Source organism: Synechococcus sp. ROS8604, from assembly GCF_014279655.1.
Lineage (GTDB): Bacteria > Cyanobacteriota > Cyanobacteriia > PCC-6307 > Cyanobiaceae > Synechococcus_C.
Genome location: NZ_CP047946.1, coordinates 1217088 through 1330398 on the forward strand (window position 1 = coordinate 1217088; position 113311 = coordinate 1330398).

Annotated in this window: 116 protein-coding genes and 2 tRNA genes (2 of these 118 only partly in view); 68 read left to right on the forward strand and 50 right to left on the reverse strand. The window is 51.8% G+C overall.

From position 1 onward, the window contains the following. Nucleotides 1-35, reverse strand: partial view of a DUF3318 domain-containing protein gene (locus tag SynROS8604_RS06435; protein WP_186545559.1) — the 5' end (the start) only. 601 nt of this gene lie to the left of the window's left edge; 35 of the gene's 636 nt are visible here — the first part of the coding sequence; the start codon lies at nt 33-35; its stop codon lies off the left edge, out of view. After that, nucleotides 28-156 carry a hypothetical protein gene (locus SynROS8604_RS15765; protein ID WP_255445253.1) on the reverse strand — a complete coding sequence of 43 codons (129 nt, stop codon included), beginning with the start codon at nt 154-156 and terminating at the stop codon, nt 28-30. The genes SynROS8604_RS06435 and SynROS8604_RS15765 overlap by 8 nt, the downstream gene beginning before the upstream one ends. On the opposite strand from SynROS8604_RS15765, the gene carB reads away from it, so the two are divergent. From carB to SynROS8604_RS06450, 3 genes are read left to right on the forward strand one after another with little or no spacing between them, the layout of a single operon-like run. After that, entirely contained in the window at nt 155-3478 is a 3324-nt protein-coding gene (carB, locus tag SynROS8604_RS06440; RefSeq protein ID WP_186545560.1) for a carbamoyl-phosphate synthase large subunit, read from the forward strand. The genes SynROS8604_RS15765 and carB overlap by 2 nt on opposite strands. A 26-nt stretch (nt 3479-3504) precedes the next feature. After that, nucleotides 3505-4179: a DUF3386 domain-containing protein gene (locus SynROS8604_RS06445; protein ID WP_186545561.1), complete on the forward strand. Its 675-nt coding sequence runs from the start codon at nt 3505-3507 to the stop codon at nt 4177-4179. 20 nt (nt 4180-4199) lie between these two features. Continuing rightward, entirely contained in the window at nt 4200-5579 is a 1380-nt protein-coding gene (locus SynROS8604_RS06450; RefSeq protein ID WP_255445286.1) for a sodium:alanine symporter family protein, read from the forward strand. Between the two features lie 152 nt (nt 5580-5731). Here the strand turns inward: SynROS8604_RS06450 and SynROS8604_RS06455 are convergent, their stop codons facing one another. Both SynROS8604_RS06455 and SynROS8604_RS06460 read right to left on the reverse strand, forming a co-directional pair. Next, nucleotides 5732-5968, reverse strand: coding sequence for a DUF6447 family protein (locus SynROS8604_RS06455; protein WP_186545562.1), 237 nt, complete (start codon nt 5966-5968; stop codon nt 5732-5734). A gap of 53 nt (nt 5969-6021) precedes the next feature. Next, on the reverse strand, nt 6022-7761 hold the full coding sequence (locus SynROS8604_RS06460) for an ABC transporter ATP-binding protein (protein ID WP_186545563.1): 1740 nt from the start codon (nt 7759-7761) through the stop codon (nt 6022-6024). Between the two features lie 42 nt (nt 7762-7803). Between SynROS8604_RS06460 and SynROS8604_RS06465 the strand changes: the two genes are divergently transcribed. The 4 genes from SynROS8604_RS06465 to SynROS8604_RS06480 are packed head-to-tail and all read left to right on the forward strand — an operon-like array spanning nt 7804 to nt 10031. Next, nucleotides 7804-8001, forward strand: coding sequence for an RNA-binding S4 domain-containing protein (locus SynROS8604_RS06465; RefSeq protein WP_255445256.1), 198 nt, complete (start codon nt 7804-7806; stop codon nt 7999-8001). Between the two features lie 33 nt (nt 8002-8034). After that, on the forward strand, nt 8035-8766 hold the full coding sequence (tpiA, locus tag SynROS8604_RS06470; protein WP_038013100.1) for a triose-phosphate isomerase: 732 nt from the start codon (nt 8035-8037) through the stop codon (nt 8764-8766). Between the two features lie 5 nt (nt 8767-8771). After that, nucleotides 8772-9605 (forward strand): dihydropteroate synthase, encoded by an 834-nt coding sequence (gene folP, locus SynROS8604_RS06475; protein WP_186545564.1) that lies wholly within the window; start codon nt 8772-8774, stop codon nt 9603-9605. Nucleotides 9606-9629: 24 nt separating this feature from the next. Continuing rightward, complete coding sequence (locus tag SynROS8604_RS06480) at nt 9630-10031, forward strand: thiol-disulfide oxidoreductase DCC family protein (RefSeq protein WP_186545860.1); 402 nt, start codon at nt 9630-9632, stop codon at nt 10029-10031. A gap of 292 nt (nt 10032-10323) precedes the next feature. Here SynROS8604_RS06480 and SynROS8604_RS06485 read toward each other — a convergent pair whose 3' ends face one another. Then, nucleotides 10324-14337: a magnesium chelatase subunit H gene (locus SynROS8604_RS06485; RefSeq protein WP_186545565.1), complete on the reverse strand. Its 4014-nt coding sequence runs from the start codon at nt 14335-14337 to the stop codon at nt 10324-10326. Nucleotides 14338-14455: 118 nt separating this feature from the next. Here SynROS8604_RS06485 and dapB point away from each other — a divergent pair, with 118 nt between their 5' ends. Genes dapB through SynROS8604_RS06510 form a run of 5 tightly spaced genes read left to right on the forward strand, consistent with a single transcriptional unit; the run spans nt 14456 to nt 17672 of the window. Continuing rightward, nucleotides 14456-15307 (forward strand): 4-hydroxy-tetrahydrodipicolinate reductase, encoded by an 852-nt coding sequence (gene dapB / locus SynROS8604_RS06490; protein WP_186545566.1) that lies wholly within the window; start codon nt 14456-14458, stop codon nt 15305-15307. A gap of 12 nt (nt 15308-15319) precedes the next feature. After that, nucleotides 15320-15994: a hypothetical protein gene (locus tag SynROS8604_RS06495; protein WP_186545567.1), complete on the forward strand. Its 675-nt coding sequence runs from the start codon at nt 15320-15322 to the stop codon at nt 15992-15994. 17 nt (nt 15995-16011) lie between these two features. Next, nucleotides 16012-16263, forward strand: a complete 252-nt coding sequence (locus SynROS8604_RS06500; protein WP_006852434.1) for a hypothetical protein — start codon at nt 16012-16014, stop codon at nt 16261-16263. Nucleotides 16264-16270: 7 nt separating this feature from the next. Next, a complete protein-coding gene (locus SynROS8604_RS06505; RefSeq protein WP_186545568.1) occupies nt 16271-17440 on the forward strand; it encodes an FAD-dependent monooxygenase in 1170 nt (389 codons plus the stop codon). Nucleotides 17441-17459: 19 nt separating this feature from the next. Further along, a complete protein-coding gene (locus SynROS8604_RS06510; RefSeq protein ID WP_006852436.1) occupies nt 17460-17672 on the forward strand; it encodes a DUF2949 domain-containing protein in 213 nt (70 codons plus the stop codon). Here the strand turns inward: SynROS8604_RS06510 and SynROS8604_RS06515 are convergent. Beyond that, the gene (locus SynROS8604_RS06515; protein WP_186545569.1) at nt 17663-18181 is read right to left on the reverse strand and encodes an adenine phosphoribosyltransferase; all 519 of its coding nucleotides are present in this window, start codon (nt 18179-18181) and stop codon (nt 17663-17665) included. The two genes, SynROS8604_RS06510 and SynROS8604_RS06515, sit on opposite strands and share 10 nt — an antisense overlap. A gap of 374 nt (nt 18182-18555) precedes the next feature. On the opposite strand from SynROS8604_RS06515, the gene SynROS8604_RS06520 reads away from it, so the two are divergent. Genes SynROS8604_RS06520 through SynROS8604_RS06540 form a run of 5 tightly spaced genes read left to right on the forward strand, consistent with a single transcriptional unit; the run spans nt 18556 to nt 20701 of the window. Next, nucleotides 18556-18714, forward strand: coding sequence for a hypothetical protein (locus tag SynROS8604_RS06520; protein WP_186545570.1), 159 nt, complete (start codon nt 18556-18558; stop codon nt 18712-18714). A 44-nt stretch (nt 18715-18758) separates the two neighbouring features. Further along, entirely contained in the window at nt 18759-19316 is a 558-nt protein-coding gene (locus SynROS8604_RS06525) for a DUF3038 domain-containing protein (RefSeq protein ID WP_186545571.1), read from the forward strand. Nucleotides 19317-19324: 8 nt separating this feature from the next. Further along, complete coding sequence (locus SynROS8604_RS06530; protein WP_186545572.1) at nt 19325-19960, forward strand: DUF4335 domain-containing protein; 636 nt, start codon at nt 19325-19327, stop codon at nt 19958-19960. A 49-nt stretch (nt 19961-20009) separates the two neighbouring features. Continuing rightward, on the forward strand, nt 20010-20255 hold the full coding sequence (locus tag SynROS8604_RS06535; RefSeq protein WP_186545573.1) for a hypothetical protein: 246 nt from the start codon (nt 20010-20012) through the stop codon (nt 20253-20255). Next, the gene (locus SynROS8604_RS06540) at nt 20252-20701 is read left to right on the forward strand and encodes a hypothetical protein (RefSeq protein ID WP_186545574.1); all 450 of its coding nucleotides are present in this window, start codon (nt 20252-20254) and stop codon (nt 20699-20701) included. Before SynROS8604_RS06535 ends, SynROS8604_RS06540 begins: the two co-directional genes overlap by 4 nt. 12 nt (nt 20702-20713) lie before the next feature. On the opposite strand, the gene SynROS8604_RS06545 is transcribed toward SynROS8604_RS06540, so the two are convergent. Then, nucleotides 20714-21169: an EF-hand domain-containing protein gene (locus SynROS8604_RS06545; RefSeq protein WP_255445257.1), complete on the reverse strand. Its 456-nt coding sequence runs from the start codon at nt 21167-21169 to the stop codon at nt 20714-20716. A 229-nt stretch (nt 21170-21398) separates the two neighbouring features. On the opposite strand from SynROS8604_RS06545, the gene SynROS8604_RS06550 reads away from it, so the two are divergent. From SynROS8604_RS06550 to SynROS8604_RS06565, 4 genes are all read left to right on the forward strand, one after another. Further along, the gene (locus SynROS8604_RS06550) at nt 21399-22109 is read left to right on the forward strand and encodes a response regulator (RefSeq protein WP_186545862.1); all 711 of its coding nucleotides are present in this window, start codon (nt 21399-21401) and stop codon (nt 22107-22109) included. Between the two features lie 8 nt (nt 22110-22117). Continuing rightward, nucleotides 22118-23461, forward strand: coding sequence for an ATP-binding protein (locus tag SynROS8604_RS06555; protein ID WP_186545575.1), 1344 nt, complete (start codon nt 22118-22120; stop codon nt 23459-23461). Nucleotides 23462-23520: 59 nt separating this feature from the next. Continuing rightward, complete coding sequence (gene ppk2 / locus SynROS8604_RS06560; protein ID WP_186545576.1) at nt 23521-24498, forward strand: polyphosphate kinase 2; 978 nt, start codon at nt 23521-23523, stop codon at nt 24496-24498. Nucleotides 24499-24676: 178 nt separating this feature from the next. Further along, nucleotides 24677-24892 carry a hypothetical protein gene (locus SynROS8604_RS06565; protein WP_186545577.1) on the forward strand — a complete coding sequence of 72 codons (216 nt, stop codon included), beginning with the start codon at nt 24677-24679 and terminating at the stop codon, nt 24890-24892. 249 nt (nt 24893-25141) lie between these two features. Here SynROS8604_RS06565 and SynROS8604_RS06570 read toward each other — a convergent pair whose 3' ends face one another. The 3 genes from SynROS8604_RS06570 to SynROS8604_RS06580 all read right to left on the reverse strand — a co-directional run bounded on the left by SynROS8604_RS06570 (nt 25142) and on the right by SynROS8604_RS06580 (nt 28170). Beyond that, nucleotides 25142-25369 carry a hypothetical protein gene (locus tag SynROS8604_RS06570; protein WP_006852447.1) on the reverse strand — a complete coding sequence of 76 codons (228 nt, stop codon included), beginning with the start codon at nt 25367-25369 and terminating at the stop codon, nt 25142-25144. A gap of 78 nt (nt 25370-25447) precedes the next feature. Beyond that, nucleotides 25448-25984 (reverse strand): thermonuclease family protein, encoded by a 537-nt coding sequence (locus tag SynROS8604_RS06575; protein WP_186545578.1) that lies wholly within the window; start codon nt 25982-25984, stop codon nt 25448-25450. 14 nt (nt 25985-25998) lie between these two features. After that, the gene (locus SynROS8604_RS06580; RefSeq protein WP_186545579.1) at nt 25999-28170 is read right to left on the reverse strand and encodes a glutamine synthetase III; all 2172 of its coding nucleotides are present in this window, start codon (nt 28168-28170) and stop codon (nt 25999-26001) included. A 433-nt stretch (nt 28171-28603) separates the two neighbouring features. On the opposite strand from SynROS8604_RS06580, the gene SynROS8604_RS06585 reads away from it, so the two are divergent. Beyond that, nucleotides 28604-29257 carry a DUF938 domain-containing protein gene (locus SynROS8604_RS06585; RefSeq protein WP_186545580.1) on the forward strand — a complete coding sequence of 218 codons (654 nt, stop codon included), beginning with the start codon at nt 28604-28606 and terminating at the stop codon, nt 29255-29257. 1433 nt (nt 29258-30690) lie between these two features. On the opposite strand, the gene SynROS8604_RS15460 is transcribed toward SynROS8604_RS06585, so the two are convergent. Both SynROS8604_RS15460 and SynROS8604_RS06590 read right to left on the reverse strand, forming a co-directional pair. Beyond that, nucleotides 30691-30924, reverse strand: a complete 234-nt coding sequence (locus tag SynROS8604_RS15460; protein ID WP_222930133.1) for a hypothetical protein — start codon at nt 30922-30924, stop codon at nt 30691-30693. 253 nt (nt 30925-31177) lie between these two features. Further along, a complete protein-coding gene (locus SynROS8604_RS06590) occupies nt 31178-31384 on the reverse strand; it encodes a hypothetical protein (RefSeq protein ID WP_186545581.1) in 207 nt (68 codons plus the stop codon). 687 nt (nt 31385-32071) lie between these two features. Between SynROS8604_RS06590 and SynROS8604_RS06595 the strand changes: the two genes are divergently transcribed. After that, nucleotides 32072-32443: a thermonuclease family protein gene (locus SynROS8604_RS06595; protein WP_255445287.1), complete on the forward strand. Its 372-nt coding sequence runs from the start codon at nt 32072-32074 to the stop codon at nt 32441-32443. A gap of 223 nt (nt 32444-32666) precedes the next feature. Here the strand turns inward: SynROS8604_RS06595 and SynROS8604_RS06600 are convergent, their stop codons facing one another. Continuing rightward, nucleotides 32667-32807, reverse strand: a complete 141-nt coding sequence (locus tag SynROS8604_RS06600; RefSeq protein WP_186545583.1) for a hypothetical protein — start codon at nt 32805-32807, stop codon at nt 32667-32669. Here SynROS8604_RS06600 and SynROS8604_RS06605 point away from each other — a divergent pair. Next, the gene (locus tag SynROS8604_RS06605; protein ID WP_186545584.1) at nt 32806-33072 is read left to right on the forward strand and encodes a hypothetical protein; all 267 of its coding nucleotides are present in this window, start codon (nt 32806-32808) and stop codon (nt 33070-33072) included. The genes SynROS8604_RS06600 and SynROS8604_RS06605 overlap by 2 nt on opposite strands. Before the next feature lie 42 nt (nt 33073-33114). On the opposite strand, the gene SynROS8604_RS06610 is transcribed toward SynROS8604_RS06605, so the two are convergent. The 5 genes from SynROS8604_RS06610 to nrdJ form a co-directional block, all read right to left on the reverse strand. Continuing rightward, entirely contained in the window at nt 33115-33471 is a 357-nt protein-coding gene (locus SynROS8604_RS06610) for a heavy metal-binding domain-containing protein (RefSeq protein ID WP_186545585.1), read from the reverse strand. A 1122-nt stretch (nt 33472-34593) separates the two neighbouring features. Next, on the reverse strand, nt 34594-34929 hold the full coding sequence (locus SynROS8604_RS06615; RefSeq protein WP_186545586.1) for a hypothetical protein: 336 nt from the start codon (nt 34927-34929) through the stop codon (nt 34594-34596). Between the two features lie 887 nt (nt 34930-35816). After that, nucleotides 35817-36050 carry an SIR2 family protein gene (locus SynROS8604_RS16220; RefSeq protein ID WP_186545863.1) on the reverse strand — a complete coding sequence of 78 codons (234 nt, stop codon included), beginning with the start codon at nt 36048-36050 and terminating at the stop codon, nt 35817-35819. A 1521-nt stretch (nt 36051-37571) separates the two neighbouring features. After that, nucleotides 37572-37658, reverse strand: a tRNA-Ser gene (locus SynROS8604_RS06625). Nucleotides 37659-37909: 251 nt separating this feature from the next. Then, nucleotides 37910-40252, reverse strand: coding sequence for a ribonucleoside-triphosphate reductase, adenosylcobalamin-dependent (gene nrdJ, locus SynROS8604_RS06630; RefSeq protein ID WP_186545587.1), 2343 nt, complete (start codon nt 40250-40252; stop codon nt 37910-37912). A 433-nt stretch (nt 40253-40685) separates the two neighbouring features. Between nrdJ and SynROS8604_RS06635 the strand changes: the two genes are divergently transcribed. From SynROS8604_RS06635 to SynROS8604_RS06665, 7 genes are all read left to right on the forward strand, one after another. After that, on the forward strand, nt 40686-40868 hold the full coding sequence (locus SynROS8604_RS06635; protein WP_186545588.1) for a hypothetical protein: 183 nt from the start codon (nt 40686-40688) through the stop codon (nt 40866-40868). A 340-nt stretch (nt 40869-41208) separates the two neighbouring features. Further along, complete coding sequence (locus SynROS8604_RS06640; protein WP_222930134.1) at nt 41209-41595, forward strand: hypothetical protein; 387 nt, start codon at nt 41209-41211, stop codon at nt 41593-41595. 135 nt (nt 41596-41730) lie between these two features. Continuing rightward, on the forward strand, nt 41731-42603 hold the full coding sequence (locus tag SynROS8604_RS06645; RefSeq protein ID WP_186545590.1) for a mechanosensitive ion channel family protein: 873 nt from the start codon (nt 41731-41733) through the stop codon (nt 42601-42603). A 5-nt stretch (nt 42604-42608) separates the two neighbouring features. Beyond that, nucleotides 42609-43304 carry a trans-aconitate 2-methyltransferase gene (locus tag SynROS8604_RS06650; RefSeq protein ID WP_186545591.1) on the forward strand — a complete coding sequence of 232 codons (696 nt, stop codon included), beginning with the start codon at nt 42609-42611 and terminating at the stop codon, nt 43302-43304. Between the two features lie 49 nt (nt 43305-43353). Further along, nucleotides 43354-45018 carry a peptide chain release factor 3 gene (locus SynROS8604_RS06655; RefSeq protein WP_370586585.1) on the forward strand — a complete coding sequence of 555 codons (1665 nt, stop codon included), beginning with the start codon at nt 43354-43356 and terminating at the stop codon, nt 45016-45018. 60 nt (nt 45019-45078) lie between these two features. Next, complete coding sequence (locus tag SynROS8604_RS06660) at nt 45079-45315, forward strand: hypothetical protein (protein WP_186545592.1); 237 nt, start codon at nt 45079-45081, stop codon at nt 45313-45315. Between the two features lie 65 nt (nt 45316-45380). After that, the gene (locus tag SynROS8604_RS06665) at nt 45381-46070 is read left to right on the forward strand and encodes a CPP1-like family protein (protein ID WP_186545593.1); all 690 of its coding nucleotides are present in this window, start codon (nt 45381-45383) and stop codon (nt 46068-46070) included. 23 nt (nt 46071-46093) lie between these two features. On the opposite strand, the gene hslO is transcribed toward SynROS8604_RS06665, so the two are convergent. Beyond that, on the reverse strand, nt 46094-46999 hold the full coding sequence (hslO, locus tag SynROS8604_RS06670) for an Hsp33 family molecular chaperone HslO (protein WP_186545594.1): 906 nt from the start codon (nt 46997-46999) through the stop codon (nt 46094-46096). Between the two features lie 12 nt (nt 47000-47011). Continuing rightward, complete coding sequence (locus SynROS8604_RS06675) at nt 47012-47653, reverse strand: ABC transporter ATP-binding protein (protein ID WP_186545595.1); 642 nt, start codon at nt 47651-47653, stop codon at nt 47012-47014. A 107-nt stretch (nt 47654-47760) separates the two neighbouring features. Here SynROS8604_RS06675 and SynROS8604_RS06680 point away from each other — a divergent pair, with 107 nt between their 5' ends. The 6 genes from SynROS8604_RS06680 (at nt 47761) to SynROS8604_RS06705 (ending at nt 54330) form a co-directional block, all read left to right on the forward strand. Further along, complete coding sequence (locus SynROS8604_RS06680; RefSeq protein ID WP_186545596.1) at nt 47761-48210, forward strand: DUF3531 family protein; 450 nt, start codon at nt 47761-47763, stop codon at nt 48208-48210. Nucleotides 48211-48344: 134 nt separating this feature from the next. Continuing rightward, nucleotides 48345-49061: a 30S ribosomal protein S2 gene (gene rpsB / locus SynROS8604_RS06685; protein ID WP_006852470.1), complete on the forward strand. Its 717-nt coding sequence runs from the start codon at nt 48345-48347 to the stop codon at nt 49059-49061. An 86-nt stretch (nt 49062-49147) separates the two neighbouring features. Next, a complete protein-coding gene (gene tsf / locus SynROS8604_RS06690; RefSeq protein WP_186545597.1) occupies nt 49148-49804 on the forward strand; it encodes a translation elongation factor Ts in 657 nt (218 codons plus the stop codon). Nucleotides 49805-49806: 2 nt separating this feature from the next. After that, nucleotides 49807-50991, forward strand: coding sequence for a hypothetical protein (locus SynROS8604_RS06695; RefSeq protein WP_186545598.1), 1185 nt, complete (start codon nt 49807-49809; stop codon nt 50989-50991). Beyond that, nucleotides 50955-53489: an ATP-dependent DNA helicase RecG gene (gene recG / locus SynROS8604_RS06700; RefSeq protein WP_186545599.1), complete on the forward strand. Its 2535-nt coding sequence runs from the start codon at nt 50955-50957 to the stop codon at nt 53487-53489. Before SynROS8604_RS06695 ends, recG begins: the two co-directional genes overlap by 37 nt. Before the next feature lie 97 nt (nt 53490-53586). Next, a complete protein-coding gene (locus SynROS8604_RS06705; protein WP_186545600.1) occupies nt 53587-54330 on the forward strand; it encodes a M15 family metallopeptidase in 744 nt (247 codons plus the stop codon). Here the strand turns inward: SynROS8604_RS06705 and SynROS8604_RS06710 are convergent. After that, nucleotides 54314-56071 (reverse strand): NADPH-dependent assimilatory sulfite reductase hemoprotein subunit, encoded by a 1758-nt coding sequence (locus SynROS8604_RS06710; RefSeq protein WP_186545865.1) that lies wholly within the window; start codon nt 56069-56071, stop codon nt 54314-54316. The two genes, SynROS8604_RS06705 and SynROS8604_RS06710, sit on opposite strands and share 17 nt — an antisense overlap. Nucleotides 56072-56199: 128 nt before the next feature. Between SynROS8604_RS06710 and glyS the strand changes: the two genes are divergently transcribed. Further along, nucleotides 56200-58359, forward strand: coding sequence for a glycine--tRNA ligase subunit beta (gene glyS / locus SynROS8604_RS06715; protein WP_186545601.1), 2160 nt, complete (start codon nt 56200-56202; stop codon nt 58357-58359). Between the two features lie 17 nt (nt 58360-58376). Here the strand turns inward: glyS and chlP are convergent, their stop codons facing one another. Next, on the reverse strand, nt 58377-59765 hold the full coding sequence (gene chlP / locus SynROS8604_RS06720; protein ID WP_186545602.1) for a geranylgeranyl reductase: 1389 nt from the start codon (nt 59763-59765) through the stop codon (nt 58377-58379). A 100-nt stretch (nt 59766-59865) separates the two neighbouring features. Between chlP and SynROS8604_RS06725 the strand changes: the two genes are divergently transcribed. From SynROS8604_RS06725 to SynROS8604_RS06770, 10 genes are all read left to right on the forward strand, one after another. Then, complete coding sequence (locus SynROS8604_RS06725) at nt 59866-60633, forward strand: M15 family metallopeptidase (protein ID WP_186545603.1); 768 nt, start codon at nt 59866-59868, stop codon at nt 60631-60633. Next, nucleotides 60630-63197, forward strand: a complete 2568-nt coding sequence (locus SynROS8604_RS06730; RefSeq protein WP_186545604.1) for a U32 family peptidase — start codon at nt 60630-60632, stop codon at nt 63195-63197. The genes SynROS8604_RS06725 and SynROS8604_RS06730 overlap by 4 nt, the downstream gene beginning before the upstream one ends. Before the next feature lie 64 nt (nt 63198-63261). Continuing rightward, nucleotides 63262-65064, forward strand: a complete 1803-nt coding sequence (gene typA / locus SynROS8604_RS06735; RefSeq protein ID WP_186545605.1) for a translational GTPase TypA — start codon at nt 63262-63264, stop codon at nt 65062-65064. Next, nucleotides 65061-65420, forward strand: a complete 360-nt coding sequence (locus SynROS8604_RS06740; RefSeq protein ID WP_186545606.1) for a DUF309 domain-containing protein — start codon at nt 65061-65063, stop codon at nt 65418-65420. The genes typA and SynROS8604_RS06740 overlap by 4 nt, the downstream gene beginning before the upstream one ends. A gap of 39 nt (nt 65421-65459) precedes the next feature. Next, nucleotides 65460-65912, forward strand: coding sequence for an LptA/OstA family protein (locus SynROS8604_RS06745; protein WP_186545607.1), 453 nt, complete (start codon nt 65460-65462; stop codon nt 65910-65912). Continuing rightward, complete coding sequence (gene lptB, locus SynROS8604_RS06750; RefSeq protein WP_186545608.1) at nt 65909-66637, forward strand: LPS export ABC transporter ATP-binding protein; 729 nt, start codon at nt 65909-65911, stop codon at nt 66635-66637. Before SynROS8604_RS06745 ends, lptB begins: the two co-directional genes overlap by 4 nt. Then, nucleotides 66634-67812, forward strand: a complete 1179-nt coding sequence (locus SynROS8604_RS06755) for an LptF/LptG family permease (RefSeq protein WP_186545609.1) — start codon at nt 66634-66636, stop codon at nt 67810-67812. The genes lptB and SynROS8604_RS06755 overlap by 4 nt, the downstream gene beginning before the upstream one ends. A gap of 42 nt (nt 67813-67854) precedes the next feature. Further along, nucleotides 67855-68802, forward strand: coding sequence for a c-type cytochrome biogenesis protein CcsB (ccsB, locus tag SynROS8604_RS06760; RefSeq protein WP_186545866.1), 948 nt, complete (start codon nt 67855-67857; stop codon nt 68800-68802). Nucleotides 68803-69711: 909 nt separating this feature from the next. After that, nucleotides 69712-69906: a hypothetical protein gene (locus tag SynROS8604_RS06765; RefSeq protein WP_006852494.1), complete on the forward strand. Its 195-nt coding sequence runs from the start codon at nt 69712-69714 to the stop codon at nt 69904-69906. A gap of 370 nt (nt 69907-70276) precedes the next feature. Then, nucleotides 70277-70573, forward strand: a complete 297-nt coding sequence (locus tag SynROS8604_RS06770) for a DUF3104 domain-containing protein (protein ID WP_186545610.1) — start codon at nt 70277-70279, stop codon at nt 70571-70573. A gap of 82 nt (nt 70574-70655) precedes the next feature. Here the strand turns inward: SynROS8604_RS06770 and SynROS8604_RS06775 are convergent, their stop codons facing one another. From SynROS8604_RS06775 to SynROS8604_RS06785, 3 genes are all read right to left on the reverse strand, one after another. Continuing rightward, nucleotides 70656-70889, reverse strand: coding sequence for a hypothetical protein (locus SynROS8604_RS06775; protein WP_186545611.1), 234 nt, complete (start codon nt 70887-70889; stop codon nt 70656-70658). 711 nt (nt 70890-71600) lie between these two features. Continuing rightward, the gene (gene dnaK / locus SynROS8604_RS06780; protein WP_186545612.1) at nt 71601-73481 is read right to left on the reverse strand and encodes a molecular chaperone DnaK; all 1881 of its coding nucleotides are present in this window, start codon (nt 73479-73481) and stop codon (nt 71601-71603) included. Nucleotides 73482-73691: 210 nt separating this feature from the next. Beyond that, nucleotides 73692-74459, reverse strand: a complete 768-nt coding sequence (locus SynROS8604_RS06785; RefSeq protein WP_186545613.1) for a hypothetical protein — start codon at nt 74457-74459, stop codon at nt 73692-73694. Between the two features lie 37 nt (nt 74460-74496). On the opposite strand from SynROS8604_RS06785, the gene SynROS8604_RS06790 reads away from it, so the two are divergent. The 5 genes from SynROS8604_RS06790 (at nt 74497) to SynROS8604_RS06810 (ending at nt 77719) form a co-directional block, all read left to right on the forward strand. After that, entirely contained in the window at nt 74497-75219 is a 723-nt protein-coding gene (locus SynROS8604_RS06790; protein WP_186545614.1) for a hypothetical protein, read from the forward strand. Nucleotides 75220-75223: 4 nt separating this feature from the next. Continuing rightward, nucleotides 75224-75562, forward strand: coding sequence for a DUF6464 family protein (locus tag SynROS8604_RS06795; protein ID WP_186545615.1), 339 nt, complete (start codon nt 75224-75226; stop codon nt 75560-75562). Further along, nucleotides 75562-76056 carry a hypothetical protein gene (locus tag SynROS8604_RS06800; protein WP_186545616.1) on the forward strand — a complete coding sequence of 165 codons (495 nt, stop codon included), beginning with the start codon at nt 75562-75564 and terminating at the stop codon, nt 76054-76056. Before SynROS8604_RS06795 ends, SynROS8604_RS06800 begins: the two co-directional genes overlap by 1 nt. Nucleotides 76057-76193: 137 nt before the next feature. Continuing rightward, nucleotides 76194-76406 carry a hypothetical protein gene (locus SynROS8604_RS06805; RefSeq protein WP_006852503.1) on the forward strand — a complete coding sequence of 71 codons (213 nt, stop codon included), beginning with the start codon at nt 76194-76196 and terminating at the stop codon, nt 76404-76406. Nucleotides 76407-76501: 95 nt separating this feature from the next. After that, nucleotides 76502-77719 carry a DEAD/DEAH box helicase gene (locus SynROS8604_RS06810; protein ID WP_255445259.1) on the forward strand — a complete coding sequence of 406 codons (1218 nt, stop codon included), beginning with the start codon at nt 76502-76504 and terminating at the stop codon, nt 77717-77719. Between the two features lie 10 nt (nt 77720-77729). Here the strand turns inward: SynROS8604_RS06810 and fmt are convergent, their stop codons facing one another. The 11 genes from fmt to SynROS8604_RS06865 form a co-directional block, all read right to left on the reverse strand. Beyond that, nucleotides 77730-78758 carry a methionyl-tRNA formyltransferase gene (gene fmt / locus SynROS8604_RS06815; protein ID WP_186545617.1) on the reverse strand — a complete coding sequence of 343 codons (1029 nt, stop codon included), beginning with the start codon at nt 78756-78758 and terminating at the stop codon, nt 77730-77732. Nucleotides 78759-78768: 10 nt separating this feature from the next. Further along, nucleotides 78769-80136 (reverse strand): TldD/PmbA family protein, encoded by a 1368-nt coding sequence (locus SynROS8604_RS06820; RefSeq protein ID WP_186545618.1) that lies wholly within the window; start codon nt 80134-80136, stop codon nt 78769-78771. 2 nt (nt 80137-80138) lie between these two features. Further along, nucleotides 80139-81488, reverse strand: coding sequence for a TldD/PmbA family protein (locus SynROS8604_RS06825; RefSeq protein ID WP_255445288.1), 1350 nt, complete (start codon nt 81486-81488; stop codon nt 80139-80141). 176 nt (nt 81489-81664) lie between these two features. Further along, the gene (gene acsF / locus SynROS8604_RS06830; RefSeq protein ID WP_115071865.1) at nt 81665-82750 is read right to left on the reverse strand and encodes a magnesium-protoporphyrin IX monomethyl ester (oxidative) cyclase; all 1086 of its coding nucleotides are present in this window, start codon (nt 82748-82750) and stop codon (nt 81665-81667) included. 75 nt (nt 82751-82825) lie between these two features. After that, nucleotides 82826-83263: a DUF2996 domain-containing protein gene (locus SynROS8604_RS06835; protein ID WP_186545619.1), complete on the reverse strand. Its 438-nt coding sequence runs from the start codon at nt 83261-83263 to the stop codon at nt 82826-82828. A gap of 45 nt (nt 83264-83308) precedes the next feature. Next, nucleotides 83309-83845, reverse strand: coding sequence for a hypothetical protein (locus tag SynROS8604_RS06840; protein WP_186545620.1), 537 nt, complete (start codon nt 83843-83845; stop codon nt 83309-83311). Then, on the reverse strand, nt 83842-84471 hold the full coding sequence (locus SynROS8604_RS06845; RefSeq protein WP_186545621.1) for a flavin prenyltransferase UbiX: 630 nt from the start codon (nt 84469-84471) through the stop codon (nt 83842-83844). Before SynROS8604_RS06845 ends, SynROS8604_RS06840 begins: the two co-directional genes overlap by 4 nt. A 4-nt stretch (nt 84472-84475) precedes the next feature. Next, complete coding sequence (locus tag SynROS8604_RS06850) at nt 84476-86833, reverse strand: RNB domain-containing ribonuclease (protein WP_186545622.1); 2358 nt, start codon at nt 86831-86833, stop codon at nt 84476-84478. Between the two features lie 126 nt (nt 86834-86959). Then, entirely contained in the window at nt 86960-87265 is a 306-nt protein-coding gene (locus tag SynROS8604_RS06855; RefSeq protein ID WP_006852513.1) for a TMEM165/GDT1 family protein, read from the reverse strand. 7 nt (nt 87266-87272) lie between these two features. Then, on the reverse strand, nt 87273-87602 hold the full coding sequence (locus tag SynROS8604_RS06860) for a TMEM165/GDT1 family protein (protein WP_006852514.1): 330 nt from the start codon (nt 87600-87602) through the stop codon (nt 87273-87275). Beyond that, a complete protein-coding gene (locus SynROS8604_RS06865) occupies nt 87595-87969 on the reverse strand; it encodes a YkgJ family cysteine cluster protein (RefSeq protein ID WP_115071868.1) in 375 nt (124 codons plus the stop codon). Before SynROS8604_RS06865 ends, SynROS8604_RS06860 begins: the two co-directional genes overlap by 8 nt. Before the next feature lie 118 nt (nt 87970-88087). Between SynROS8604_RS06865 and psb30 the strand changes: the two genes are divergently transcribed. Continuing rightward, a complete protein-coding gene (psb30, locus tag SynROS8604_RS06870) occupies nt 88088-88195 on the forward strand; it encodes a photosystem II reaction center protein Ycf12/Psb30 (RefSeq protein WP_038013133.1) in 108 nt (35 codons plus the stop codon). Here psb30 and SynROS8604_RS06875 read toward each other — a convergent pair. Both SynROS8604_RS06875 and recJ read right to left on the reverse strand, forming a co-directional pair. Then, entirely contained in the window at nt 88174-89538 is a 1365-nt protein-coding gene (locus SynROS8604_RS06875; protein ID WP_186545623.1) for a chloride channel protein, read from the reverse strand. The genes psb30 and SynROS8604_RS06875 overlap by 22 nt on opposite strands. Further along, nucleotides 89535-91430, reverse strand: a complete 1896-nt coding sequence (gene recJ / locus SynROS8604_RS06880; RefSeq protein ID WP_186545869.1) for a single-stranded-DNA-specific exonuclease RecJ — start codon at nt 91428-91430, stop codon at nt 89535-89537. The genes SynROS8604_RS06875 and recJ overlap by 4 nt, the downstream gene beginning before the upstream one ends. 61 nt (nt 91431-91491) lie before the next feature. Here recJ and SynROS8604_RS06885 point away from each other — a divergent pair, with 61 nt between their 5' ends. Genes SynROS8604_RS06885 through SynROS8604_RS06895 form a run of 3 tightly spaced genes read left to right on the forward strand, consistent with a single transcriptional unit; the run spans nt 91492 to nt 93522 of the window. After that, nucleotides 91492-92256: an HAD-IA family hydrolase gene (locus tag SynROS8604_RS06885; RefSeq protein ID WP_186545624.1), complete on the forward strand. Its 765-nt coding sequence runs from the start codon at nt 91492-91494 to the stop codon at nt 92254-92256. Next, the gene (locus SynROS8604_RS06890; protein WP_186545625.1) at nt 92256-92591 is read left to right on the forward strand and encodes a DUF565 domain-containing protein; all 336 of its coding nucleotides are present in this window, start codon (nt 92256-92258) and stop codon (nt 92589-92591) included. Before SynROS8604_RS06885 ends, SynROS8604_RS06890 begins: the two co-directional genes overlap by 1 nt. Before the next feature lie 10 nt (nt 92592-92601). Continuing rightward, complete coding sequence (locus SynROS8604_RS06895; RefSeq protein ID WP_186545626.1) at nt 92602-93522, forward strand: kinase; 921 nt, start codon at nt 92602-92604, stop codon at nt 93520-93522. 2 nt (nt 93523-93524) lie between these two features. Here SynROS8604_RS06895 and rpmF read toward each other — a convergent pair whose 3' ends face one another. Beyond that, nucleotides 93525-93701 carry a 50S ribosomal protein L32 gene (gene rpmF, locus SynROS8604_RS06900; protein WP_006852524.1) on the reverse strand — a complete coding sequence of 59 codons (177 nt, stop codon included), beginning with the start codon at nt 93699-93701 and terminating at the stop codon, nt 93525-93527. Between the two features lie 87 nt (nt 93702-93788). Between rpmF and ftsH the strand changes: the two genes are divergently transcribed. After that, nucleotides 93789-95684, forward strand: a complete 1896-nt coding sequence (ftsH, locus tag SynROS8604_RS06905) for an ATP-dependent zinc metalloprotease FtsH (protein ID WP_186545627.1) — start codon at nt 93789-93791, stop codon at nt 95682-95684. A gap of 56 nt (nt 95685-95740) precedes the next feature. Further along, nucleotides 95741-98527: a UPF0182 family protein gene (locus tag SynROS8604_RS06910; protein WP_186545628.1), complete on the forward strand. Its 2787-nt coding sequence runs from the start codon at nt 95741-95743 to the stop codon at nt 98525-98527. 147 nt (nt 98528-98674) lie between these two features. Here SynROS8604_RS06910 and SynROS8604_RS06915 read toward each other — a convergent pair whose 3' ends face one another. Beyond that, the gene (locus SynROS8604_RS06915; protein WP_186545629.1) at nt 98675-99022 is read right to left on the reverse strand and encodes a hypothetical protein; all 348 of its coding nucleotides are present in this window, start codon (nt 99020-99022) and stop codon (nt 98675-98677) included. Between the two features lie 382 nt (nt 99023-99404). After that, nucleotides 99405-100007, reverse strand: a complete 603-nt coding sequence (locus SynROS8604_RS06920; RefSeq protein ID WP_006852528.1) for a peroxiredoxin — start codon at nt 100005-100007, stop codon at nt 99405-99407. A 162-nt stretch (nt 100008-100169) separates the two neighbouring features. Between SynROS8604_RS06920 and SynROS8604_RS06925 the strand changes: the two genes are divergently transcribed. Continuing rightward, nucleotides 100170-100463, forward strand: a complete 294-nt coding sequence (locus tag SynROS8604_RS06925) for a hypothetical protein (protein ID WP_006852529.1) — start codon at nt 100170-100172, stop codon at nt 100461-100463. Nucleotides 100464-100500: 37 nt separating this feature from the next. Here SynROS8604_RS06925 and SynROS8604_RS06930 read toward each other — a convergent pair. The 7 genes from SynROS8604_RS06930 to SynROS8604_RS06960 form a co-directional block, all read right to left on the reverse strand. Next, a tRNA-Met gene (locus tag SynROS8604_RS06930) sits at nt 100501-100574 on the reverse strand. 35 nt (nt 100575-100609) lie between these two features. Continuing rightward, the gene (locus tag SynROS8604_RS06935; RefSeq protein ID WP_186545870.1) at nt 100610-101611 is read right to left on the reverse strand and encodes a peptidoglycan DD-metalloendopeptidase family protein; all 1002 of its coding nucleotides are present in this window, start codon (nt 101609-101611) and stop codon (nt 100610-100612) included. 109 nt (nt 101612-101720) lie between these two features. After that, complete coding sequence (locus SynROS8604_RS06940; protein ID WP_186545630.1) at nt 101721-102251, reverse strand: tRNA (cytidine(34)-2'-O)-methyltransferase; 531 nt, start codon at nt 102249-102251, stop codon at nt 101721-101723. Continuing rightward, nucleotides 102248-102814: a bifunctional adenosylcobinamide kinase/adenosylcobinamide-phosphate guanylyltransferase gene (locus tag SynROS8604_RS06945; protein ID WP_186545631.1), complete on the reverse strand. Its 567-nt coding sequence runs from the start codon at nt 102812-102814 to the stop codon at nt 102248-102250. The genes SynROS8604_RS06940 and SynROS8604_RS06945 overlap by 4 nt, the downstream gene beginning before the upstream one ends. A 4-nt stretch (nt 102815-102818) precedes the next feature. Next, nucleotides 102819-103967, reverse strand: a complete 1149-nt coding sequence (pxcA, locus tag SynROS8604_RS06950) for a proton extrusion protein PcxA (protein ID WP_115071876.1) — start codon at nt 103965-103967, stop codon at nt 102819-102821. Nucleotides 103968-103973: 6 nt separating this feature from the next. Then, a complete protein-coding gene (gene psb32, locus SynROS8604_RS06955) occupies nt 103974-104651 on the reverse strand; it encodes a photosystem II repair protein Psb32 (RefSeq protein ID WP_186545871.1) in 678 nt (225 codons plus the stop codon). 30 nt (nt 104652-104681) lie between these two features. After that, the gene (locus SynROS8604_RS06960) at nt 104682-105089 is read right to left on the reverse strand and encodes a tellurite resistance TerB family protein (RefSeq protein WP_186545632.1); all 408 of its coding nucleotides are present in this window, start codon (nt 105087-105089) and stop codon (nt 104682-104684) included. Nucleotides 105090-105157: 68 nt separating this feature from the next. On the opposite strand from SynROS8604_RS06960, the gene SynROS8604_RS06965 reads away from it, so the two are divergent. From SynROS8604_RS06965 to SynROS8604_RS06995, 7 genes are all read left to right on the forward strand, one after another. Then, a complete protein-coding gene (locus SynROS8604_RS06965) occupies nt 105158-105838 on the forward strand; it encodes a cofactor assembly of complex C subunit B (protein WP_186545633.1) in 681 nt (226 codons plus the stop codon). 139 nt (nt 105839-105977) lie between these two features. Beyond that, entirely contained in the window at nt 105978-106304 is a 327-nt protein-coding gene (locus tag SynROS8604_RS06970) for a hypothetical protein (protein ID WP_186545634.1), read from the forward strand. A gap of 339 nt (nt 106305-106643) precedes the next feature. Next, nucleotides 106644-106814, forward strand: coding sequence for a hypothetical protein (locus tag SynROS8604_RS06975; RefSeq protein WP_186545635.1), 171 nt, complete (start codon nt 106644-106646; stop codon nt 106812-106814). Between the two features lie 370 nt (nt 106815-107184). Next, nucleotides 107185-107355, forward strand: a complete 171-nt coding sequence (locus SynROS8604_RS06980; protein WP_222930135.1) for a hypothetical protein — start codon at nt 107185-107187, stop codon at nt 107353-107355. Between the two features lie 92 nt (nt 107356-107447). Next, the gene (locus tag SynROS8604_RS06985) at nt 107448-108164 is read left to right on the forward strand and encodes a Coq4 family protein (RefSeq protein WP_186545637.1); all 717 of its coding nucleotides are present in this window, start codon (nt 107448-107450) and stop codon (nt 108162-108164) included. Between the two features lie 158 nt (nt 108165-108322). After that, the gene (locus tag SynROS8604_RS06990; RefSeq protein ID WP_186545638.1) at nt 108323-108769 is read left to right on the forward strand and encodes a hypothetical protein; all 447 of its coding nucleotides are present in this window, start codon (nt 108323-108325) and stop codon (nt 108767-108769) included. Between the two features lie 347 nt (nt 108770-109116). Beyond that, nucleotides 109117-109389 carry a CCRG-2 family RiPP gene (locus tag SynROS8604_RS06995; protein ID WP_186545639.1) on the forward strand — a complete coding sequence of 91 codons (273 nt, stop codon included), beginning with the start codon at nt 109117-109119 and terminating at the stop codon, nt 109387-109389. 846 nt (nt 109390-110235) lie between these two features. Here SynROS8604_RS06995 and lptC read toward each other — a convergent pair. After that, on the reverse strand, nt 110236-111453 hold the full coding sequence (gene lptC / locus SynROS8604_RS07000) for an LPS export ABC transporter periplasmic protein LptC (protein ID WP_186545640.1): 1218 nt from the start codon (nt 111451-111453) through the stop codon (nt 110236-110238). Next, complete coding sequence (gene metG / locus SynROS8604_RS07005; protein ID WP_186545641.1) at nt 111450-112994, reverse strand: methionine--tRNA ligase; 1545 nt, start codon at nt 112992-112994, stop codon at nt 111450-111452. The genes lptC and metG overlap by 4 nt, the downstream gene beginning before the upstream one ends. A 60-nt stretch (nt 112995-113054) precedes the next feature. Here metG and SynROS8604_RS07010 point away from each other — a divergent pair, with 60 nt between their 5' ends. After that, a protein-coding gene (locus SynROS8604_RS07010) for a Mo-dependent nitrogenase C-terminal domain-containing protein (protein WP_186545642.1) crosses the window boundary here: on the forward strand, nt 113055-113311 show its 5' end (the start). It continues 394 nt past the right edge of the window; only the first 257 of its 651 coding nucleotides appear in the window; the start codon lies at nt 113055-113057; its stop codon lies off the right edge, out of view.

Sequence of the window (113311 nt, forward strand, 5' to 3'; positions counted from 1 at the left end):
GGCAGCAACCCTTTCAGTCGCTGGAGCTCACTCATGGTGAATCAAACTCTCCTTAGCCCCAACGCTAGCGACCAACCGACCCGAAAGGTTGCTGGTGAAATCTTTCAAGGGCTCCACATGGGAGTATTGGCTGGTTTGGCTGTATTGAAGGCCCATGCCCCGGCGGAACGATCTTCGTCGCATCCTCCTGTTGGGTTCCGGACCGATTGTGATCGGACAGGCCTGCGAGTTTGACTATTCAGGAACTCAGGCTTGTAAAGCCCTGAGGGCAGAGGGATTTGAGGTCATCCTGATCAACTCGAATCCGGCGTCGATCATGACGGATCCGGAAATGGCGGATCGAACGTACGTCGAGCCGCTCACGCCAGACGTTGTTACTCGTGTGATTGAACAGGAGCGGCCCGATGCTTTGCTTCCAACCATGGGAGGGCAGACCGCTCTCAATCTGGCGGTTGCTCTTGCCGAAAATGGAACGCTGGAGCGGTTTGGCGTTGAGCTGATCGGTGCTGATCTCAAAGCCATTCAAAAAGCAGAAGACCGTCAACTGTTCAAGCAGGCGATGGAGCGCATTGGCGTTCACGTTTGCCCGTCAGGAATCGCGTCCAATTTGGACGAGGCTGAATCGGTTGGTGCCTCGATTGGCAGCTATCCACGCATCATTCGACCCGCCTTCACGCTCGGTGGAAGTGGCGGCGGGATTGCCTATAACCCCGAGGAGTTCAGTGCCATTTGCAAGACGGGCCTGGATGCCAGTCCTGTCTCTCAAATTCTGATTGAGAAATCTCTTCTCGGCTGGAAGGAATTTGAGCTTGAGGTGATGCGTGATTTGGCAGACAACGTCGTGATTGTTTGCAGCATCGAGAATTTGGATCCCATGGGGGTCCACACCGGTGACTCGATCACCGTGGCACCAGCCCAAACGCTGACAGATCGGGAATACCAAAGGTTGCGAGATCAATCGATCGCGATCATTCGTGAGATCGGTGTGGCCACAGGTGGAAGCAATATCCAGTTCGCCATCAATCCGGCTGATGGCGAAGTGGTGGTGATCGAAATGAATCCAAGGGTGAGTCGCTCCTCTGCCTTGGCCAGCAAGGCCACTGGATTTCCGATTGCCAAGATCGCTGCGAGGTTGGCGATTGGATACACCCTCGATGAGATCCTCAACGACATCACTGGGAAGACACCAGCCTGTTTTGAGCCGACCATCGACTACGTGGTGACGAAAGTCCCTCGTTTTGCATTTGAAAAGTTCCGGGGATCTCCCGCTGTTTTGACAACCGCGATGAAGTCGGTTGGTGAGGCGATGGCCATCGGTCGTTGTTTCGAAGAGTCGTTCCAGAAAGCGTTGCGATCCCTGGAGACTGGCCTGTCCGGCTGGGGGGGGGATCGTCCGGAGCCCTCGTGCTCTAAAACCGATCTTGAACGCTCGCTACGAACACCTTCTCCCGATCGAATTTTAGCTGTGCGTAGCGCCATGCTGGCAGGAATGACGGATGATCACATTTATGAATTGAGCCATATTGATCCTTGGTTTCTTGCAAAGTTAAGGCGATTAATTGATGCTGAATCTGAGCTTTTAAAGGACCGTACGCTCGAAGATCTTGATGAACCAGCGCTGTTAAAACTTAAAATATTGGGGTATTCGGATCGTCAAATTGCCTGGTTTGTTGATAGTAAAGAGCTTGATGTGCGAGAGCGCAGGGATCAATTGGGCGTGACTCCTGTCTTTAAAACAGTGGATACATGCGCCGCTGAATTTGCCTCATCCACTCCTTATCACTACTCAACCTATGAGCGTCCGCTATTTCGCTTGAAGCCAGATGGAAAACTTCAACCCATGGCTCCCTCCACTGAAGTTGTCGTTGAAACAAGACCCAAGCTAATGATTTTGGGTGGAGGTCCTAATCGCATCGGCCAGGGTATTGAATTTGATTACTGTTGCTGTCACGCCTCTTTCTCTGCGCAGGATCAGGGTTTTGCGACGGTGATGTTAAACAGCAATCCTGAGACGGTCTCTACGGATTACGACAGCAGCGACCGTCTTTATTTTGAGCCTCTAACGCTCGAAGATGTGCTGAATGTGATTGAGGCAGAGTGCCCCAGTGGAGTGATTGTTCAATTTGGTGGGCAGACACCTCTCAAGCTTGCCTTGCCTCTTTTGAATTGGTTATCTACAGCGAAGGGAGTGTCGACCGGGACTCAAATTTGGGGGACTTCACCAGAATCTATCGATCTCGCGGAAGATCGAGAACAGTTCGAGGCCATTTTGCGGAAACTCGATATCCGACAACCTCGTAATGGTCTAGCTCGAAGTGAAGTTGAAGCGCGATCCATTGCTGGCAACGTTGGCTATCCCGTCGTGGTTCGCCCCTCCTATGTCTTAGGTGGGCGCGCTATGGAAGTTGTCTTCGACGAGACGGAGCTCAATCGCTATATGAAAGAGGCTGTTCAAGTAGAGCCAGATCACCCTGTACTGATTGATCAGTATCTAGAAAATGCTGTTGAGGTTGATGTTGATGCCCTTTGCGATCGTGAGGGTACCGTTGTGATTGGAGGCTTGATGGAACATATCGAACCGGCAGGAATTCACTCTGGAGATTCAGCCTGTTGTTTGCCTTCTATTTCTCTGAGTGATGATGCTTTGGCTGTTATTCGGCGTTGGAGTGAGGCGTTAGCGACAACATTGAAAGTTCAAGGATTGATCAATTTGCAATTTGCGGTTCAACGTGCTGTTGATGGAGAAGAGAAGGTGTTCATCATCGAAGCCAATCCCCGTGCATCTCGAACGGTTCCCTTTGTGGCCAAAGCCACCGGTGTTCCTTTGGCCCGACTGGCAACACGCCTGATGGCTGGTGAAACCTTGAGTCAGGTTGGTCTGCTGAAGGAGCCCGTTCCTCCTTTGCAAACCGTCAAAGAAGCGGTGCTTCCCTTCCGGCGTTTTCCAGGGGCCGATTCTCTTCTCGGTCCCGAGATGCGCTCGACTGGTGAAGTGATGGGTTCTGCATCTGATTTCGGCATGGCTTTTGCCAAGGCAGAACTCGCGGCAGGGGAAGCGCTGCCTACCGCCGGAACCGTCTTTCTTTCCACGCATGATCGCGACAAGACGGATTTGGTGCCTGTGGCGCGCCAGCTGATTGGATTGGGCTTCAAGTTGATTGCCACGTCTGGAACTTCCAGGGCTTTGCGTGAGCAAGGGTTGGAGGTTGAGTCTGTCCTCAAAGTGCATGAGGGACGCCCCAACATCGAAGACTTGATTCGCTCTGGTGGGGTGCAGTTGGTGATCAATACGCCGATTGGACGTCAAGCTGCTCACGATGATCGCTATTTGCGCCGGGCCGCTCTCGACTATTCCGTTCCCACCCTCACCACACTGGCTGGTGCGCGTGCGGCTGTTGAGGCGATTGAAGCCTTGCAAACTCGAACAATCGTGATTCATGCCCTACAAGACGTCCACGCATCGCTTGTTGGCCAGTAGGGTTTTAGAAGCTTGCTGTTGATCTCTTGACCACGACCTCCGCGACAGTTATCGCTCCAGGCAGCGATTGCCGGGACGCTTTTCGTGCTGCTTATCAAAACCGCTACACCTGGGATCCAGGATTTGCTGGATATTCAGGTCGTTGCATTTGGCTACAAGGTGATCGCTCTGTTGAAGGGACTTTCCGTGTTGGTGCTGATTTAAAAGCGAAGGTTGAGGGGGTCACTGATGCTGAAGTTGAGAAGGCATTCGCCTCGCAATTGTGGGAAGTTTGTATTCATCGCGTCCGCCGCACATTTGAACAGACCCATTCAGAGAATACATTCACCGCTGGGGATTGCACCGATGAAGGCCTCGAAATCATCATTGGTGGGAAAGGTCAGGGCGATAAGTACCGTATTAAAGATGATGTTGTGACGATGGTTCACCGTCACATTCACGGAACGGTGGTAACCATTCATACCAAGAGTACAACCGATACGGGTATGGGATATCTCAGCCACACCTACACCAGTGAGTACGCTGATCCCAGCACAGGAAAGAGTAAAGGCGGAATTAACACCTTTGAGGATCTGTTTGTTCCCTTAGATGCAAATGGACCTTGGGTCCTTGCATCGCGTCGAGTGACGACAGCGTCCTTTGATGGTCAGGATGCATCTGAGCAGACCTTCCTGTTCGAGGACTTGCACGCTCTGACGTAAAAGGAAAAACTTTGGGCATAATGCCTATAGTTTTTGTAATTGTCTTGAATACTGTCCTTTCTGAAGTCAATGGCTTCGTCTGGGGACCATTCACTCTTTGGTTGATTGGTCTTACTGGTCTTTATCTGATGGTGGGGTTGAAGTTTCAGCCCCTTCTCAAAATTGGATTTGGATTTCGTGCAGCCATCTCTTCGATTCGCGATAGTTCAGGGGAGGGTGATGTCAGTGCCTTTAAAAGTCTGACGACGGCCTTAGCAGCGACGATTGGTACGGGAAATGTCGCTGGAGTCGCAGGCGCCATCGCAGTCGGTGGACCAGGGGCCGTTTTTTGGATGTGGCTGATTGCTCTTGTCGGCATGGCTACGAAATATGCGGAATCACTGCTTGCTGTTCACTACCGAGAGGTGGATGAACTCGGTGAGCATGTTGGTGGACCGATGTATTTCATTCGCAATGGACTTGGAAAAAACTGGGCATGGTTGGGTTGGCTATTTGCATTTTTTGGAGCCTTAGCGGGTTTTGGTATTGGTAATGGTGTACAAGCCAATGCCATGGCGGAGGCTTTGCAAGATTCTTTGGGAATTCCACCTTTACTCACAGGCATCGTCGTCGCTTCGATCACGTTGGCTGTTCTGGTTGGCGGTATCGAACGGATTGGTCGTGTCACCCAGGTTGTTGTACCGGTTATGGCCGGTGTGTATGTAATTGGTGCTGTGGTGATTTTGATCGCTAATTTTGACAAGGTTCCTGGAGCATTTGGCCTCATCTTTTCCAATGCTTTTACAGGGCAAGCTGCAGCTGGTGGATCGCTCGGTGCTGTCATTCAACGGGGCATTGCCAGAGGAGTGTTCTCAAATGAGTCAGGCTTGGGTACGGCGCCCATTGCTCAGGCTGCAGCGAAGCCTGGTGATCCTGTTCTCCAAGGTTCTGTAGCCATGATCGGAACATTTATTGACACGATCGTAATCTGTTCGATGACTGCTCTTGTCATTCTGATCAGTGGCTTGTACTCCCAGGTTGAATATGTTTCAGGAGCTAAAACTGTGTCGTTGACGATTGATGCCTTTGGAGTCGCACTTCCTGGTTTTGATTGGATCGTTGTCTTTGGCACAGTCTTTTTTACATTGACAACGATTCTTGGGTGGGGTTACTACAGCGAGAAGTGTCTTGAATACATTGCTGGCGTTAAGGCCATACGACCTTTTCGTTTGGTTTGGGTAGCCGTTGTCGTTTTTGGTGCCGTGGCTTCAGGTGGTGCCGTCTGGACGATTGCAGAAATTCTGAATGGCTTGATGGCTATCCCTAACTTGTTAGGCCTATTGCTATTATCGCCAGTGGTCTTTCGATTAACAAATGTCTATGATTTCAAGACAAGTAGCAAATCATCAACGACCAATTGATTTGGGTTATTTGCTTGACAAAATGCAATAATGATTCTTTTGTGGTGTGTCAACACCCTTAATTGCTCAATAAAAAAGGCTTGCTGGTATTTAGCCATCAAGCCTTTTTTGTGATCTGAATCAATCACATGAATTGGTGCACTAAGGTTGCATCATGCATCGCCAATAGGTGTTACTTCCTTTAGACGTTCGTTGAGCTGCATCGCCATCGACTGACGCCCAACTGCAAGCACTTTGAGGGTGTCCTCGTGCATACGTAGTTGGGCATCAGCAACCTGCATTCCTCTGACGAGCTCTTTCAGATCATCTGGGAGCTTATTGAGGTCATAGCGTTTGCCTTCAAAGGTCAGAATTGGATTCTGGTCTTGAGAGACGGAAGAGCTGGTCATCAATGAGATGCAATCGCAAAGATCTTATTGGCTGGTGCGTTACTTGAAACCATTCATTCGTTAACGCGGATGAATTGTCTTTCGCAGAGTTCCCGATATCTGCCGCCCTGGCTCATCAGAGCGTCGTGGCTGCCCTGTTGGCTAATGCGACCATGCTCTAAGACAACAATCAGGTCGGCTTCTTGAACGGTGGCCAGACGATGGGCGATCACAATCACAGTTCGGCCCAGCATGGCTTGCTTGAGTCCAAGTTGAACGGCGGCCTCCGCCTCTGCATCGAGGGCACTGGTGGCTTCATCCAACAACATCACGGCGGGATTTCCCAGCACAGCTCTGGCAATGGCAATGCGCTGGAGCTGTCCGCCGGAAACGTTGGTGCCGCGCTCTTGCAGACGGGTGTTGTAGCCGTCTGGGAGACGGATGATGAAATCGTGGGCGTTGGCGAGCTTTGCGGCTTGATGGAGCTGTTCCTGCGTGGCCTGTCGACCAAATCGAATCGCTTCCGCAATCGTTCCTGAAAAGACGCTGCTGCGTTGCGGCACCAGAGCCACTTGTTGTCTCAGGTCGCGCGCGCTGACCTGGCTCAGATCCTTGTCATCAAAAAGGAGCTGTCCTTTGTTGACGCGATTAAAGCGAAGGAGCAGAGAAAAAAGTGTTGTCTTACCAGCCCCCGACGGTCCCACGAGGGCCACAACTTGTCCGGCCTTGATGGAGAGATTGAAGTTTTGAAGAACTGGTTGCCCTGGGGTGTAAGCGAATTCGACTTCATGGAAGTTCAAATCTCCCCGCAAGCGACCAAGCGGGAGCGACGGGACGGGATCGGCGGGTTCCGAAGGCTCCTTCTCGATTTCACGCAGACGGCGCAGTGAGGATTGTCCCTGCTGAAATTCGTTGTAATTCGCCGTGACATGGGCGATCGGATCGATCAGCAGGACCAGGCCGGTGAGATAACTGATCAACTCAGGGACGGCAAGGTCGCCGCTACTGATCCTGATCGCGGCTAAGACCAGGACGGTGGCGAAACCCAGGACCTCAATGATCCCGACCACGGGATGTTGAAGCGCCACCAGGCGATAGGTGTTGTACCGAGCTTGGCGATGCTGATCGATTTCATCTTCAAAACGGCGCTCTAGCCAGGGTTCTGCCGCAAACGCGCGTACCAGTGGTAGCCCTTCGATGGCTTCTCCCAGCAGACCTGCCAGCTCACTCACCTTTTTTTGGCTTCGTTCTGTGGCGACCATCACCCTCGCTCCAAACAGGCTGATCAGCCAGGCAACGAAGGGTGCTAGCAGCAGGATTGCGAGGGTTAATTTCCAGTCAAGCCAAAGCATGTAGCCAAGAACGGCCACTAACTGCAGAGCACTTGGGATGCTGTCGTGGAGGGTTTTGTAAATCACCTCGCTCACACGATCGGCATCTTCGGTGAGCCGATAGGTGAGATCACCTGACGACATTTTTTCCAAGGCACCGAGCTGCACCTTCTGAAGCCTTTGAAACAGGTCTCGTCTCAGCGACTGGCTGACTTGCAGAGCAGGACCTGCAAGCAGGGAGTCTTGGCCAAATTGTGCGAGTTTTTGGATCGCGAACACCAACAGAACCAGGCCAATGACCGGCAGGATTCTTTGCAAATCACCCGAGCCCACATCGGGCAAGAGTCGGCCCATCAGTCGCATCAACACCAACTGGCTGCTGACAAAAACCAGCATGCAAAGAGTGCCGATCGCCAGGAGACGCCTGTGAGGTCGCAGCAGTGGAATCAATCTGCGGAATCCCGCTTCTGATGGCTTCAGCATCAAGTCAGACTATCAATGGCGATTGGACTGACTGGTGCAGGAATGAGACTTGATCAATTCCTTAAATGGATGGGCTGGGTGGCGACGGGTGGAGAAGCCAAGCTGAGGATTCAAGGGGGTGACGTGTTCGTCAATGGCGACCTTGAGCAGCGGCGTGGCCGTCAACTGAAAGCCGGCGATCGCGTCCAAATGGGTGTCGACTCTGCCGAAGTTTCGGATTCTCTTCAGGCAGGGCCGTAAGTTGTCAGCTGCTGAGCTGCAGAGGACGGAAGCGTGCGCAAACCGGTGATTGCTGGCAACTGGAAAATGCACATGACCTGTGCGCAAGCCAGGGCCTGGATGGGCACGTTTCTCCCTCTCATTGCAGAGCTGCCCGATGACCGACATCTGGTGGTGGCTCCACCCTTTACGGCGATCAGCACGCTCGCTGAGCTGAGCCAAGGAACGCGCCTTGAACTATCCAGCCAGAACGTGCACTGGGAGGGAGAGGGCGCGTACACCGCTGAGATCTCTCCGAGCATGCTCAAGGAGCACAACGTTGAATACGCGATCGTTGGTCACAGCGAACCTCGTAAGTACTTCAGCGAGAGTGACGAACAGATCAACCACCGTGCGCGATCGGCTCAAACCAATGGCTTGATTCCGATTGTTTGCGTTGGGGAAAGCGACGAGCAGCGCAGCCGAGGAGAGGCTGAGAGGGTCATTCGTCGTCAGGTTGAACAGGGCTTAGAAGGACTGGACCCCAGCCAGCTGGTGGTGGCCTACGAGCCGATCTGGGCGATTGGTACGGGCAAAACCTGTGAAGCGAGTGAAGCCAATCGCATCTGCGGATTGATTCGTAGTTGGGTGGGCTCACCAGATTTGATCATTCAATACGGGGGCTCCGTGAAACCAGGCAATATCGACCAGTTGATGGGAATGAGTGATATCGATGGGGTGTTGGTTGGCGGTGCCTCTCTCGACCCTGAAGGCTTTGGGCGGATCGCGAACTACGTGAAAAGCTGACGTCGATGCGCTGGCCGAAGGATTGGGGCACGCGCCCTGCCGTGATGGGAGTGATCAACCTCACTCCCGATTCCTTTAGCGATGGTGGTCAGTTCAATCAGCTCGATCGGGCCTTGGCTGAGGCGGAGCGTCAGATTGCCTCAGGGGCTGATTGTTTGGATCTAGGTGCGCAAAGCACCAGGCCGAATGCGACTGAAGTGGGAGCGGATGAGGAGCTCAAGCGCCTGTTGCCAACGCTGAAGGCCATTCGTGCCGCTTACCCCAAGGTGTTGATCTCCGTTGATACCTTTCTTGCCGTGGTCGCCAACCAGGCGCTGGAGGCTGGCGCTGATTGGATTAACGATGTGAGCGGTGGACGCCGTGATTCAGAGATGTTTCCGCTGATCGCTCGTGCGGGATGCCCATTTGTGCTGATGCACAGTCGCGGCACGAGCCAAACGATGGATCGCTGCACGGACTATGGAGAACAGGGTGTTGCCCAAACGGTTTTGGAGGAATTACGAGCAGCAACAACGTGTGCTCTTGAGGCCGGTATGAATCGTGACCAGTTGCTTTGGGATCCAGGCCTTGGTTTTGCGAAAACAACCGCACAAAATCTCACCCTGTTGCAGCAGCTCGAGACCCTTGTGGCTGAAGGGATTCCCCTGTTGCTGGGTCCCTCTCGAAAACGTTTTATCGGAGCTGTGCTCGATGAACCAAGAGCTCGTGCCCGTCTTTGGGGGACGGCTGCTGTCTGTGCCAGGGCGGTGGAGGCTGGCGTTGCCGTCCTACGTGTGCACGACGTAGGACCTATTCATCAAGTGGTGACCATGGCCTCAGCCATTCGTTCAGATCGCTAGAACAAGGTCGATTTCCATGTGGCGATGATGAGTGAACCGAGTCTCACTCTCTTGTATGACGGTGGATGTCCGCTGTGTCTTCGAGAAGTCAAGTTTCTGAAACGCCGCGATTTGCATGGAAGGCTCGCTTTTATCGACATCGATCAAGACGCCTACGACCCTGCCCAATGGAAGGGAATTAGTTACCGAGAAGCGATGGCACGCATTCATGCCATCCGTGCTGATGGAGAGATTCTTCAGGATGTGGCTGTGTTCCGAGAGGCCTATCGCTGCGTTGGACTTGGTTGGATCTATGCCCCGACCCAATGGCCTCTGATTGGATCTTTGATTGATCGCATCTATGCACTTTGGGCCTCGCAGCGTTTGCGCATGACAGGACGCGCAAGCCTAAATGAACTATGCAATTGCAAGCAGAATGCTTCTTGATTCAGGGCGATTCGCGGCGAAAAGTTTTCTGATTGCATGATAATTGCCTCCTCTATCTCGTTGTAGAGTCTCTAAAAAGCAAGCCTATTTTTTGAACACTTTGAACTTGCAAGCTCTTATTGAAGAAATTCTACTGTTGGCTTGTATTCTCGAGCCCTTGAGTCGGAGATGAGTCTTCGTAGCATGATCAATAAAAAGCTGCAAATATACATTGTTAATGGGTTCTAGCGACTATTTCTTCAAAGCGCTTATGTGCTTCCAGGATTTATTTATGAGATGGAACCGGAAAAGATTACCCCTCTGATGTGACTCCTTCGATTCGATCCTCAACCTCTTGATAAAGCTCTTGAAGTTGTTGGATATTTTCATTAGAAGTTTCCCAGTATCCACGGCCGTTTACTTCTAGCAGGGTGCCTACAATGCGCCTGAAACTATGAGGGTTGAGTTCCAGTAAGCGTTTGCGCATTTCTGGATCGTTGATGAATGTTTCATTCGCTTCTTCGTACACAAAGTTGTCAACAGATCCGCTAGTCGCACTCCACCCGAGCGTGAAGTTGAGTCGTTTGGCTACCTCACGCACACCTTCATAACCCGAATCAAGCATCCCTTCGTACCACTTCGGATTCAGTAATTTGGTGCGGGAGTCAAGGCGAATGGTTTCGCTTAAGGAGCGAACCTGAGCATTCGCCGTGGTCGTGTCTGCGATGTAGCTCGTGGGTGTTTTCCCATCATCGCGCAGCCCCTGAATCAGCTTGGTGGGGTCGCTGTCGAAGTAGTGGCTGACATCGGTGAGCGAGATCTCAGCGGAGTCGAGATTTTGGAATGTCACGTCTGCTGTCTTCATGACTGATTCGAAGACGTCGCGTTTTTGATCCATTTCGCCGGGGTTGTCGGCATTAAATGCAAACGTTTTGCGGGAGAGATACATCTCCTGCAGTTCTCCTTCCTCTTCCCAACTGCTGTTTTCAACGGCGAGGTTCACATTTGAGCTGTAGCTGCCGCTGGCATTAGAAAACACACGGCAGGCAGCATCGCGAAGGGTTGTTCCTTCTTTTTCAGCTTGTTCAAGAGCATGTTTTCGAACAAAGTTTTGTTCAAAGGCTTCATCAGATTCCGCAGCCATCTTCACGCCTTGATCAATCAGGGCCATCTGATTGATAAATAAATCTCGGAACACGCCCGAACAATTCACCACAACATCAATCCTTGGTCGGCCCAGTTCTTCCAGGGGAATGAGCTCTAGCTTGTTAACCCTGCCTAAGGAGTCTGGAACGGGGCGAACTCCGATGAACCAAAGGATCTGTGCGAGAGATTCCCCGTAGGTTTTGATGTTGTCTGTTCCCCAGAGCACGCAAGCGATGGTTTCAGGCCAATCGCCTTGCTCTGCTCTCTGGCGTTCGATCAATTTGTCGACAACAACTTTGGCTGCAGCAACAGCTGCTCTGGTTGGAATCGCTTGAGGATCCAGAGCGTGAATGTTTTTGCCACTGGGCAGTACGCCTGGATTCCGGATTGGGTCTCCACCAGGTCCTGGGAGAACGTATTCCCCATCAAGAGCCCTTAAGAGGCTCTCCATTTCCATGTCTGCGCAGATTTGTTGGAGGCAGAAACGCAAATAGGTAAACAGGGTGTCCAGCGCCGTGTTGTCGATGCTTGAAAAGCCACCAGCTGAACAGGCTCGGAACCAAGGCGATGGCAGTTTGAATCCGAAGCGAGAGATCAGATCCAGCAACCAACCAAAGTTTTCTCGCATGTTGACGCGACCATCACCCCCTGTGAGCGATCGCACCATGGAACCCACAGCAGCGCGTGAGACTTCTGTGATCGTGCGATTGAGCTCCACATCTTCAAGCACACCATCGTCGTTGCCTCGATAGATGTCTTCAATCTTGCGGCCGATCGATTCTGCGAGCAGCCCAGGAAGAGAACGAAGGCCTTCTTCTTCACGCTCCAAGGCGGCAATGCTCACCAGCGTTGCAATCGCTTCTTCTGCTGTGGGCGGCTTGCCGATGGTATGGAGGCCGCATGGAAGCAGGCGACTCTCAATTTCCATCAATTGGCGGTAGATGGCCCCAACAATGGCATCGCGATCTTCAAGCGTTAGATCAGAGGAATCATCGTCTGGAAGGGTGACGTCTTTATCAAGATTGCAAAGGCGAGCGGTTTCCACGATTGCATTCACGATCTGAACTCCTCGACCGCTTTCCCTCAGTTGTTGATAGGAACCCACCAACTCACCCAGCTCCTTTAAGCCTTTGTAGAGGCCAGCATTTTCTGCTGGAGGTGTGAGGTAACTAATCGTGGACGCATATCCCCTCCGCTTAGCGATCGTTGCTTCAGATGGATTATTCGCTGCGTAGTAATAGAGATTTGGCAAGGCTCCGATGAGGGAGTCTGGATAACAGGTTTCACTCATACCCATTTGCTTGCCGGGCATAAATTCAAGGGACCCATGGGTTCCGAAATGGAGCACGGCATCTGCTCCCCAAACTTTCTCTAAATAGGTGTAATAGGCCGCGAATCCATGGTGGGGACTTGCGCTGCGGGAATAGAGAAGGCGCATGGGATCGCCTTCATAACCAAATGTTGGTTGTACCCCAACAAAAATATTTCCAAAATGACGTCCATAAATCAATAAATTCTGTCCGTCACTGTTTAAATTACCTGGTGGTTTTCCCCAGTTTTCCTCTAAGCGTTCGGAATAGGGAGTGAGTCGTTCATACTCTTCAACGCTCATGCGATGGGCGATCGAGAGTTCTGGTGAGCCTTGAAGCGCTTCTGGATCGTTGATGACTGTTTCCATGAGTGCCTTGGCATCACGCGGCATGTCCTGCACGTCGTATCCCTTGGCCTTCATTTCTTGAAGAACCCTGTGAATGGAATCGAAAACGTTCAGATAGGCGGCCGTTCCCACATTTCCTTTGTCAGGGGGAAAGCTGAAAACAGTGATCGCTAACTTTTTTTCTGCCCGTGGTTTGAGCCGTAGGGACGACCATCGGATTGCCCTCTCCGCGATGGCATCGACGCGATCTTGAAGGGTGTGGGCCTTGCCAGTGGCGTCATCACGACCAGATAAAACAATCGGTTCGATGGCTCCATCTAATTCGGGAATCGCGATTTGCAGTGCAACTTGTACTGGATGAAGGCCTAGGTCACTTTTCTCCCATTCCTGGGTGGTTTGAAAGACCAATGGCAGGGCCACCATGTAGGGCCTGTTGAGCTTTTTGAGCGACTCAACAGCCTTCGGGTGATCCTGACGCGCTGGACCGCCAACCAGGGCAAAGCCTGTCAGCGAAACGATGCTGTCGACCAAAGCCTGATCTGAATTGAGCGGGTCGTAGAAGAACGCATTGACCGGCTTTGAGAAATCAAGACCTCCGCAGAAGATCGGAATCACGCGTGCACCACGGAATTCAAGTTCTTGGATGGTGGCTACGTAATGGGCATCGTCTCCCGTCACGATGTGACTGCGCTGAAGCACAAGGCCAATTACTGGCCCGTTACGGGCTTTTTCGTTGAGATCTGGGCGACTGGCCGTCCAATTCAAATATTCCTTCAAGTCCTCAAACATTTGAGGTGCGAGTGGATGCCAAATACCTAGATCAGGAAAGACTTCGGGATCTGCAACGGCTAAATCAGGACGATCATCACTTTCTGATGCAGGAAAAACATATTTATCAGCCAGCATCAGCAGAAAATTGCGCAGATTATCTGGAGTGCCACCCAACCAATATTGAAAACTGAGCATGAAGCTGCGGGCGTCTTGCGCTTTCTCGACAGGCAAATACTTGAGCACCGTTGGAAGCGTGTTCAAAAGTTTGAGCATGGCGTCTTGAAACCCTGCGCCACCAGCTTCCTTTCGCTTTTTCATGAAGCCGGCAATCGCGCTCTTGCTCTGGCCGAGTTGCGCCATCGAGAAGCTGCCAAGCTTGTTGAGACGCATCACTTCTGGCATCGAAGGGAAGACGACTGCGGCCTTCAATCGATCGCGGTGCGGACTGACAGCATCAACAACTTTTTGTGCCAGATCTTCAATGAAGATCAGGGATCCAATAAAGACATCCGTTTCAGCGATGTCTTTTTGAAAATCTGCATAGTTGAGCTCATCACGTAGTTCCTCGATGAGATAACCGCACAGTTCGATACCAATGGGACCGTCTTGGGCATTAAGGCTGACCGCTGCCTGCGTTAACGCACTCTGATATTGCGGTTCAAGAACGACGTAGACGGCCTTCATGACCGAATGGTGATTGTTGTTCTCAGCAGGAACAATCCGACGATCAGCGGAACGGACCTGCGTAAACATCAGCACTTCTAAGCAATGTAAAGAAGCTTACGGGTGTGAGAGTCGCTCTGCTTGAGATCGGTATTTCGTGTTACATCCGCGCCTGGCCCCATAGGCTGAGTCCATCTGCAACACGTTCATGAGCGACATCCAGACCGGCTCGATACCCGTAGTGGTGACCGGTGCGCTGGGTCGAATGGGTGCAGAAGTGATTCGAGCTGTGCAGATGGCTCCGGATTGTCATCTAGTGGGTGCCGTGGACAACACGCCCGGCAAAGAAGGGCAAGACGTGGGCGAATTACTGGGGCTTTCGGCCCTTGAGGTGGCTGTGACTGCTGATCTAGAAGGCTGTTTGTGCTCTGCAAGTCAGGCGGTTCGTGATGCAGGGCCTGGGCAAGGAGCCGTCATGGTGGATTTCACCCATCCTTCGGTGGTGTACGCCAACACCAGAGCTGCGATTGCCTATGGAGTGCATCCCGTGATCGGGACCACGGGGTTGTCACCGGCTCAACTTGATGACCTCCAATCCTTTTCCGACAAGGCATCCGTGGGTGGAGCTGTGATTCCCAACTTCTCTGTGGGGATGGTGCTGCTTCAGCAGGCCGCTGCTGCTGCTGCCCGGTTTTATGACTACGCCGAGCTGACCGAGCTGCATCACAACCGCAAAGCCGATGCTCCTAGTGGAACCTGCATCAAAACAGCCGAACTTATGGAGGAGTTAGGCAAACAATTCAACGAATCAGAAGTGGATGAGCATGAATCCCTTGCTGGTAGCCGTGGTGGGCAGCGTCCGAGTGGGCTGCGATTGCACTCTTTGCGATTGCCTGGCCTGGTGGCCCATCAGGAAGTGATGTTTGGCTCCCCAGGTGAGACCTACACCCTGCGACACGACACGATTGATCGGGCTGCCTACATGCCAGGCGTTTTGCTTTGCGTCCGCAAAGTGCGGCATCTTCAAGCCCTGGTCTACGGCCTTGAGCGTCTTCTTTAACGGGTTGGCACGATGTTGATTCCGCTTCGTCCCGGTGAGTTGTATCGGTTGATTCCTGCTGTTGCTACGGGCCAGCAATTCAGATCTGCCCTTGGCAATCCTCGAAAAATTCTCCAGCGTTTGCTGATCGCCACGATTGGGGGAGTGATCACTCTCTTGATCAGTCAGAGCCAGCTATCCAGTCGTTGGGGCTCGATCTTGCTGGTGATTGGTGTTGTGTTTCTCCTCTACATCTTGTGGGGACCGATCGTCGAAGCTGGTCGAAAAAATGCAGTCTTACGTCGCTATCCAGCTGCCGCTCTTTTTGAAGGGGAGATCGTTAAGACCTATCGGCAGGAGCGAGTTGAAAATCAAAGGGAGCAGGCTGATGCTCGCGGCCAGCTTGAATTGATTGAAAATCGACGGACCTGGCTGGTGCTGGAGCTAGCTGATGAGGACGGCTATCTCGGACGGATCTCTTTTCCAATGACCAAACAACACGCTTCGATCCGCCCCGGAGTTGTGATCCGTTGCGTGGTCCTGAGTGATCGCAACGACTTTTCGAGATTGGGGGCCCTAACGGATGCTTGGCTTCCTGGCCTGCGGATGTGGATCGGTGAGTACCCATACCTGCTGCGCCCTGCATTTGAAGACCTCTGTCGCATGCGCTTGCGCAAGGTTTCTTCACAAATGGGTTACACTTCTTAAACACCGGTAGGTTCCCCATGACTCAGGCCTCTACAAACGCTGCAACCATTCGCGGCGCAACAGTGACCACCGAAGATGGTGGTCGTCTCAATGCCTTCGCAACAGAGCCACGCATGGAAGTTGTGGACGTCGAGAGTGGTTGGGGCTTCCATGAGCGTGCCGAAAAGTTGAACGGTCGAATGGCCATGCTTGGCTTCATCGCTCTGCTTGCTACTGAACTGGCCATGGGCGGTGAATCCTTCACCCGTGGACTGCTCGGCATCGGCTGATCACGGTATGACCGGCACTTTGGCTCCGATACGGATCAATGGAGCCGGTCCAACTGGAAGTTTGTTGGCCATTGGTCTTGCGAACTTCGGATACTCAGTTCATCTATTCGATCCCCTCACTGCGGAACAGATTTGTTCCCGCAGCAGGGCTTATGCGCTAACTCATTCCTCAAGACGTCTCCTAACGCGATTGGGATTTTGGAATGAGTTAGTTCCGTTTTTATCACCCTTTAAGACGCTCCGCCTAGAAGATCGTGGCATCAACCGGTTTGTAAATTTTACAGAATCAGATCTTCATTCATCGAATCAATCAACGCAATCTGTTGGTTGGATTTTGGATCATAGTTCCTTGATGAAGCTCTTCATGAGCAGGCTTGAGGGTTCACCTCACATAAATCTTCATCTTGGTGAGACGACGCATCAACAAGCTAAACCTCTCGATTTTTTTGGTTTGGTTATTGCCGCTGATGGCCCCCGATCTCCAACGCGATCACAGTTCAGCTTCCCGTGGTGGTCCCACACCTATACGCAGGGCTGTTTAACCGCAAAAGTTCATTTTCGTGATCTTGATTCTGAATACGCTTTTGAATGTTTTAGGCCGGAAGGACCTTTGGCTATTCTTCCTCTAGGAAATTCAGATTTCCAAGTTGTATGGAGTGCGCCTCTTCGTCGATGCCGTCAGCTAGCCGGTCTTGAAAGGTCTGCTTTTTTGGATCAGCTTTGTACCATCCTTCCTCAGGGACTCGAGCCTGATGCTTTGCTCGATTCACCCGCTGCTTTTCCTTTAGAGATTAGTTTTGCGCCAAAACTGAATAGAAAAAATGTTGTTCTGGTTGGTGAATCTGGCCATCGCTGTCACCCTGTGGGAGGGCAAGGACTCAATCTTTGTTGGCGAGATGTGGACATTCTCCTTCAAATAATGACGTCTGCTTCCTGTGTACGGCGTGGTTTAAAAACTGTGCCTGGTGCTTACAGCAGGCGTCGTTATTTTGATTTGTTAACGGTGGCTCTGGCGACGGATCTTCTTGTGCGTTTGTTTTCTAACCGCCAATCAGCACTTTTGCTTGTCCGCCGTTTTGGGCTGTTCATGCTCAAGCACTCTCCCTTGTTTCGGCGTATTTCGCTGCAGGCGATGTCGGATGGACCCAGCACGCTTTTGCAAAGCTTGCCAGAGTGAGCGCAATTGATTGGTTTTGATGGTCATTAGTAGTGACCCACAACCCAAGCCATCCGCTGCGTTGCTCGCTTACTTACAGGGCAAGCTTGGGCTGAGTGCCAGTGCCATCAATCTTGGCCTTCGCCAAGCTGAATTGGAACAGGCACCCCTGCCTGTGGTTCTCTGGAGTTTTGGACTGCTCAGTTTGCAGGGATACCAAGACGTTTTGGACTGGCAGCAAGCTCAGGAGTAGTGAATCAGAGATTCAACATGGATGTCGGAGGGAAGACGCGTGCGTCCTTCTAAATCGCTGAGTTCCACGATGAAGGCGCAACCAACGAGTTGGCCGCCTGCCTTTTTGACTAAATCGCTTGTTGCCGAGGCAGTCCCTCCTGTTGCTAAGAGGTCATCAACAATTAAAACTCTCGGCTGTTCTCGCATGGCATCTGCATGAATCTCGAGACGATCCGTTCCATATTCCAGGGCGTAATCAATTCCGTAGACCTTGCTGGGAAGTTTGCCTGGTTTGCGCACTGGAACAAATCCCAGTTTCTTTTGCGTTGCTAGACCCATTCCTACGATGAAACCTCTGGCTTCAATTCCCACAATCAGGTCTGGTTTCAACGAATCGCAGAGCGCTCCTAGACGAACCATGACCTCGGCCCAGCCCACGGGGTCGCGCAACATCGGGGAGATGTCTCGGAAGAGAATTCCTGGTTTTGGAAAGTCCGGAATATCTTGAACGTAGTGGCGGAGATCCAAGAACGCTTTCTGGTGAAACTTACAAGGAATTATCGCAGATATTGCCTAGGAGGAGCATGAACGCGCTTGTCCCTAAAATAGCTCATTTGGTCTGATCCACTTTGCGTGAATCCATCATGACGTTGCAACGATCTGAACTTATTTCCTATTTGCATTTTCGTTCTCATGAACGTTTCCTTTGCTGCTCATGTTTGACTCTATTGATTGAAGTGTTTTTCGTGAGTGTTTCTTTCGCTTGCTGATACGTTGTTTTTCATGCCTATGTTTTCGTTTTGCATTTAATTTGTACCGCTAGCCTTGCAATGGTTGATAGGGTTTGCGGCTAAGAATGACCGCTCGCTGAGCGCTCTCGTTTCTTGTTTGGCTTGGATCCTGTGTCAATTCCAGCTGTTGTCGCCATTCTCTTGAAAGGATTGTTTCAAGCCTTAGAGTTAGCTTGTCTTGCATATGGCCAAACGTTTTTGGCTGCTGATGAGGGGGCTGATAACGGCTTTTCTGATCGTGTGTTAGCACTGCATCCAAGCTTGATTTGATTGAAATCGAATCGGTATGACCCGAATTGGTACGCCACCCAACCATGACTGAATCACCAGTCACTTCTCCCCAAGAAGCGTCTTTGCAAACGGCGGTTCTTGGCCGTCGAGGGATGGAGCGTCTCGATCTTCTTTTGCTCACGGTGGAGTCCTTGGACTTCAACGGAGGTGAGGCCATGCTTTGGGCCACCCAACAACTCGGCTTCGAAAGTCTGTTCCCAAACCGGGTAGAGCTTTGGAAGCGTCGATGCCATAACCCGCTTCGACGCTCCACCCGTCGTGGAAGGCTTGGTTCGGCTGAAACAGAGGCCCTTATCAGGCTTCTCTGTGCCATGGCTGATCGGCTTTATCCGATGCTTCACCAGCTTCTCTCGAGTCGTGAACCGGCTGACCTCAGCAAGGAGCGTTGGGCTTTAGTTGACCAACGCTTGAGGGATTTGATCGCTGAGCGCTTCAATCTCCGCCGGGGGGCTGTTCAACGCTTGCTCAGCACCGATCACTCAGCTTCGATTCAACGACAGCTTGTTTTGACTCTGGCGCTGGCTGCCGGACCTGGTGGAGTGGATCGCTTGCGGGCCAGTCTTCTTGACCCAACACCCTGATGATCTCGATGCTCAAACTCTCTTATCGCTACGACCAAACGGCGTCCAGGCTTGAGGTGGATGGACTTCCTGACTTCTCCGCTGGACATGGCGACAACGTGATTGGGATTCTGTCTGCCTGGCGTCTTCAATTGGTCGGTGCTCCTGAACTGGAGGGGAAACGCGATCACCTTGAAGCCTTGATGGCTGTTGTGCTTCCCTATGCACGCCATCAAATTTCCGGAGTTTCCAGGGCTGAAGGATGGTCGCAGCATCCAGTGAGCATCCGCCCTGTGGAGGGTGGTCACCAACTGGAACTGACGAGCAGTCAGCCGGATGTTCCCCCGTTGGAAATCAAGTTGGATGATGCTGATTTCGCCGATCTTTTGCGCTGCTTAGATGCACTCCGTGCTGATGATCGCGTGGCGATCTCTTGGCCTGAGGTTGTCAATCATCCCTTGAGTCGTCGTGAATTGGTGGAGCGGGTCCCCTTGGTTCGTCGTTTAGCTGCACCTATTTTTGGAGGCGTGGCCCTGGTTGTGGTTGGGGTCATGGCCATGGTGATTCCATTGCCCATGCAGGAGACCAAGGCTCCAACCGACTCCGTAGAGGCTCCCAGTTCTGACTCGGTTAGCGATCCTTCACAAGTCGATCCAGCCCGTTGACCCTGTTTCGGTTTTCGCCCATATATTGGCGTTGATTGCTCGTCTATCAATGTCCCCCAGTTGGTCTGATCTGAGACGGCGTGTCGCAAGGATTGGAGCTTCTCTGGATGTGGTTGTACGCAGCGATCCGGAGGTTTGTGGCTTGAGTGGTGCTGATCATCAACTCACACTTCATCACAGTGGTTATGGAGATTGCACTGTTGGAGATCTCAGTTTAATTAACTGCCCCAATGAGTTAGTTCTCATTGAATTTGAGCGCTGGATGCGTCGCGCGAAGGAGTCGTTAGTGCCATGAGCTCCAAGAACATCACTCGCCTGCCTCTTACGCAGAAAGAGCGTCGTGTTTTCCGCCAACGCAAACGATCTTCCAAGCGTTTGCCTATTTGGATGATGTTTTTGGAGTCAGTCTTGCTGCTCCTGCTTGGGACTGGCTTGCTCGCTGGTTTGAGCTGGTTACCGACAAAGGTCGATGCCATCGTTGTTGTGAGTGAAGCGATTGCGGATTTAATTCGCGGTCTCAGTCAATTGCTCGAAGCGTTATTAGGTTTGTTGGCAGTGATTCTGATTGCTGCACTTCTGGTGTTGGGTCTGCTGGCGTTGATCTCAGGTTTGATTCGATTCGTGCGTACGTTCTCAGTTGTGTTCAAATCATCAGCTCGTCGACAAGCCCTTCAATCTTCCAACGCTCCGAGACAAAGCTCTCGTTCGGCCCGTAGCCGCCGGCTGCGCGGATCTCGCTAATCCGGGTGCATCTCAACGAGACCTCGATCGAGGAGCGAGCGAACGCTGCATCATCCATAGTTCGTTCAAAGTCAGGCCCCCGTCACCATTGCGGTCCAGGCTTTCGAAATTTCGCTGCAGCCAGGGCAGAGATGCCACCTCCTTGCGATCCAGTTGGCCATCGAAATTTCGATCGGCTTGTTTAAAGCGTCTTTGCAAGCGCAGCCCGCTTGGATGCGTAGCGGAGGGTCTGATGTCCTCAATCAATAAATAGTTGCGGGACGGATGGCGTTGTAACCGTCGTTCGAGATAAGGCTGGCCGCTCACTTCTTTCCTTTCCAGACGTCCATCACGATTGGAATCCATCCGAACGAATAACGCTTCCATTCGGGTGCCGTAATGACGCACAGGGTTGGCTTGCACACCTTGATCTGCCAGCAGGAGACCAGCCCCTAGTGCAACGAGTGTGAAAGTGACCCTTTTCTCCATGACAGAAGACTATGGAATCTGATTGGTAAAGAGATGTCTGAGTGATGACAGATCGTCAATTAACTGTGACATGGTCCGCCTCGGCGCGACAGTTTGCTTGATGCTCCATACGATCGGAGCGTTCAACTGATGTGGGGAGAGTGATGACGAGATCATTGTTGCTTGGGATGGTGTGGCGATGAACCAGCCCTCCAGCACCGCTTCGAACTCACCTGCAAAAAAAGCTTCGATGATTTGGGTCGTGGATGACGATCCGGACCTTCGTCAGATGGTGGGCACCTATTTGATCGATCAGGGGTATGACGTGCGCTGCTTGAGTGATGTCAAGCAGCTTGAGGCGAGGCTTGAATTTCAGCGCCCAGATTTGATCGTGCTCGACTTGATGATGCCTGGCGATGATGGGCTGACATCACTACGACGCTTGCGCGACGCTGGTGACGATCTTCCTGTGGTCATGTTGACGGCGAGAGGAGATGGCGTTGACCGCATTATTGGCCTCGAGCAGGGGGCTGACGACTATCTTGCGAAGCCGTTTCTTCCCCGTGAGTTGTCAGCACGCATCGAAGCAGTGCTGAGAAGGCGAAGTTCGATTCCCGCTGGCACTCCCTTGGCTGAAGGCGGCGATGTGACGTTTGGAGAGAATCAATTTGATCTTTCCGCCAGAACGCTGTTTCGCGACGGGATGCCTGTCGTGATTACCAGCGGTGAGTTCAGCTTGCTGGCAGCGTTTGTGCAGCATCCCCACCGACCCTTGTCGAGAGAACGACTCATTGAGCTGGCTCGCGGACCAGGGTCTGATACGGATAGTCGCAGCATGGATGTACAAGTTTCGCGGGTTCGCAAGCTGGTCGAACCGGATCCAGCGCGTCCTCGTTACATCCAAACGGTATGGGGATACGGCTATGTCTTCGTACCTGATGGACAACCTCGTTCGCGTTGAGGGCTGGAATGACCCCACGGGTTTGGCAAGTTCGACTTCGATCCCTATTCGGTTGGAGTGGCCTTGCTCTCGGCAGTTGGGCGTTTTGCTTATTGGTTTTACAGGTGTTGTTTGGACAGCAGCTTGAGCAGCTGCAAACAGTCCAGCTCGGCCGTGACTTGGCGCTAAATGTAAGGCTCACGGAGTTGGCTCTCGAGCGCTACCCACCCCATCTGGTGACCGAACTCACCGGTCTTGACCTCACTGTTGCAATCCACCCCAAGCCGGATCAAAAGCTTCCATCCGCAGGCTTTCAACGCCAGGCCAACGCTCTGCAGACGCAGCTTTGTGAGCGTCTCTCCCATTGTCCGATGGTCGTGGCTGATCGAGATCACGAAGGCGATCGCGGAATTTGGATTGAGCTCATTTCCCCGCTGGAACCGATTTGGTTGCGCGTCAATGTGCGCGCTCCGATGAGCTGGCCGCCGGAACCCACCCTGTTGGGTTTATCACTGGTTGGGGCGGGCATGATTTGTGGTGGCCTCTTTCTCCTCGTGGAGGTGGAGGCACCGCTTCGTGGATTGGAAAAGGCGCTGTCCCGGGTTGGGGATGGAATCGATCCTGATGCTGTTCCTGCGCGTGGCGCGCCAGAGGTTCAGCGTCTCACGCGCCGTTTCAATGCAATGGTGCGACGTTTGGCTGCCAATCGGAACGAAAGAGCCACCATGCTCGCTGGAATCGCCCATGACTTACGCGCACCCATCACTCGGCTGAAGTTTCGTTTGTCGCTGCCTCAACTCAGCGCCACAGAACGTGAGCGTTGTGCCGGTGATTTGCAGTCTCTGGAACGAATCACAGGTCAGTTCCTGCTGTTTGCAGGTGGCGGCGATGAAGAACTTTCTGTGCCCGTTCCTTTGGATCAATTGCTGGCTGAGGTGGCGAGCAGTCATCCTGCCGATCAATTGCAGCTTCAGCTGGACACCTTTGAGGTGATGGTGAAACCAGTGGCTCTGAGTCGAGCCGTTGCCAACTTGATCGACAACGCGTTCACCTATGGCCAAGCTCCCGTGGTGCTGCGATTGCTGCGCTCTGCTGATCAATGTTCAATCGAAGTTTGGGATCAGGGTGATGGCATGCCTCAGCGTCAATGGGAGCAGGCTCTTCAACCGTTTCACCGCCTCGACTCCTCTCGGGGAGGACAGGGGCACTGTGGATTGGGGTTGGCGATTGTTGTGCATGTGGCGCGACTCCATGGTGGCCATCTCGATTGCCTCTATGCCGATGGTTCGGATGATTTGAAGGTTCCAGGCCGCTTTGCGATTCGTTTGTCATTGCCGATGGATCTATTGGTGGAGAACGTTGCGAAAAGCTGAATTTCCACCCCTTTTGTTGATTTCGGAGGCACCAATGGGATGTTGCTGATCCCGTTTTCATGGGCCATAAGGAGAACAAAAAGTCAAAACACAACGGCAAAAGCAAGGAAACGGCCCCATCCACCCCTTCGCAGCCCATATCTGATGAGTGGGTTGATGCCGTGGATCAAAGCCAGCACAACAGCGATTCCTCGCCTGAATGGCACGGAGATGAACTCGAGCGGCCAAGTCACAACGGTGAACGACTCAAGAAAAAGATCTATGAGTCTGAACTGGAAAAACTCCAGACACAGCTCGTCAAAATGCAGTACTGGATCAAGGAAAAGGGTTTCCGCATGATCATCCTGTTTGAGGGACGGGATGCAGCTGGTAAGGGAGGCACGATTAAACGTTTAACGGAACCCTTAAATCCCCGTGGAGCCAGAGTGGTTGCTTTGGGTACCCCTTCTGATCTTCAGAAAACGCAGTGGTATTTCCAGCGTTATGTGAAACATTTTCCAGCTGCGGGCGAAATAGTGGTGTTTGACCGCAGTTGGTATAACCGTGCTGGTGTGGAACGGGTAATGGGGTTCTGTACTCCTAAGGAGGTTGAGGCCTTTCTTGAGGATTGCCCTCAGTTCGAACGAATGTTGGTTCGTAGTGGCGTGTTGTTGTTGAAGTATTGGTTTTCCGTGAGTGATACGGAACAAGAAAATCGTTTTCAATCACGCATCGATGACCCCACGCGGCGTTGGAAGCTCAGTCCAATGGATCTTGAGGCTCGTAATCGTTGGGTTGAGTTTTCTGAGGCAAAGGATCTGATGTTCGCAAGCACCAACATCCCTGAAGCGCCATGGTTCTCGGTAGAAGCAGACGATAAGAGGCGAGCCCGTCTTAATTGTTTGAGGCACATTCTTAGCAAAGTGCCCTGGGAAGACATGACTCCTCCAGCGATTGAATTACCACCAAGGCCAAAACAGGGGTCTTATAAGAGACCACCCATCAATGAACAATTTTTTGTTCCTAATCATTATCCCTATGATTCACCCAGTGATTGATTGGCCTCTTGCGGTTTGATCCTATGGAGTCGATCTTTGATGGTGGCATTTTTGTATAACGAGAGTGTTGTAGCAGCTGCATCGAATGCAGAATGCCACTAGCTTTTATGATCAATCCATAATTTTTGTCTTGGCTACAATGATTTTTTTCATATGTCGCTGTTCATTGTGACTATTGATGCGGGTTACTGCTTTCTGGCAAATAAGGTTTTGGGGTTCAATTATTCATGAATACATGGATCTTCGCTTGATTGAATTGCTTGGCAAGTACCAGGAAGAAGAGCTTGAAGCCATCGAGCGATGGTTCAATTACACACAGCCATTGGCAAATGAAATTATGGGAAATATGAAGATTGCGAGAGGAACCATTGTGAGGGAGAAAAACACTCAATGATGCCTGCGTGGCCCTCTAAAGGTGACTTGTCGTTGCCTTTTATGGGATCAAATGCTGCATCAGCCGTGGAGCTGTTGAAACCAAAAACCTGCGAGTTGCCAGGAGCTCCAAAGAAAGATTGCAAGAAATAGCCAGTTCACCCAGGCCGGTCGATCGCGATTTTCAAACATGCAGTGAGGGATGCAACCCTTCAATTGTGGCTGATCAGCGAGGTCAAATCCTGAATTCTTTGGAAGGCTCGTTCCTGAGTCAGGAGCGCACGGTCCCTGAGTACCAATCAGCACTCTGAAGGGACACCTGAGATCCAGCGGCTCGTTTGAGATCATGCATTCCTTCAAGCTGCCGGTACACGGCTTTCAATTGTCTTTGGATGTGATCTGTGTGCGGCATGGCGTATAAGGTCAACAGCGCTTCTTCGAGATGGTGTTTTGCATCAATCAACAGGCGGCAATCAGTACTCCCAGGTTCGTAGCCCATGAAAAAAGTCGATACTTCGTCTATTCAGCTCTATTGCTAGAAGCAACGTTGTGGCAATTTTTACCAAGTGACAAATATCTAGTGTTGTGTTTGTCTTCCACTGGCCTCGATCAAGTCCCATGGTCGTGACAGTCCTCCTTCCACTGCCCATAGGCCTGCTTTGCTGCGCTGCGCGTGTCTCTCTAGCCTTGGGTAGTCCAGGTCGTCGCATCGGCCCAGATAACCGTCGTAGGCAAAGACGTGTCCTCTGCTGATGAGTGGGGAAGCGATGTCTGTCTTCTCCTTCAGGAGCCTTGCGACAACCCGCCCATAGACGTCACGGGCCCGTAGTTCCATCTCGACGACAGAGCCTTGCGGCAGTGCATTGCTCAGGGCTGTTCTTGCTTGATTGGCCCAAGGTTGTTGCTGCTCCAAAGGAGCTTGAATGCAGGCCAAGCGCACGGCCCTTCCTTCTCCATTGATTTCCACCAGAACCTCTTGGCCATTGTTGACCTTAAGGACGGTGACTTTTTGGCTGGGATGAGACGGTTGAGCAGCCATAGCGATTGGAAAGGCTGCAGCCATTAGTAGGCCGAACAGAACGTTGCGACCTACCGCCTTCAAGGTTGATGCCATGACCGGATGTTTACTCAACTGACGAACAGCATCTCCCGATAGGAAGGAAGGGGCCAACGATCGTCATCCACGGCTTGCTCAAGTCCATCCACCACACCCCTCAGCTGTAGAAGTCGTGGTAGCAGGACGTTTGCTGAATGATTCATGGAGGCTGTTGTGTCGCCTTGATGCAGCTGGTGCAATTCCTCCTCGAGGGCGTTGATTTGATCCTGCATCCGTTGCCCTAGCTCTGCTGTCTGTTGCAACGTCCGTTGATCTGGATTCAGACCGACGGCTTGTTGTTGGCTGATGCTGCGTGCCAAAGAGCCCAGATGCTTCTGAACAGCGGGGCTGATTTGGGTTCGAACCATGGACAGTGCAACCTTGGCTTCAACCTCCACTGCGAGCGTGTACTGCTCGCTGTAAACCTCGTAGCGGCTTTCTAATTCAACCGGTGAGATCACAGCTTGACGCTGAAACAGCTCCTTCACGTCATCCCGTCGCAGCACTGGAAGGGCGTTGGCGGTGTTGCGTAGGTTTTCCAATTCTCGTTCCTCGGTTGCTTCCTGATGCCATGCATCGGAATAGCCATCGCCACCAAAAACGATCGCACCGTGTTGATCCATCACCCGCTTTAAAACAGCAGCAGCACACGTTTCCAAAGATTGGCCTGCTGCCATCTGTGCCTCGATTTGATCGCTAACCCACTCCAGCGAATCGGCGAGAACGGTGTTCATTGCCACCAGTGGACCCGCCACGGACTGCCCAGATCCCACGGCTCTGAATTCGAATCTGTTCCCTGTAAAAGCAAACGGAGATGTTCGGTTGCGATCCCCGGCATCCTTCTTGAACTCAGGAAGGCTGTCGACACCAAGACGCATCACATCTCCTGCGCTGCTTCCGGTAACTTCACCACGCTGGAACTGCTGAAAGACCTCTTCGAGCTGTTTGCCCAGATACATCGAGATGATCGCGGGTGGTGCCTCATTGGCTCCGAGGCGATGGTCATTTCCTGCTGTTGCAACGACGGCTCTTAACAGTGCGCCGAAGCGATGCACGCCACGGATGACGGCGGAGCAGAACAGGAGGAATTGCAGGTTGTCGTGGGGCGTTGAGCCAGGGTCCAGAAGATTGCCCTGCGTGCTGTTGCCCACCGACCAATTCACATGCTTGCCGGAGCCATTGATTCCCGCAAAGGGTTTTTCATGCATGAGGCATGTAAATCCATGCCGTTTTGCTGTGCTGCGAAGCACAGTCATGATCATCTGTTGATGATCGGTCGCCACGTTGGCGGCTTCATGAACAGGTGCGATCTCGAACTGCCCGGGAGCGACTTCGTTGTGTCGTGTTTTTGCAGGAATTCCTAGCCTGTACAGCTGGTGTTCCACGTCTTGCATATAGACCTGAACCCGTTCAGGAATGGAACCGAAGTAATGATCATCAAATTGCTGTCCCTTCGGAGAGGGAGCACCGAACAGGGTTCTGCCTGCGAGAAGTAGATCGGGCCGGAGCGTGGCAAATTGACTGTCGATCAAAAAATATTCCTGTTCAGCTCCACAAGAGCTATTAACGGCTGCCACGTCCTTGTTGCCAAGCAAACGCAGCAGCCGTTGTGCTTGGCGATTCATGGCTGCGTTAGAGCGCAGGAGTGGGGTCTTCTTATCGAGAGCTTCTCCTGTCCAACTCACAAACACTGTGGGGATGCATAAGGTGACGCCATTGGGCGTTCGCATTAAATACGCCGGGCTGGTGATGTCCCAAGCTGTGTATCCCCGGGCTTCAAATGTGGAGCGGATGCCGCCATTGGGGAATGAGCTGCCGTCTGGCTCTCCCTGAATAAGCAGTTTTCCCGAAAATTCATGGATGGCGTGACCATCCTTTTGAGGACTGATGAAACCGTCGTGTTTCTCTGCAGTTGAGTTGGTAAGGGGATAGAAAACGTGCGCGTAGTAATGGGCACCGTTGTTGACTGCCCAATCCCTCATGGCCTGAGCGACCGCATCAGCGACCTCCAGGTTCAGCTTGCCTCCGTCACGGATCACGCGACGAACCACTTTGAATGCTTCCTTCGGGAGCGCATTTTTCATGCGCGCCAGTGTGAAGACATCACTAGCCCAAATCTCCTCTAGTGGAGGAGTTTTGGCACAAGCCATGGGCTTGCGTTGCTGAATGGCCTGTAGGGCGGCCAAACGTGAAGGATGGGGCATCGCTTTTGAAACCCCTCAGGGCGTATTTGTGACATTTAAGCTAGGCCCTGAGCGGGGCGTCAATTGATTGCTGCTTTTGTTCCATGACAACAGCTCATGGAAAGAGCACGGCTAAGCAGACCGCTGCTACTCATCTCAGATTGATACTAAAGGCTTAAATGCTCAGGAAGCTTTCTAGACTAGATTGGATTTGAAGCCTAGGCGGCAGAGATACGGGTCCTCTTGATTTTGTGACCTATCACTTTATTCCATGATTGGGAATGCTTTGAGTGAATCTTTTGATGATTGGATCAAGATGGATATGGGATTGCAAGCTGTAGATGGGTTATAGTAATTTAATAATCTGTGGTTTTATGATAAATATTTATTCTTTAGATATTGGCTCGGCTTTTGGGTTTCATTGACAACCAAAAAGTTTTAATTATTTGTTGTGATGTTTTCATCGTCTGATCAAGACCGTCTTTATTTTCCGGCAACGGAGCGTAATCGTGTCCCCATTGGTGACGCTCTTGCTGAAATGCTTCCTGAGGATGGGTCTGTCCTTGAAATAGCAAGTGGAAGTGGTGAACATGCTGTGACTTTCCAGCGGCGTTTCCCTGGTATTCGATGGCAAGCCAGTGATTCTGACCCAAGCCATTGCCAGAGCATTAACGCTTGGATTGCCCATCAGAGTTTGAGTGATCAGATGCCGAAAGCATTGCAACTCAATGTACTTGATCGTCCTTGGCTGCTTCCTGAATCCATCAGGCTTGAATTAAAGGTTGTGATTGCGATCAATCTGATTCATATCGCTCCTTGGAGTTGCTGCAAATCATTAATCGATCAAGCATCTGAACACCTTCCGATGGGAGGTCGCTTCATACTCTATGGACCTTTTCGCCGCAACGGATCTCATACGAGCTTGAGTAATGAGGTCTTTGATCAATCGCTTCGTGATCGTAATCCATCTTGGGGGGTTCGAGATCTTGAAGCTGTAGAGAAACTTTGTAGTCAAGTTGGCCTCCAAGCAATGTATTTTCAAGAATGTCCAGCTAATAATCTTATCGTTAGCCTAACTAAAGAAGTTAATTGCATTAATTTATTCTAATCTATCCAACTCTATCGCTTTATTGAATCGTGTTTTGATTTCAAAATTTTTTGGTATGCGCTATACATCTTTCCTGTTGCATTTTGAATCAAAACATTAAGTTGTTTCCAGTCAATACTGAGGCCAATTTATCTCTTTTTTATTGGCCCATAAACACCTTCTGCCTGCACTTTTAATGGGGGTTCTTGCATTAATGATTTAAAATATTCATCAGTATTTGCGGAGAAGGTTGATTCTAATCGCGGGGAAAAGGCTTGGATTTGTGTTTAGTTGCTGTTTAGTGTTCCTTCATGGTTGATTGTATTCCACCTGATTATTTGCGAATTAATGCAATTTAGAAGATATTAGTACTTGCCGTTGCTATTGTATCGCACTGATTTGTAAGACCTTGGCGAGGCCGACTGCAACCCCACTGCCATTTCCCAACACTCATCGATGCCCTCTTGTTTTCGTCCCAATTAAAAATCCCCTCGGTAGGAGGGAGAGTCCACTGGAATGATCCCCATCACCCAGCCCATTGAAGGATAGGTTGATTCCTGCATTGCAGATGCGCTGTTCTCCACCAATTCGAGCAAATCCTCCACAGATCATCTCAACTCCAGGCCTATTTCCCACATGCTGTGGAGAAAACTGGCGAAAGGGCCCTAGATGGCTGATTTTGTGGAAAACAAGCCAAAGTGTGTCATGATTGTGATTCCCCATCACCCAGCCTCGCTTAGCGCAGCTAAGCGGGGCTTTTTGCTGCATGCAAGGCAGGAAAAGCAACAATTTGATAGTACTGATTGGCCCATTTCTGCTTGAGCTGAGGAAGATGCAACTAATTTTACTGAGTCATTTGCTAGATGTTGTTCAAACTCTGCATTTTTTGGAACCTAAGCGACAATCTGAGTCGATTTATGCCTTTACGCGTATGTCTATCATCTCTCAAGATTGTTGCTTAACGTGGATGGATTTGGCAGGAATAGGCTAAAGAGGGTAAAATTGCATGAAAATGACAATAAGGTTGATAATATTTGTATTTTCTACTCTTTAGCCTATCGCTGGTTGCAACGATTGCGCCACTTCATTTCTCCATCGGGATAGTCAAAGCCAGCCTTACTTGCATTCTTTTCAACTTCAGCTGGATTTGATCAACTGAAGCTTCGTGTTGATTTAGCTCGTGCTGGTGTAACAAAATCTCATCCAAGCGGGTGCATGCAAGCAAAAGGTCAAAAACTTGAGTCCTTGCATGTTTGATTCTGTTCAATCAGCTCTCATCTTACTGAAGCATCTCAATCTCAGCTGTTAAGTCATGCATTATATGGATTATTTTCGAGTAGAGTGATGCTTTAGTGTGCTTATTCCAGTATCTGTGATTGCCGGCAAAAGACATAGAGAACGTGCAATATGTTATTGATGCGTTCCCAACACATCAAGATGTTCAGCCCTTGTGATCAAACGGAAATAGGTTTTTCAGTTTGAGTTTGTCCCATGACTTCTGAGCTGGCATTGATCCAGATGATTCCCTGCTGCCGTACGAGACAGATTAAGTCGTCGTTGCGGAGAACTCTGTACGTAGAGGGTTCTTCCATGCAAAGCGTTTTCGCATAGGTGACCGCTGCATGGATATCTTCCTGTCTGGCACTGGGCTTCCACCCATCAGGAGTGAGCCGTTCAATATCAACCATGAGTAAAATTACTTATGGTTGACAGTTTCTCGTATTGTGGCTCCCATTAGCAAGCAAAGTGTTCACATCCATACCGAGTGGTGAGAATTGACGGACAACGCGTTTTTTTTTGTGGTTTGAATTGATACTTAAGTTTTGGCTTGAATGTGTTGAAAGAAAATCATCAAGTTTTCTTCTCCTTTTTTGCGGTTTTCATTTTTTGCTTCGACGATGCGTCTGTCGGAATGATGTGTCGATTTCATTCCTCTGAAGATCAATCCAGATCAGTGGCGATATAGCAGCGTCTGCGGAGCTGGTCTACAAAAGCCCTTGCATCTGTGCCCCTGTACTTTTCCTTCAGCTGATCAACGATTCCCCCTTGTTCAAGGTTCTTACCGTAAGCATCAACGACCAGATCGAGTGCAAAGTCGATGAGTTCAGCTTCTTCTGCACTCAGTCGTACATCGACAAATTTGTCCATTCGAGCACGGTCTTTCTAGGATTTTCATCAGAATTCTGGAGCAATTTCTCGTATTTGTCTTTCGCGTGAAGTGATTCCTTACAGGCTCTTGGCTTTATTCCTGAGGGATTTGAAGATAAGTCTAGTTTCTTCCGAGTGTTCGTTCGTCTGATTAAACCAGATTTTCCAAGTTATTAATCATGTGGTCAATCTAAAGCGATTTGATTTGCTTGTAATGATCATTCTCTGCTCGCCTCGATCAATTGATATTGATGCTGTCTTGTTCGTGGAAGGATTGATTATTGATGGCTTCTCCGATTGCGTGAGTGAAGACAACTGCGGCCTGAATCTTAAATCTTTCCAATGTTCGCTGATTTGTGTCATTCACGACTTGTGTTCATCTGCCGAGACAGCTATCAGGGATTTAGTCATTACCAAATCTTGCTATGGCCATTCTATTCGCCTCTCCTAAAACACAGTCGATCTACCGTCGTTATTGGGCTTCGACCGCTAAGTAGACCATTCAATATTCAGGCCATCTGTTGAGATGGCCTTTGCACGGTCGTTTGTTTTCTCTTGGGATGTTGAGCTAAGGCTTTTGAGCTGGGCAAGGGTTTTCGCGAGAATGGTGCCATGCACAACATTCCTTCTACCGTCTTTCTTCTTATGTTGGCTCATGGTTTTTCGGAACATGTGAGTGTTCAAGACATGCCTTTGGTGCGATTTCAGTCGTGTTACGACGGGGATACTTGTACGACCACCCATGCTGAAAAAGTCAGGTTGGCCTGTATCGATGCTCCTGAAAGGAAGAAGCGGCCTCGTTTCAGGGCAACCAGAATGCAGCCCACTGCCTATGACAACAGCTTGGCCGACCAATCGGCATTCCATTTGAGAACATTGGTTTTAGGTCGATTGGTGGGTATCCGCCGAATCACCACTGATCGCTATGGGCGCACGGTTGCGGAGCTTTTCATTGATAACACCAGCGTTGGCCAGCAGCAGGTAGAGAATGGTCATGCTGTGATTTCTCAGCGACATGCGTGGCAATGCGCGTGGGCAACGCACCGCACTGACCAGTAGAAAAGTTCCTTCCTTGATCGTCAGCAACCCTATTGATGGATTCCTCCATGACAGTTGAGGTTCTCCTGTGACAGTCATCTAAGTGTTGACGATCTGTTGCAGGGCGTTGTTTGGGACTCAAAATAGGTAAGTGAGGAGGGCTTCTTCACGGAGTGGAAACTAGGCAACACTCCCAGCGAGAAGCCGAGAAACCCTGCCTTCGGCGGGGTTTTCTTTTATCTGTTCACTCTCGATCGGTTGCATCTTTAGGACCCACGGCAGAGGCCATGCGAGCAGGTGTTTCGAGTGCCGCGAGGTTTTTCTGTTCAGCGGATTCTCGGCCTGACGTGAGGTGAGAATGGTGGAAATCGAATCGTTCGTCCATGTCCCAAGCTCGCGAGATGATCAATGCCCACCTGTTTCCCGTATTAGCTGTTGTTGCCACAGTGAGTTCTGCATCAGTTGCGATTTCACTGCGACCCATTGCTCAGCATTCGGCGCGTTGGAACACCTGCTACAGCGACAGCATTGCCTGGTATCAAGCCAATAAACCCGATTGGACAGTTCAGGACAAAGAAGTGTTTGCTTCTAATTTCTGCAACGGTGGTACTCCAGTGATGCCAGGGCCAGGTTTCAAGCCTGCAAGCTGATTCTGATCGCTGCCTGTGAATTTCACTCCGTCTTTACATGGTTTATGACGACCTCGTCGGCAATTCCCCTTGCGGTGTTTCACTGCTTAAAAGCACAGCTGTGCCACTGAGTGACACCATCATCATTCCGCCTTCACCAAAGACTTCGTAATCGATATCCACGCCAATCACAGCATTGGCTTTCATAGCGGTTGCTCTTGCCACCATTTCTTCAGTAGCGACTTGTCGGGCTTTCTCCAGTGCTTGCTCGTACGCACGTGAGCGCCCCCCAATAATGTCCGTCATGCTTGCAAGCATGTCCCGGAAAATATTGGCCCCGATGATTGCTTCGCCCGTCACTAGACCGCGGTAGTGAATGATGTTCCTGCCTTCCACGGTTGGCGTTGTTGTAATCAGCATGGTCAGTTTTCAACCCTTAAATTGTCCCAACTTAAGATGCCATTGTCGATTGAATTTGCTGAGTTGATCTACGACATCGGTCTCTTCAATAATGTTGACCTTTTTGTTCTAGGGTTACGGCGTAGGGTCTAGCTATCCATCGATCTGGCGATTGCAAGCAGGGATTTTGCTTCAACATTTGGCTATGGCAACTGCATATACGACCCAACAATATGGGTCAAAAGTGATTCTGACATCTATTAGCGTTGGCTTCATCGCATGGCCAATGCCTTGATGAAGGCTGAGCGGTAACAATGCGGTTCTGCTCAAAGGCGAGAGTTCTTCCGGCTACCCACCGTTGACTATCGGAACACTGAGCCAGTGTGTGACTTTCAGATCGTTCATTGTCAGACCAAAGCTGCAAAGGATGACAAGAATCCGGAGGACTATCTCACTCCCTGTCTAGCTTTGGTGATCTGCCACAACCTTCAATGTTTTGTGTGATGAAAACGTTTTGCTATTCGTGTCCGATGTTATGAATCATGCTCCAGCCTCTTGAGGTTACGAAGACCTATCTCAGCAATAGAATGATGAATCATTTAAAAGTGATGACTGCCACGTTTCAGCTTTCTGCGGCTTTGGTCACTATAACTTTATAGTCCACTCTAAAGCCGAGGTTAACTACGGTAACTCTGAAACCCTTGCGGTGATGTCATTCCAGTAATGGGATAATGTTAAGGCGGGGTGTGTTATTAACGTCACAGAAGTTGATTCTAGATTTGGAGCAACCGGGCGCTGGGAGAGAAAAGCTCAGCTTTGGGATAAGGATTGCGTAAACAGAAAAATCAAGGAGCAACGGTAAGCCAATGCGGTCGTTTTTGACCCAGATAAAATGTCTGATTGTAATAAAGAAATCTGTGACCTTTATGATCTATCGGTTGTAACGGTTTATGGTTTTGTTTTGGAAAAAAGGTTTGGAACTGATTTTAAGTAATGTCAATAGAAGATTCTGTGGCTTAGAAATAAGTGGAAGGATATTATTAAGCAGGGAGTGGCAAATAGCAGCTTCAAGGGCTGACTGAAGCGATGATTTAGCTGTCAGCCCACGTTGTTCAAAAGGTTTCTTTGAACAGCTTTTTCTGATCAGAACCCGATTTGCACATTGAAGCCAGAAGGACGGTGATACCTGACTCCATCCCGATATCCATATCCATAGGCATAGGCTGGGCGAAGAGGGCGGTAACCGCTGTATCGACCATTGCTATAGGAATTACGGCGATATCGACTCCAATCTCGCCTGTCATGACGCACGACACGACGTAGTTGCCTGTTCTCATGGCGCAGCTCACTGTTGCTCTTGTTTGCTTCAGCTGCTGGAGCTGTCGCCAACGATGCGACTCCGATCATTCCAATGCAGACAACAGCATTGATGAACCTGTTTTGGATGAGGCTTGAGAAAACTCTCGATTTGATAGCCATCGAATCCTGTGTGCTCACCTGACAATGGCGCAATCTCAGCAATCTGAGACTGGTTTAGGGGTATCCGTAACCAATTCATGCAAGTAGCTGGGATGAAGATATGCGCCAATGAATCCATCACAATGCTTAATAAGATGCCGAGAACTTCTGTCTTTGGTGGGTTTTTCTTGTTCCAAGCACAGACACAAAGAGGGGGTACTCAGCCGCACTCCATGGCGTTTTCCGCGCCGCTCGTCTCGACATAGCCTTAGGTGGGAATGCTTATGTTCAATTTGAATCCTTAGTGTTGCAGGTCCGGAAGCTAACGCTCACAGTTGTAGTCACTGTTGCAGGGATACAGGGCATATCCCTCGCCAACTAGTTCAGCGATAGTGCTGTTGTTAATTATCCACTTATCGAGTTTGAGAACATATTTCTCACTATTTTTCTTGAAAATGACCAGCGAACTAGATTTCGATGAAGGCTGGCCAACCGCCAGCGTTCCCTGGCTCATTGTCTGCATAGCACTTCCAGCCTCTATCTCTTAGTTTTTATTGTCAGTTTCCTCAGATGTCTTTGAGGTATCTGAGGAAACTACATTGATCTAGAGATCATCTGAATCTGCTCCACCTGGAACCTCACCTCCTTCCATTCTTGCTTCGGATAGTGGATCTCTCTTCGTCTTTATAGAGATCGACACTTTTATCTTCTTTGATGAGATTATCCTTAACAGTTCTGTTCTGTGACGCATAACGCAAAGGCTTCGTCAACTCACTCAGAATCTTGTGTTTTAAGAATATTTATCATTGCTTCTCTTGCTTCTGTCGCGACTCTGTATGGCGTTTTATGCTTCAATGATCACCATCTTCGGGAGACTAAGATATCGTGTAAACATTGGAAAAGTAATTTCAATTCGTGGCTTCAGCCAAGTCTACTAGGAATTGTTTGATTTGGGGATCTGAGAGACTGTAACTAAGCAACAAACAAAGATTTTCAATGAAATCTATGAGTAATTTAGCAATTGAATTTCTGTGCTTTATAGAAAAATCCTCGTAGTCCGATGGGAGGATGGTTATCGAATCAGGGTTGTCGATTGATCCATGTGCATGCAGAACAGAAGTCGCTCCATCCTTCTCAAGGATTTCATGCCCTCTTCACTTCCTTAGGCCCAAGAGGTCTGAGAAAAAGTGATCGTAGTTTGTTGTTACTACCTCTTGAGCATCTATGCTTTTTAAGGCTTCCAGCTCTGAAGCATGTTCAGCTAATGGAGTATTGTAACTTGATATTATATTGCCAACAAGCCTTTTGAAAAATACCTTGTGAGAAATGCTAGGGCTGTAAAGTGATTTATTGATGATATTTTTTCCTTCCCTGGTCCATGCCTATGTGTGAACAAGATCTGCAATGATTTCAGTAACTTCGATTAAGTCGTTATCTAGATCTTTTTTGTCAGTTTTTTGACGATAAAAGTTAATTTCTGTTGGTTTTTGATAAACTCAAGGACTCCCTCCAGTAGTGCTCGCCAATTGGGGGCATTTAAGTATCTTCGTGATACACCGGCGCCAACGAATAATACGGGCTTGGTAGAGCCGCAATTGAGTCTATTCTATTTTATCCATTTTGATCCTTCCTTTCTGTAATTTATGTCATGCAGTGTAGTGGTTGATGAAACGTAGATTCTCCTGAAGACTTTCTTCTTGAATTATAAATTGATGTTAAAGCATCCGTGTATATCCAGTGTTTTTGAATCAAACTCACTTTCTCACATGATTTTCTTCACTCCGAGTGGCATGCAAGTTTCAATAAGTTTCTCACGTGCTTTTTGGGCTGCCGCATTGTTGATCAATCCTTGCATTACTAAAAACTTAGTTCGATCGCAAGCATTAAATAGGTCATCTCTCAAACGGGTGAGTTTGAGTCCGATGCCAACAGTCAAAATCAGGGTTGACAGCGGGACGGTTGCTGACCTCTTAAGCATCTAGCTGACTGCTTACGGGCTAATACAGAAGAACTGAGCCATGGCGAGAAATCGCCCCGCCCGATAATCGATAATCGAGCCATGGCAACGGAACACCCCCCCCTGCATGGGCCAAGAGTGATTCGCATACCTACAGCGTTGGCTCAGCCGCAAAGCCTCACTGATCAAGCTTCACCGCAAGAGAGGAGGACTTACAGGGTGAAGGAGGCCGTATATGCCATCCATGAAGCGACGCACCGATCAGACGGCGTTCATCCATTCGACGCTCAGGAAATGGATTCAGAGCTGCTTGGGGCCTACAGTAGGGCTCAAAGCAAAGAGCGGCGATCAACTCAGCATGCTCGACTATTCTGTTTCCGCTAATCCAAGAACTTCCTCCTGTGCATTAAGTCGCAGGTGAAACTTTCGTATCTTGCTCTCACCAAATGCGTCAGTTATTCGAATACGCCAATAGAGAGAACCTCGCTCCTGAAACAAGCTTCCGCCAAGCCCTTTGGCTTTGATGCTGGCGTTTGTGGCGGCCGGATCCACGCTATTTCTTCTACACATCTTCGAGATATTCTGCCTTGTTTAGGCATATCTCAAGCCGAACCAAGCTCGGAGAGGCTTGACGCCAGGAGGCTCTATGCCCGGCCCTAGGCAATAAAAAACCCAGTCAATGACCGGGTTTTGCTTGGCTATTGAGCGGAGAGGGTCGGATTCGAACCGACGGTGGGCTTGCACCCACGCTGGTTTTCAAGACCAGAGCCATAAACCACTCGACCACCTCTCCTGGAAGCTTCAATATTTTATCATCTCATCTTAATGATGCCTGGAGTTCTCCAAATCTGTCTCAAGACGATTGAGTGGTTGTACCTTTCGTTCGTTAGCCATTGAGTAAGATTTCAAGATCGAACTCGTGATTAATGTGTAGATATTGCGTTTACTCTTTGGATGGATTTGAGGGAGTTCTGACTCGCCTTGTCTGTATTTATTTTTTCACATAAAGTCTCAGGATTGAAGCCTGAGACTTTTTGGGATTCTTTAGTTATTGGGTTTGGCTAGAGGTAAGAGGCATTTATCTGAATCGCATCCAGCTGGACCCGCTTCGGTGAGCTCTCCGCTGTCATACCTTTGCAATGCGTCGAAAAAGTCACTGTTGACCCGACGTTGAAGCACTTCTTTCTGCATGCGCTCGTAGGTTTGTGCATCGATTGGTTCAAATGGCAAACGAGGGAAGGTTGCGTTTGCGTCGAATCGAGCGAGTAGTGCTGCAGAAATGTAACCGCCACCCTCTTGGATCGTCTGATGTAGAGCATCGGTTAAGGGCTCAATCTCATGCTCACGAAATTCGATCGTTGCCGATGTGTTGTGGGCGGTGAAGTGCGATTGGACTTGCATGTAAAAATCAAACTGTGCCAATGCTGAAAACGCATTGATGTCCACAGTGTCTGCTCCAGGCAGATTGGCCCAACTCACCTCGGTTGGAATTTCTACTAACCATTCCGTGCAGCGTGTATCGAATGGGTCGTTCAAAAGTCGACCTTGATCATCCTTATCAGACTGAGAAGGAACCACTGTGTAGCCGTAGTCCATACAGGCCATTGCTACAGGATCGTTTTTCCGGAATGTAATCCTGCGGATAAAGCGCTGAGCTTTGGGAGGATGCCAACCAGGTGCAGCCCCTGTAAGCAGACTTTTTGTTCCAGCGGGCTGAACTGTGGTGCAGCGGTTTGGCCTCCTCAGTCCATGACGATCGCAGTAATCCCATACGGTTTCATTCACAATTAATTTCCAGCGCTTTAAGTAATCAGCCTCTTGCCTCTTGTATTCCAATCCTTCTTCTGTTTCTGGTCGGCCAGCTTCCCACCATTGCAACCAAGGTGTGCCGTATGCATGCACGAAAAAGTCAAACAAGCCAGTAAAGCTCACACCTACGATTGGGTCCCAGGCACGACTTTGGCGGTAACGCTCTACTTCAAATTTGTGATTGAGTAGGCAGGCAACAGAAAGGGCAGCGGCTCGGAATGCATCGCGTTGTGACGCTTCATCCTTGGGGTCGATTTGGTTTAAATGAACTTCTGCAAGGTTGCAATGAAAATCTGCACCGAGGATTTCACCGCAAGGGTTTAATCCGTAGCGGCTCAGTCGATGCTCAAGTTCATTTTCTGACATTGGACCATGATTTTGTTGAAGCCATCGACCAGCTTCTTCACGACCTTGGTCGCAGTAAATCTCGATAAATTCGCCTTTAAGTTCTTGTGTGGTGAGCACATCAGCGTTGGAGCGAGCCAGAGCTTCAGGTGCAAATTGAATGGCACCTTCTCCGCTGTGGAATTGACGCGTCACTGCTTCAAGCAGAACATCTCTGCTTGGGCGGGTGTGATAAACGCGGGTATGGTTCGCCATTCGTAGCGCATCGCGCTCAGGATCAATTCTCCAATTCCCTACTGAATCCTGTTCCCACAAATTCTCCTTGGCTCCTGCTGCTGAGGTGTCATCGGAAGCGAATTGGCGCATCCCTGCGCTGCGTCGGATGTTGCCTGCGACAATCGTGACGGCTGCTTCGTCAATCAGCAGACAGCATTCAATCGATGTGAGCTTTCGACCGATTGCTTTGCCAAGCAATTTTGCGACGCGACCGTAGAGATCTTTCAATTTCACTGGGTTCGCCATGCCTCCGAAACCCTTGAGCGTTTCACCGACGGGGCGAATATCAGTGAGATCGATCTCGACTTCGACTTTTCTGCCTTCGAATCGTGGATCGCTGCTCAGTTCTAAGAGCAATTGATAGCTGTCGACCCAGCCACGTCTGGTGTCCCCCACCTTGATCGAAACGCTGTGATCGCTGATGCTGTATGTGGTTGCTTCTTGGCGTTGTTCTTCAGCTGTGATTCCAATATCGGAAACGCTTAGAACTTTAATTGGGTTGGTAACAACTGGAAGTCGATCAATGAAGTGAGGCTCAATGATGGCGCCTGTTCCACACCCCATCATCGCCAAATCCATCATCAGCCCGAAAGCCTCCCAATCCACAAGATTTGTGGAGGTGCAGTTGTAGGCCCCGGAGAAATTTTCAGGCTTTTCGATCCATGGAGTACCACCAATCCATTGCCACCGTCCTGAGGGAAGGGCTTTTTTCTCAGCCTGCATCCTGGCCAATAGAGCCATTTCCTCAGCATTGAGGGAACCAAGCTTTAGGAGCCCCGATCGATTTCTTTCCCCTACTTCGCTCCAGCTTTCTCTTCCTTTGGTTAGGCGACGGCTGTAAGTGCGATAAAAAACCGGGTTGGCGGCAGGCGCGCTTGCTGGGAATTCACCATTAATGGGCGCGAGCCCGCTGGATTGTGTATCTGACTTTTCTGTGCGGCTTGGTGTGAGAGTCACTAGCGGTTGTCATCTTGTCCTAGGCCAATCTTAACGCCACCAATGGGGTGTGCCTAGGTTTGTAGGCACCATCAACAGTGTTTTTCTGGGATGGAGGACTGATGGTTCCCCTGAGATCTGCCTCGCGGGCACGATGGAAGTCTGTATTCAGCGTCCAAGAGGCATGGTTAAGCGCCCTCGGAGTGATTCATGGAGATGGCGTGCACTGGCTTTCGTGGTTGCTGTTGTGTTGTCTGTACTCCCAACAATCGGACTTCGATCAGCGGAGGCACGATCCGTCTATTCCGTTTCAGCTCCCTCGAGCGCGATCCCCCTTCAAGATCAACCTTTTTAACCTTCCTTCGAGGAAATTTCATCGTCTTGGGCTGACATTGTTCTGGGACAAGTGATAGGGGAGAGTCGAAGAATTACATTGCTGAATTTTTATGCCGTGATGGCAAAGGCTGGTCATCGTGCTGATTCACTTGGTCAACAGGCAACGCTGAGCAAGGGATTGTTCTCGTCCCAGAAGCGACGAGAACAATTTGAAGATACAAATTTATTATTTCATCTGGCGGTGAAATCGCTTGATTCCTCCCTTTTTCTGGAGAGTGTTCGTAGCGATATAGCTGATTAGGCTGCTATTCAGCTGAAACATGTACTTGATTATGTGTTTTCTCACAGTCATCAGAAAATCGTTATTCGTAATATTGAGGACCTTAAAATATCGGCTGATGTAGGAGCTGATTTAATGTCACCTTGGAGGATCCCAGGAACGGCCATTGAGCTCACGACTGTGATTGATAATGACACCAGTAATGAAAATTTTACTTCTCAAGTAATACGGTTGCGTCTATTCATGAAATGTACGAAGAAATTGAAAATCAAGCACCTACCGATCAATCCTACGCAACCCCTCATTTTTACAAGGATTTTTTTTTACCCCTGGCTACTTGGTTCCTACCAAATAGTATTTGATGCTTCCTACCGGGGTCAGACGTGTGGTCGAGATCCCTGCTGATGGGCAAACTCTCTTTCAGATTGGCTGTGCCATTGTTGTCTTCGCTTTATATATTCTTGCAAGTTTTTGGTTTGTTGGTCGACTGATCACAACGTATAGGGACTCTGGTTCTCTTCAGATTTTAGTGTCTGATTGGCTTCAGGATGATATTCCTTGGACACGAGTTCTGATCGTTCTTACTGTTGTCTTGCTAACCATCTTGACCGATAGATTTATTGATGATGTCATCAATTTTACTGGATTTTCTTTAGTATTTGCAGCCTATTTTTCTATATTATTTTTACTCTGCCGCAAGTATCTTTGCTTTTTATTTGTTAGAGGCGATTGGCCGAAGTGGTGCTGAGCTTCTGACGCGTTTGCGCGGTGGGCATTCCACCCTTCAATTGCAGCGGATCAGCAACTTGGTGATGCCTCTGAGTAGGGCTGTAGGACTGCTTGTGGCGGTTGTGCTCATCTATCGATTGCTTTTCTGCTGGGTTTGCCTGCGAGCACGGTGCTTGCTTTTTCAGCCGTCCCTGGACTCGCCATTGGTCTCGGTGTTTCTAAATTGCTGGGCAGTTTATTTGCCGGTTTATCCATTCAAGCGGATCGCCCTCTTCGCGTTGGTGAATTTTGTCAAATTGGTGAGAATCTTGGTTTTGTGACGAAAATTGGTCTTCGTTCTTTAGAGCTGCAAGCACTTGAAAGTCTCGTTAAGATTCCAAATTCTCTTGCTGACGAAGCCACGATTGTTAATTTTTCAAGGCGAGTTCGTTTCTCCTCACCCGATCCTCGGCAGGGCATGGAAGTGCGTTTGCAACTGCCTGCCGATTTTTCACCCTTCCAGTTGGAAGAGTTGCTTCGTCAAACTCGTCTATTGATCGATGACCCTGATCGCCTTCACGGTTTAAAAGCAGAGTCGTCTCTCGTGAGTTTGGATAATGATTCTGGAGATTCCAAGACATTGATCGTTTTTGTTTTGGTTGAACTACACGGCAGGCCTGCCTATCTGCAGATGAGAGAGACCCTGTTGGTGCAGCTCGAGGAATTGCTTGAGAGGATTGAATTGTATGAAATTACGATTGGGGATCCTTACTACACAACCTCAGAGCAGTTGGTGCGTGTTCCAGAGCTACTGAGATGCGCTGTCAATACTGATCCTTGTCTAAATTGTGTGAATTGTCGTCTGCTGAAAATTTCCGCCTGTAGTTATGATCACGAGTTGGAGATATCATCTACTCATCGCTTGCAGGATGATTTTCAAGAAAGCATTCATAGGCTGCATCAACGATTCATTAAAGTGCTTGCTAAAACCAATATTGAAATTCCTTTCCCCACTCAGACTCTCTTTGTGGAGTCTCCACGTCCTTAAGTCAGATGCAACGTTGTCCTGAACCAGAGTTGATGAATGCGCCTGATCAGGCGATCGCCTATGCCGAAGCTGATTTTAGTTCCGGCGACCATTCTGTGATTGAACGTTTATATGAACTGATTGATGAATCTCCGACGACTCTTCCTCCAGGTAGCTTGATCCTTGACTTAGGTTGCGGTCCGGGAAATATATCTGAGCGGCTTGCTGCTCGTTGGCCCCTGTCTAACGTGATTGGTCTGGATGGCGCTCCTTCCATGATCAATATTGCTACACAGCGACTGACTGGTTTAAGGCCCGCTTTTCAGAATTTGAACTACAATCTTGTTGATTTAAGCCACTGTTCTATCGATAAAATGACACAATTAAAGGGTGCTTCTGTGATTGTTAGTAATAGTCTTTTGCATCATCTCCATCATCCCCAAAAGCTTTGGGATTGCGTGAAGGGGCTTGCCGCTCCCAATGCTTTTATGTTGCACCGCGATCTTCGTCGTCCCTCCCACGAGCGGGAGGTTGACGCTTTATGTGATCGGTACGCCAGGGAGGCTCCTTCCGTTTTGCAACGCGATTTTCGAGCATCATTGATCGCCGCTTTCACTCCAGAAGAGGTTCGTGAACAGCTCGATCTGGCCGGACTGAGTCAATTCAGGGTGGGGGCGATTGGTGATCGTTACCTTGAGGTATGCGGTCAGTGGTGTTCTTGAGGCTGTCTCGACCGTTGACTGTCAGGCTGGTGGTGTCAACAGCGAGATCATGAGCACGCATTTGGGAGCTGAAAGCAGCGAGTCGTTGGATGCATTGCGTGGTGAGGATGGTCTTGCTGAAGCTGTGGCGAGACGTCGCAATTTTGCGATTATTTCCCACCCAGATGCTGGAAAAACCACACTCACCGAGAAGCTCTTGCTGTATGGAGGTGCGATTCAGCAGGCTGGTGCCGTGAAGTCACGTGGTGAGCAACGCAAGGTCACCTCTGATTGGATGGAGCTGGAAAAACAGCGCGGTATTTCGATTACGTCGACCGTTCTGCAATTCGACTATTCCGGAAGCACCATTAATTTGCTGGATACGCCTGGTCACCAGGACTTTTCTGAAGATACCTACCGAACCCTTGCTGCAGCCGATAACGCGGTGATGCTTGAAGATGCTGCAAAGGGTCTTGAGCCTCAAACACGCAAGCTGTTTGAGGTTTGCCGGATGCGGGAGATCCCGATTTTTACGTTCATCAACAAGATGGATCGCCCTGGAAGAGAGCCCTTAGCTCTGTTGGACGAAATTGAGGCTGAATTAGGCCTGACTCCTTGGGCTGTGAATTGGCCGATTGGCAGCGGTGAACTGTTTCGTGGTGTGATTGATCGCCGTACGCGTCAGGTTGTTCTATTTAGTCGCGCTGAGCGTGGTCGGCAGTCTGAGGAAAAGTTGTTGGACTTGGATGATCCACAATTAACTGACTTGGTAGAGCCAGAGTTGCTTGCTCAGGCTGTGGAAGATCTTGATCTGCTTGAAGCTGCTGGTGCAGAACTTGACCTTGAATTGGTCCATGCAGGTGAACTTACTCCGGTCTTTTTTGGATCAGCCATGACTAATTTTGGCGTGCGTCCATTCCTGGATGCATTTATGGATATGGCCCAAAAGCCAGTTGCACGATTAGGTATAGACGGCCCTGTTGACCCTTTGCGACCAGAATTCAGCGGATTTGTGTTCAAGCTGCAGGCAAATATGGATCCACGTCACCGTGACCGTGTCGCTTTCGTTCGTGTTTGTAGTGGACGTTTTGAAAAAGATATGTCCGTACGCCACGCCCGTACTGGACGCACCATTCGTCTTTCGCGTCCTCAGAAGTTATTTGGTCAAGATAGGGCTGTTGTTGAAGATGCTTATCCAGGTGATGTAATTGGTTTAAATAATCCCGGTATGTTCTCTATTGGAGATACGCTTTATACGGGGGTAAAGGTTGAATATGAAGGAATTCCCTGTTTTAGTCCGGAAATCTTTAGTTGGTTGCGCAATCCAAATCCATCTGCCTTCAAAAACTTCCGCAAAGGCGTTAATGAACTCCGAGAGGAGGGTGCCGTTCAAATTCTCTATGACACCGACGAAAGCAAGCGTGATCCAATTCTTGCCGCCGTGGGTCAGTTGCAGTTGGAAGTTGTTCAGCACCGCCTGGAAAATGAGTATGGCGTCGATACCCGCCTAGAGCCCCTTGGTTTTCAGGTGGCACGTTGGGTCACTGGTGGCTGGTCATCGTTGGATGACGTGGGACGCATCTTTAATTGCAAAACCGTGCGCGATGCCTGGAATCGCCCCGTCTTGTTGTTCAAAAACGAATGGAATTTGAATCAACTTGTGGAGGAGCATCCCGAGTTGGATCTCAGCACTGTCGCGCCTGTTGTGAGTGGTGTTGAGCCAATCAGCCTTTAATCGGCCGTCGCTGCTTCAAGGCCTCTCACAACATTGCTTCACAATCGCCAGACTGATCCAATGGATCTGTTTGTGTTGAGCCACGTTTGGCTTCTACGCCCATGCCCTGACGGCGGCACCGACTACGTGTGTTTTCGTCCTGGGCAGGACCGTGTTGAGGTGGTTGAGGGCTATCACCTCCCCCCCCAGATGCCATTGATCAAACGCAGAAAATGGCTGGATAGCGCTGAGGTGCCCCATTGCAGGAGCCAACTTGAAAAGGTGCAGGGGTTCAAGCACGGCCAGCCACTGTTTTGATTCAACTCAGCTCTCCCGATTGCGCGCTCCGCTCGATACGCTCAATAGAGACTGAACTTGGATTAATGGCATCAGGGGTTGATCTCGGCTCGAGCTCAGAGTCCCAGGATCCTTACGAAAGGCTCGGAATTTCTGCTGATGCAGGGTTTGAGGAGGTCCAACAGGCCCGCGAAACCTCTCTTAAAGCTGCTGGTGATGATCCAATGGCTCGGGCACGGATCGAAACCGCCTACGACGCCGTTCTGATGGGGCGCTTGCGTCAACGACAGTCGGGAACGATTAGTTCCGCTGCTGCCACGGCGTCTCGGCTTGAGAGTCAAAGCACAACGACTGCCCCAACGTCCCCTGTCAACAGCTCCGCGCTGCTAACAAGAATTCGGAATCTCTCCCTCCCGAATCCAAAGCTGAACTCAGCCGGTTTTCTTCCGACCTTGCGCTTGGTCGATGGGCAAGGGTTGGTGGTGAGACTCATTGCTGGCGGAATTGGTCTGTTGCTGCTCCTTGCCGCTCCCACCGCTGTCGACTTAGTGCTTGCCCTCTCCACGATTGGCTTGTTCATTTCTCAGGTCAAGCGTGGTCGCCGTCCCCTTGGTGCTTTGGGGTGGAGTTTGGCCCTAGTGGCCTTGGGTCTGGTCCTGGGAGCCGTGGTCGGAGCCTTGTTTGCGACGCAAGCAGGATTGCCCTTTAATCCGATTCTCCTCCAAGCAGTCCCCGCCTATTTGATTCTGCTCGCTGGAGCGTTGTTGTTGCTTTGAGCTTGTTGCTTTGAGTAAGCCACTTACAGGCTCTCGATGAGTGTTGATAATTCCTTTTTGTCGAGTTTGTAAATTTCACTGCAAAAATGGCATGTGAGTTCAGCTCCATTGTCTTCTTTAAGCATGGTGCTTAGTTCTTCTTTGCCGAACAGTCTCAGTGCATTGATGCTTCTTTCTCTGCTGCAAGGGCAATTAAATTGAATCGGTTGCATCGGTTCCCCGGTGGGAATTGGCTGAGGATCTAAATCTGGGAAAACATCTTTGAGGAGATTTTCTAGGTGATCCTTGCTACTGCGTAGATGTTCGCTGAAGTTGTTGATTTCGCGGCAACGTTCCTCGAGTAAGGACACCAACGCTGGTTCTCTCGCTGCTTTCGGTAACACCTGCACTAAAAGTGCACCACTGCATTCCAGCCCTTCTTTGTTGATTGTTTCGCCCACAAATACTGCAGAAGGTGTTTGCTCCGAGTGCAGTAAATATGATGCAACATCTTCTCCAATTCCTCCACGAACCAACTCAACAGTGCTGCTGAATGGTTCTCCTTTTCCTTCATCCCTTACAACGTGAAGGTAGCCCGTTCCCGCAGCCGCATTGAAATCAAAGCTGTAGTGACCAGCTTCATTCTCAATGGGATCTAATTCAAGTTCGGGGTGTCCTACATATCCGCGCACGCGACCATCTCTTCCGGCATCGACAAACAGTCCACCGATGGGTCCATCGGAGCCAATGCGCAAGTTCACACGGCCGTGACGCACTTTCATCGAGCTGGCTAACAACAGCCCAGCCCCCATGGCACGACCGAGCATCACCGTTGTCAAATAGGACAGGTGATGCCTCCGCCTCGCTTCGCGTGTGGCTTCTGTGGTGGTCACCGCCACAAGCCTGATGCCTCCGCCAGCTGCCGTGGCCCGGACAAGGCAGTCACCCATGGCGTTTGTTCATCACACCGGCAATGGTGACAGAGCGTGGAGACGCCCCTCCCTCAGGCTCCAATGGTGACCGATCCATCCTTCAAACAGATCCGGTTCATGGGTGACCACGATGAGCAATCGATCGTGGGCGAGATCTTGAAGCAATTCGAGCACTTCGGAGCGAACGGACCAATCAAGACCAGCGGTTGGTTCATCTAACAGCAGCACTTGTGGGCGGCGCAACAGCTGCACGGCTAAGGCAAGGCGTCGTTGTTGCCCTCCGCTTAAACGTTCGGGGGCCTGTCGCAGATCCACATCACCGAGTCCCACTCGTCTCAGCACATGGCTTCGCTCCTCACTCGTAAGCCGTTTGTGGCCAAGCTTTAACTCCTGAGACACGTTCAATCCCAGAAAATGACGTTCAGGAAACTGAAAAACCACACCGCATAGCCAGCGCCTTTGCCGTCGCGACAGCTCTTCTTGATTCCAGCGGATTGAGCCTTTCTGCGCTGCCGCTAAGCCACTGATCATTTCCAGCAGGCTTGTTTTACCACTGCCGCTATTGCCCGAGATCAGCACTGGCTCGCCTGGCGATGCCTTGAGGTTGATGTCGCTCAGGACCACGCGTTCTGACGTCGCCGGCCGGAATCGAATGTCGTTCAGCTCCAGCATGTGGTTCAGAGGCTTCCGTTGGTAGCAGTGCTGTAATCAGCATGATTGATCATGATCGTGGCCGATCTCTTTTGAGACAGCGATGATGCGGAGGTCTCCCACAGGCCATGCACGTTCGTTTTCGAGAGGTTGATCCGTTTAATTGCTGGGTGTGGCTTCGCTTCAGTGAGGCACCCAGTCAAGGGGAGCGAAACTATGTGGATGGCATCTTTGACAGTTGGTATGTGATCGGTCGACTGGGAGGTTTCAATGCCGAGAACCTTCAGGTGCATGAAGAAGCTGAGGATCTCAGTTTCATGCGTTACGACAACGACGATGCCTCCAAGGCGATGCCGGCCTTGATGCACAACATGGGTCAGCTCGAATACCACGAGGAGTGGGCGCGTTGCTGGTTGGACTTGGGGACCAGTGATGGAATTGCTCTGGACGTTTTAATCAATGCCTTAAAGCAGCTCAACTCGGATGTTGTGAAGCTCGATGAATTGCTGATCGGTGGCGTCAATGAGGATTGGCCTGTTGAGGATCACCCCGACAGCGTGTTCCCAAACATGAACTGACTCTTTGTTAAATTAAGGCGTCCTACTCACCCCGCACACCTGTCCGTTTCGGGTGCTGGACGTTGTGCTCTGAGCTTTGGCTCATCACGCGCCATACCTGACAGGTGGAGGCGAACCCGAAACCCTCAACAAACATGGCTGTCGTCACTCTCGCCGAGATGATGGAAGCTGGTGCCCACTTTGGCCACCAGACCCGTCGTTGGAACCCTAAAATGTCGCGCTACATCTATTGCGCGCGCAACGGAGTTCACATTATTGATTTGGTGCAGACAGCTGTCTGCATGAATAACGCCTACAAATGGGTGCGTTCAGCTGCACGTAGCGGCAAGCGTTTCCTTTTTGTTGGTACCAAGAAGCAAGCGTCTGAAGTGGTGGCTCAAGAGGCCCTTCGCTGCGGATCGTCTTACGTTAACCAGCGTTGGTTGGGCGGAATGCTGACCAACTGGACCACGATGAAGGCCCGGATTGATCGTCTCAAAGATCTTGAAAGGATGGAATCCAGTGGTGCCATCGCGATGCGCCCCAAGAAAGAAGGTGCGGTTCTGCGCCGTGAACTCGAGCGTCTCCAGAAGTACTTGGGTGGTCTGAAGAACATGCGTCGGATCCCCGACGTCGTGGTGCTTGTGGATCAGCGCCGTGAAACCAACGCTGTGCTCGAAGCTCGCAAGCTCGACATCTCTTTGGTTTCGATGCTGGATACCAATTGCGACCCTGACTTGTGTGAGGTTCCTATCCCTTGCAACGACGACGCGGTTCGTTCGATTCAGTTGGTTTTGAGCCGTTTGGCTGATGCGATCAACGAAGGACGTCACGGCGGCCAAGATGGCCGTGGTGATGATGGCCAGGGCTGATCGTCAGCTCTTAGACGCTTCGTTTTAGCCGCTGCGCGCTCATCGCCGTAGCGGCATTCTCATAGACCCCCCACTTAATTCACCTCATGGCGGCCGTTTCAGCCAAGCTGGTTAAAGAACTGCGCGACAAAACTGGCGCAGGAATGATGGATTGCAAAAAAGCCCTGGCAGAAACCAGTGGTGACACGACGAAAGCCATCGAATGGCTTCGTCAAAAAGGCATCGCAAGTGCTGAAAAGAAATCCACTCGTGCAGCTGCAGAAGGTGCGATTGGCAGTTACATCCATACCGGTGCTCGTGTGGGTGTGTTGCTAGAGCTCAACTGTGAGACTGATTTCGTTGCCCGTGGCGATCTCTTCCAGGGATTGCTCCGCGACGTGTCGATGCAAGTTGCAGCCTGCCCCAACGTCGAATACGTCAGCACAGACGACATTCCTCAAGACATCATCGATCGTGAGAAATCGATCGAGATGGGGCGCGACGACCTGGATGGCAAGCCTGAACAGATGAAGGTCAAGATCGTCGAAGGACGCATTGGCAAGCGCTTGAAGGAGTTGTCCTTGCTGGATCAGCCCTTTATTCGTGACAGCTCAATGTCCGTAGCCGATCTGGTCAAGGAGGTGGTTGGAAAGATTGGTGAAAACGTAAAGGTTCGCCGCTTTACCCGTTACACCCTTGGTGAAGGCATTGAAATCGAGCAGGTCGACTTTGCTACGGAAGTGGCATCGATGACGAACAGCTGATTTTGACGGCTGAGTCTCACTCCACGAGCGGTTACGACCCCAAGGAGCAGCTGCGTCGGCTTCAACAACAAAGCCGACGTCTTGCTCCAGTGTTGTATCGAGAGCAAGCGCTTTACCTACAACTTTTGCGCGAGCTCTTGTTGCCAAGCGTGCGTAATGCCGTAGGCCATCTCTTGTGCGAACGGGGTGAACGACTGTCGCGGATTTCCGTCGAGCAACAGGCGGAACTGCAGCAAACCTTTGATGGACTCGTCCAGCGCTGCTCCAGCCTGCTGACTGTTGAGCAGCTGATGGATCTTTCCAGGCGCCTTCAGAAAGAAGTTTCAGAATATCGGCAGCAGGCCCAACGCGAGGTGAGCCAGTCCCTTCAGGCTGATGCTCAAACTGAACCGAGAGACATCAATCGTGGTGGGATTGAGTTAAGCCTGAGTCCTCCCATTGAGCATCCTGATCTGCTCGAGGGATTGCTTCCTCGCATGGAGCCTGATGTGGAGATTGAGGTTGATGAGCCATCCATGGAACCCGTGGATGAGCAGCCTCCATCGGTTCAGGATCCGATTGATTCAGAGTCAGCCGCTGACGGCACGTCAGCCGACTTTGATCTGTTGCGCTCCCTGTTTTTGATGGCTGGTGAGGCGATGCAGCAGGGCGATTCGGCTGGCGAGCCAATCAGTTTTGAATCCGATGCGTCTGGGCTGGGTGCCTCCGTTTTCCCAGCAGATCAGCTGGAGGAGGAATGGATCCCCTCGATGCCTGTGGATTTGGTCCATTGGCTGGAAGGACAGGAGGCCGCGTTAAACCGCAGGATTCGCAATTTGTCCCATTCCCTCAATGTTGAGTTGCTGAGAGCAGGTTTGGTGAGCAGCCTGCTTCCAACCACGCTCCTGGATGCCGCCATCGCTGGACAGTTGCAGGCCCTTCCTTCGCCCTCAAATCTTTTACGGCTCAAGCTTCCTTTGCCCATTCCTTCGCAGGACCAGCCGTTGGAAATCCTCAGCATTTTGCTGAGGCCAGCAGATCTCGAATATGACAACGGTTCTCTGAGGCACAGCCGATACCGATTGCGCCAACATCGCAGCAATTTGCTCACAATGGTGCGGCAGCAGCGGCATTGGCAGAGCCGTCTTACCAGTCAGGAGGTTCATAGTCAGTGGTGGCCCAATCCGCCGACGACAGGTCAGGACTGACCCCGGCGCTGGATCGTCAGGGCTTGGAGTGTTTTCTTGCCTGGCTACGCCCGCTGCAGCAGTCCCTCTCCTTAGAAGCGGATAGGGGATTTCTCGATCTACAAGGGCGTCATGAACGGTTTCATGCCTTTCTGAGCCGCCAATTGGCAACGCCCCCTCCGGTGCCTTTGCCCCATGACAGCTTGGTCCGTCTGCAGGCTTTATCAACTGACTTTGCTGCCTATCCCGAATTAGGGGATGCCGGCCGCCGCCGCCTCGTCACTGGTACTCGGCAGTGGCTCCACGGTTTGCGTGCGCGCCTTGAACCATCGGCACCGATGGCCCCCCCGCGGATCAAGGTGTCGTCGTCGTCCCAGTCTTCCGAGCGGGCCACCTCCACTGCTTTCAGGCTCGATTTGGAGTCACCGCTTGCCAGGGTGCATGGCATCGGTCCCAAGTTGGCAGAGCGTTTAGCCAGCCTCGGTCTGCTGGTCGTTCGTGATCTGATCCAGCACTACCCGAGGGACTATGTCGATTACTCCGCCTTGCGCAGAATTGAGGCCTTGGAGGCTGGGGAAACCGCAACGATCGTGGCCACGGTGCGTCGATCCCATGGATTTACCAGTCCTCGCAATCCGAATCTTTCGATTATTGAGTTGCAGCTTCAAGACCCCACCGGTCGGATCAAGGTGACACGCTTTTTGGCGGGGAAACGATTTAGCAATCCCTCCTATCTGCATGGTCAGACCCGTCAGTACCCAGTGGGTGTCACGGTGGCTGTGAGCGGTTTGGTCAAAAGTGGGCCCTACGGCGTCAGCTTTCAGGACCCCTTGATTGAGGTGATGGAAAGTGCCAACGCACCGTTGGGCTCTCGCCAAATCGGCCGCTTGTTGCCTGTGTATCCCCTAACCGAAGGTCTCACGGCCGATCGTTTTCGAAGCTTGGTGGAAGCGGTTTTACCCGCTGTTCGTCTTTGGCCTGAACCCCTGCCTGCGCCGCGCCGCGAAGCACGTGGTTTGTTGGCTCGCGATCAAGCGCTGGTGGCCATCCATCGGCCAGAAAGCAGCGAGCAATTACAGCAAGCGCGTCATCGCTTGGTGTTTGACGAATTTCTGCTTCTGCAGCTCAGCTTGATGCAACGCAGAGCTGCCCTGCGTCAGCGTTCAGCACCCGTGCTTCATGGGGGCTTGGAGCGTGAAGGATTGGTGGGTCGATTTCTATCCCTCCTCCCGTTTGAACTCACGGGTGCTCAGAAGCGGGTGTTCGCGGACATCGAACAGGATCTGGAGCGACCCGAACCGATGGCGCGGCTCGTGCAGGGGGATGTGGGCAGCGGAAAAACCGTTGTAGCGATTGCGGCGCTGCTCCGGGCCGTGGAAGCTGGCTGGCAAGGCGCCTTGATGGCGCCAACAGAGGTTTTGGCGGCGCAGCACTACCGCAGTCTGTGTAGCTGGTTGCCTCCACTCCACGTCAGCGTGGAGCTGCTCACTGGCTCGACCCCGCGTCGCAGCCGACGCCAAATTTTGAGCGATCTCGCCGGCGGTACGTTGCGCATTCTTGTGGGCACCCATGCTCTCTTGGAGGATCCAGTCGAGTTCGAACGGTTGGGACTGGTGGTGGTGGATGAGCAACATCGCTTTGGCGTGCGTCAACGAAATCGTCTTCTTGATAAAGGACTGCAACCCCATCTGCTCACGATGACCGCCACACCGATCCCGCGAACGTTGGCGCTGTCGCTCCATGGTGATCTTGACGTGAGTCAAATCGATGAACTCCCTCCGGGGCGAACGCCGATTCGCACCAAGGTTGTGAAGAGCTCTGAGCGTGAGGAGGCCTATGAGCTCATCCGGGAACAGGTGCTTCAGGGGCAGCGGATTTATGTGGTGCTCCCTTTGGTGGAGGAATCAGAAAAAGTTGATCTTCGTTCAGCGGTTGATGTGCATCGTCAGCTCTCGGAGGAGGTGTTTCCAGAGTTCAGCGTTGGCCTGCTCCACGGCCGTTTAGCCAGCGCTGAGAAACAGGCCGTGATTGCTGATTTTGCCGGTGGCGCCACTCAGATCTTGGTATCAACCACCGTGGTGGAAGTGGGGGTGGATGTTCCTGAAGCCAGTGTGATGGTGATTGATCATGCTGATCGGTTTGGTTTGGCCCAGTTGCACCAGTTGCGGGGGCGGGTGGGTCGTGGAGCGGCCGCTTCTTACTGCTTACTCGTGAACGACAGCCGCAACCCTCTGGCCAGACAGCGCCTTGAAGTGTTGGTGCGTTCCAATGATGGATTTGAGATTGCGGAGATGGACCTTCGCTTTCGAGGTCCTGGTCAGGTGTTGGGCACCCGTCAATCGGGTTTACCCGATTTGGCGCTCGCCAGCCTCGCGGACGATGGCTCTGTTTTGGAGGAAGCTCGGGATGAGGCAGCGAGCATCTTGAAGGAGGATCCCGAACTGAAGGCTCACGATCAACTTCGTGTGCTGTTGGAACAACAACGCAAGCGCGCTGCTGCAGCTGTGCAACTCAACTAGCCATCAACCGGATCGAGATCTCAGCGTCGCTGCATGTCGCTGCATTCTCCCCAAGAAACTGGCAATCTGCTCAAATCGATTTCTGTGACTTCTCACCATGCAGCGTCCATGGCATGCCGTTTCGATTGACGATTGCGGTGAATCCTTGCGACCGCTGCGATCTGTTGTGACCTGCATGGAACCGCACCCCTACGTGTCGTTAGGGGCGCCCTATGGCAAGGGAGCAGACCCCTTTTGTCTTCGCCAAGGGGTAAGGAGCCGTTTGCTGGCTGCTCAGGTTCATCTTCTGGGATTAACGCTGGGTGCAGGGCTCCCACCCCTTCGGCTTGGGATTTTCGATGCTTGGCGTCCCGTGTCCGTCCAAGCTTTTATGGTGAACCACGCTGTTGAGCAGGAGTGTGCTCGCCAAGGCATCAATCCGGATGATTCTGAGCAGCTGGAGTGCCTGAAGAGCGTTAGCTCCGAGGTGGCACGTTTTTGGGCACCACCGAGCACTGATTTTTTAATACCGCCACCTCACAGCACCGGTGCTGCTGTGGATCTCACTCTGATTGATGCAAAGGGCACCCCCTTGGATATGGGGGGAGACATCGACGCGATCGGAGCTGAATCTCTGCCGCTTCACCATGCCGATGCCGCAGCTGAACATCCTGATGGGAGCGCAGCTTTATTCCATAGCCGGCGATGTTTGCTGCATCGGGTGATGTCGCAAGCTGGATTTGTTCGTCACCCCAATGAGTGGTGGCACTTCAGTTTTGGTGATCAGCTTTGGGCTTGGAGCGTTCAAGCGGATCGTGCCATCTACGGACGGGATCCAGACTTGTTCAGCCTGGAACCTTGAGCATCTCTTGAACAGTGGCGTCACCAAGTTTGGTGATGTGTTCGCCAAAGCCACGCCGCCCGCCAGCATCTTTCCAACTGAGAAGCAAGGGTTCGATGGTTGCTTCAAGGTCTTCCAGGGGCATCTTCTGTAGAAACGGACGCGCCAGTCGCTGCAAATTGGCGCTGCCACCAAGCCAGAGCTGATACTGATTCACGCCGCTGCCAACAAGGCCAAGCTCGGCCATGTAAGGACGAGCGCAACCATTCGGACATCCGGTCATGCGGACAAGAATGGATTTTTTGATCTCTAAATTGTTGAGCTGGGAGTCAAGTCTTTCAAGAACATCGGGCAGAATTCGTTCTGATTCCGTCACGGCCAGTCCGCAGGTCGGTAGGGCCGGACAGGCGAGGGCATGGCGGACCAGGGGAGCAACTTCTGCTGGGAGTTCAAACCCCAATTCAGCCAATTCGGCTTTGATGGATGATTTTTGACTGGATCCAATATTGCAAAGGAGTAGATCTTGATTAGGGGTTAGTCGGATTTCAAGTTGATATCTTTGAACAATCGAGCGAATCCCTACTTTGATATCTCCTTCAAGGCGACCACACATGAAGGGGAGACCTACAAACCACAACCCCGGTTTTTGTCGGTGCCACCCCAAGTAATCCATCAACTTTGCAGGTGCCTCGTTGATCAGTTTTTTGATATCTCTTTTGAAATAATCCTTGATTAAGGTTTCGCGGAACCACTCAATCCCACGATTGTGCAAAAGATATTTCATGCGTGCGTGCTTTCTAACCTCACGATCCCCATGGTCTCGTTGCAGCGCCATGATGGATTGAAGGAGGTCGAAAATGTTTTCAGCTTCTACATAGCCCAAGGGATCAGCAATTCTTGCGAATGTGTCGTCTTGGTTGTGTGTTCTTCCAAGGCCTCCGCCAACGTAAACGTTGCATCCACGCATGGTTCCATTCTTATTGGTGAACAGAACGAGTCCAATGTCTTGGGTTAGGAGGTCAACAGAGTTGTCTCCAGGAACGGTTACGGCGACTTTAAATTTTCTGGGGAGATAGGTATCGCCATAAATGGGTTCATCTTTGCTGCCGGAAAACACCCCTTTGGCGAACTGACGTTCGCGGGCTTGCTTAACAGGCTTTGCAGGCTTGAATCGATAACTAAGGTCTCCATCAACCCACATGTCTAAGTAAGAACCTTCTGCTGCTTTAGGGCTCAGTAGATCAGCAATCTCGTCGGCCAGTTTTCTGGCGGCCGGATATCCATTGTTTTCAAATGGTGCAGCTGGTGCCATCACGTTTCGATTGATATCACCACAGGCAGCTAATGTTGATCCAAGGTTTTCAATGATCGTGCCTATAACTGTTTTAAGATCAGCTTTCGGTATGCCATGCATTTGAAAAGCTTGGCGTGTTGTGATGCGTAGGGTTCCGTTTCCGTACTGATTGGAAAGATCGTCGAGAGCCGAAAATAGTTGTGCTGGAACTCTTCCGCCTGGATTCCTAAGGCGAAGCATCATCTGCCAGCATTTGATTTTATCGGTTTTTCTTAATTCTCTATGGTTTTGTTGGTAGCTCCCATGAAACTTGAGTAACTGAACCGCATCCTCACTAAAGCGAATTTCGTCATTGCCCAGCTCTGTCAATAACGGTTCTCGAAGATGTCCGCTGTAGAGCTTTCTCTTTTCAGCCTTAGACAGCGCTGTGTCAATCGATTCCGTAGGTTTTGAAGGGCCATCAAACATCCGATCGTGCCCTGCTTCTTGCGTCCCTGAGGTTGTCGTCAAACCTTCGTTCACGGATTCAAGGGATAGGTCTTTTGAAACTAGCGAAGCGGCTTCCAATACAGTCAATAGCTACATACCCAATCGGCGTGTCCTCAACATTCCTCCTTGAAATCGGTACCGAGGAACTGCCAGCAGAGTTTGTGCACTCGGCACTGAAGCAGCTTCAGCAGATGGTGGTGTCCGATTTGAAGGACCTTCGCTTAAGTCATGGCCGAGTCAGGGTTTCTGGGACGCCTAGACGCCTTGCTGTGCAGGTGGAGGCGTTGATGGATCGTCAGCCCGATTTAGAGGAAGAACGCAAGGGCCCACCCGTGAAACAGGCCCTGGTGGATGGTCAACCCGGCCCTGCGGCTCTGGGTTTTGCCAAACGTTGTGGGGTGGACCCGGCTGAACTTCAAGCGCGTGACACCCCCAAGGGTCCTTGTTTGTTTGCCCGTGTTTGTACCCCCGGTGATGCCACCACAACCCTGCTGAAGGAGCGCATTCCTGCCTGGATCAATGGTTTGCAAGGCAGGCGATTCATGCGCTGGGGTGATGGCGATCAGCGCTTCAGCCGTCCCGTGCGTTGGTTGGTGTCGCTGGTCGGGTCTGAGTTGATTCCGGTCACTCTTTCGGCGGCACAACCCCCGGTTCAAAGCGGGCGGTTGAGTCGATCCCATCGTCTCCGCGACAGCACCTTGGAGATTGCCCATGCGGATGATTACGTCGATGCCCTAGCGAAGGCCGGTGTGATGGTGGATCGCTCTCAACGGGAGCAGTTGATTCGCTCAGCGTTGGACCAGGAGGCAAGCGCCTGTTCTGCCTCTGTTGATTGTCCTGAGGATTTATTTGAGGAGTTGGTTGATCTTGTTGAGGCCCCCAGGGTGCTGAGTGGGGAGATTGCCGACTGTTATCTCGATTTGCCACCAGAAGTGATTGTCACGGTGATGCAATCCCATCAGCGCTATGTCCCTTTGAAACGAGAGAACGCTCATGACGATCCCCTGGCTCTTCAGGCTCGGGACGTTCTGTTGTCCAAGTTTTTGCTGGTGGGCAATGGCCTTGATCGTGCAGATGGAACCATCGTTCGGGGGAATGAGCGGGTGTTGGGTGCCCGCTTGGCTGATGCTGAGTTTTTCCTGAATGTGGATCGGAAAAGTCCGAGTGAGACGCGCCGCGATGGCCTGGATCGCGTCACCTTTGCCAAGGGGCTCGGCAGCTTGCGAGATCGATGTGACCGGATCGCCTGGATGACGGAGCGTTTGATCGAATCGCTCTCCATTCCTGCGGACATCGCCATGCATGCCAAGAGAGCAGCTCATTTTTGCAAGCATGATTTGGTGAGCCAGATGGTGGGCGAGTTCCCTGAGCTGCAGGGATTGATGGGCGGAAAATACCTGTTGGAAGAGGGGGAAGATCGCCAGGTTGCTCTTGCTGTCGCTGAGCACTACCAGCCCCGCGGGGCTGGAGATGCCCTTCCCTCCAGCGATGCTGGAGCGCTCTTGGCCCTATCTGAGCGCTTGGAATTGCTCTTGAGCATCTACGCCAAGGGCGACCGTCCCAGTGGTTCATCGGATCCTTATGCCTTGCGTCGGGCTGGGAATGGCATTGTTCAGATTCTTTGGGACAGGGGATGGCGTCTCTCGTTGCAGAGCCTGCTTTCGGATGCAGCCAATTATTGGGAGGAACGCTTCCCCTCCTTTGCGGTGCAACCGGAGGCTTTAGTGGCAGATCTTTCGCTGTTATTACGACAGCGAATGGTGTCTCAGTTTGAGGAGGATGGCTTCCCTGCCGATTTGGTTCAAGCCGTGGCAGGGGAGTCCGTCGGCGACGAGCGTCTGCTCAGTGATCCAGTCGATGCTCGAGAACGTCTGGTCCTGCTGCATCAGCTTCGTGGTGATCAACGCCTGCAGGCCGTGCAAGCGGTTGTGCAACGTGCAGCCAAACTCGCCGAGAAGGGTGATCTCGGAAGCGATCAGCTCAGTCCTACGGGGGTTGTTAATGCTGATTTGTTCGAATCAGAGAGCGAAGCTTCCCTGCTGCAATCGCTGGACGACCTGTCGCCTCTCGCACAATCACGCAATTACATCCAGCTTGCAGAAGGTTTGCAGGGTGCCGCCAAGGCACTTGAGGCCTTTTTTGATGGACCACAAAGCGTGATGGTGATGGCGGACAATCCCGATGTCCGCCGTAATCGCCTCAACCTTCTAAGTGTTTTGAAAAATCAGGCATCAGTCCTGGCGCAATTTGATTGCATCCAGTCCTGATGTCTCGAGGCGGGACCTCAGCCTGCGGTGACCTTGGAACGCTCTTCCTCGATCCCCGCCTCCCCTTGTTTGGGAGCATGCCCTGAGGTCTGGGCCTTGATCGCTTGGGCAGCTTCATCGGCTAAGAAGTCACCATCGGACCTGCCAACGGCTGAAGGAACGGAGTCGTAGGTGGAGGGGGCTAAAGCTTGACCGCGGAGAAGACTGCCAAGGGTGCGAGCGGTGAGTTTCACCTGTTGCCAGGGATTCATCATCACGACCTTTTTGTACAGATAGCTGTCAAAGGTCAGCTTCTGGACGTCTTGGTCATCGCACATTTCAACGAATGCTTCTCGAGCTGCATCAGTGCGATAGAAGATGCGTTGAAGAATATCGAGCACGATGTACGTGGCTCCATATTTGCGATCCCATCGCTTGAGGTAGGTGTTTTTGATCTCCTTTTCAGTGGGCATTTGCGTGCCGTTTTTGGAGATTTCAACAATCGCTTCCGCGCACATGCGGCCGCTCTTGGCGGCGAAATAGATCCCTTCTCCTGAGCTCTTGGTCACGTAACCAGCGGCATCTCCCACAAGGGCCATACGGCCCACGACTCTGCGAGGGCGGGGATGTTCGGGAATGGGGTGCGCTTCAACTTTGATCACTTCGCCCTTGAACAGACGCTTACGGGCCCGTTCGCGAATGCCTTTTTGAAGCCCCTTAATCAAGGATTGATTTTGTTGCATGGTCCCTGTCCCCACGGCCACATGGTCGTACTTAGGGAACACCCAGGCGTAGAAGTCGGGTGAGACATCTGTTCCTACGTACATCTCGGCGAGATCCTCGTAGTAAGCCATCTCTTCTGCCGGCAGCTTGATGCGTTCCTGAAACGCGATCGCCACCTTGTAATTACCAGCGTCCATCGCTTTGGCGACACGGGAGTTGGCTCCATCGGCGCCAATGATCAGATCCACGTCCAGGCTTTTTATTTCGCCGGTAGGACCGCCTGAGCTGTAATCGGCGTAATGGAGGGTGTAAGGACCTTGGCGATTGTCTCCAGTGTCGATCTTTTGCACCAACCCATTAATAAGGGTGGTGCCTAGGTCGGCAGCTCGGTTGCGAAGGAAGGAGTCGAACACCTCGCGTCGACACATGCCGATATAGGCATTGTCGTCGTATCCGAGGGGATCCAACTTGATATCAACCTCCCGATTGGAGGGTGAAATCATCTTCATGTTTCGAACTTTGCGGTCGATGATCGAATCCGGAAGATCGAATTCCTCAACCATGCAAAGCGGAATTGCTCCCCCGCAAGGCTTGGCGTTATCGAGTTTTCTCTCGAACAACCAGGTCTTGATGCCGGCCCGTGCAAGCACTTCTGCGGCACAGGATCCGCTCGGTCCACCACCGACAACGGCAACTCTCAGCATCTCAGCAAACTCCGCCGGGTCATTGATTTCAAACTAATCACGCATCCTGAAAAGTGGTACTAGGCCCTGGCGGAGCCCCTTACGATTGAAACAACACTGCATGAATCCTCTGGGAAGAGCCGTCGCCACTCGTCGCAGCACACGGGATGACATTCCTGTTGCCCGTCGCTCGAAACCTGCTCCTCGTCAGCGACGGAGCGGTTTTGAAGTGTTTTTGGCCTGTCTCCTCGTGGGGGGAGGAAGTTTGGCGGCTGTTTGGTTAGGGCCAGGTTTGTTGGCGAGTCGTTCTTTTTGGTTTTCTTCGGCTCCAGTTCCGGTGGTGGAAGGGATTGAAGCGCCGCCAGATGCCGATGGTCGACTGCTTGGTCATTTTCCTTATGACGAGGCGATTTCCAGCCAACTCGTGCCCGTTGAGGCTGGAATTGAGTTGCACCAGGATGCAGCCTTGGCCCTGGATTCGATGCGCCGTGCCGCAGCTTCCGATGGAATCGATCTAAGGCTGATCAGTGGTTATCGATCCCATAGGTTGCAGCAAGGGATTTTCTTTGATGTGAAATCAGAAAGAAATCAAACCGCCGAAGAGCGGGCCAAGGTTTCGGCACCGCCGGGTTATTCCGAGCACAGCACTGGTTATGCGATTGATCTTGGCGATGGCAGCCGTCCAGATACCAATCTTTCCGTCTCTTTTGAGACGACTCCGGCATTTCGTTGGTTGCAGGATTACGCCGCTAGTTATCACTTTACGCTGTCCTTCCCTGAAGTGAATCCTCAGGGTGTGAGCTATGAGCCTTGGCACTGGCGTTTTGAGGGGTCGGCGGAGGCTTTGCGCCAATTTGAACCCGCACGTCAGATGGCTCTCGGGCGTTGAACACATCATCTTTCCCAGAGTTGCTCTCCCCAGCTGGGGATTGGAAGGCCTTGAGGGCGGCGGTCTCCAACGGTGCTGATGCCGTTTATTTCGGGGTTGAGGCTTTCAATGCTCGTCTTCGGGCAGAGAACTTCCAGCTTGTTGAGCTGCCCGAGATCATGGCCTGGCTTCATGCCCGGGGGGTGAAGGGATTTCTCACGGTGAACGTCCTCCTCTTTGGCGATGAGTTGGAGCAAGCGGCCCCTCTGCTGTTGGCCGCAGATCGGGCTGGCGTTGATGCTCTGATTGTTCAGGACTTAGGGCTTTGCCTTCTTGCGAAAGCGCTTGTTCCCACGTTGTCTTTGCATGCATCCACCCAGATGTCGATCACCAGTGCTGCTGGTGTGGCGCAGGCAGCGGCAGCGGGCTGTGAGCGGGTTGTGCTGGCGAGGGAACTCGCCCTCCGCGATCTTGAGAGGCTGCAAAACCAACTGAAGGAGAGATCCCTTGCCATACCTCTCGAGGTGTTTGTGCACGGGGCCTTATGCGTGGCTTACTCCGGTCAGTGCCTCACCAGTGAATCCCTGGGCCAGCGCAGTGCCAATCGTGGTGAATGTGCACAAGCTTGCCGTTTGCCTTATGAATTGGTGGTGGATGGTGAATCGCTCGATCTCGGAGATCAACGCTATTTACTGTCTCCCCAGGATCTCGCCGCTTGGCCACTCCTGGCGGATTTGGTGAAGCTCGGAATCAGGAGTTTCAAGATCGAAGGTCGCCTCAAGGATCCCACCTATGTGGCGTCGGTCACGGATGCCTATCGCCGCAGTCTCGATGGCTTGGTCTGTGATCTTGCGGAGATTCAACGCCAGCTTGAGCTTGGTTTTTCCAGGGGCTTATCCACTGGTTGGTTGCGGGGCATTGATCACCGTGCCCTCGTGCATGGTCGTTGGAGCAAGAAGCGTGGTCCGGTGATTGGTGAACTGGTTCGCGTCGAGTCAAAGGGATGGTTGGTGTTGCAGTGCACGGAGAGCCCTCGCAACGGTCAGGGTTTGGTTTTGGAAGCGACGGATCGTCAGGATGACCCTCTGACACCTCCGCGTGAAATTGGTGGACGGGTGATGGAGGTGAAGGCGATGGAGAGAGGGCTCGTTCGTTTGCGGATAGGACCTGGCCGTGTCGATCTATCCGGTCTGCGTTCAGGATCCTCGGTCTGGCTCACCAGTGATCCGCAATGGCAAAGCACCTGGCAGCGTCGATCGGAACGCGTGGTGTCTCCGCTTGAACGGGGTCTTCACATTCGTGTGAGTGGGCAGATCGGTGAAGTTCTGGAGTTGGAGCTTATTGAACCTGTTTTGCCTGGTGGAGAATGCTGCAGCGTGACGAGTCAGGCCGTGTTGGAGCCTGCCCGTGATCACGGTTTAGATCGTGAGCGCTTGGTCGCTCAGCTTGGGCGTTTGGGTGGCACGGGCTGGTGTCTTGAGCATCTGGAAACCAACCTGGGATCGGGGTTGTTTCTTCCCGTTGCTGAGCTGAACAGGATGCGCCGCTCGTTGTTGCAGCAGATGGCTGATGGCGGCCTCACGGCAGCCTTTCAACAGGTGGGGCTGGAGGCGTCTTCGGAGCGGGTGGACCCTCAGCCCATCGTTGCGGCAACACTCGAGCGCTTGGCTGATTGGCGGGACTCAGCACAGCCGCAGTCCAAGTCGCCGTCGTTGGTTGTGCTCGTTCGAAGCCTGGAGCAGTTGCGTGCTCTTCAAGACATGGGCGATGGACCGATGACCTCGGTTATTGCCGATCTAGAGCATCCGAAGGATCTCAAAGAAGCTGTGGCGATAGGCCGTGGCTGCTGGCCTGATGGAATTTGGTTGGCCGGACCTCGCATCACCAGGCCTGGTGAACGCTGGATGTTGGAACCGCTTCTGAAAGCGAAAGCGGATGGATATCTCGTACGCAACGCGGATCAGTTGGAGCTACTCACGGGCCAGGCTCCCTGTGCTGGAGACTTCACGTTGAATGTCGCAAACCCGCTCAGCTTGCTTTGGTTCCTGGAGACCTGGGGACTGGATCGGGTCACAGCCAGTTGTGATTTGAACCTCAGCCAATTGCTTGATTTGGTGCAGGCATCTCCACCCGAACGGATCGAAGTGGTGTTGCATCAACACATGCCGCTCTTTCATATGGAGCATTGCTTGTTCTGTTCGTTCCTCTCGGAGGGCCACGATCACACCGATTGCGGCAGGCCCTGTGAGCAGCACACCGTGATGCTGAGAGATCGGAGTGGCGTTGAGCATCCGCTGAAAGCGGATCTTGGCTGTCGCAACACGTTGTTTAATGGCAAGCCGCAGACGGGAGTTGAGGCGCTATCGGCCTTGCGTCATGCAGGGATTCATCGCTATCGATTGGATCTTCTCGATGAAGGGGCCGAGGCCACGTTGCGGCGGGTCCAGCTGTACAGCGAAACTATTTTAGGACGTACTCTCTCAGCTGACGTTTGGAGGCGCGAGCAAATCGATCACAAACTCGGCGTCACGCGTGGCAGTTTGCGCATCGGTCGAGAAAATCAAGCGTTGCAAGTCTCATGTTGAGATAGCATGTCGCGGCTGCGCCTGCTGGCGTTCCAAAGTTTCCCCTAATAACGTTACGGACCTCATGAGCGCCCCGAACAAGGCGATTCGCAATATAGCGATCATCGCCCACGTGGATCACGGCAAAACCACTCTGGTGGATGCCCTGCTCAGCCAGTCCGGAATCTTTCGCGACAACGAGGCCGTTCCAACATGCGTTCTTGATTCCAACGATTTGGAGCGGGAGCGCGGAATTACGATCCTTTCGAAAAATACTGCGGTCACCTATAACGACACGAGAATCAATATTGTTGATACCCCTGGCCACGCTGATTTCGGGGGCGAAGTCGAGCGTGTGCTCGGCATGGTGGATGGATGTTTGCTGATCGTTGATGCAAACGAGGGGCCCATGCCCCAAACCCGTTTTGTGCTTAAAAAAGCCCTCGAGCAGGGTTTAAGACCGATTGTGTTCGTCAACAAGATTGACCGTGCACGTGTCGACCCAGAAACGGCTGTCGATAAGGTTCTTGATCTCTTTCTAGAGCTTGGTGCTGACGACGATCAGTGTGATTTCCCTTATTTGTTCGGGAGTGGTTTGGGTGGCTTCTCGAAGCCCGATATGAAAACAGAGAGCGACAATATGCGTCCTCTCTTTGATGCAATTTTGCGTCATGTTCCGCCTCCAGTAGGAGATCCTGAGAAGCCTCTACAGCTTCAAATCACGACTCTTGATTATTCCGATTTCCTTGGTCGGATCATCATTGGTCGCGTTCATAATGGTGTTATTAAACAGGGGCAAAGAGCTACGCTCATTAAAGATGACGGCAGCGTCAAAAAAGGTCGTATCAGTAAGCTTTTGGGCTTCGAGGGTCTTCAAAGAGTCGATATCGAAGAGGCATCTGCTGGCGATCTTGTGGCAGTGGCTGGTTTTGATGATGTCAACATCGGCGAAACGATTGCTTGCCCTGATGAGCCAAAAGCTTTACCGCTCATCAAGGTTGATGAACCCACCCTGCAAATGACCTTTGTGGTCAATGATTCACCTTTCGCGGGGAAAGAAGGCAAGTTTGTGACCAGTCGCCAGCTTCGCGATCGCTTGCAGCGCGAACTGCTCACCAATGTGGCGTTACGGGTTGAAGATACGGATTCCCCAGATCGTTTTGCTGTGAGTGGGAGGGGGGAACTTCACCTCGGCATCTTGATTGAGACGATGCGACGCGAGGGCTATGAGTTTCAAGTGTCTCAGCCTCAAGTGATCTTCCGCACCATTGATGGAACTCCCTGTGAACCTGTGGAAACACTGGTGATGGATGTTCCTGAAGCTGCCGTTGGTTCCTGTATCGAGAAGCTCGGAACGCGCAAAGCTGAGATGCAGAACATGGAAACAGGCGCTGACAACCGCACGCAACTCGAATTTGTGGTTCCGTCGCGGGGGCTGATTGGTTTCCGCGGTGAATTCATTCGCGCTACTCGCGGAGAAGGAATCATGAGCCATTCATTTTTCGAATATCGCCCGATGCAGGGTGAGTTCGATACGCGAAGGAACGGTGTTTTGATTGCATTTGAAGAAGGCACAGCTACTTTCTATGCTCTTAAAGGAGCGGAAGATCGTGGCCAATTCTTTATTACTCCAGGCACTAAGGTTTATAAGGGAATGATCATTGGTGAGAACACCCGTCAGCAAGATATGGAAATTAATATCTGCAAGGCAAAGCAAGTTACCAACATTCGTTCTGCTGGAGCAGATGTTTTAGACACATTGCAGTCACCGATTCAGATGACGCTCGAGCGGGCTCTGGAATACATCGGTCCTGATGAAATGCTGGAAGTCACTCCTGAATCCATGCGGTTAAGGAAATTACCAGCCAAAAAAATGGCTAAGCGTTGAGCGCTCGCTTAGATCCCCGATTCCAGCAGGCCGTCGATCTTTTTAATCGACGTGCCTGGTATGAGACGCATGATGCTTTTGAGGAGATTTGGCATGAAACGGCAGGACCGGAACGTCGATTGCTCCAAGGAATTCTGCAAATCGCAGTTGCTCACGTTCATTTAGAACGGGGCAACCTCAAGGGAGCAACAATTTTGTTGGGTGAAGGAGTAGGACGTCTTTCTTCCGCCCAACCAGGTGATCTTGGGCTCGATTTACCCTCGGTTCGAGATCAGGCCCGTTTGAGGCTTGAAGCGTTGCAACATGAGACTGATCCTGTCGTACTTCCAGTACCTGAGTTGCGTGACCACTCCTGAGTTTCTAGGTACATTGGCTTTGATGATGAGGGTGCTCTGATGGTCTTCCGTTCCCTCGCAGTTGCAATGAACAATCGGATTGGCAATCTCGTATCCGCTGCTGCCCTGTTGGTGTTTGCTTGTTCTGTGCTCCCTGTGAGTGCTCAGACAGCAGAAGCAGAAGACAGTTTGATCACGATTGAATCGGATACGCAAAGCGCCGACAACATCACAGGTGTCGTGACAGCCCTGGGTAATGTTCGGATTGTTTATCCCTCTCGAGGGATGGTGGCAACGTCCCGTCAGGCGCAGTATTTCAGCCGGGAAGCGTTGCTGGTTTTAAGCGGAGATGTGGATGTGGTGCAGGAGGATGGAAATAGTATTCGCGCTGAACGGGTTACTTACAACCTTGACGATGAACGTGCTCTGGCGAAACCAATGCCGGGTCAGCAAGTGCAGTCCACCCTCTTGTTAAAGCAGAGTCCCTCCTCGCAGACTCCCTTAACGCCATGAGTTTGAGTCTTGAGCAGGTCACTCTGACCCTGGGTGGCCGAACGTTAGTCCGCTCCCTTTCACTGACTTTGAAGCCTGGTGAAGTGATTGGCTTGCTTGGACCCAATGGGGCAGGCAAAACCACAAGCTTCAATTTAGTGATTGGATTGTTGCGTCCTGATAGCGGTCAAGTTCTTCTGGATGGGCATCCCGTCGCGGACTTGCCGATGCCCCAAAGGGCTCGTCTTGGCATTGGCTACCTGCCGCAGGAACCCAGTGTGTTTCGCCAATTGACCGTTCAAGAAAACCTTGAACTTGTGTTAGTTCAAAGCGGACTTTCTAAGGCCGATAGTCGTCAACGTCTCCATCAATTAATCGAGGACTTTCATCTCGAGTCTTTCATCCATCGTTGTGGGTACCAGCTTTCGGGTGGTGAACGCAGGCGTTGTGAAGTCGCCCGTGCCCTTGCCGTTGGTTTAGAAGGTCCGCGCTATCTACTTCTTGATGAACCCTTCGCGGGGGTGGATCCACTGGCTGTAGCTGATCTGCAACAAATGATCCACGGGCTGCGCGAACGCGGAATGGGCATCCTTATTACCGACCATAACGTTCGAGAAACTCTTGCTATTACGGATCGGGCCTACATTTTGACGGAAGGAAGCATCCTTGCTTCCGGCCGCTCTGATGAAGTGGCGCATGACCCACTCGTACGCCGTCATTATCTTGGGGAGGATTTTCAGCTTTGAATAATCATATTTTGATAGATGTCCAACATAAAATTCGCAAGCTTATTCATCGAATTCCATTGCTTGATCGGTGGCTTCTTGGTGAGCTCATTGGCCCATTATTGTTTGGTCTCACATTATTTACGGTCGTATCCCTATCCGTAGGGGTGATGTTTGATCTGGTTCGCAAGATTGTTGAATCGAATCTCCCATGGACGATTGCCGTACAGGTGCTGTTGCTGAAGTTGCCCAGTTTTTTGGTGATTTCTTTCCCAATGGCGACGTTGATTGCATCGCTGCTTGCCTATAGCCGACTTTCTGCCAATAGCGAGCTGACGGCACTACGAAGTGTTGGCGTTACAGCGAGTCGCATGATTGCACCTGCGATTGCCTTGGCACTGTTGATGACAGGCCTTTCGTTTGTTTTCAACGATGTCATCGTGCCTCGTACGAATCGCTCTGCTGAATTCACATTGCAACGTGCCCTGGGTCAAGCGATTGCTGCTGAGAAGGGAGAAGACATCATCTACTCCCGTTTTGGACGAGTCACTGGTCCTGATGGAGATGTAGGTAAAGGTTTAACCCAATTATTTTATGCAACTAAGTTTATAGACGGAAAGATGATTGGCGTCACTGTTTTAGATTTTTCGCGATTTGGATTTACTCAGATGCTTGTTGCTGACCATGCAAATTGGAACGAGTCTCAGGCTAAGTGGGAGTTTAATGACGGCAAAATTCTTACTCTGACTCCATCTGGTAGTACAACATCAGCGGATTTCGATCGATATTTCTATCCACTGAGCCCTGCGCCGTTACGGATCGCGAAATTGCCTAAAGATGCCAACAATATGACCGTGTCGGAAGCCATTGAAGCTGAACAACTGCTCTCTGATGCGGGGGACCGCAAAGAAGCACGCAGGCTAAGGGTTCGAATCCAGGAGAAATTTACTGTTCCGATGGCCTGTTTGGTGTTTGGTTTGATTGGTTCAAGTCTTGGTGCCAAGCCCAACAGCAGAACCAGTCGGAGTCAGGGATTTGGTATCAGCGTCGTTCTGATTTTTGTTTACTACGTTTTGAGTTTCAGTTTCAGTTCCCTCGGTGTGAAAGGCACCTTGCCTCCCCCCCTAGCCGCTTGGGTGCCTGTTTTGATTTGTCTTGCTGGTGGTGGAGTGTTGTTGCGGCAGGCCAGCCGGTAACCAAACACGTCAGAATCAGGTTGTTTCGTGGTGATGGCGTTCATGGAGTTGGCTGGGATTGATCCGGTGCTTGGCCTGGGATTGTTTTCTTTCGGTCTGTTGCTGTTGGCCCTGCCGCTCGCCTTCTGGAAAGTGAGCTCTGAACAGACGTCTGGCCTCGTCACGTTGCTGATTGCCACTGCCAACCTGGCATTAACGGCTCAACTGGTCCTGCGTTGGTGGCAATCGGGACATTTCCCGATCAGCAACCTCTACGAATCACTTTGCTTCTTGGCCTGGGCCTGCACGCTCACTCAATTGCTGGTGGAGAGAACTTGGCCTACGCCGATTGTCGCTGCAGCCGCGACTCCGATGGGTTTGGGGTGTATCGCGTTTGCCAGCTTTGCGCTTCCTGACCAGTTGCAAGAAGCGTCTCCGCTCGTTCCAGCGCTGCGATCCAGTTGGCTGGTCATGCACGTGAGCGTGATTATGGTGAGTTATGCCGCCCTTTTGGTGGGCTCACTGTTATCAGTGGCTGTTTTGCTGACCGACCGTGGTCATGCTTTGCAACTGCGCAGCAGCTCGATAGGAAGTGGAGGGTATCGACGTGCTGCGCTTGCGACTCCCCTCGGCAGCGTGGGTGACCCTGAAGGAACCACGTCTTCCATTGAGCTCTCATCGGTTCAGTTCACTCGGAACGAACGTTTGGACAGCCTCAGCTACCGCACGATTACGGTTGGCTTTCTCCTGCTCACCGTTGGCATCATTAGCGGGGCTGTGTGGGCCAATGAGGCCTGGGGCAGCTACTGGAGCTGGGATCCCAAGGAAACCTGGGCACTCATTTGCTGGCTTGTGTATGCCGCTTATCTGCATACGCGCTTAAGCAGAGGCTGGCAGGGAAGGCGTCCGGCATTCGTAGCGAGTGCAGGGTTGGTTGTGATTGGCGTTTGTTATATCGGCGTGAATCTTCTGGGTATTGGTCTCCATAGTTATGGCTGGTTCTTTGGATAAAAGGTTTTCGTTGGGTTTTGAGTTGTGATCGCTTAGAAGAGGACCATTTAGACCATTTGGTATGTGTGCCATGTACGGCGATAAAGGCAAGTTCTTTCTCTATCTTTCAATTATCTCTCCAATAGACTGAGAGCAAACTCCTCAAATGGGAAACAACTAGTTACCTCGCTCACCCATTTGAGGGAAAGCATGGCAGGTACCAGATGAGTCAGTGAATGCTTCAACGTTTTGGTAGAACACGGTTAGAGATTGAATGGACTAGGATGGCTTTCCGCTCTTTTACAAAATGGAACAACAGAGATACCAACCATTTGACATTGATAAAGCTCCAGACAAGGTCTTCTTGATTGGAAGTTCGTTCATTGTGCTCTTTCTGTTTCTCCTGTGATCTGAGCTTCCGTCTAACCAGTGGCTGACCTCCACCTTGAAGCAATCTGGGCTAGAAGTAGACCTGATACGTATGTATATAGTGCGACTATGAGGAATGAATTGCATATGCTTGTAACATCTGTCGCCGCAGCATCGATTGAGCAATGCTCGCAAAAGCTTTGCTTATAACGTTTGTACTGCTGCCAACTTCGCTAGCAAGTGCTGATGAAGCTTTTGCTGATGATTTCAGTATTTTTCTGGCTTAATGTTGATGATATCGTATTCATATTGATCGCTACAAAGAAAGGCTGGCTGTGCCTTCCAGCCTGAATTCCCAACTGGAACCTTCCATTCTTTTGTTGCAGCTGTCTGCGGAGACCCTGGCAAGGGTTGTCAAGGTCACAGTATGAAATGCACACATTTGTTGCCTCGGGCGCAAATCAACTGTTAGTTTTGATACCAGGACAATTAATCGTCATATTCATTTAATCCATTCGATGGAATATACAGTTAGTATCTAATTGTTCTTGTTGACTCATCATGACGGACATCACCGATAAGTACGAAAAGTTCAAAGTTCCCTACAGCACGAACGAAAAGCATTCTGCTGACGAGTTTGATCCCAAGGAAAATGGTGGCTTAGACAATCCAGCTAATCGTCACAAAGACAAAGTGTTGGATGATATCTGTGATACCCACCCCGGTTCACCAATGTGCAAAGTGTTTGATTGCTGATAAACTCAGCTGATTCATCGAGTTTTAACAAGGCGCTGCGAGGCAAGAGATGATCTCTAGCTTCGCAGCTTTTTTATGGCCAAAACGTTGTTTCATTCACCTGATTTGATGATTTATTGATCGTTCACGATTGGTGCGTTGTCATAGGTCCGTCTTGGTTGATCCTGGTTTCCTTTTCTGGCATCGAGGAAAGCATGCCGGCGCTGGCTCGTACAGCCGTTTGCCTTTGAGCTTTCTCGACTTTGAGCTCTTGATTTTGAGATCAGTGCCCTGATGAGCCTTGGCCCTTTAGGTTTTCTTTACATTTCGCTATGCAGAGTGGCATTTATTTTTTGTTTGGGTTAGAGCTGTAGAAGATAGGGCTTAAATCATGAGTTATGAAGCTAAGGAGCGCACGCCATTTCCCTATGGCCAGGTTGCTTATCCAGCTTTTCTTGGTGTAAAGCCCGGTGACTACATCATTGTTAAAGGGGAAAACCAAGTACAACTCAAGAAGGATCACAGCTGGTGGATGGGACAGGTTGTTTCTTGTAAAGCTGAAGCTAGAGATCCCAGTGGAGATCGTGTGATTCAAGTTGTGGATGTTGATGACGAGAAGATCAGCTGGGTAAATGTGGATGAAATATCACATGTGTTGTATGGGCTAGATGGTTTGTCAAATGATTAAATAGCCTGCTGCTTCGAAGCTGTGATGTTCAACGCTCCCCTTGTCCATAACAATATTTTTTAAAAGTAGGAATTCTCTCTATTTACACATAGCGAGTCATAAATTCCGATAGTGTGATGCCTTCTTTCTTTGCTGAATTACAGCAATCTCTGAAAAGCTCTTCATCAGTTTCTGTGCGGGCTAGGTCTCGAAATTGTTCTAGGCTCAGCTGATTGTGATCAGGGCTGCTCTCCCGCATTGAATTCCATTTGGCACAGAGTGAATCGACCATCTCTTTTCTTGAATAGGGAGGGTTGATCTTCTGCTGTTTTGCCAAATGGATGAGACTCCAGTTCTTGTCTAAACTATAGTGACCAAAAGGATTTTTGACAATAGTCTCTAGTGGTGAGGCTTTTTTCGGTTTTGATATTTTATTGTGTTGCGTAATTGCATTGAAAGCAAGTAATCCGTACTGTTTGCTTTCAATGCTCTTTATTGTTTTCGGCTGAAAATGGTTTGAATCGAAGTCTATTCAACTCCATGTAACTATTAAAAGTTGTCTTTGAAAGTTCACTTGGCGACTGTTCACTTGGCGACTGATTGCCGCGCCACTTGCCAAGATGGCATTGGCTAACTGGCCAGTGTTTGGCAAGACTGGACATCACCGTTCATCCGTGATCGCCATCTGCGCAGTTCATGGTGATCAAGCATGGCTCGACGAGATTTCTCTGCATGAGCTAGGCGTTGAATCAATGCATGGGTGTCATGGGTAGAAAGCTCACCGTCTGAATCCCACTTCATGCAGGAAACGCCTTTTTTGGAAGTGTTGGCCATTGTGTTTGCCTCTTCGTTCTGTCACGGTATGCGCACATAAAGTCTTTGCCATGGAGCAAACCTTAAGAAGTCTCGATTGCGACGCCTGAGACCGGCAGGCCTTTGCGTTGTTCTTGGGAGTGGTGTTTCGCTTTTTGCCCTTCTTGTTGATGTGATGTAGGGAGGCCTTTTGGGCCTCCCTACATCACGATGTTCCCGATCAAACGATCGATCTCTACCGAGGTGACTCGACAAATTCAGCATCGATCACATCATCGTTCTCACTGTTTGGTTGTGAGGCTTCAGGCGCCTCTTCCTGCTGCGAGTACAGGGAAGTCCCCATTTCCATCAGCGCAGTTTTCACTCCATCAAGGCGTTCCTTGATGAGCGGTGTGTTCTCTGTTTTAAGGGTTTCCTTGAGTTCCGATAGCACCAACTCCACTTTGGTTTTGGCCTCGGCTGAGATCTTGCCTTCTAATTCCAGCAGTTGCTTTTCTGCCTGGTAAATCAGGGATTCAGCGTCGTTCTTGGTGTCGATCGCTTCTCGCTTTTGCTGATCCGAGTCAGCGTGTGCTTCTGCGTCCTTCACCATTCGATCCACTTCGTCCTCGCTGAGGGTTGAGGCACCACTGATGGTGATCGATTGTTCTTTCCCTGAGCCTTTATCTTTTGCTGTGACACTCAAGATTCCATTGGCATCAATGTCAAAAGCCACTTCTACTTGAGGAACACCACGAGGCGCAGCAGGGATCCCATCTAATCGGAAGGTTCCAAGGCTCTTGTTATCAGACACCATCTGTCGCTCTCCTTGGAGAATGTGAATCTCCACGGAGGTTTGGCCATCCATGGCGGTGGAATAGATCTCGGTTTTGTTTGTTGGAATGGTTGTGTTCCTCGGAACCATCACATTCACCACACTGCCCATGGTTTCCACTCCCAAGGAAAGAGGCGTGACATCCAATAAAAGGATGTCTTTCACTTCACCTGAGAGAACACCCCCCTGCACAGCTGCACCGATGGCAACCACCTCATCAGGATTCACGGTTTGATTGGGATCTTGACCCGTTGCCGCTTTGACCAGCTCCAACACGGCAGGAATGCGTGAACTGCCGCCCACCATCACGACTTCACTGAGGTCATGAGCTGAGAGTTTGGCGTCCTTGATCGCCTGTTGAACTGGTTTCTTACAACGATCAATCAAATCAGAAGACAACTCCTCAAATTTGGCTCGGGTCACTGTCAGCGTCAGATGCTTGGGACCATCAGCCGTTGCCGTGATGAAGGGGAGATTCACTTCGCTCTGTGTGGAAGAGGAGAGTTCAATCTTTGTTTTTTCTGCCGCTTCCGTGAGGCGTTGCAGGGCTTGCGAATCCTTCCTTAAATCAATCCCTTCCTCTTTTTGGAAGGTTTCAGCCATGTAATCAACAAGCACTTTGTCGAAGTTGTCACCTCCAAGATGGGCATCACCACAGGTGCTGATCACTTCAAAAACACCATCTCCTACTTCCAAGATGGAGACATCAAACGTTCCACCTCCCAAGTCAAAGACCAGGATCTTTTCTGCATCCCTCTTATCCAAACCGTAAGCCAGCGCTGCTGCTGTGGGTTCGTTGATGATCCTCAGGACTTCTAGGCCAGCAATTTTGCCAGCATCTTTAGTGGCTTGTCGCTGGGAGTCATTGAAGTAGGCGGGAACAGTCACCACCGCTTGAGTCACGGTTTGACCCAAATATTTCGAGGCATCATCGGCCAGCTTCCTAAGCACACTGGCGCTGATCTCCTCTGGAGAGAAGGATTTCTCCATCCATGATGATTGGATTTTGATCTTGCTTCCTACCGATTCAACGGTGTATGGAACGTCTTTGGTTGCATCGGTGACCTCATCCGTGCGCCTGCCAATGAAGCGTTTGACAGATCCAAATGTGTTGTCTGCATTCATCACCGCTTGGCGTTTGGCGATCTGTCCAACGAGCTGGTCCTTGCCCTTGGTGTAGGCAACCACAGAGGGAGTGGTCCTAAACCCTTCTGCATTTGCGATCACGGTGGGGTTTCCCCCTTCCATTACGGCGACACAGCTGTTGGTTGTGCCTAGGTCAATGCCAATTACTTTTGTCATTTGTTTTTATTGATTGAATCTATTTTTGTGGATAACTCTTCCAAGCAAGGAGCGAGTAAACCCAACCAATGAGGTGGGTTTTCCCCCAAATCCATCCTTTTGGTTCGGTTGGAGTACGGTTTATACGACTTCTTTATTCTGTTTTTTTGATGGGCTTGTCCAAGGTCGGGTTTGTGCCTTATTTGCTTCGATTCTAAGTCCGAATCGCGTCTAGTTTTCTTGTGGTATTGCGGTTATGAGTTGCTCTTCTAATAACATGTTGAACTCAAATAATTGTTCGTCACTGAGTTGTTGCCTTGATGAGGCCCCTAGTTTTGACTGCAGGAACGTCTTTGCACGTTCTTGATCCCATTTCAGTGTCGTGAGCATTTCGTCGCCTTGCGCGATTAAGTCGCTTCTGCGTAACGGAGTTGGAGATGAACCGGCATCAGCGCCGGCTTCAATGCTTTTAAGCTTATTGAGAAAGGAAACGAGATCGCTATATCTCGTTAATTTGTGCCTGCTTCCATGGCCATAGGCTCGCTCCAAATAGATCTTTTCCTGATCCCGGGTCCAGCCAATTCGTTTTAGTTGTAGATCGATGGCTGTTAGTTCTTCGCTCCAATCCTCCGGGTCCGTGGGAGCTTCGCTTGGTTCAGGAGTGGAGACGGGCTGAGGCTCATTCTTCTGAACGGGGATTTTGGACGCTGTGTTGGCTGGATTGGTCTCACTACTGCCTGGATCTTTGGCTGGTTTTGCTGGTTGCACCTGGGGGTCACCCTGCTGTTTGATGGCTGGCTGCGGGTTCCGCTTCGGCTCAGAGCTCACCTTCCCTTTCAGATTACGTTCCTCTAATCGCTGTCGAGCTCTGTCCTCTGCCTCCTCAGCATCGCCTCCCTCTCCTAGCGAGCTACCCAGATCTCGTTCTCCATCAAAGCCGCTGACACGCACCACACATCGATTGCTATCGATGTGGCAAATCTCCACCTTTGTTTTCATGCCTCTGGAGGGGGGTAACCATTTCTAAGCTGTTGGGATGGATTCAGCTGCCTTAACGTCCCTAACTCCTGTTCTCGACGGTGTAGATCGATGGGCTGAGCTTTTGCCTCTCCTTCCAGTGCTCGTGGCCTTGGAGCTGGTGCTCTCCGCTGACAATGCGATCGCTTTAGCTGCTGTCGCTCGCAAGCAACATGACCCAATCAAGGAAAAGAAGGCCCTTGACCTTGGTATATCCATTGCTTTCTTTTTCAGGGTTGGCTTGATTTTGTTGGCTCAGTGGGTGTTGGCATTCAAGCCATTGCAACTCCTTGCTGGTGTTTATCTTCTCTGGCTTTTCGTATCCCATCTTTGGTTCAAACCATCAGACACCGAGAGTTCTTCCGGATCCTCAGGGCAAGTCACCTCGATTTCTTTCGCGCGAACGATTGTTGCCTTGGCTCTAACAGATCTCGCTTTCTCTGTGGATAGTGTTGCTGCTGCTGTCGCAATTAGTGATCAACTGATTCTTGTGATTACTGGGGCCTTAATTGGAGTTATAGCGCTACGATTTACCTCTGGTTTGTTTATTCGCTGGCTTGATATTTATACGCGCTTAGAGACGGCTGGTTATCTTGCGGTTGGTTTAGTGGGCATCAAACTCATTGGATCGCTGATTGTTTCGGATTTGCATCCACCTGCGTGGTGGACCCTACTCATTGTTGCCTTGCTAATGATTTGGGGCTTTTCTGAGCGCAGAGAGCGCTTAGGTCGCGAGGCTTGATCTGATGCTTGTTGAATTACGTCAGGCTGCTACGCAGGTTTTGCTCGATCGCATGGAGTTGAGTGATCCTCCAATGCCGGGGCATTGGTTTACTCATGATCATGACAGTTATCTCGTGATCCAACGCAGACATCGCTATAAATTGTATTCAGGTCGTTATGAACTGTCTTCGATTGTTCTCCTTGTTAAATGTCAAAAACAGCCTGCTGATGCACGGTTTATTGGTCACGGTTGGGTGATTGGAGACGCTGAGTGCCGCTTCAATGCTTTGAGCCCTTTGCTTCGCTGTGCCGTATTGCCAGATGGACCTTGTGATCGTTGTGTTCACCGGGAAGTTCGTTGATGACATCCTTCCGTTGGCATTCAGCCGTTCTGCTCGCTGGGCATGGAGTGGCCTCAGGCCAAGCTTTGGATCGCGCTGAACCACGCCTGTCTCCTTACCCAAAAGGCACGATTGCGATGCAAACTCCGTTTTTTGCGGCGTTAGGTCTTGATCTTTCTCCGTATTGGCCTGGAACACTCAACCTTTCGTTTTCACCTGCTGAGCTACAGCTCACCAATGCAGATTATTCGTTTCCTGATCTGGAATGGACCGACTTACATCCGCCTGAAACCTTTTCCTTTTGGAAGGTTCGCCTGCGTTCTGTTGGACTTTTAGATTTTGATGTTCCAGGTTTGGTTTACCGGCCTCATCCAGAAACAAAGATAAGGCACTGGCAAAACACGTCCGTTCTTGAGATTCTTGCTCCCTATCTTGATGGTGTTTGTTTGGGTCAACGCCTTGAGCTTGGCGTGAATCCTGACGCAATGAAAGTATTGGGTTCTTCGTTGTCGTGATTGTTTGTCTGTTTTTTGAGAGTTGGTTGTTGGTCGCCTTTCCTTTTATCTTTCGGTTAGTTGTGCTTGCTGCCCGTTTTTTGAATCTCCCCCTTTGTTTAAATTTGGCAGTTCCTCAAGCTTGCGGGTAAAACTTGATGACGGATGCTGAACGGATTAAAACTCGCTCAGTGCTGCTTGAATTTTTGAAATTCAGGGTGTTAGCCGCAGGCCAGCAGTTTTTTGATGGCACTGCCTCGGATCATCGGCGGCAGTGGTTGGCTTTGGTGCACCCGCAAGCGCTTGCCCTCTCAGATGAGGATCTGGAGCAGATCTGGAATCAGGCTCGTTCGCTCTATACGGAGGGTTGAAGGTGTGGATCTAGGCTGAATCTTTCGCTCTGCTGGCCATTTCCGCTTCCCCTGTCGCATCTGAGTCCACAGCCTCTGGTTTTGATTCCCTTGGTTTGAGTCAGCCGTTGCTGAAGGCTTTGCAGGAGAAGGGATACACCGCTCCGTCGCCGATTCAGTTGCAGGCCATTCCCGCTGTGATCTCTGGTCGGGATGTGATGGCCGCAGCGCAAACAGGAACGGGTAAAACTGCAGGCTTCACGCTGCCAATGTTGGAGCGCCTGAACCATGGAGCGCGTCCTGGACGCGCACAAATACGCGCCTTGGTGCTGACCCCTACGCGTGAGCTTGCTGCGCAGGTGTTGGCCAGTGTTCGTGATTACAGCAAGCATCTTCCGCTGACCAGTGACGTCGTGTTTGGTGGTGTCAAGATCAACCCTCAAATTCAGCGGTTGCAGAAGGGCGTTGATGTGTTGGTTGCCACCCCAGGCCGCTTGTTAGATCTGCTCCAGCAGGGGGCTGTTCGTTTCGACCGCGTGGAATTTTTGGTGCTTGATGAAGCCGACCGAATGTTGGATATGGGGTTTATTCATGACATCCGGCGTGTGATTTCTCGCCTTCCTGATCGTCGTCAAACCCTGATGTTTTCGGCCACTTTTAGTGCGCCAATTCGGAAACTAGCGACCGGCTTGCTTGATCACCCTGTTCAAATTCAGGTGGCTCCTGCCAACCAAACCGTGCGCTCTGTGGAGCAGGTTGTTCATCCTTGCGACATGGTCCGCAAGATTGATCTGCTCAGCCATCTCATTCGCAGTGGAGATTGGCTTCAGGTGTTGGTCTTTTCCCGCACGAAGCATGGTGCCAATCGTGTTGTGGAACGTCTCAGTCAGCAGGGTCTCCTAGCTGCTGCCATCCATGGCAACAAGAGCCAGGGTGCGCGCACCCGCGCTTTGCAGGGATTTAAGGACGGTTCGGTGCGCGTTCTTGTCGCCACAGATATTGCAGCCCGAGGAATTGATATTCAGCAGCTGCCTCATGTGGTGAATCTCGATCTCCCGAATGTTGCTGAGGACTATGTGCATCGTATTGGTCGTACAGGTCGGGCTGGAGAAACTGGACACGCCATTTCTCTTGTTGCTGCTGAAGAGGCACTGCTCTTGAAGGCAATTGAACGCTTAACGGGTGAGTCCCTTCGTCGAGAAAACGTGCCGGGATTTGAGCCCACCGTTCTCAAGGCTGCCCCCCTGGATCTGAGCGGAGGACGGGGACGGCGTTCAGGGGGCTCATCGCGCCGTCGGCAAGACACGCGTAGCACGAGAGCGTACCGCCGCTAACGCTAATTCGTTACGTAAACGTGCCAAACTGTTGTTTGGGTGCTGCGTTTAGTTGTTGGATCAGGGAGTCGCCGTGGCTCCGCCCTTTCCCTTCCAGCTGCGCAGCGCGAATCAGGATTGGGCAGCCATTCGTGCTGACCACCACGCCCATTCCCTTCACCGATTCCAGCACTGTGCCTGGTGGATGCCCTCCTGTGGGCCAGCGGCCGATGAGGGGGTGCACCTCTGCCGGCAGCTCTTTTCTCAAGCGATCGATGAGCGGTTCGCAATGCAGAAGTTTGAGGCGTTTGTCGTTCCAAAGCGTGACGGCATTCGGATAGAGCGCCATCACCTTGCGATGAATGTTGAGTGCCGATGCGGACCAGTCGATTTGGTGGTCTTGTTTGCTGAGCATGCGCGCGTAACTCGCTTCTCCAGGACGATCGGCCTGGTCGACCAGCTTCAGCCTTGCTCTGCGCTCGGGTTCGGACCCATGTCCTGCCGATTCGATCAATGGCATCGCTTCCACCATCAGATCAGCTGTCAGAGCACTCATCCGCTCTGCCAGGGTGTGGCCGTTATCGAGTAGCCCAATCGATAGGTTCCTTTCGATCAGAACGGGTCCAGTGTCGAGGCCTTCTTCCATGGCCATCACCCCCACACCTGTTTCGGAGTCACCTTCCAGCAGGGACCACTGAATTGGTCCTGCACCTCGCCAGCGGGGAAGCAGAGATCCATGGCCGTTCCAGCATCCCAGCGGCGGTTGATCCAGCACACTTTTGGGCAAAATTTGCCCGAAAGCCACCACCACGGACAGATCGGCATGGAGCTCAGCGAGTTGCTGTTGGCAGGTTTTGTCCTGTTTGATGCGTTCGGGGGTGAAAACCGTTAACCCCAGCTCAAGAGCTTTGGCTTTCACCGATGAAGGAATCAAAGTTTTTCCGCGTCCCCGGCGTCGATCCGGCTGGGTGACCACTCCCACAAGCGTATGGCCAGCTTGATGGAGAGCCACCAGTGTTGGCACGGCATAGTCGGGCGTTCCCCAGAACAAAATGTTCATCGAGCGAAGCTCAGGCCTCTCCCGTGATCGCTAAACCATCCACCCAGACATGGGGTGAAACGCCTTGATGGGTCACCACCTCATGGGGTTCTAGGTGAACGATTTCTTTCAAAACCTCGCGGATGTCGCCAGCGATCGTGGCTGCTTCCACAGAGATGCGCTCGCCATCCTTCACGAGCCAGCCATCAAACGGCAGTGAAAAGGCTCCTTGGCTGGCCTTTACGCCTGCATGGAGTGCGCTCAAGCTTTCAATCAACACGAAGGGCTCTTGGGTGCTGCGATGGTCGAGATGGGCAGCGGGACTGATCAATCCTTGACTGGAAGTCACCTCAAACCAATCGGGTCCAACGGAGACCTTGGCTCCGAGTCCGGCGTGACCGGTGGGAGACACTCCAAATTGACGTGCTGTGGCTTCGGAATGGAGAAGATTCTCCAAGGTGCCGTTGCCGATGAGGCAGAGCCGTTTGGTTGGTGTGCCTTCTCCATCAAAGGCCGCTGCCCCCACGTGATCGGGATGTAACCCGTTGTCGTGCAAATTAAAAAATGGCACGGCGAGCTGTTGGCCAAGCGACTCTTTGCTGCTCAGGCTGACGCCATCGAGAATCGATCTGGCATTGAGCATGCTGTTGAAAGCACCAATCAGATCAAGGAATGCCTCCGGTGTGAAACAGACCAAATAACGACCGGTATCAATCGGTTTGTAGTTGAGATGGCTGATGGTGCGCTCGGCTGCTTCCTTGATACAGCCGGCAAGGTCAAGATCGGAACTGCCAAGCGCAACGCGAACGGCCCCACCGCTGCGTGGTTTTCTGCCGCTTTCTTCGGCACGGGCATACAGGTAGAGGCTTGCCTGAGTGCGTTGCATGTGGCGAAGTGCCCCCTCGCTATTGAGGTAGATCCGCTCGCTATTGCCTTCGGTCAAGCCGTTGTAGGGGACGGTTTCGATCGCAGGATGTTTGGAAAGCAGCTCCTCTTCCACCTCTTTTAGGGTGCTGAGCAATTTTTGAATGCTCTGAGAGGGTTTTAGCGGCCGATCAAGCTCCGGAATCGGTGCCGTTGCCAAGGGTGAAAAGCCTGGGATGTCTTCTGTGTTGCCAAAGGAACTGGCCTGATAAGCGCCATGTAGGGCTTTCTCGAGGCCTCCTGGAGAAAGGTCAGACGTGCTGGTTATACCAACCAGTCCTTGCTCATTCCAAACGCGAACGGTGATCGAGCTGCGTTGAGCCGCTTTCATTTGCTTGGCTTCACCTCGATCCACTTGCACCGAGGCATTCATTCCTCGGCTGGCTCCAAGGTCCCATCGACGGATTCCGTCCCTGGTCGCGAGGGTGTGGAGCTGATCGCGGAGCTCTTTCACATTGAGAGGTGTATGGGTCATGCTCAGCGGCCTCCCACAGTGATCGAATCAACCTTGATGTGGGGTTGCCCCACCGTGACAGAAATGTTGCCGCTCACCGAGCCGCAGTATCCAGCGGCTAAATCGAGATCATTGGCGCACATGGAAATCCTTGGCATGACTTCCTTGGCTTCACCGATCAAGGTGGCCCCTTTGACCGGACGGCCTAATTGGCCATTTTCAATGATGTAGCCCTCTTCCACAGAAAAATTGAATTGACCCGTGGGTCCCACACTTCCTCCGCCCATGGACTTGCAATACAAGCCACAGTCAACAGATTGGATCAGCTCATCGGTGCTGTGGGGACCTGCAGCAATGTAGGTGTTGCGCATGCGGCTCGCAGCTGCAAATCCATGGTTTTGCCGTCGACCACTTCCCGTTCGTGGATGTCCGGTGCGGAGTTCACCGGCGCGATCGCTCAAAAATCCTTTTAGGACGCCATTTTCAATGAGGACGGTTTTCTGCGATTCCATTCCTTCATCGTCCATCGATAAAGAACCGAAGGCACCGGTACTCAGCCCTTCATCAATCGCGGTTACAGCCGGATTGGCAATCGTTTTCCCGACTTGATCGGCAAACGGGGTTGTCCCCCGTTCCACTTGGGTGGTTTCGAGCAGATGGCCGCAGGCCTCATGGAAAATCACGCCTCCAAAACGATTGGCGAGGACCACGGGCATTTGTCCTCCATCCACGTAATCGGCATGAAGCATGGTGGCGGCACTGCTGCACACTTCGTTGGCGGCTGCATCCACATCCCACTCCCGCAAATCATCCGGGCGGTCGCTCGATCCAAAGCGGCGAGCGATGCTTGCACGATGCTCACCATCGGCGGCTAAGACACTGAGGCCGCTGGACTGATGCAGGCGGATGTCGCGGGCATAGGTTCCATCACTCGCAGCGACAAGCACCTCTTGCCAGTCGCGTGAAAAGCTGCCGCGACGCACGTCAAGATGCTGTCCGAGCTGATCCAGACGCGCTGTTCCTTCCAGCAAACGTTGGGTGATTTCAGCGAGCTCAGGTGACTGAGCGAGCCAGGTATCTTTCTTCGCACCAAAATCCTTGAGCTGATGGAGACCTTGAAAGCCTCCCTCGCGCTGGAGACCCTTGTGCTCCAGTTCGAGCATGGCCAACGCTTGGTCCAGTGCTTGGACAAGGCCTGATTCACTGAGGTCGTTGGTGCTAACGAACCCATCTCGATGTCCAAGGAAGACCCGAATCCCCGCTCCCATCCCGAAGGATGGGGACACGCTGGTGATGCGCTCCTGTTCGGCAAGAACTCCGAGGTGATCAGTGCGCTCTAAGAACACCTCCACAAGATCAGCGCCGGCACGCATCCCTGTATGGAGAAGCGTTTCCAGGCGATCTTTCCAGGGTGTGTGGCTCGGATCCAGATTGAATGTCTGGTTAAGACCGGGATGGGTGACGACCAAGCCCCTCGTCTGCGTCAACCTTGATTATGGAGAATCGCGGAAGGAATCGGAGACAGGGGCTCTGGTTGCTTTGGCAGTCCTCAACGAACGCTGGGGTGGTACTGATCGCTGCGGATCGGTGCCATGAAGAACAGGGACGCCATTTGAACGCCGTTGGCCACCCAATGGGGAAGTTTGCGCAGCACTTTGATGGGTGCAGGGGAGTGCGTTGCATCCACAGCGCTGAGCGCTGCGTTGTTGTTCACCAAGCGCTCGAGACCATCGAAAAAGCGGGGATTTTTCACGTCGAGGACCACGGGGAACACCCGTGCCGTGTTTTCGTTCGTCTTGTCGATGACCAAGCGGTCGTATTCGCGCGCATCCAATCCGAGGGATTCGTAAAACTCTTTGCGCGCCACATCACGGACATACATGGTGGCGAAGACAGCAAGAAGGAAAAAACGGCACCAGAGCCTTGCGCGCAATCCCCTCACCGTGTCCGGCTGCGCTTTCATTAAAGCGTCGAAGAAATCACCGTGGCGATTTTCGTCTTGGCACCAATTTTCGAAGAAGTTGAAGATCGGGAAAATCTTGCAATCTGGATTTTGCTCAAGATGGCGGAAAATGGTGATGTAACGCCAGTAACCGATTTTTTCAGACAGATATGTGGCGTAAAAGATAAATTTCGGTTTGAAGAATGTATAGCTTTTGCTGGCCGTTAAGAAGCCAAGATCAAGTTGGAGACCGAAATCGCTCATCGACTTATTGAGGAAGCCGGCATGCCGAGCCTCATCACGGGCCATGTGCGAGAAGCATTCGGCAAGGAGGGGGTTCTTGGTTTTAATCCGACGACTGAGCTCTTTGTAAAGCAAAAATCCGGAAAACTCAGACGTGCAACTTTGCTCTAAAAATTCAACGAATACTTTGCGAGTTTCCGGGTCGAGTTGATCGGCGGCTCCATCAAATTCGCCATTGCGGACGAAGTGATGGCGGTTGTAATCCTTGCGAAATTCTTCGCAGATGGCCTCTAATTCCGCCTCATTAGGCCGCAGATCCATCGCGGCCATCGCCTCGAAATCTGTCGTGTAAAAACGAGGGGTCAGGATCGTGTCCTTCTCCGGGTCTTTCGCCGTTACGTTGGATCCTGGTGCTGCTGTGGCTTCCGTCACGGCTGTTGGAGGCACCATCGGTTGCATCAGTCACTACAGCCCATCGTAGGTCGCCCTCTGGTAACCCCGCAGCCCACTGTTACGAGCTCTCAGTTAATTCCCACCTAGCCATTTCTGGCCATTGAGACGCTGCAGCAAACGGGACTGGAGCAGGGCCAGATTGATGCGCTTTTCGTCGATTAAAAAAGACTCCAGCAGGCTTGGCTCTGTACCGGACTCTGCAAGCGCAATCGTTTTACCGGATGTGATCGAATCCGATTCAAAGCAAACCCAGAAGCGCCGATCGCCAGGGAGGGCACCGGTGAGCATCCAGCATTGGCCTCCCACCACGGGACGATCGCCTTCAACTAAATCGATCAAAGCGGTGATTTGGTGATTGGTGCTCAGCGCTTTGCTGAGGGATGGGATCAGGTCGTCCTTCATGAACGCCTGAAAGGGCTTGTCCTCCAGCTTTGGCTTTGGAGCAGGCTTGGCTGCGGGCTTTGCCGCTGATTTGGCTTCAGCTTTGGGTGTTGCGGGAGTTTCGCTCACCGGACTTTGGTCGCTGGGCGAACTGTAGACAGCCCAGTGCGCTCTCTACCAATCATCGCCAATCTGTTGATTCCAATCGTCGGCCTCAACGCTTTCTCCTCTCCCGGCATCAGCCGCCGATGGATTGGTCTTTTGTTCCCTTGGCTTGATGGGGTTGCTGTCGGCGGCCTGGGTTGCTGATGGAGTGGCTTGATTGGCTCGATGCACCACCCTGAACGGCACCGAGACGGTTGGGGCTGGATCGCGCACGTCCCGTTCTGGCCAGGGCGTGGGTTGAGCCGGTCTGGCCTGGGATGGTTGCTCGCGAGGCATCGGCTCGTGAACATCGGGCCCTGTGGCTGGACGCCGAACCTCTCGGCGCAGCAGAGGTCTTGAGGTCACCATCGCCAATCCCCCCACTGCGCTGACGCTCGATCCCAACACGGTTGCGACGGCGATCCAGGCCCCAATCGGCAATGGTGGCAATCTCCAGGTGAGCACCCGCAACGATGAGGCCTGTCCGAGATTGAGGGTTGCGATCAACAGCATCACCACCACCGGACTCAGACAGGGAATCAGCAGCAAGCGTTGAAAAGGCGTCATGGCTGGCGCCCCTGCCAACGGTTCAAAGGACTTAATTCCTCACCGAGGGAGTCGAAGAGGCGTACGACGAGGAAATCAACCATCTCGCTGAGATTTTGAGGTTGGCTGTACCAGGCAGGAATTGGGGGGGCAATTCTTGCTCCCGCTTCCGCGAGCGTTGTGAGATTGCGGAGATGGATCAGGCTCCATGGCATTTCTCTTGGAGCAAGCACCAGGGGTCGGCCTTCCTTGAGATGAACATCCGCACAACGTTCGAGAAGATCACTGGCGACACCGGCGGCAATGCGTCCCACGGTGCCCATCGAGCAAGGAACAATCACCATGCCCCGAGTGGCCACACTGCCACTGGCAATGGTGGCGGCTTGATCTCCCCAGCGATGGCAAATTAGAGATCCGGTCTGAACATTCAGCCGCGTTCTCCAAAAGCGTTCCTGAAGCTCAGGATCGACGGGCACTTGGATGGATTGTTCCGCGAGCCAAACCTCATGGGCACCACGACTCATGATCAGGTGAACGCTGCGTTCCCGCTGAAGCAGCAGTTGCAGGGCCCGCTGGGCAAGCGGTTGGGCTGAGGCACCGCTCACTCCCAGGACGTAAGGACGATCTCGTTGCTCCGAGAGGGACACGGCCTTAACCCTCACTCACTGCCACCGGCAGTGGCGACGCATCCTCAGCTACTGCCGATGCCATCACGATGTCCAAGTCGATTTGATTGCGCAGGACATCCACCTTGGACACACGCACCGTGACGGGATCTCCAAGTTTGTAAACGCGGCGGTTGCGTCGACCGACCAAGCGATTTTGGCGTGATCGGTATTCGTACCAATCGTCGTTCAAGGAGCTGACATGCACGAGTCCCTCCACCATCGAGGGAGCAATTTCCACGAAGAATCCATAACTTTGAACGCCGCTGATGACGCCTTGTTGCTCCTGATCGAGCATGGGTTCAGCGCTTCGTGCCTGAGCCATCGCAATCACGTCTCGGCAAAGCTCTGCCTGCTGGCGACGCCGAGAATTGAGCCGTTGTAGGTGGCGTTCTTGGAGCAGCTCCTCCAATCGTTGTTGCAGAGACCCACTAAACAGGGGCCAGGTCAGCGTTGAAGCAGCCCCTTTGCTGCCCAAGTTGACCGTTTCTTTTTGGCGAACGCTGGGACGATCTTTGCCGTCGTTGAGCAGCTGACACAGCACCTGCTGGTTCAACAAATCGGCGTAATGCAGGGTGGGACAACACCAAGGAGCCAAGAGGGGAGTCGATTCGTCCTGAGCGGGCAGAGACGTGTCTTCTGTCTCGGTCGCTGATGCATCGTCTTCCCCTGCAATGTCCTCGCTGCCGTGCGTGATGTGCTTGGCTTTCGTCTGCATCAAACGGAACTGGGGATCGGGAAGGGTCTGTTTCAGCTGAAGGTTGAGCACCCGTCTGGATGGGCTTGCGATCAAGGCTTGAGCAAGTTCGGATGCCGAGGTGGTGCCCTCCTCATCCAGGGAGAGGGGTAGCTCCAAGGCAATGGCTGCTTTGGCAACATCATTCAGAGCTCCACTTTCGGGCTCGTTGGCTTGAAGCACCAAAGCGGGAAGATTGAAATCCTGGCAATGCTGAGTCCAGGTTGCATGCGCTGCTCGCAGGAAAACAGCCAAGAGTGAGAAGGGATCCTCTTCCCTTAGGGGTTCCATCCACTGACGATTGCCCCCATCAGGTTCGCTGGCTCGGAGGTCTCCCAGAGAGTCCAAATCGGGTGTTGGGAGATCCAATTCGATCTGACCATGCTTCAACTCGGCGGCGTGAAGAGCTTTGGCACAAAAGATCAGGGTCTCGAGTTGTCCGATCTGATCTTTGATGGATTTGAGGGCTGCTGGAATGGCACGAGATCGGGGTTTTCGCCCCGCCAAAGCTGCCAAAGCCCCAGATGTCACCTCAGCGACAGGGCGAATCTTCGTTAAACAAAACTCCCAATCGCGTGCTTCACCTTCAGAATCGAACTCAACGCGAAGACTCACCGCAGCTTGGGACTCACCAACGTTGAAGGCTGCCGCTTTGGCCAGGTTGGGACTCAGCAGCGGGATCCACTTATTGCCGAGACAAAGAGCTTCGCTTTGTTCGCACAGCCACTGATCAAGGCTGTTTCCGGGGTTAACGCGCTCAGCGACCGCAGGAGCATGAATCCATAGCTGGGTCCCACCTTCATGGGGGCTGACATGGACTGCTGGTAGGTGGGGAGCACCATCCATTACCCAGTTGTTCAGGAGCAAACAGGGCTGATCGGTGAGGTCTTTGCGACGTTTATCTATTGGTGCCTTAATCGTGGTTCTGGGCGCACTTGCCCTGGTGTGCAGATGGGCCTTGGTGAGTAAGAGATCGCGATCAGCATCGACTCCGCCGTTGAGTGGCAGCGATCGGGCCACATGACCGCGCGCTGGGTGTTGAGCAATCGGATAGCGATCGAGCTGCACTTCAACCACCGATGTGGCTGGTCCCTCAAGGCGATAGTTGCGATCGCCTTCTGGTAATTCGATCGAGGCGAGCACGCGATCATCGAGCGGGACGGCGAGCAGGCGCTCATCCTGTTGTTCCACCTGGGCCAGAAGGCTCGTCGTGGCTCTCTGCAAAATGCATTGCACCCCTCCTTCTGGAGATCGGCGTCGGCCTGCATCACGGATGATGCGCACCAACACACGGTCGCCATTCCAAGCGTGATTCAGCTGATGGTCACGGATGTAAATGTCTTCACCGCCGTCATCACGAATGGCAAAACAGAACCCTTTGCTGCTGCAGCGCAAACGGGCTTCGATTAACCCGATTTCATCGCCTCGGGAGACGGAACTCTCCTCTTCAAGGCTCAGCACTCCAAGCCGATCAAGGCCCTTAAGCGCAATGCTGAGTGACTGTTTGTCGGCTCGATTCGTTAATCGGAGAATTTTCTCGAGCTTGCTGACCTCAAGGGAACCGTCGTGGGGGACCTGGTCGAGAAGGTCGGCGACCGTGAATTTCATCGGAGCGTGAAAGAAACCGGCCTTCAGGACCGGGAGTTGAATCAAAACCGTTGCACTCGAAGAGTTGGTAATGCAACGGCTGAATGACCACCCGACTCTAATCGCCCGACTTGCGCAATCCCCCTCTTATTCCTCCGTCTGGGTGGATCCCAGCCCGGCTTGGAGCATGGGCAGGAGCAAGCGGCCTCCGATCACCAGGAACCCTGTGGAGGCCACCAGTTGCAGCCACTCGGCGGGAATCACAGCCGACAAGGACCCTCCAGCAACAGCACCAATCAAGCTGGCGAGCACTAACGCGCTGGACGATCCCAGAAACACCGCCAACGGTCGATCGGATGTGCCGCTGATGGCCACTGTTGCCAGTTGGGTTTTGTCACCGAGCTCTGCCAGAAACACGGTCACAAAAGTGGAAATGAGGAGGGCGAAGTCCATAACAATTTCAGAGTGATTGGGTCTCTATCAGTGACTTCAAGGCCTGACTTCCCAGCCACAAGCCCAGTCCCACCATCAACAAACCTGCCATTTGTTCCAGGCGTTCTGGGGGAAGGATGGTGGAGAGCCAACGTCCCACCAAGACCCCCACCAGGCTTGAACAGATCAAGGCCAGCGCGGCCCCGATGAACACCAACCATGGCTCGCCGGATTGGGCTGACAGAAGAAGGGTTGCCAATTGGGTTTTGTCGCCCAATTCAGCGAGGAAGACGGTGGTAAAGGTGCTCAGCAAAACGGCATTAAAACCAAGCTTGCTGTCGCTACCTGCTTCAGTCATCGGAATCCTGACGTGAGCGAATCAACCGCTCGAACTTACGCAGTTCCAGGCTTCTTCCGCCATGAACCGATCGAATTTGCTGTCGACAGCAATCAATGGCAAAGCCATTGACCTCCTCCGCTGGTACCGCAAATAAGTCGGCTAAACCGCTCACCCGGCAAAAGTCGGGTCGGTCCTCGTAAATCCTGCAGCGCCGGCCTCCCTGGTCGAAATGCTTGCACCATCCGTCTTCTCCCACCATCTCCAAATAAATCGTTTGCTGGTCGTCCGATAACGCTTCAAGAGCTTCCGGTCGCTCGGCCGGCGCAAGCCTGCAACATGCTCCGCATTGACTCAGGCATGACCAGTGAAGAGGAGGGCGGCTCATGGCTCAATTCAAATGCTGCTGTGACAAGGCATCACATTGATACCTCTCGATCAGGGCAATGCGGAGGAAAGCCCCGTACCCTTTTTGAGGCATCATGCTGATCAACTGCTTTCCTTCCATGGGATTTGATATCCACCTGATTGCAAATTTTGGGGCCCTTGCTCTCATCACGCTTGCTGGCCCAGCAGTGATCTTCATTCTCTTCTACAGGCGCGGAGCTCTCTGAAGATTGGCGAGTGCGTGATACACCGGTGTTCGGGAGACCAGCCGGCCGGTGTAAGCGGCGATGACTGCCGTGAGACAAGCTCCTGCAAATAATTGTTGATCGCCCACCAGTCGCCAGGAAAAAATCAGGGAGACCAGCGGCAATTGGGTGGCTCCAGCGAGGCCGGCTGCTAACCCAAGGCCAACGCCAACTTGGGTGCTGAATCCGATCCCAGCACATACCGTGTAGCCGAGAACGGCACCAAACGTCAGGCATGGATCGATCAATCCGCCTGGAACTCCAGGTGCGAGGGCCAGCATCGGTCCGACCACTCTGACCACCGTGATCCAAACGCTCATCAGACCCAAGCGGACATCACTGTGCTCGGAGCCAAGTTCGGGCATCCCTTGACTGAGCAGTTGCCTCACGAGTGCTTCACCATCCGCCGTGCTCGTTCCCCAGCTCAACAGGGCGAGCAAACTGAGTGCCGCTCCAAGGCAAAGACCGTTGCGCAGGGGGCGCTGCCGGACCATTGGCGCCAAACGCGCTGTGGTCCAAACCAGACCACGGTTGAAGAATCCACCCACAAGACCAGCGGAGATCCCGATCGGAATGGCCAGCAACAACTGCTCTGTTTCTGGCGCGAACACATTGATCAGTCCCAATCCAAAGATCGGCTCTCCCCCAAGGTTTGAAAACCCAGCAGCAGCAACGCACACCAGCAAAGCTGGCCAAATCGTGACGATGGAATATTCAGCTGTGAGCTCCTCAAGCATGAACACAACGCCAAGCAGAGGCGTGTTGAAACCACCGGCTAGGCCCGCACCTCCACCAATGGCAACCATCTGCCGTTCGGTGAGAGCTGGTATCCAATTGGGCCAGCGTTTCTGAGTGGCGCGTGCCACGGCAGAGCCAAATTGCACCACCGGTCCTTCCCGGCCCAGAGGAAACATGGCGGCTGTGGCCACTGACCAAAGGATTCCTCTGTGCAGTGTGCTGCCTGCTTCCATCGCGGCTGGCATCAACAATGGATCCTCCAGGGCGTTCATCGTTGAAGGAATGCCCGATCCAGCGCCTCCCCGCCACGGTCCCCGTTGAAGAATCAACAGGATTGGCATCACCACTAACGGGGCAAGGGCAATCAGGAGACCAATCGAGCTCCAGCTGGTTTGGCCGGTTGTTGGCAGGAAATGGAAGAGCCACTCCTGAATTCGATCAACGAGATTCAAGGGGAGGCAAGCCAGGCCGATCAAGACACCAACAACGAGCAAGCCAATGAAATGGCGCCCAAGTCGACGGATCTCATTGAAGACCGATGCTGTGCCACGGAACCGTGAGCTGGTGGTTTTGCGTTCAGAGGTCATGGAAGAAGGCCAAGGCCAATGCAAGCGTCTCGGATGAGGTCAGCAACGTAAGGATGTCCCGCTCTGCTGTCTTCAGTTTCAAAGACACCGTTGCTGTTGACCAGCCCAGACAGTCGCTCTCCAGAAGGGTTCTCAATCTCTACGGTTGCGGCGTCGGGGCTCGTGCAGCGATAAACCCCCAGGCCGCGGTGGAGATCCAAGCCGGCGTGATGTTCTCGTAGAGCCTGGATTTCGAGCTGCAGTTTTGCTTCTCCTTGCCAACGGTTGAGGCTGATCCGGTAGGCAACATCCACGATCGCTGGCAGTGGTTGGCTTGGCTGCCAGCGCCAAGCGATGGCTTCCCTTTCACAGTCTCCCTGCCCCAAGGTGAGTTTCAGGTGTCCGCCGCGGAGCAACCGTTGGGAGATCACCTTGCAGCCTCTCGACCAAAACAGGGGCGCTGGATGGCCGATTCCAAAGGGTTCAAGAGAAAGCAACGCCGACCACAGGTCGTGATTGATCGCTGAGAGCGAGAGGAGGGCTTCTGGTGCTACAAGAATTCCCTCCCCACGCGTTTGGATCCAGGACAGAGCCAAGCCATTGAGCTCCTCATGGAGGCGATGCACGTGCTCGGCTTTCACCGTGAATCCACCTGCGGCGGGGTGGCCGCCATGGCGTTCCAGCAGAGCGGTGCAGTGGTCGAGGGCTTTATCGACAGCGAACCCGTCGGGTGCGCGCACCGAGGCCCGCATCAGGCCGTCGCCATCCGCAGCCAGCAAGGCGGTTGGGCGTTGAAATCGTTCCATCAATCGTGCCGCAACGATGCCAATCACGCCGTGATGCCAGTGGCCTTGGGCGAGCAGAAGAAACGGTGGTAGGGGATCACGGTCAGACTCCAATAAGGCCAGGGCCTCGGCCTCAATGGCATCGCAGAGCTCTCGTCGCTGTCGGTTGAGACTGTCGCATTGGCGGCCCAGCTCAATGGCGCTGTTTTGGTCGTCTGCGGTGAGCAAATCCACCACCAACTGGGGATCGCCGATCCGTCCCACCGCGTTGATTCTGGGGGCCAGTTGAAAACCGATGTCATCAGCGCGCAGGGGGCGATCGCCGAGTCCAGCGAGTTGCTGTAGGGCGCGTACTCCTGGGCAGTTGCTTCGATGGAGATGAAGCAATCCTTCTCTCAGAAGGGTTCTGTTGGCGCCTGTCAGCGGTGCCATGTCGGCCACCGTTCCAATGCAAAACAAATCACGAGCACTGGCGATGGCCGCTGGCTGGCGCATGCGTTCTGCGAGTTCGCGCGCTAGGACGTAGGCGAGTCCAACGCCGGCTAATCCGCGATAGGGAGAGTGTTCCGGGGTGGTGGCCGGATGAATCAAGGCGAGAGCTTTGGGGCGCGTCTTTGGGAGCGTGTGGTGATCGGTGAGCACCACCTCGATGCTCAGATCCTCTGCTCTGCTCAGGGCCTCATGGGCTGCCACTCCATTATCGACGGTGACAATGAGCCGGACCCCATCGGCGTGGAGCTCATTCACCATCGAGCAGTTCAAGCCGTAGCCATCAGCCATGCGGCTTGGGATCGCTGCTTGGGGTTCAGCACCCAAGCAGCGCAAGGTGCGAAGCAACAGCGCCGTGCTTGTCATGCCATCGGCGTCGTAGTCGCCACAGATCGCAACGCTTTCTGCCGTTAAACAGGCCTGATGCAAGCGTTGGACGGCCTTGTCCAATTCGGGGAAATGGCCATCAGGTTTTGGTAGGGGTGAATCACACAGAAGTGCATGGACCTGATCTGGTTCCGTCAGACCACGGCGGAACAGCAAGGCCTTGATGGGGAGAGGCAGTGGAACCGCATCCAAAGCCCTGGGGTCAATGCCCCTCGGTAGTTGCCATTGCTGAACGGACACGGCAGACGGCAACGGGCGGGTGCTCAAGCAGCCTGCATTGTGCTTCGTCCTTCAAGCTGTTGCCATGAATTGAATGACCATCATGCCTGTCTTGAAGACCGTGTTCTGGGATGTGGATGGCACCCTTGCGGACACGGAAATGGATGGGCATCGACCTGCCTTCAATCGAGCTTTTGCAGAACAGGGTTTGGATTGGACCTGGGATCCAGAGACCTACAGAGGCTTGCTGAGCATTCCTGGTGGAAGCCTTCGGATGAAAACGTATGCCCAGCAGCAGGGAGAGGTCTTGACTGACGCGCAGTTTGCTCAGCTGCGCGTTTCAAAACAGCGTCACTACCTCGCTGCAGTGCGTTCCGGCGCGGTCTCTCTTCGCCCAGGGGTCGCAAGACTGCTTCGTGAGCTTCAGGCTCGGGCGATTGAACAATGGATCGTGACCAGCAGTGGCGGTCCGTCCGTATCGGCATTGTTAGACACCCTGTTTCCCGGCGGCGACCATCCCTTCGCTGGGGTGATTAGTGCCGATGATGTATCGAGGCATAAACCCGGTCCCGATCCTTATTTAAAGGCGCTGGAACGCAGCAAAACCGAGCCGAATGCGGCTTTGGTATTCGAGGATTCAACCCCGGGTCTTCTTTCGGCCAGAACGGCTGGACTGCGTTGCCTGCTCATGCCTTCTCCCTGGGATCAGGAGCTCTATCGGTATCAAGATCAGGCTGAGGCGGTGCTGGATCATCTAGGAAGTGCCCAGTGTCCATGCACTGTTTCAAGCGGCCCCCCTTGCTTGGAAGGGGTTATCACGCTGGAGTACTTGCAAAGGCTTCTCGTCTTGCCTGATTGATGACGACCCATCTCACCCGCTATGAACAGTTTCAGCGAAGGATTGCTGTTCAACTCACACGTTTGCTAGCGGGATCTTGGCGTCGCCGCAGCCTGGGTGTTCTCTCCCTGCTGCTTGGGTTCATGCTGGGTAGCAATTTCACCATGTACTGGTTTGAAGAGATCGGTCAACGCCCCGTTGTCGTTTTCTTAATGGTGGTCGTGATCGAGCTGTTGATCCGAGCACGCACCTATACCAAGCGAGAACCATGGCCCCTGGGGTGGCTAGCCCTTGACAACATCCGCATTGGATGCGTTTTTTCGGTCGTTTTTGAGGCCTACAAGCTTGGTTCCTGATTCGTCGCAAATGGCTCCCAAAGGTCTGTCTTTGCTTCTTGAAGCCTTGGGTTGGTCCGATCCCGAGCGCTGGTGGGGCCATTGGCAGCAACGCGGTGGTTTTGATCTTGCCAGTTGCGTCTGGCCCGAGAACGTGAACGATGAATGGCTGCTGGGTGTGGCGTTTCCATTGCTCTCGCAGGTAGAGAGCCTCATGGGGATGGGTGGTCGTCCCCTGCTCGGACTGAGCGCTCTTCCTGGATGCGGAAAAACCACCCTTTGCGATTGGCTTGTGCAAGCCAGTTCCGAATTGGGATGGTCGATCGCGTCTCTTTCAATCGATGATTTTTATTGGCCTGGTCCAGAGCTTGATCGACGGATGGCAGGAAATCCCTGGGGTGTGCCCAGGGGAATACCAGGTAGTCACGATCTGGAGTTGATGGCCGTAGCTCTCGATCAGTGGCGAGAGACAGGGATATTGAACGCCCCTCGCTTTGATAAATCCCTCCGTCAAGGTCGAGGGGATCGCAGTGAATGGGTTCGCTCCACTCCTGATTTAGTAGTGCTGGAGGGATGGTTCGTGGGCGTTTGCGTGCCTGATGAGATTTGTTCCGCTCAGAACTTGCACTCGCTTGAGCTCACAAGCGAAGAGATGCTGTATCGCGAGCGGCTCATTCGGCTCATCCCTGACTATGCACCGATCTGGAATCGAATCGATAAGATTTGGCACCTCAAATCCCAAAGCGGTACTTCGAGCCGGCTTTGGAAGCGACAGCAGGTGGAGACCCAAGCCAGGACCACCGGTGTTCAAGTGTCTGAATCCGCTGTCCAAGATTTTGTTCGGATGATTGAAACGGCATTTCCAGCACCTTGGTTGCAGGATCTGCATCAATCTGATGTTGTGATCGATCTCACAAACCAACGCGCTGTTCGTGAGATCACCTTGAAATGAATTCAGTCCTCGCTGTCATCAGCATCAGCAACGGGATACACAAAACCCTGTGCGCGACCGCTCAACACTGATTTGCCGATTGACATGGCACGTTGTGCAGCAGTAGCTGCTTTTGCCTTCCAAACAGCATGTCGCTGGTTGCGCTTGCTCTTAGAGGTTTTCTTCTTTGGTACAGCCATTGCAGCCGGAACTCTTCCAAACGTCCATATTCTCCTTTCGAGAGTCCGCTCGTCAAATCGCTACTCTTAATACATCGCAGGAACGGTGTGAGTTCAGGTCCGGAAGATCGTGAAATCATTGTCTCCCAGGCATCTGGGAGCGATGCCAAGGAAAAGCCCACCAATCCTTTTGCTCGCTTTAAATCGGATCCACCGCCGAGTTACAGCGAGTTATTGACGCAAATTTCAGCGGGAAAAATCAAAGATCTGCAATTGGTTCCTGCGCGTCGGGAGGTGATTGTGGAATACGACGATGGCCGCAACGCCACTGTTCCCACCCTGGCGAACGATCAAATGATTTTGCGCACAGCCGAAGCCGCTGGTGTTCCCCTGACGGTGAAGGATGTTCGTCAGGAACAGGCCTTGGCTGGGATGGCTGGAAATTTGGCCTTGATCGTTCTGATTGTGGTGGGCCTTTCGTTTCTTCTCCGGCGCTCAGCGCAGGCCGCTAATAAGGCCATGGGCTTTGGGCGCAGCCAAGCGCGGATCCGCCCTCAAGATGAAATCACCGTTCGATTTGAGGACGTTGCCGGAATTAGCGAAGCCAAGGAAGAACTCCAAGAGGTTGTGACCTTCTTGAAGCAACCGGAGAGTTTTATTCGTTTGGGTGCGCGCATCCCTCGGGGGGTGTTGCTGGTGGGACCGCCAGGGACGGGAAAAACATTGCTTGCCAAGGCCATCGCTGGGGAGGCAGGGGTGCCGTTTTTCTCCATCGCGGCCTCTGAATTTGTTGAGCTGTTTGTGGGTGTGGGTGCCAGTCGTGTTCGCGATCTGTTTCGCAAAGCCAAGGAAAAATCGCCTTGCATCATTTTTATTGATGAAATTGATGCCGTTGGTCGTCAACGCGGTGCAGGAATTGGTGGAGGAAATGATGAGCGCGAGCAAACCCTCAATCAGCTGTTAACTGAAATGGATGGTTTTGCGGATAATTCAGGCGTCATTCTGCTTGCTGCCACCAACAGGGCTGATGTGCTCGATACGGCTTTGATGCGTCCGGGCCGGTTTGATCGTCGTATTTACGTTGATTTGCCCGACCGCAAGGGGCGTGAGGCGATCCTTGCCGTTCATGCCCGCAGTCGGCCGCTTTCAGACGACGTGTCTCTGGCGGATTGGGCCTTAAGAACCCCAGGCTTTTCAGGTGCTGACCTTGCCAATCTCATCAATGAGGCTGCGATCCTGACGGCGCGAAATGAAAGCTCTTTTGTGGGCAGCTCTGAATTAGAAGCAGCGCTCGAACGCATCACGATGGGGTTGTCTGCCTCTCCTTTGCAAGACAGCGCCAAGAAACGGCTGATTGCCTACCACGAAATTGGCCATGCCCTGGTGGCAGCCCATACGCCTCATGCCGATCCCGTAGACAAAGTGACGTTGCTTCCTCGCAGTGGCGGTGTGGGCGGATTCACCCGATTTTTCCCTGATGAGGAGGTGATTGATTCCGGCTTGGTCAGCAAGGCTTATTTGCGGGCCCGTCTTGTGATGGCTCTGGGTGGTCGTGCTGCTGAGATGGTGGTGTTTGGACCAGGTGAGATCACCCAGGGAGCGAGTGGAGACCTGCAAATGGTGTCTCATCTCGCCAGAGAAATGGTGACTCGCTTTGGATTTTCTTCTTTGGGGCCCGTTGCTCTTGAAGGCGGAGATCAGGAGGTGTTCCTTGGCAGAGATCTCATTCATACGCGTCCCTCTTATGCGGAAAGCACAGGGAAAGCGATTGATGCCTGCGTCCGCCAGCTGGCAATTCAGGCTCTCGATGCGGCGATCAACCTGTTGGAACCTCGACGCGAGGTGATGGATCGTCTTGTTGAGGCGTTGATTGCGGAAGAAACACTATCGAGTTCTCGCTTCTATGAATTAGCAGGCCTAGATCATCCTCAAAATGGAGAGAATCGATTGATGGAAAATAATTCTCATCAACCCGTTCTGGCTCAGAAGCCAGCTGCAACTTGATCCGCTCCACTGCAGTGGCAAATTCAGTGGTCAATCCAGTGGCAAAGATTTTCCGGATGATCGGGCGTTTTGGGATCTTGTTGATCCCATTGATTGTTATTTTTTCAAGACTGCAGGTTGAGTGGTACTGGTTCGATCAATTTGAACTTGGGTCTGTTTACGGCAAACGCTTATTTTTTCAATTAGCAGGTGCATTCATTGCCTTTGTGTTCGTGGGCAGTTGTGCGTTTTGGCGTCAGTCTTGGCTGCGACCACCTCAAGCAGAAAAGGATGAGAGAAGACCTGTCTTAACCGGTTATCGCTACGGGCTCTGCCTCTTGGTATGTCTTCTGGTGATGCTCACCGTTTTAGCCCTTGATACCCGTTTGGCTTGGCTGGCCTGGAGTGACCCCTTTTCACTGTCGTATTGGTGGAGTCTTCCCTTTTCGACAGGTTGGCCGCTGCTCAGCTTGTCCATTCTGGTGCTGACGTTGATCGTGTTCGGCTTGACCCGCAGCCGTCGTCTAGGTCTTGCCCAGGTTTATGGAAGTGTGTGTATCTGTTTGATTGTTGCGCGGAGTTGGGGACTTTGGAGCCTTGCCCTTTCAATTCCTGACCTCGGCCGCGTGGAACCGATGCTGGGGTCTGATGTGAGCTTTGGTTTAGGTCGTTTTTCTGCGATCGCACTGGGGCTTGAATTAGTACTTTTGCAGCTTTTACTCACCCTTAGTACTGCTTTATGGAGTCAATTAACACGTTCAACATGTCTCAGTGATTGGGCATTCTCAGGATTAACGAAGCGTCAGAGACATGGTTTGCGGCCTGGTTGTGCACTTTTGCTGGTGACTTGTTCTGGCTTGATGTGGCTTTCAAGGCACCAGTTGCTTTGGACTCAGGATGGAATCGTTGCGGGTGCAGGTTGGCTCGATGTACATCTGCTGCTTCCTTTGCGATCGGCGGGCGCTGTTGCGCTGTTTGTGTTGGCGATTGTTGTGTTGCCGTCACCCTTTTCCAGTTTTCGTCGTCGTCAGCTTCGGCTGATTTTGTCCTGTATCGCGGTGGCCTCCTTTGGCTTGGAAATGGTGTTGTTTCCGCTGATGCACTGGCTTGTCGTGCGCCCGCGGGAATTACAGTTGGAGACCCCCTATATCAGTCGTGCGATTGAGGCCACACGTCAGGCCTATCAATTGGACCGTATTACCACCCAACAGTTTGATCCTTCTCCTCGCTTGAGCCCTAAGGATCGCGAGCAAGGTGCCAGTACCTTGCGCAATATTCGTTTGTGGGATAGCCAACCTCTACTCGCAACAAACCGACAGCTGCAGCAGCTCAGGGTTTACTACCGCTTTACGAATGCAGCCGTTGATCGCTATCAATTGCGTCCTGATTTACTTGAACGCCAGCAAGTGATGCTCGCTGCGCGTGAACTCGACCAGGCAGCTCTCCCCAAGCGGTCACGCACTTGGCAGAATCGTCACTTCGTGTTTACGCATGGCTATGGATTCACCTTGAGTCCAGTGAACTCCAGAGGAGCCGATGGACTCCCTGATTATTTCATCAGTGACATTGGTCGTTCAGCGAGTATTAGTGGTAATAAATTTCTTGATATTAGTCGCGACGATGTCAAGAATAATGTGCCAATTGGTCGGGCTGCACTTTATTTTGGAATGCTCCCATCTCCCTATGCCGTTGCTCCAACGCAAATCGAGGAGTTCAATCATCCAGAAGGCGATGAAAATACGTACAACCATTATTCAGGTGGAGCTGGTGTTCCACTGGCGTCTTTAGAGCAGCGGATTGCTGCATCGATTTACATCCGTGACCCAAGGTTGCTGAATACGGGTGTCTTGCAATCAGATTCACGTTTATTACTGCGACGCGACGTTAAAAAGCGTGTGAAGGCTTTAGCACCATTTTTGCAGTTGAAAGGTGATCCCTATCTAGTCTCCGTTCCCATGGAGTCTGGTCTTGATCAGTATCAGGAAGATCAACATCAGTATTGGATAGTTGATGGATACACCAGCTCTAACACCTATCCCTATGCCTCAATCCTTCCTGACGGACAAGAGATGCGCTATGTACGCAACTCAGTAAAAGCCATTGTTGATGCCTACAACGGAACAGTGCATCTCTATGTGAGTGAACCTGACGATCCAATGATTCGTGGCTGGCAGAGGGTGTTCCCCGAATTGATCCAGCCCTTGGCTGCTATGCCACCGTCTTTGCGTCAGCATCTGATGGTTCCTAGTGCCTTGTTTGAATTACAGGTTCAACAATTGCTCCGATACCATGTAACGAATCCACGCATTTTTTATAGTGGAGATGATGTTTGGCAGGTTCCGAAAGAGCTGTATGGAAAAGCACAGATTCCCGTGGCTCCTTATCATATTACGGCGCAAGTAAAGCCCAGTGTTGATTCCGAATTTTTACTTTTACAACCTCTTACGCCACTTGCTCGTCCCAATCTCTCCGGTTGGTTGGCGGCAAGAAGCGATGCTGAGCATTACGGAGAACTGATCTTGTTGCGTTTTCCTAGTGATGTTCCGATTTTTGGTCCAGAGCAGATCCAGGCTCTGATCAATCAGAATCCCATCATCAGCCAGCAGTTTGGCCTATGGGACCGTGCGGGCTCTCAGGTTGTTCAAGGCAATCTTTTGGTCGTGCCACTCGGAAATGCTCTTCTCTATGTTGAGCCGATTTATCTCAGAGCACGTCGTGGTGGGTTGCCGACCTTAGTGCGTGTGGTTGTTAGTGATGGCAGTCGCGTGGCAATGGCCAAGGATTTACGCGGGGGCCTTGATGCCCTCTTGCAGGGAACTGGCTCGAAAGATGTGGTCGTGCAGGATCTAGATAAGGCATTGTGAAGGTGAAGCCAGCCTTCACGAGGAAATCATCCTTTCTGTCGATGATATTCTTCTAATGCTTTGCCTGGTTTAAATAGAATAAATAAGCCCCATATCAGCAATGGCACTGCTACGAGATAGGTATAGGCTCCAAGCTGTGGTGTTCCATCAAGTGGCTGTGGAATTTGACTGAGAATCCAGACTGGTACTAACCACCAAGGACTGATTCCTAGTCGTTGAGTCTTCGAATTTCATTGGAACCACGATCAAAAATGCTGAAATTGTGGTTAGGGAGACGTTTTTATCCCAGGTTTCTGGAGTAATTTTTAATCTTAATAACATGCACAAGCCAATATTGACAGCAATGATGAGTGAGAGGATGAGCAGTCGCTTGATGACCTCGCCTAAATAGTTAAGCCTTCCAAGCTCTCCTTCCAGTCGAAGAATTGAGGCATACGTTTCATCAGTGCCCTTGATCAACCCTTTCAGACTGGCCGAAAAAGAGCTGATTGGCATCGAGCATCTCTGGATCACAGGGATGGCTTAATCACCGCTGATGACCTTCTGTGATTCATGCGTTCATTAGCTTCAAACACACGGTGGCTGCTACCACGAGACAGCTAGCAACAACAATGAATCCTATTGGATTGAGTCGAAGATGGTCTCATCATTTGTCTTACAGGAACCCCCATGCCTGTCTCTGATGAAACTGAATCGCAAATTCATGGAGTGCCCTTTCTCAAGCCTCTGCGTTCATTTCAAGCGGCTGCTCTAGGGAGTTGGTGCTTACGGTCAAAACACCTCAATCGGAGTCCGATGAAATGGCGCACCATAAAAAAACTGGACAGATCGTTGACCTGTCCCGTACGTCATCATGCGGCCCTTTGGGCTTGAGTCCCTAACCAATCGCAGCAAAAAACTCTTTGCTGCCCTTGGGATCAGGCTTCATGGTCTTCTCGCCTGGTGTCCAGTTAGCTGGGCAGACTTCATCTGGATTGGACTGCACATACTGGAATGCCTGCAAGACACGCAGGGTTTCATCGACATTGCGGCCAACGGGGAGGTTGTTGATCGTGGCGTGCATGATCACACCCTCAGGGTCGATGATGAACAGGCCACGCAGGGCCACGCCTTCAGCGTCATCGAGAACGTTGTAAGCAGTGGAAATTTCCTTCTTCAGGTCTGAAACGAGCGGATAGTTGATATCGCCGATGCCTCCCTGATTGCGTGCCGTTTGGATCCAAGCCAGGTGACTGAATTGGCTGTCAACGGAGATGCCCAGCACTTCGGTGTTTTTGCTGGAGAAATCTGAGTAGCGATCGCTAAACGCCGTGATTTCTGTTGGGCAAACGAAGGTGAAGTCCAGTGGGTAGAAAAACAGCACCACGTACTTGCCGCGATACTGAGACAGGCTGATTTCTTTGAACTCCTGATCAACTACAGCGGTAGCGGTGAAATCAGGGGCCTGTTGGCCCACGCGCAGGCAACCGTTGTCGGTCATGATGAAAGGTCGATGGGGATGTGACGGAAGCAGCAGACCTGACTCAATCCAAAGTCGGTCCGACTTCTAGTTACATCCCTTAATCTATCACGCCCTCGTCTGGGTTGTCGTGCGATGAATCGTTAATAAGCTTCCCTGCTGATGGGGTTCTAAAATCACTGGATGATTGATCAACCCATGTCTTGGGATCAGGCCTTATTGCGGAAATTCAGCAGTACAGGGCATTTCCGACTTTTAAATCAAGTGCGTAGTGAGCTTAAAAGCCAGCCACTCAACCGTGACTCCCAGACCAGAAAGCTCACACTTCAGGCAAGGCCCCACCATGGACAATCGGTGAGGCAACAGCGGCGTCCAAATCCAGTTCCTGAGGATCAACCGATCTTGATCATGGAGGAAACCACGAAAGACAGCCCCACATCATTCAGAGAGCGGCTTAATGCAATCGAAATGCGCTGAGATTTGGTCGCGTTAGCGATTTAATCAAAACAAAAAATGGCTCGGGGGAGACTTGAACTCCCGACCTTGGGGTTATGAATCCCACGCTCTAACCAGCTGAGCTACCGAGCCGTTACTCAAATATTTTAAACGATCGCCCGGGTGGTTTATGCGCGGCGACGTGCTGGGAGCTTGGCCATTGGGTCGAGTGCTGAACCACCACGTTGGCGAATTTCAAAATGCAGATGAGGTCCAGTGCTTCTTCCCGTGCTGCCCATGAGGGAAATTTTTACTCCCTGGGGAATCATTTGTCCTTTGCGAACTAAGAGGCGGCTGTTGTGGGCGTAACGGGTGGAAGATCCATCGGCGTGAGCTAACTCCACTAAATAACCGTAACCACTGCTCCAACCAGAAAATTTCACAACGCCGTCTTTGGCGGCAACGATGGGAGTACCAACGTTGTTGGCAATGTCGATGCCCTTATGCATGCGGCCCCATCGCCATCCGAAACCAGAGGTGAAAACACCTTTTGTGGGCCATATGAAGGATTGATTTCCAACAGACTCACCCTCAGTCCCAGGCAATGCGGGTAGAGCTGGAAAGCTGGCACCGCCTGAAACCGTTGGGCGAATCGCAAGCAGCTCTCTGGGAGAAGCCTTGGCAACACGCACTTCGCTACCAATCGCCAAACGGGCTAGATCGAGACCAGGATTCAATGAGCGCAACTCACTCAAGCTGACTCCCTGATCTCTCGAAAACGTTGACAGAGACTCGTTGGCTTTGATGCGTACAACGGATTGTGGAGCTGGAGGGGTTTGAAGCGGTGCTTTGCGGAGGACCGTTGTTCCGTCAAGACGGGTCGCACTAGCGAGGCTTTCCTCAGCGTCAGCAGGGATCACGATCCAAGCACCAGGCTTGATCGTGTCTTGGGACGCTTGGTCGTTAAGAGCGGTTAAATCTGAGTTGGAAAGTCCTAGATCGGCAGCTATATCTTGAAGAGTGCTCCTTGTCGAGACCTTGATCCAAAGCCTGCTTTGGGTCGCTGGTGCCGATGCCAGGAGAAATGGTGCCTGCACATGGCCAGCATCCGCAAACCCAGGATGCTGTGACAAGACAGATAAAGACGTTCCTGATGCGATTGCCGTAACGAGAACGAGAAGGGGCTTCATCTGAATCAGCGATGGGTAACGATCCTGGAGAAGCCGCCACAGCTCAGGAACGGCCTGAAAGTAGCGGCTGTAGGACATCGGCGCAAGGGCTGAAGTGTCAGCTTGCCAATTACCACAGTTGAAGCTGCAAGCCTGCGTGGTGGCTGACGATGGCGCAAGCCACGGAAAGATTGAGGCTCCGCACGCCCCCTTGGCCATCTTCTCCGGCGCTGCAGGGCATCGAAATGGTTGTGATTTGGGTGCAGCGACTGCGTGTTGCTTCCGATAAGCCGGTGTCTTCTCGACCGAATAACAAGGCATCTCCGCATTCGAACTGCATCTCTTGAAGAGGTACGCCGCCTCGACGGCTGCAGCCAATCACCCTGGAGTCTTTCCCAAGCGACTTAAAAAACGAATCGGTGTCCTTGTGGATCGTGAGATCAACGTGGGGCCAGTAATCAAGACCTGCTCTTTTTAAATACCGATCTTCAAGACTGAACCCAAGGGGCTCAATCAAATCCAGGGGTAAACCAAAAGCTGCGCAAGTACGGGCAATGTTTCCCGTATTGGGGGGAATTTGCGGTTCCCACAGTGCCACCCTCAAAGGCTTTTGAATCACAGGCTGTTCATTAAATGCTTGATCATTTGAGATTTGCTTCACGGAACGAGAATGCCTAATTGAGAAAGATTCAATGCTCTTCCCTGTACAACGAGCCAGCTATCGGCAGCGTATTGTTCTAGTTGTTGGGCCAGCCAACCTTGGCGGTCCCTAAACAATCCGCCAATCATTGTGGCGGGGACGACGCCCCAGCCTGTTTCTTCGATCACGATCACGGTGGGGCATGTTCGTGTGAGAAGACTTTGGATGAGTTCTTCTGCCTCCTGAGTCCAGGCATGATCGTTGAGGTCGAGATGCGCTGCCGTATATCCGCCAAGCGCATCGATCAACAACGGTTGAGGGGGATCTTCTTTGCGAATGCATTCGGCAAGCTTGCGTCCTGGTTCGCGCAGCTGCCAGTGCAAGGGTCGTCTTTCGCGATGCAGCCGCATCCTCTCGTCCCAGCTTGGATCATTCGAACGATGCGCTGAGGTTGCGACGTAGGTGACCGTCTGTTGTGAGCTGAGTAAATGTTCAGCCCAGCGGCTTTTCCCTCCTCGGCTTGGCCCGCTTACCAGAACGAGCCCGTTCGGAAGCTTGGGTCTTTGCTTGTTTGGGCTAGCCAACGGTTTATCCGCCCCCGTTCATGCCTCGCAGTGTGGCAACGGAGGATGGACTGACACGATTGAGGTATCGGAAGATCCAATATTTGAAAATTGTCGCCAAAATCACCGGGAATGTAGCGATGAATAGGAGGATAAAGTTTTCTCGGGCAGGGAATCCAAAGTGATTTGCAATGCCATCAAGCAGCACAGTCCAGCCTTCTGGACTATGAAATCCAACGAAGATATCGGTGAAGAGAATAATCGCAAATGCCTTGGCAGAGTCGCTTAATCCGTAAACAGCCTCATCAAAAAATCCGCGAAGAACTCTCAGCTCTTCGCGACTGAATAAGCAGACCATCACGAAAGCAAGCGTGGCTGAAATGTCAGCTAAGACATTTTTTACAGCATGGGTACTTTCGGCGTCCGCTTCTTCTTTGAGTTCAGAAGCTTTTTTTCCAAGTTTTTGTTGGAGCTCTTCTTGGCTTGGGATGGAGTCCCCACGAAGAAGGGCATCGAATTCAATTTCCGCCTTGTACACGCGCAACTTTTCTACGGCCTGCTCTTCAAGCTGTGGCTTCGGATAACTCAAGAAGGGCAGGTCTGGAGCAAAGCGGTCAACAGCAGGACTAATGATGTAGGTGCGGCTGACCTGTTGGACCAACAGTGGCACCAGAATCAGTAGTAGAAGAACCTTCAATGAGATCAGGGTTGAATCCCTGCGTCTCCGAAAGCCTGCAACTAAGGTCGCTTCACCCGCTGGATTGAGCTGCCTCCGCACCTTGTCGAACACCCCGAGTAGGGAGCGCGGCAGCGGATCAGGATCCCGGGTCATGGTCGGAGCGGTCGAAGCCCGTTTAGGGCTGTACCGATTCACAACACTTTCAATCAGCTGAAGTTGTCGCAGTTCCTGAGGATCCAGCTGGGAGCGCTGATACTCCAGCTGATCGAGCGACGTACGACAAACATTGATCGCAACGCGAAACTTGCGCAGAACGGTTGCCTGAACAGATTTCGGAACAGAGAGCTCTAGATCGGGCCTGATGGGACGGTCGCCGTAGTACTCCAGTTCCAAGCTCTGGATCAAGAGGGCCGCTTCATAGCCGCGGTCCAGATCAGAGTTGACATCAAGGGAGTTGGCCTTGCCAAAGGCTCCGATCCAATTGCGAAATGCCATAGCTGGTTAGCGGGAAAAGACCCACCAGGTGGCCATTGGAACAATGGTTCCAACGACTAGAAGCACAATCACCCAGGTGAAAGCGTTGCTTTCGCTCGTTTCCTCGACCGTGGGAATGTTTGTGGGAAGAGTGGTGCGTTCAATTTGAACCGGAGGGCCGGGATCTTCACCGCCATTGAGAACAACCTCAATGCGTTCAATTCCATCCATGGACGCCTGGCGGAATCGCTCTCCATCTCGCATCGGCTGACTCATGGTGGTCCGCGCGGTACTGCGGAGCAAGGCGTCTGGCAGTTGATCACTCAGCTCTGCTGAGACAACAATTGCAGCTTGTTTGTTCTGGGTCTCCTCAAGGAAGAGGATGAGTGGACGCTCACTGCTGTTGTCGTTATTGGACCAACGTTCCACCAATTCCTCTCCGAATCCCGTGAGGCTCAGCCCGTAGTCCAGTTTCCGCAAAGTGATGACTCTGGCGTCCACCTTTGAGGATTCCAGTTGATTCAGCCGAGCTTCAATTTCATTTTTTCCAGCTCGACTCAACACATCAGCTGAATCAAGGACGGCTTTCTCCGGCGGCTGAGCTGGTAGGTCTTGAGGCGACAAGGCAAAACCCGCTGGTACTGCCAAGAAAAAACAGAGACTTGCGGCGATAAACAGCTGAAGAGACTTAAAAAGGCTAGGCATCATGAGGCGTTCGATTGGTGGAGTCTGTCGTCAGCTGGCAAGGCTGTCGTGATTCAAGGCCATGATCGCGTCCATCACGGCTTGTGCTTTGCCTTGAGGGAGATCAACGCTTTGAGAGAGCTCGTTGAGAAACGTTTGCTCTTCAGTCGTCACCGTCCTATCAGCATGAACCAGCTGTACGGCCACAGCGAGAGCCGTTTCCTTTTGGGACTCTTTGAGTTGGGGGAGGGCATCTTTGATCAATTGTCTTGATCCTTGCTCGCGAAGGCGTTTGAGTAGTTGGTCAAACAACATTGCCATCTCACTTTCGCTTCGATCCTTATAAGGGGTTCGATATTCCAGTTGACGCCTCAATGCGTGCGCTTCATCCTTGCCCAGTACTCCATCGCAAGCGACTGTGGCCAGTGCAATCGCGGCAAAGGCTTCGGATTCCGTCATCAGCGTTGGAGCGTTGACTTCTATTTCAGCAAGAGTGCCTCGATCTGACTGCTCATGAGTTGCAAAACATGTTGAGATCCGCCCAATGGTGTTTGCTTGCAGGCGTGCTTGTTTTGGGGCTTTCCATCCTTAACGCCAGCACAGCAGAAACGGTCACTCCCAGCTTGGAGCGTGCCGATGTTCTCGCCGGGATGGCAGGCGTTGGCTTGATGCTCGTTTCCATCCTCTGGACAAGGGCTTCTCCACGCAGTCCGGAAGCTGTTGAACTGGAGGGTGAACAGGGTTTTGTGCTCTCCTCAGATTTAGCGGATACGGTCCGGTCTGAACTGGCGTGGGGCAGCCATCAGTTTCTGACCGCAACCTCTGCAGCCACCATTCTTGTGTTTTGGAAAGGCTCGGTTCTACTTCGTCGGGGCCTTTTAGGTTCTGGTGATTTTGCACCTGGTGAGATCTGTCGACGATCCCTGCAAAAACAAGAACTGGTATCGCTGGTCAAAACAGCCCTTTACCCGGGGAAAGCCGAATTTGATCCGGTCTTGCCAGGCTTGCCCTCCGTGATGGTGCAACCCTTAGGTCAAAACGGATGGGTTGTGATTGGTGGTTGGTCGGAACGATGTTTTAGTCGTTCCGATGAACGTTGGCTCACTGGTTGGGCAGAGAGGCTTAAAACAACGCTGACCGTTGCCGAATCAGAATCAGAATCAGAATCAGAATCAGTTTTAGAAGCAGAAGAAGAATCGTTGATCTAGCACTACTTCTTTGCTGTCCGCTTGCGAGATGCCGCTGCTGCTGAAACAGTTGAAAGTAGATAAAACCAACACGCTTTGCTGGATGGGGCTTAAAATCAATTGCCGTCATTTAAACTCAGATTTTTCAGATTATTAACCTTTGAGCGAATCCACCGGTCGTGCTGACAAAGCACAGTTCTTCCCTTATCTAGTCACCCTTGCTTACGGTGAAAAAGCCACACCAACGCTTGCTCAGGTCGTTTTCCTGAGTGACAAAGCGGGTGAAGATACGAAGACCATTGCGAAGTCTCTACTGGACAAAGCCAAAAACGTAGCGCCCCAAACTCCGAGGTTCGACTGGTCGACTCTTAAGGTGCAAGGAAGCCAAGTCTTGGAGGACAAAGAGCTATCGAAGTTGGTGGAAGCGGCATCCCAGGGTCAGGTTGGTGTTGGACGAGTTTCTGGGTTGAAACTCGTCCAAGATTGACCACGAAAGGACTGCTGCAAAGCTCAGATTCATCGTCTGGAGTCCACCCGTCAGATGTCGCAGGAAAAACCTTTTGTAGGGTTACTAAGGGTGCTCACAGGGTTGGCTTCCTATTTGTATTCTCTGCACCGCTCCTGGCTTTGGATCCGCCTGGGATCAATGATTTACATCAAGCATTTTCATTCATCAATGGCCCCGCCACGAGCGGGGTTTTTTATTGCTTTGAAGCAGCTGTGAGCAAGATCACAGAGCCGCTTGACGGTGGTCATCACCTCAGCCATTGATTCCGGAGATGGTGTGTTCATCGAGAGGGAACAACCCTCCACTGCTACTTAAATCATGCCTCACTATACAGATTGGGTTACAACGTTTAAGGCCAATATCTGTCCTCAAAATCAACCTGAGACCATCATCCTGCCTACCGACGGGGATGACATCCTCGTTGTTACACCTGATACCGGCGACGACATCATTGGCCTGGATGTAGGTCCAGTGAACAAGCCAGCTTAAAAAGGTTGGTGGACAGTTGACGGTGCTAATTTCCGTGCCACTCATGAGGATTCTTTAACCGAATGTGGCCATTCCATGGACATCTGGACGAATGGAGGCGCATCAACGTATTGCACTGGCTATTGCCTTGTGGATTCCTCTAACCCTGATGGTTCGACCTATGTGATTCGACCTATGTGAGGGAAACTTTCGAACCAGCTGCTGGGATGAATCGCTTTGGTGAATCCTTCAACCCTGTTCTTGGAGAAAGATCAAATTGGGGTGAAATTTGTGATGTTGGGCTATCGCCCAGGCGAGCAGAGGTGATGCCCAGCTTTGCGATTGTCTGAACAATAATGGTTGATCTACTGAGCTAAACCGTTTGAATGCAATGCCCCGCCAATCGGTGGGGTTTTTTTATAGCTACCAATCTTTAGAGGACGCTCAATCAGCTGCTAATGCTGCCGTTGCTAAAAATGGTCGATTTGTGATTTCTTCTGATGGCATCTCATTATCCAACCTGTTCCATCAACTGACTTCTCTGAACTTAAAAATCAACTGAATGGGGGAAAGCGCCGTGTTTTATACCCCCCGTTTGAGGGATTTGGATACAGGTTGTTACATCTACTCTTTGCGTAGGAGTTTCATCAACAGATGTCAGAACAGCAACACTACGTGCGGTCATCATTTTCTAAAAGTGCTACAAAGTTAGCGGTTTCCATTTTGCAAACAGCAAAGCAACCTGAAAAAATTTTTCAACACGGCAGATATTTTGCAATCCCAGGACAAACTAAACTGGAGAAAGATTGTATTGAAAGAGTTCTAGCCACCCCAAAAGTTCAGGAGCTACTCGCCAACCGACCTTCACCACTATGGCCAGATCTGGAGCAAATGGCTGCTATGCCTAAAGGAAGTCTTGGTTGGTGCGTGCATCGCCGCCTGGAGAAACTTGGGATTTCTTTTTTAGTTGATCAATCGCTGATATCAGAATGCCAAACTGATGAAGAATTCGCGATAACCAGATTTATACGTTTGCATGAGATTCACCACACGATCCTCGGTCTTCCGATCACAGTCGCAGGTGAAGCTGCTGCGACGGCGTTTTATGCAAGCACTGGATCAAGCCCCTATCACATCGGAGTTCTTTCATCATGGATGCTCCGCGGTGCCTACGAACCAAATGAGCGCAGGCTGATCTGGGATGCAATCGGTTTCGGCATTGCAGTTGGCCAGGAGGTTACTGAACTTTTCTCCCCTCGTTGGGAAGATGGCTGGGAACGACCGATCATCGATTGGCAGAACGAATTGGGTATCGCCAAGCTGCTGATGACATCTCCGTTCCAGGAGGACTTGGAAGACATCTATGCCTAAATGTTCCGATTACGCCATTTCACTAGGGCTCAAGATGAGATTTCAGAGCAAGAGCTGGAAGGTGTGGCTGGTGGTGGATTCAACTGGCTCATTGGAGGTACGCTAGTCAGGATGAGCTAGTTCAACAAAGGATCTGAACATTTCCGATAACATGAGTCATGGGCATATTCACTAATAAGATGGATTGGAAGTCCAGGAAAGGCAAGACGGTTATTTTCTTGCTGTCTCTAAGCGTGATTGTTCCAATTATTGGCAAAGTCGTTCATCGCTATTCTTCCTCAAAACCAACGGTCTATTCCTCGCTTGAGAAAGCAGAGGCTGCATGTACTTGGTGGAGGCAGACTGGTAATGTTCATGAATCAATATCCTGGGATAATGCTCGACATGCTCTTGGTCTCTTTGAAGGTCAAGGAAGTTGTGATTTTGTAAATCCCTCTCTTACGAGGAGATACCCCATGAATGGGAAGAACCTCGTCCTCTCCCGTGTTTGTGTTAACGACAAAGCCAATAATACAATTATAGGAAGGAGAAATAAAGCATTAGAAAGTAGTAAGTGGATTAAATGGAAGAACGAAGGTACTTATGAGATGGTTGCAACATTTTGATATTGATTCATTGAATGATATCTTGCTAAATGCTTGCCCCTAAATGCACCACACAACCCAATGTCCGTTGCTGGGTGTGGTTCAAGGGCAACCCTCTAAAGCATGAGGGGTGTTGGAAGGGGGGGGATGGAGCTCTCTCTGTTTTGGGGGGGATCCGTATCGAGCACTTGGACGCTTTTACTTGCCGTTTCCCCAGTGGAAGCTGGTCTTCACGGAACCAGCAGACATGGAAAACCCTCCATCCATTCCCGAAGGCGAACGATGGAAGCTCTACCCAAGTGAACTGAAGTAGCTCACGGTGTAATGACGTAATGCCCCTGTGAGCAAGATCACAGCACCGCTTGATCGTGGTCATCACCTCAGCCTTTGATTCAGGAGATGGTGTGTTCATCGGGGGGAAACACCTCCACAACACCTTCAAACCAATGACCAACATCGAACTCACTCTTGATCAACTCACTGCCCTTGCTGGTGGCGTGCAAATGGGACCTAATGGGGAAACTTGCACTGACCGTTTTACCTGGAAAGACATCCAGGACATCTTTGGTGGTGGCAAGGGCATTGTTCATCCTGAGTTCCGACTCAGCGGTAGTGAAGGACCTGGTGGTACGAGCTTCTGAGGGACAGACAAGCAACAAACAACATCAAGCCCCGCCACGAGCGGGGTTTTTTATTGAAGACTCAACAAGCGCCACGCTGAAACTGTCTTCTGTAGCTTTCAGCAGGCAGCAATTGACCGCTTTTTTATTGCTATAAACCTCATTCTAAATCCAGGCACGTACATTCTTGGTGCTTAGATTGTTGTTGGTGGCATCGTTCTGTTTCAACGGCTGGACACCAAAATGGAGGAAGGAAGTGTGGTGCTGATCTGATATCAGCTGCCAGTCAAGCAACAACAGCAGTATTCGCAGGACACGTCTCTATACTGTTATTTGAAACTATAGAAGTAATTAGAGTTATCTGGTAATTTGTTGGTAAGTATGGGTGGCTGGTTGTAATTATTTGTATTCTCGTCTGGAATGTTTCCCAGTCACTTGATGACCGAGATGACACCAATCGCATTCAGAATCAGTTAAATAGAAAAGCAGAAGAGCTTTATCAGCGTGATCAGGAGCAAAGACGTCTTAATTGAGGAGAATATGGCAATATAAAAGGTCGGCTTAACGTAGCCAATGATGCTGAATGCTTAATCCACATGTATTCGATAACATAAAAGATTGCCTTTGGCTTTCCTCGAGCACAACTCTCCTCTTTGGGATATCTACTTTAATGTCGAACCGATGCCTCGCCATGAGCGGAAATTTTTATTGCAGCAGAGAGCTTTAAGCAGTTGCTTTCCTGCTTTGCCTCAAACCAAAATGATCTGTTGCTTGAAAGATGGGTTCTGTTTAGGCAACGATCGGCAACGAAGGATGCAAACTCCTTTAGTGCCCAGGGCGTTGAAGCCAGTCATTTAGCAAGAACGTTTAAAACAGCACTGGAGGTTGAGATGTCTTCGTGTTTGGGTCTCGATCGTTTGTCTCCTCCTCAATCGTGACCTGGGAACGCACTTTGTTTCCCGGTGCCGTGAACGTAAACGACCCCTCATCCCCCACGGATCCGCTCAATGTCTCTGCTTCGGTGATTTGATTGTTGCTTTCACGCTCTACGCGAACCCCACCCGTTGCCAACACTTCGTCGGTTTCCCAATTCCAACGGCATTGGCGCGCTTGCAACTGTTCTCCTGGTTGTTGGATGCGACAGCCTTCGGGAATGACCACGGACGACTGATTGAGTTCAGCAAGGAAACTCTCACCATTGATCTGGGTTTGATTAATCAAACCCTCAAATGGATCGTTGCTACTCAGGGTTTGTTTACGGAAATTCCAGTTGGTGTCTTTGGCGCGTAAGAGGCCTTTGTTTTTCGGCATGGTCACGATCACAGGGGATTTCACTGTGATCAGGCCCTTTTGCGTATTGCCTATTAATTCCCGCCCTTCCAGTTGCTCTAGAACAACGCCTTCCTGATCTCGGCGTTGACCCAGAACTGGTCCATTGGCCTTAAGTGAACCGTCCTCGAGGTTCCAGGTGGCCTGGCCTGTGCGAACTGCCGTATCTGGTTTGAAAGTGAGGGCCAGCTTGTCTTGCCAGCGATCGAGTTGGACGGGGCCGCTGAGTGTGAGGCTATTGGTATCTTGCTGAAGGATGGCAAGGGTTGCGGTGATTCTTGAACGATCATCAAATGCCCTTGGCTGTTGTTCCATGATCAGGCGAGAAAGTTCTGGTTCCCAACGCAACCTTTCGCCTTTGATTAAAATCTTTTGCCCATTTATTTGTTGAAGTTGAACATCTCCTTCAAGCATGATTTGTTCGCCGTCGTTGATGACTACGGCGAAATCAGCCTTGATTTCGAAGGATGGTTTGTTTTTGTTGTAGAGAACACCAACCGGTCGCTTAGCTCTCACCAATCTTCGAGTGAGTTCATAGCGCGCCTCAGGACTTGAGAGTTTCCAGTCGATATCTCCGCTTGATTTTTTCTGTTCGAGCTCTAATTTGCGAAAGACAAATGGCAGCGGTGCATCCGTTTTTGAACGGTTCTCTGTTGAGGAGGCGCAGCCCAGCACGAGAACGCTGAGAATCACTGGTGTGATCCAGGTGCTGCTTTTCAGCAATCTGAAGTGGTTGAATCGCTCGGCAAAGGTCACAGTGCTTCTTCAAGTTCCAATCGTTGCATCACCGGTTGTGGCTGGGGGAGCGGGTGGCCCGATTCCAAGCCTCCCCACTGCAGCTGTCCCGTCCAGTCGGTGGCTGATGAGCTTTGATTGAGCTGGGTCAGAATCCGCTCACTCAAATCGGGAACCAGTGGTTGCAACAGCCATCCCACTAGTCGAGCGCTTTCTAAAACCCCGTATATGTCGATGGCGACTTGCGCGTCTTGACCACCCTTCTTCATCTTGCTCCAAGGTGCTTGATCATTGAGATATCCGTTCGCTTGAATGGCGAGCTGAAGGATGGCCTCAGCCGCGTTTTGAAATGCCATGGAGGGCATGGCTGCCCGGACAGAAGCAATCGCTGTTTCGGCAGCCTGGCGTAACGCATGATGATCGCTGTCTTCTCCGTCAACGATCGGAGTGCACTCGTTAAACCATTTGCGAGACATCGAAGATGTTCGGTTCAGCAAATTCCCAATGGTGTTAGCAAGGTCATTATTAACGAGGTCAACAAACCGCTGTTGCTGGAAATCCCCATCGTCTCCAAATTGAATATCACGTAAGAGATACCAGCGAACGGCATCAGTGCCACAGCGACTCAGGAGCACGTCTGGGTCAAGAACGTTTCCAATCGATTTGCCCATTTTTTGCCCTTCTCTGGTTAAAAAACCATGACCAAAAACCTTTTTGGGCAAAGGTAAGCCTGCAGACATCAACATGGCCGGCCAGTACACAGCATGGAAGCGCAAAATGTCTTTGCCAATCACATGCTGATCCGCTGGCCAGCCAACAGCGTTTAGGCGCTCTAGGTCAATGCTTCCACCGTCATCTAAGAGAGCCGTGAGGTAGCCGAGTAAGGCATCAAACCACACATAAAAGGTATGGCCTTGATGCCCCGGTACGGGTAATCCCCAGTCCACATTCACCCTTGAAATGGAAAAGTCGCGTAACCCTCCAGCCACAAAATTTTGAATCTCTTTGCGTCGACTCGCTGGTGCAATGAAATCAGGCTGACTGAGCAGGGCTTCAATCTTTTCTTGGAAATGGGATAAACAAAAGAAGAGGTTCTCTTCATCTCTCCACTCCAATGGCTTCTGGTGGATGGAACAAGCCGGGTTGGTCGCTTCGGCAGGATCATCTTTGAACTCCTCGCAGCCAACGCAATACCAACCGGTTTGCCGTCCACTGCGAATATCTCCAGCTGCTTCACAGCGTTGAAAAAATTGTTGGACCAGCGGCAAGTGGCGAGTGGATGTGGTTCGAACAAATCGATCGTGGCTGATATCCCATTCTTTCCAGGCCTTTTCGTAGCTGGCTGTGACCCGATTGCAGTGATCGATGGGACTGATTCCTTGAGCAGCGGCTGTGCGTTGGATTTTTTGACCGTGTTCATCAACGCCAGTCACAAACACCACGTCGTGTCCTTCCAGTCTCTGAAAGCGAGCCAGTGCATCACAGGCAATGGTGGTGTAAGTGCTTCCTAAATGTGGTTTGTCGTTGACGTAGTAAAGAGGGGTTGTAAGGGTATAAATCATGGTCCTCTCGGGGTGTTCCCCTTCCGGCCTTGGATCCTAACGACCCCCCTTCGCTTCGTCATGCCACTTCTCAACGTTGCGTCTGTCGATGAGGCCAGGTCAACTTGGCTGGCAGCGTTGCATCAGCTGGCCCTTGTTGATGGAGACTTCGATCCTGAGGAACAGCGGCAGCTGGCTGAGCAACTCAATGACGACTGTCCTCTCCAAGACTTTGATTGGAAGCATTGGCGAGCTCCTGATCTTGATGACATCAACCGTCTGTTCGCTTCGGACCCCAATCGTGCGGAGCAATTCCTGAGGTCAGCGGTCGTGGTTGC

Coding starts and splice junctions, on each gene's coding strand:
- carB (WP_186545560.1), top strand. CDS start 155: ATGCCCCGGCGGAACGATCTTCGTCGCATCCTCCTGTTGGGTTCCGGA.
- SynROS8604_RS15765 (WP_255445253.1), bottom strand. CDS start 156: ATGGGCCTTCAATACAGCCAAACCAGCCAATACTCCCATGTGGAGCCC.
- SynROS8604_RS06450 (WP_255445286.1), top strand. CDS start 4,200: ATGCCTATAGTTTTTGTAATTGTCTTGAATACTGTCCTTTCTGAAGTC.
- SynROS8604_RS06455 (WP_186545562.1), bottom strand. CDS start 5,968: ATGACCAGCTCTTCCGTCTCTCAAGACCAGAATCCAATTCTGACCTTT.
- SynROS8604_RS06460 (WP_186545563.1), bottom strand. CDS start 7,761: ATGCTGAAGCCATCAGAAGCGGGATTCCGCAGATTGATTCCACTGCTG.
- SynROS8604_RS06465 (WP_255445256.1), top strand. CDS start 7,804: ATGAGACTTGATCAATTCCTTAAATGGATGGGCTGGGTGGCGACGGGT.
- folP (WP_186545564.1), top strand. CDS start 8,772: ATGCGCTGGCCGAAGGATTGGGGCACGCGCCCTGCCGTGATGGGAGTG.
- SynROS8604_RS06480 (WP_186545860.1), top strand. CDS start 9,630: ATGATGAGTGAACCGAGTCTCACTCTCTTGTATGACGGTGGATGTCCG.
- SynROS8604_RS06485 (WP_186545565.1), bottom strand. CDS start 14,337: ATGTTTACGCAGGTCCGTTCCGCTGATCGTCGGATTGTTCCTGCTGAG.
- dapB (WP_186545566.1), top strand. CDS start 14,456: ATGAGCGACATCCAGACCGGCTCGATACCCGTAGTGGTGACCGGTGCG.
- SynROS8604_RS06495 (WP_186545567.1), top strand. CDS start 15,320: ATGTTGATTCCGCTTCGTCCCGGTGAGTTGTATCGGTTGATTCCTGCT.
- SynROS8604_RS06500 (WP_006852434.1), top strand. CDS start 16,012: ATGACTCAGGCCTCTACAAACGCTGCAACCATTCGCGGCGCAACAGTG.
- SynROS8604_RS06505 (WP_186545568.1), top strand. CDS start 16,271: ATGACCGGCACTTTGGCTCCGATACGGATCAATGGAGCCGGTCCAACT.
- SynROS8604_RS06510 (WP_006852436.1), top strand. CDS start 17,460: ATGGTCATTAGTAGTGACCCACAACCCAAGCCATCCGCTGCGTTGCTC.
- SynROS8604_RS06525 (WP_186545571.1), top strand. CDS start 18,759: ATGACTGAATCACCAGTCACTTCTCCCCAAGAAGCGTCTTTGCAAACG.
- SynROS8604_RS06530 (WP_186545572.1), top strand. CDS start 19,325: ATGCTCAAACTCTCTTATCGCTACGACCAAACGGCGTCCAGGCTTGAG.
- SynROS8604_RS06535 (WP_186545573.1), top strand. CDS start 20,010: ATGTCCCCCAGTTGGTCTGATCTGAGACGGCGTGTCGCAAGGATTGGA.
- SynROS8604_RS06540 (WP_186545574.1), top strand. CDS start 20,252: ATGAGCTCCAAGAACATCACTCGCCTGCCTCTTACGCAGAAAGAGCGT.
- SynROS8604_RS06545 (WP_255445257.1), bottom strand. CDS start 21,169: ATGGAGAAAAGGGTCACTTTCACACTCGTTGCACTAGGGGCTGGTCTC.
- SynROS8604_RS06550 (WP_186545862.1), top strand. CDS start 21,399: ATGATTTGGGTCGTGGATGACGATCCGGACCTTCGTCAGATGGTGGGC.
- SynROS8604_RS06555 (WP_186545575.1), top strand. CDS start 22,118: ATGACCCCACGGGTTTGGCAAGTTCGACTTCGATCCCTATTCGGTTGG.
- ppk2 (WP_186545576.1), top strand. CDS start 23,521: ATGGGCCATAAGGAGAACAAAAAGTCAAAACACAACGGCAAAAGCAAG.
- SynROS8604_RS06565 (WP_186545577.1), top strand. CDS start 24,677: ATGCGGGTTACTGCTTTCTGGCAAATAAGGTTTTGGGGTTCAATTATT.
- SynROS8604_RS06570 (WP_006852447.1), bottom strand. CDS start 25,369: ATGGGCTACGAACCTGGGAGTACTGATTGCCGCCTGTTGATTGATGCA.
- SynROS8604_RS06575 (WP_186545578.1), bottom strand. CDS start 25,984: ATGGCATCAACCTTGAAGGCGGTAGGTCGCAACGTTCTGTTCGGCCTA.
- SynROS8604_RS06580 (WP_186545579.1), bottom strand. CDS start 28,170: ATGCCCCATCCTTCACGTTTGGCCGCCCTACAGGCCATTCAGCAACGC.
- SynROS8604_RS06585 (WP_186545580.1), top strand. CDS start 28,604: ATGTTTTCATCGTCTGATCAAGACCGTCTTTATTTTCCGGCAACGGAG.
- SynROS8604_RS15460 (WP_222930133.1), bottom strand. CDS start 30,924: ATGGTTGATATTGAACGGCTCACTCCTGATGGGTGGAAGCCCAGTGCC.
- SynROS8604_RS06590 (WP_186545581.1), bottom strand. CDS start 31,384: ATGGACAAATTTGTCGATGTACGACTGAGTGCAGAAGAAGCTGAACTC.
- SynROS8604_RS06595 (WP_255445287.1), top strand. CDS start 32,072: ATGCCTTTGGTGCGATTTCAGTCGTGTTACGACGGGGATACTTGTACG.
- SynROS8604_RS06605 (WP_186545584.1), top strand. CDS start 32,806: ATGTCCCAAGCTCGCGAGATGATCAATGCCCACCTGTTTCCCGTATTA.
- SynROS8604_RS06600 (WP_186545583.1), bottom strand. CDS start 32,807: ATGGACGAACGATTCGATTTCCACCATTCTCACCTCACGTCAGGCCGA.
- SynROS8604_RS06610 (WP_186545585.1), bottom strand. CDS start 33,471: ATGCTGATTACAACAACGCCAACCGTGGAAGGCAGGAACATCATTCAC.
- SynROS8604_RS06615 (WP_186545586.1), bottom strand. CDS start 34,929: ATGGCTATCAAATCGAGAGTTTTCTCAAGCCTCATCCAAAACAGGTTC.
- SynROS8604_RS06635 (WP_186545588.1), top strand. CDS start 40,686: ATGGCAAAGGCTGGTCATCGTGCTGATTCACTTGGTCAACAGGCAACG.
- SynROS8604_RS06640 (WP_222930134.1), top strand. CDS start 41,209: ATGCTTCCTACCGGGGTCAGACGTGTGGTCGAGATCCCTGCTGATGGG.
- SynROS8604_RS06650 (WP_186545591.1), top strand. CDS start 42,609: ATGCAACGTTGTCCTGAACCAGAGTTGATGAATGCGCCTGATCAGGCG.
- SynROS8604_RS06655 (WP_370586585.1), top strand. CDS start 43,354: ATGAGCACGCATTTGGGAGCTGAAAGCAGCGAGTCGTTGGATGCATTG.
- SynROS8604_RS06660 (WP_186545592.1), top strand. CDS start 45,079: ATGGATCTGTTTGTGTTGAGCCACGTTTGGCTTCTACGCCCATGCCCT.
- SynROS8604_RS06665 (WP_186545593.1), top strand. CDS start 45,381: ATGGCATCAGGGGTTGATCTCGGCTCGAGCTCAGAGTCCCAGGATCCT.
- hslO (WP_186545594.1), bottom strand. CDS start 46,999: ATGGGTGACTGCCTTGTCCGGGCCACGGCAGCTGGCGGAGGCATCAGG.
- SynROS8604_RS06675 (WP_186545595.1), bottom strand. CDS start 47,653: ATGCTGGAGCTGAACGACATTCGATTCCGGCCGGCGACGTCAGAACGC.
- SynROS8604_RS06680 (WP_186545596.1), top strand. CDS start 47,761: ATGCACGTTCGTTTTCGAGAGGTTGATCCGTTTAATTGCTGGGTGTGG.
- rpsB (WP_006852470.1), top strand. CDS start 48,345: ATGGCTGTCGTCACTCTCGCCGAGATGATGGAAGCTGGTGCCCACTTT.
- tsf (WP_186545597.1), top strand. CDS start 49,148: ATGGCGGCCGTTTCAGCCAAGCTGGTTAAAGAACTGCGCGACAAAACT.
- SynROS8604_RS06705 (WP_186545600.1), top strand. CDS start 53,587: ATGCAGCGTCCATGGCATGCCGTTTCGATTGACGATTGCGGTGAATCC.
- SynROS8604_RS06710 (WP_186545865.1), bottom strand. CDS start 56,071: ATGTTTGATGGCCCTTCAAAACCTACGGAATCGATTGACACAGCGCTG.
- chlP (WP_186545602.1), bottom strand. CDS start 59,765: ATGCTGAGAGTTGCCGTTGTCGGTGGTGGACCGAGCGGATCCTGTGCC.
- SynROS8604_RS06725 (WP_186545603.1), top strand. CDS start 59,866: ATGAATCCTCTGGGAAGAGCCGTCGCCACTCGTCGCAGCACACGGGAT.
- typA (WP_186545605.1), top strand. CDS start 63,262: ATGAGCGCCCCGAACAAGGCGATTCGCAATATAGCGATCATCGCCCAC.
- SynROS8604_RS06745 (WP_186545607.1), top strand. CDS start 65,460: ATGGTCTTCCGTTCCCTCGCAGTTGCAATGAACAATCGGATTGGCAAT.
- lptB (WP_186545608.1), top strand. CDS start 65,909: ATGAGTTTGAGTCTTGAGCAGGTCACTCTGACCCTGGGTGGCCGAACG.
- ccsB (WP_186545866.1), top strand. CDS start 67,855: ATGGAGTTGGCTGGGATTGATCCGGTGCTTGGCCTGGGATTGTTTTCT.
- SynROS8604_RS06765 (WP_006852494.1), top strand. CDS start 69,712: ATGACGGACATCACCGATAAGTACGAAAAGTTCAAAGTTCCCTACAGC.
- SynROS8604_RS06770 (WP_186545610.1), top strand. CDS start 70,277: ATGAGTTATGAAGCTAAGGAGCGCACGCCATTTCCCTATGGCCAGGTT.
- dnaK (WP_186545612.1), bottom strand. CDS start 73,481: ATGACAAAAGTAATTGGCATTGACCTAGGCACAACCAACAGCTGTGTC.
- SynROS8604_RS06785 (WP_186545613.1), bottom strand. CDS start 74,459: ATGAAAACAAAGGTGGAGATTTGCCACATCGATAGCAATCGATGTGTG.
- SynROS8604_RS06790 (WP_186545614.1), top strand. CDS start 74,497: ATGGATTCAGCTGCCTTAACGTCCCTAACTCCTGTTCTCGACGGTGTA.
- SynROS8604_RS06795 (WP_186545615.1), top strand. CDS start 75,224: ATGCTTGTTGAATTACGTCAGGCTGCTACGCAGGTTTTGCTCGATCGC.
- SynROS8604_RS06800 (WP_186545616.1), top strand. CDS start 75,562: ATGACATCCTTCCGTTGGCATTCAGCCGTTCTGCTCGCTGGGCATGGA.
- SynROS8604_RS06805 (WP_006852503.1), top strand. CDS start 76,194: ATGACGGATGCTGAACGGATTAAAACTCGCTCAGTGCTGCTTGAATTT.
- fmt (WP_186545617.1), bottom strand. CDS start 78,758: ATGAACATTTTGTTCTGGGGAACGCCCGACTATGCCGTGCCAACACTG.
- SynROS8604_RS06820 (WP_186545618.1), bottom strand. CDS start 80,136: ATGACCCATACACCTCTCAATGTGAAAGAGCTCCGCGATCAGCTCCAC.
- SynROS8604_RS06825 (WP_255445288.1), bottom strand. CDS start 81,488: ATGCGTGCCGGCGCTGATCTTGTGGAGGTGTTCTTAGAGCGCACTGAT.
- acsF (WP_115071865.1), bottom strand. CDS start 82,750: ATGGTGCCTCCAACAGCCGTGACGGAAGCCACAGCAGCACCAGGATCC.
- SynROS8604_RS06840 (WP_186545620.1), bottom strand. CDS start 83,845: ATGACGCCTTTTCAACGCTTGCTGCTGATTCCCTGTCTGAGTCCGGTG.
- SynROS8604_RS06850 (WP_186545622.1), bottom strand. CDS start 86,833: ATGAAATTCACGGTCGCCGACCTTCTCGACCAGGTCCCCCACGACGGT.
- SynROS8604_RS06855 (WP_006852513.1), bottom strand. CDS start 87,265: ATGGACTTCGCCCTCCTCATTTCCACTTTTGTGACCGTGTTTCTGGCA.
- SynROS8604_RS06860 (WP_006852514.1), bottom strand. CDS start 87,602: ATGACTGAAGCAGGTAGCGACAGCAAGCTTGGTTTTAATGCCGTTTTG.
- SynROS8604_RS06865 (WP_115071868.1), bottom strand. CDS start 87,969: ATGAGCCGCCCTCCTCTTCACTGGTCATGCCTGAGTCAATGCGGAGCA.
- psb30 (WP_038013133.1), top strand. CDS start 88,088: ATGGGATTTGATATCCACCTGATTGCAAATTTTGGGGCCCTTGCTCTC.
- SynROS8604_RS06875 (WP_186545623.1), bottom strand. CDS start 89,538: ATGACCTCTGAACGCAAAACCACCAGCTCACGGTTCCGTGGCACAGCA.
- SynROS8604_RS06885 (WP_186545624.1), top strand. CDS start 91,492: ATGACCATCATGCCTGTCTTGAAGACCGTGTTCTGGGATGTGGATGGC.
- SynROS8604_RS06890 (WP_186545625.1), top strand. CDS start 92,256: ATGACGACCCATCTCACCCGCTATGAACAGTTTCAGCGAAGGATTGCT.
- SynROS8604_RS06895 (WP_186545626.1), top strand. CDS start 92,602: ATGGCTCCCAAAGGTCTGTCTTTGCTTCTTGAAGCCTTGGGTTGGTCC.
- rpmF (WP_006852524.1), bottom strand. CDS start 93,701: ATGGCTGTACCAAAGAAGAAAACCTCTAAGAGCAAGCGCAACCAGCGA.
- SynROS8604_RS06910 (WP_186545628.1), top strand. CDS start 95,741: ATGATCGGGCGTTTTGGGATCTTGTTGATCCCATTGATTGTTATTTTT.
- SynROS8604_RS06915 (WP_186545629.1), bottom strand. CDS start 99,022: ATGCCAATCAGCTCTTTTTCGGCCAGTCTGAAAGGGTTGATCAAGGGC.
- SynROS8604_RS06920 (WP_006852528.1), bottom strand. CDS start 100,007: ATGACCGACAACGGTTGCCTGCGCGTGGGCCAACAGGCCCCTGATTTC.
- SynROS8604_RS06925 (WP_006852529.1), top strand. CDS start 100,170: ATGATTGATCAACCCATGTCTTGGGATCAGGCCTTATTGCGGAAATTC.
- SynROS8604_RS06935 (WP_186545870.1), bottom strand. CDS start 101,611: ATGAAGCCCCTTCTCGTTCTCGTTACGGCAATCGCATCAGGAACGTCT.
- pxcA (WP_115071876.1), bottom strand. CDS start 103,967: ATGGCATTTCGCAATTGGATCGGAGCCTTTGGCAAGGCCAACTCCCTT.
- psb32 (WP_186545871.1), bottom strand. CDS start 104,651: ATGCCTAGCCTTTTTAAGTCTCTTCAGCTGTTTATCGCCGCAAGTCTC.
- SynROS8604_RS06960 (WP_186545632.1), bottom strand. CDS start 105,089: ATGACGGAATCCGAAGCCTTTGCCGCGATTGCACTGGCCACAGTCGCT.
- SynROS8604_RS06965 (WP_186545633.1), top strand. CDS start 105,158: ATGTTGAGATCCGCCCAATGGTGTTTGCTTGCAGGCGTGCTTGTTTTG.
- SynROS8604_RS06975 (WP_186545635.1), top strand. CDS start 106,644: ATGCCTCACTATACAGATTGGGTTACAACGTTTAAGGCCAATATCTGT.
- SynROS8604_RS06980 (WP_222930135.1), top strand. CDS start 107,185: ATGCCCCGCCAATCGGTGGGGTTTTTTTATAGCTACCAATCTTTAGAG.
- SynROS8604_RS06985 (WP_186545637.1), top strand. CDS start 107,448: ATGTCAGAACAGCAACACTACGTGCGGTCATCATTTTCTAAAAGTGCT.
- SynROS8604_RS06990 (WP_186545638.1), top strand. CDS start 108,323: ATGGGCATATTCACTAATAAGATGGATTGGAAGTCCAGGAAAGGCAAG.
- metG (WP_186545641.1), bottom strand. CDS start 112,994: ATGATTTATACCCTTACAACCCCTCTTTACTACGTCAACGACAAACCA.